This is a genomic window from Mycobacterium sp. NGS67 (assembly GCF_059812185.1).
Genome location: NZ_JCALCF010000007.1, coordinates 111294 through 225201, shown reverse-complemented (window position 1 = coordinate 225201; position 113908 = coordinate 111294). Strand labels below are relative to the sequence as shown.

Below are 113908 nucleotides of genomic sequence, written 5' to 3'. Positions count from 1 at the left end.
GTAGATGACCTTGCGCTGCTGGTTCATCACCTCGTCGTACTTCAGGACGTTCTTGCGCATCTCGAAGTTCTGCTGCTCGACCTGGGTCTGGGCGCTCTTGATCGCCCGGGTGACCATCTTGGCTTCGATCGGCACGTCGTCGGGCAGGTTCAGCCGGTTGAGCATCGACTCCAGCGCGGCCCCGTTGAACCGCCGCATCAGCTCGTCGCCCAGCGACAGGTAGAACCGCGACTCCCCCGGGTCACCCTGCCGTCCGGAGCGACCCCGCAACTGGTTGTCGATACGCCGCGACTCGTGGCGTTCGGTGCCCAGCACGTACAGCCCGCCGGCCTCGACGACTTCCTCGGCCTCCGCCGCGGCCTCGTCCTTGACCTTGGGCAGTTCCTCGTGCCAGGCCGCCTCGTACTCGTCGGCCGTCTCCACCGGATCCAGGCCGCGCTCCCGCAGCCGCTTGTCGGTGAGGAAGTCGACGTTGCCGCCGAGCACGATGTCGGTGCCACGGCCGGCCATGTTGGTGGCCACGGTGATGCCGCCGCGCCGGCCGGCCTCGGCGATGATGCCGGCCTCCTGCTCGTGGTACTTGGCGTTGAGCACGTTGTGCGGGATCCGGCGCTTGGTGAACTGCCGGGACAGGTATTCCGAGCGCTCCACGCTGGTGGTGCCGATCAGGACCGGCTGGCCCTTCTCGTAGCGTTCGGAGACGTCGTCGACCACCGCGATGTACTTGGCCTCTTCGGTCTTGTAGATCAGGTCGCCCTGGTCGGTGCGGACCATCGGCCTGTTGGTGGGGATCGACACCACTCCCAGCTTGTAGATCTCGTGCAGCTCGGCCGCCTCGGTCTGGGCGGTGCCGGTCATTCCGGCGAGCTTGTCGTAGAGCCGGAAGTAGTTCTGCAGGGTGATGGTGGCCAGCGTCTGGTTCTCGGCCTTGATCTCGACGTGCTCTTTGGCCTCGATGGCCTGGTGCATGCCCTCGTTGTAGCGGCGGCCGAGCAGCACCCGGCCGGTGAACTCGTCGACGATCAGCACCTCGCCGTCGCGGACGATGTAGTCCTTGTCGCGGTTGAACAGCTCCTTGGCCTTCAGCGCGTTGTTGAGGTAGCTGACCAGCGGCGAGTTGGCGGCCTCGTACAGATTGTCGATGCCGAGCTGGTCCTCGACGAACTCCACACCCTTCTCGTGTACGCCGACGGTGCGTTTGCGCAGGTCGACCTCGTAGTGGACGTCCTTTTCCATCAACGGCGCGATCCGGGCGAACTCGGTGTACCAGTTGGACGCGCCGTCGGCCGGACCGGAAATGATCAGCGGGGTGCGGGCCTCGTCGATCAGGATGGAGTCGACCTCGTCGACGATGGCGAAGTTGTGGCCGCGCTGCACCAGATCGTCCAGCGAATGCGCCATGTTGTCGCGCAGGTAGTCGAAGCCGAACTCGTTGTTGGTGCCGTAGGTGATGTCGGCGCCGTAGGCGACGCGGCGCTCCTCGGGCGTCATCTGCGCGAGAATCACCCCGACCTCCAGGCCCAGGAAGCGGTGCACCCGGCCCATCCACTCGCTGTCACGTTTGGCCAGGTAGTCGTTGACGGTGACGACGTGCACGCCCTTGCCGGCGAGCGCGTTGAGATAGGCCGGCAACACACAGGTCAGCGTCTTGCCCTCACCGGTCTTCATCTCGGCGACGTTGCCCAGGTGCAGGGCGGCCGCGCCCATGACCTGCACGTCGAACGGGCGTTGGTCGAGCACCCGCCAGGCGGCCTCGCGGGCCACGGCGAACGCTTCGGGCAGCAGGTCCTCGAGGTCTTCGCCCTCTTTCAGGCGCTTCCTGAACTCGTCGGTCTTGGCCTTGAGCTCGGCATCGCTGAGTTTCTCGACGTCGTCGGACAACGTGTTGACATAGTCGGCCACCTTCTGGAGGCGCTTGACCATGCGACCTTCACCGAGGCGCAGCAATCTCGACAGCACAGTGTTGTCCCCTTTGGGGTGTTCCCCTGTAGATAGGAGTCTTCTTCTTTACGAGCGATCCCCATCGTAGGTGAAGCCCCGCTGCCGGACCCCGGTCCTCAAGCCAAGCGGATCAACCCGTAGTCGTAGCCGCGCCGGCGGTACACCACGGACGCCTGGTCGGTCTCCTTGTCCAGAAACAGGAAGAAGTCGTGCCCGACCAGCTCCATCTCGTAGAGCGCGTCGTCGACCGACATCGGTTTGGCCGGGTGGTCCTTGGTGCGCACCACCCGTCCGGGTGCGTGGTCGTGCTGTTCCGGCTCGACACCGTCGTGATCGTGCGCCTCGGTCGGCGCGGCGCTGAACGCGTTCTCCGGCGGTACCACCGCGGTGGCCTCGGCCAGCGACACCGGGGTTTTGTCGCCGTAGTGCACCTTGCGGCGGTCCTTGCCTCTGCGCAGCCGGCTCTCGAGTTTGACGACGGCCGATTCCAGTGCGGCGTAGAAACTGTCGGCGCAGGCCTCGCCGCGGACCACCGGACCGCGACCGCGGGCGGTGATCTCGACGCGTTGACAGGCCTTGCGCTGACGGCGATTGCGTTCGTGGTCGAGTTCGACGTCGAAAAGGTAAATGGTCTTGTCGAACCGCTCGCAACGGGCGAGCTTCTGTGAGACGTAGACCCGGAAGTGGTCGGGGATCTCGACGTTGCGGCCCTTGAACACGATATCCGCGCCGGCCGTCGGTTCGGTCTGGTCTTCGGTTCCTGCAGAGTCCACCGTGTCTAGCACTTGCTGGGAATCAACGGAAAGCCTTGACATTGTTGACAACTCGTTTCTCTTTTCACGTCACACGCACCATGCGTGCCCGGCAATGGCAATACGCGCCGACGGGGTAAGAACGGGTCTGTGGAAGCCACCGTCGCAGGCTGCCCGCCGGAGCAAGAGATCGAATACTCACCTCCTACCGCGGGTACCGCGGAACTCGGGCAATATCGCGACGTAAGTCGTCGAATCTGCTTCCGACGTTAGCCCGTGTTCGCCTCACCGTGCCACTCAATTCGCAAACCTGTTGCGAGTTCTTTGAATTCACCGCTCGCCGCTACCGCTCACGCTGCCGCCAGCGTCAGCACCCCTGCCACCACGACGCCCGCGGCCTGCAGCACGCGGACCGATTCGGCGGCCGTTGCGCCGGTGGTGACGACGTCGTCGACGACCAGCACCTCACCGCGCGGCACCGGAGCGCGCAACAGCACCCGCCCGGCCACGTTGCGTTCGCGCGCCGAGGTGCCCAGGCCCACCGAGTCGCGCACCAGTGCCCGCATCCGCAGTGCCGTGACGACGTGGATGTCGGGATTGCCGGCGACGGCGGCCCTGGCCACCCGCGCGACGGGATCGCCGCCGCGCCGCCGCGCCGCAGACCACCGGGTCGGGGCGGGCACCAGCGTCAACGGCGTGCCGACCATCCCCCAGACCAGCAACCGGTGCACCCCCACGGCCAGTGCGTACGCCAACGGCGCGACGAGGTCACCCCGGCCTCGCTCCTTGAGCGCGAGGATCGCCTGCCGCCGCGCGCCGGCGTAGCGGCCCAGCGAGAAGATCGGCACGTCGGGATCCACCCGCCGACTGACCAGCTGCGGTTCCCCGGCGGCCACCGACAGCTCGCGGGCGCACGCCGCACACCAGCGCGTCCCGGGCGCTGCGCAGCCGCCGCACTCCAGCGGCAACACGAGGTCGAGCACCACGCCAGTCTGGCCACCGGGTCTGACATGTCCCGACCGGAGACCGAGCTGTAATCAAACCCTGACCGAAAGCGCACGCGCGCTTACCTATTCGCCGTTGCGGCGCGCCCTACGATCCGAGCGACGACAGACTCGAATGTTGGGAGAGCACGATGCGGGCGGCAATACGGTCACTGGTCGTGATCCTCGGGATCACCGCGACGGTGTGCACCGGGCAAGCCGGCGTGACGCTGACGGCAGTGCACGAGCAGGCCCACCTCGACATCGCCTCGGTGCTACCCGCGCGCGGGGCGGTGGTGGGTGTCGCGCATCCCCTGGTGGTGACGTTCGGCGGTCCCGTCACCGACCGGCAGGCGACCGAGCGTGCCATCGAGGTGAAGTCGGTGCCGGCGATGTCCGGCAGGTTCGAGTGGCTCGACCGCAACGTCGTGCAATGGGTTCCGGACCGCTACTGGCCGGCCCACAGCACCGTGATGCTGTCGGTGGGCGGCCTGCGCACCGAGTTCCAGACCGGCCCGAAGGTCGTCGGCGTGGCCGACATCACCAATCACACGTTCACCGTGCGCATCGACGACGCAGCGGCGGGCCCGCGGCCGGCGCCGCACCACCGGCCGCACTTCGGTGAGGAAGGGGTGCTGCCGGCGTCGATGGGCCGGCCGGAGTTCGCGACCCCGGTGGGCACCTACAGCGTGCTCGCCAAAGAGCGCTCGGTGATCATGGATTCGAGTTCGGTGGGCATCCCCGTCGACGACCCGGACGGCTACCAGCTCAAGGTGGACTACGCGGTGCGCATCACCAACCGGGGGCTGTTCGTGCACTCGGCTCCGTGGGCGGTTCCGGCGATGGGCCTGGAGAACGTCAGCCACGGTTGCATCAGCCTGAGTCCCGCCGACGCGGAGTGGTATTTCGACACGGTCAACGTCGGTGACCCGGTGATCGTGGAACAGGGGGTGAGCAGAGCGGGAGACAAGGAGGCCGACAAGGTGCGTCAGCTGCCGCCTTCGTAGCCCGCGTTAGCGCGCCAGGCCGGGGATGGCCGCACAACCGGCGGCCGCCATGGTCGAACCGGTCAGCGTGGCGGGGATGGGCGCAGCCGGAGGTTCCGCTGCCGGGCCGGGCAGCACCACGGGCGCGGCGGCCTGCGCCGGCGGCGCACTCATCGGCGCACCCTTGCCCGTGCCGGCCGCTTTGGTCACCGGAGCGGCGGGCACCCCGTCGGCGGGCAGCGCGCCCGCCCCGGCGACCGGCACGATCGGCGCGGCGGGCACCACCGGCGCCACCGGCACCGGCGGTAGGACCGGGGGCGCGGCGGGCACCACCGGCACCACCGGGACCGCCCCGGCCACCGGTCCGGGCAGGGCCATCGGCGCGATCGGCGCCGCGGGGACCACTCCCGTCAGCTGGTCGACGCACCCGGCACCGCCGGTCCGCAACGGCGTGGCCGAGCCGTCCGGGCTCAGCGCCAAGGCGGCTCCGCACAGCCCGGCGCTGACCGCAACCGCAACGCTGAATCGCTCCAAGCTCCGCAATGCCTGTTTCTCCTTGCTCGTGCCCGATGGTCCCCGAACCGTATCGACCGCCCAGACCTGGGCAAACATCAGTTGCCGAACCGATACGCAGCTCGCGCCGTGCCGTGACCTCGGGTTGGCCGAACGGTGACTTCGATCAGTCCGAACCCCACCACAGCGACGGCCAGCTGAAGCTCAGCGCGCCCTGGCTCAGCCGGGTGATCAGCTCCTCCAGCGCCCGCAGCGGCAGCTCCATGCGCCATTCCGGCAGTAGTCCGGACACCCGCAGACCGTCCGGCGACAGCTCGACACCGGTGATCATCAGGCCGAGCGGCAGTTCCGGCAACGGCACCCGGTAGGACGGGGTCCGCACCGGCAGCTTCCACCTGCGGTGTCCGGCGACGACGGCACGAGGGCGCAGCCACAACGTGTTCCCGGTGACGTCGGCGTCGACCTCCAGACCACCCAGCGCCGGTTGCCGCGCCCAGCGCAGTCGCGCGGTCCCGTGCTCACCCAACTCACTGCGCAACTGCGGCGCCGCTTGGCGCAACACGTCGTCGAAGACCTCTTCGGAGAGCTCGGAGGACAGGTTTGCCGGGGCCGCCACCACCATCGGCGGGACCCCGGGCCGGATGTGCACGTTGTGCAGCACGGCAACGGCGCTCTGCAGCCGGTTGTCGTCCCATTTGATGTCGCGGGCGGCCACCCGGACCTCGCCCAGCTGACCGACGGGGAGACCCTGCGGGTCCAGGTCGGACTCCAGCTCGGTCACGGTGAGCACCACGTCGTGCTCACCGATGCGCACCGTCAGTTCCTTGCCGACGAGTAGCTGCTGCAGCGTGGCGAACAACGTCTTGTAGGGCACGGCGGCGGCCTGCGCGCCCACTGCCGGCAACCCCGTGGACGACCACAGCGACGCCAGCGCCTCCAGGGCGCGGAACGGGTCATCCCAACGCAGGAACGGAACCTTCGGCATCTACCGTGATTACCCCGGTAAGACCGGGGCCGCTCCCCCGATCATCAGGCCGGCCACCTCCGACCAGCCCTGCTGGGATTCAGCGGCCGACGCCGAGTACATCAGCACGCCCTGCGGGCCGCCCACATACACCGTGGACGGGTTCGCGGCGATCGCGAACAACGGGATCTGCAGGCCGCGGGACGGGGCGTCGGAGTTCACCCCGTCGAGATTGACGTAGGACACCGGATGGGTGGCGTCGTTGCGGGTGACGACGACGTCGTCGCCGGTTCGCCAGTACAACGACACCACCGAGGTACCCAGACCGAAGCCCAGCCGGCGTGGATAGGTCAGGGCGAACTGGCCGGCCTGGGTCTGCTCGACACCGGCCAGGATCACCTGTCCCCCGATCACCATGGCCGCGCGGGTGCCGTCGCGGGACAGCTGCAGGTCGGTGATCGGGCCCGGGAATCGGCTGGACACCGCGGTGGAGTCCACCGGGATGCGCGCCGGCTGGCCCGACGCCGGTTCCTGGATCGCGCGCAGCACGTTGTTGGTGTCGACCACCACCCACACCGCGTCGTCCAGTGACCAGCTGGGCCGCGACAGGTTGTGCCCGTCGGCGGACTGCACCGCCTCACCCCCGAGATCCCCGATCCACAGTGACGCGGCCATGTCCGGGGCGCCGCGGCGCAACGTCACCACCGACGCCACCTGCCGCCCACTGCGCGACAACGCCGCCCCGGTCTGGTCGCCCATCCGCCCGAACGCGCCGGGCACCGTGGTGACCTGCTGTCCGTCCAGCGCGACCAACGACCCGTTGACCAAGGCGTGCAGACCCGCGCCGGCGCCGTCGGCCACCCCCGGGTCGGTGGCCGCGACGTCGGAGGTGTTCCAGCCCTGCGCGAACCTGTCGTCGAGCGGGGCGCCGTCGGCGTTGATCACGTACGGGCCGCGGATATCGGCGCGGGCCAGCGTCCAGATGATCTGCGCGGCAAGCAATGCCCTGCTGTGCGGGTCGGTGGTGGTCAGCTTCTCCAGGTCGATGCGCGCGCCGCCGTAACCCTTGCCGATGCCGTTCTTGCCGCCGTCGGCGCGGGTCACCGGACCGCGCAACCGCAGCGGCGGCGCCAACAGGTTGCGTACCGTGTGCGCCATCTCCGGCCGCGGCCCGGCCAGCAGCTTGGACACCAGCTCGGTGGCCAGCTGGTCGTGGTCGGAGACCGCCACGTAGCGCGGATCGGGCACCACCGTCTTGCCGGTGGGGTCGGCGAAGTACAGCGTGTTGCGTTTGTAGGTGGCCTGGAACTGTTGCCAGTCCAGGAAGACGCCGTTGGGCAGCTTGTCGATGCGCCACCCTCCCGGGGTCTTGACCAGTTCGATCGGGCCCGGGTCCGGCAGCTGCCCCTCGGCGGTCTCGAAGACCCCGACGTCGGACAGTGAACCCAGGATGTCGGCCCGCATGGTCGCCGAAACCCGTTCGGCGCCACGGGTTTCCACGAACACGACGTGGTCGATCAGCAGCGCGCTACCGGCGTCGTCCCAGCCGTTGGAGGCCGACTGGGTGAGGAACTGGCGCGCCGCCAGGTGCCGGTTGGCCGGGTCGGCGGTGGCCTTGAGAAATTCGCGCAGCAACACGTCGGGGTCCATGCCCGGGGTGGGTTTGGGCAGGTTCGACGGCGCCGGGCGGTCGACGGTGCCGATGGCCTGCGGGGCCGAGGAGCTGGGCACGCTCGCGCATCCGGCCAGCACCACAGCGGTCATCAGCAGGGCCAGGATCGTACGCATCACACGCTCCACTCCGCGGGCTCGCGGTGGCGGGTGATCGGTTGCGGGCCCGTCGGGGTCAACGGTTGGGGGCTGGGCTGCCCGGAGGTGGGCGGGATCGGTTTCATCGGCAGCGGACTGGTGGTCACCTTGTGCCCGCGCACCAACGGCAGGGTCAGCCGGAAGCAGGCGCCCTCGCCGGGCTCTCCCCAGGCCTCGAGCCGGCCCTGGTGCAGCCGCGCGTCCTCGATGCTGATCGCCAGTCCCAGCCCGGTGCCGCCGGAGCGGCGCACCCGCGACGGGTCCGAGCGCCAGAACCGGCTGAACACCAGCTTCTCCTCGCCGGGGCGCAACCCGACGCCGTAGTCGCGAACGGTGACCGCGACCGTGTCTTCGTCGGCGGCCATCCGGATCCGCACCGGCTTGTGCTCGGCGTGGTCGATCGCGTTGGCGATCAGGTTGCGCAGGATGCGTTCCACCCGGCGCGCGTCCACCTCGGCGATCACCTCCTCGGTCGGCATGTCCACCAGCAACTCGATGCCCGCGTCCTCGGCCAGGTGCCCGACATTGCCCAACGCGCTGTTCACGGTGGTGCGCAGATCGACCGACTCGACGGACAACTCGGCCACCCCGGCGTCGTGGCGGGAGATCTCCAGCAGGTCGTTGAGCAGGCTCTCGAACCGGTCGAGCTCGTTGACCATCAACTCGGTGGAGCGCCGCAGCGTCGGGTCCAGGTCGTCGGCGTGGTCGTAGATCAGGTCGGCAGCCATGCGCACCGTGGTCAGCGGGGTGCGCAGTTCGTGGCTGACGTCGGAGGTGAAGCGGCGTTGCAGGTTGCCGAACTCCTCGAGCTGGGTGATCTGGCGGGACAGGCTCTCGGCCATGTCGTTGAACGACACCGCCAGCCGGGCCATGTCGTCCTCACCGCGCACCGGCATCCGCTCGGACAGATGCCCTTCGGCGAACCGCTCGGCGATCCGCGACGCGGAGCGCACCGGGTTCACCACCTGACGGGAGACCAGCAGTGCGATGCCGGCCAGCAGTACCAGCAGCACGACGCCGCCGGTCGCCATCGTGCTGCGCACCAGCGAGATGGTGGCCTGCTCGTTGGCCAGCGGGAAGATCAGGTACAGCTCCAGGTTGGCCACCCGCGACGACGTCGGCGTCCCGACGATCAGCGCTGGCCCGGAAAAGCCGTCGGTCTGCACGGTGGCGTACTGGTAGGCGGCCTGACCGGCCTTGACGAAGCCGCGCAACGCGTTGGGCACCTGATCGACGGGCCCGGCGGTGGACGCGGCCCGCGGGCCGTCGCCGGGCACCATCAGCACCGCGTCGAAAGCGCCGGCCAGCCCGGCGCCGGAGGCCGGATCGGTTTTGGACGTCAGCGTGTTGCGGGCCAGCTGCAGGCTGCTGTCCAGGGAGCGGGTTTCCTCGCCGTTGACGATCCCGGTGACGGTGTTGCGGGCCCGCTCGATCTGGTCGATCGCGGCCTTGACCTTGATGTCGAGCACCCGGTTGGTGACCTGGCTGGTGAGGACGAAGCCCAGGGCCAGGATCACCGCCAGCGAAAGACCGATGGTCAAGGCGACCACGCGCAGCTGCAGCGATCGACGCCAGACGACGGCGACGGCGCGACTCAACGCGCTCATACCGCGGGGCAGGGGTCCCGAACGCCCCCAACGGCCTCTACTACGTCGCGGGGAGCGCCAGATCACCTACGCCGCGCTCTCCAAGCCGGGATCACGGAGGTCCGGCCTTGTATCCCACTCCTCGAACGGTCAGAACCACGGTCGGGTTCTCGGGGTCCTTCTCGACCTTCGCGCGCAGGCGCTGGACGTGCACGTTCACCAGGCGGGTGTCCGCCGGGTGCCGGTATCCCCACACCTGTTCGAGCAGCACATCACGAGTAAACACCTGGCGCGGTTTACGCGCCAACGCGACCAGCAGGTCGAACTCCAGCGGGGTGAGCGAGATCTGCTCGCCGTTGCGGGTGACCTTGTGGGCCGGCACGTCGATGTCGACATCGGCGATGGACAGCATCTCGGCCGGCTCGTCGTCGTTGCGGCGCAACCGCGCCCGCACCCGCGCCACCAGCTCCTTGGGCTTGAAGGGCTTCATGATGTAGTCGTCGGCGCCGGATTCCAGACCCAGCACCACGTCGACGGTGTCGGTCTTGGCGGTCAGCATGACGATCGGCACCCCCGAATCGGCACGCAGCACCCGGCACACGTCGATGCCGTTCATGCCGGGCAGCATCAGGTCCAGCAGCACCAGATCGGGGCGCAACTCACGCACCGCGGTCAGGGCCTGAGTACCGTCACCGATCACCGCGGTGTCGAAACCCTCCCCACGCAACACGATGGTGAGCATCTCGGCCAGCGAAGCGTCGTCGTCGACGACCAGAATCCTTTGCCTCATGGCCTCCATGGTGTCACCAGATCAGGACAAAACTGTCGCGCCACACGGGCGTTTCGTGATTGATGAGGACAAATCGAGGCGATTTTGTGCTAAACGACGGTCAAAGTGGCCGCCAAGGCCTCCGGATCGACGTCGGCGTACACCACCAGCCAGCGTCCGCACCACTGCGCGGCGGCCAGCTCCCCGTACACCGCGCCGGTTCGCCGCTGCAGTCCGTCGTCGCGTTCGTAGCTGTCCCGGGCCCGTTGCGGGTCTTGTTCGGCGCGGCTGCGGGCGCGCTGGTCGGCGAGTTCGGCGGGTACAGCGAGCAGGATCTGGCAGTCCGGGCGCGGCAGCCCCAGGCGCTCGTATTCGATCTGCCTAATCCAGGCCACCGCCTCGCCGGTCGCGTCTTGATGCAGGCGCGCCGCGCTGTAGGCGGCGTTGGAGGCGACGTAGCGGTCCAGGATCAGCACGTCGTGTTCGGCGGTGAGCCCCTGGATCTCCCCGACGGCCCCGGCGCGGTCGAGCGCGAACAGCGTCGCCATCGCATATACCGACTCGGCCAGGTCGCCGTGGGCTCCGCGTAGCGCCTCGGCCGCGAGGTCGGCGGTGATCGAGCGCCCGTAGCGCGGGAACGCCAACGTGGCCACCGACTTGCCGGCCGCCTCGAAGGACCTGCGTAGGCCCTCGGTCAACGTCCGCTTGCCCGAGCCGTCGACGCCTTCGATCGCGATCAGCACCGCGCCGCCCGCCGGTCAGCCGTCACGCTGGCGTGACGCTCGGTGTCGGTTGCCACGCTGGCGTGACGCTCGGTGTCGGTTGCCACGCTGGCGTGACGCTCGGTGTCGGTTGCCACGCTAGCGTGACGCTCGGTGTCGGCCGTCACGCTGGCGTGACGCTCGGTGTCGGTTGCCACGCTGGCGTGACGCTCGGTGTCGGTTGCCACGCTGGCGTGACGCTCGCGATAGAGCGACCGGGCTCAGTAGCGGTAGTGGTCGGGCTTGTACGGGCCCTCGACGTCGACGCCGAGGTACTCGGCCTGCTCCTTGGTCAGCTTGGTCAGCTTCCCGCCGAGCGCCTCGACGTGGATCCGCGCCACCTTCTCGTCCAGGTGCTTGGGCAGCCGGTACACCTCGTTGTCGTACTCGTCGTTCTTGGTCCACAGCTCGATCTGCGCGATGGTCTGGTTGGCGAAGCTGTTGCTCATCACGAACGACGGGTGCCCGGTGGCGTTGCCCAGGTTCAGCAGCCGGCCCTCGGAGAGCACGATGATCGAGCGGCCGGTCTCGCCGAAGGTCCACTTGTCGACCTGCGGCTTGATGTTGAGCCGGGTCGCCCCCGAGCGCTCCAGCGCGGCCATGTCGATCTCGTTGTCGAAGTGGCCGATGTTGCCCAGGATCGCGTGGTCCTTCATGGCCTTCATGTGCTCGAGGGTGATGATGTCCTTGTTGCCGGTCGAGGTCACCACGATGTCGGCGTTGGCGATCGCGTCCTCGACGGTCACCACGTCGTAGCCCTCCATCAGCGCCTGCAGCGCGTTGATCGGGTCGATCTCGGTGACGGCCACCCGCGCGCCCTGACCCTTGGCGGCTTCCGCACAGCCTTTGCCGACGTCGCCGAAGCCACAGATCAGCACGTTCTTACCGCCGATCAGCGCGTCGGTGCCGCGGTTGATGCCGTCGAGCAGCGAGTGCCGGGTGCCGTACTTGTTGTCGAACTTGGACTTGGTCACCGAGTCGTTGACGTTGATCGCCGGGAAGGCCAGGTCGCCGGCGGCGGCGAACTGGTAGAGCCGCAGCACGCCGGTGGTGGTCTCCTCGGTGACGCCCTTGACCGACTCGGCGATCTTGGTCCACTTCTCCTTGTCGGTCTCGAAGCGCTTACGCAGCAGGTTCAGGAAGACCTTCCACTCCGCGGAGTCGTCCTCCTCGGCGGGCGGGACCACACCGGCCTTCTCGTACTGCATGCCGCGCAGCACCATCATGGTCGCGTCGCCGCCGTCGTCCAGGATCATGTTGGCCGGCTCGCCCTCCCAGGTGAGCATCTGCTCGGCGCACCACCAGTACTCCTCCAGCGTCTCGCCCTTCCAGGCGAACACCGGGACACCCTTGGGCTCGTCGGGCGTGCCGTGTGGGCCGACGACGACGGCCGCGGCCGCGTGGTCCTGGGTGGAGAAGATGTTGCAGGACGCCCACCGGACCTCAGCGCCCAGCGACGTCAGGGTCTCGATCAGCACCGCGGTCTGCACCGTCATGTGCAGCGACCCCGAGATGCGGGCCCCCTTCAGCGGCTGCACCTCGGCGTACTCCCGGCGCAGCGACATCAGGCCGGGCATCTCGTACTCGGCCAGGTCGAGTTCCTTGCGGCCGAAATCCGCCAGCGACAGGTCGGCGACCTTGAAATCGATGCCGTTGACGACGTCGGGGGTCAGCGAATTTTCGGTCGTGGTCATGGTCGTGTTTCATCCTTCGTGCGGGCTTGTGAAAAAGGCAGGCGGCTACAGCGCCGAGGTTTGATCCTCAGCCACTGTAGCCGCCCGTCGGTATACCCCTACCCAACTGGGGGACTGTCAGGATTCCAGGTTCACCCCGTGCCGCTCCGCGAAGGGTGTCATCAGCCGGGCCAGGTCGGCCGCGACGTCGTGGTCGGACTCCGGCGGCATCGACACGTAGCTCAGGCACAGCCGCACGATCGCCCGGGACAACACGTTCGCGTCGTCGTCGCTGGTGGCCAGCCAGGTCTGGGTGAACGCCGTGGACAACCGCGCCGACGCCCGGGTGATGATGGGCGCACTGTCGGTGGTGATCAGCTGCAGCAGATCCGGCTTGGCGACCCCGGTCAACAGCGAGATCACCAGCGGGTCGGCCGCCGTCTCGACGAAGAAGGCGCGGAAACCCTGCAGGAACGACTCGTAGATGTTGCCGATGTTGGCCTCCAGCGCCGCCTTGACGGTGTCGACCAGTCGGTCGGCCAGACGCAGGGCGTAACCCTGGGCCAGGCCCTGACGGGAGCCGAACTCGTTGTAGATGGTCTGCCGGCTGATGCCGGCGGCCCGGGCCACGTCCGAGAGCGTGATGGCCGACCAGTCGCGGGTCAGCAGCAGGTCCCGCATCGCGTCCAGCACCGACTCACGCAACAGGGCCCGGGAGGCCTCGGCGTACGGAATCCGCTTCACAGGCGCGACCATAGCTGTTTTGGCCACGAAGTTGGTGCCGATCATGGGCGAGCCACCTCCACCATCACGAAGTCCGACTTCGCCGCGCCGCAGTCCGGGCAGCTCCAGTCCTCGGGGATGTCGTCCCAACGGGTGCCGGCAGCGATGCCGTCCTCCGGCCAGCCCAGCGCCTCGTCGTATTCGAAACCACACTGCACGCACTGGTAGAGCTTGTAGTCGTCGTTCATGGTCTTGCTCCTAACCTTGGACGGGTTCGAAATCGGGCTTCTCTCGGACGGCGCAGTCCGGGCAGGTCCAATCGTCGGGAACCTGGTCCCACGGCGTGCCGGCCGGAAACCCTTCCCTGGCATCGCCTTTGGCTTCGTCGTAGACGTAGTCACACACCGGACACTTGTAGGTGCTGGAAACCGTCATGCCGCGAGTTCCTTCGGGGCTCCGTACTTGGCCAGCAACTTCTCCCGCAGCCGCGGCTGCACGTTGACCTTGGTGATGTCGCCGTCGTAGTGCTCGAGCACCCGGTGGTCCATCACCTTGCGCCACAGCGGCGGGAAGTAGGTCAGCCCGATCATCGACGCGTACCCGCTGGGCAGGTTGGGTGACCCTGCCATGCTGCGCAGCGTCTGGTAGCGCCGGGTCGGGTTGGCGTGGTGGTCGCTGTGCCGTTGCAGGTGGTAGAGGAACAGGTTGGTGACGATGTGGTCGGAGTTCCAGCTGTGCACCGGTGCGCACCGCTCGTAGCGACCGTTCGGGTTCTTCTGCCGCAGCAGGCCGTAGTGCTCGAGGTAGTTGACGGCTTCGAGCAGGGAGAATCCGAAGATCGCCTGGATGATCAGGAAGGGGACCAGGCTGACACCGAACACCGCGATCAATACCCCGAACAGCACCGCGGTCATCGCCCAGGCGTTCAGCACGTCGTTGGACAGGTAGGTCCGGGGGTCCCAGGGGCTCTTGCCGAGCCGGCGGATGCGTTGCGCCTCGAGGTGCACCGAGGAGCGGGCGCTGCCGATGACGCTACGCGGCAGGAACTCCCAGAACGTCTCGCCGAACCGTGACGACGCCGGGTCCTCCGGGGTGGAGACGCGCACGTGGTGGCCGCGGTTGTGCTCGATGTAGAAGTGCCCGTAGGCGGTCTGCGCCAGGGTGATTTTGGACAGCCAGCGTTCCAGCGAGTCCTTCTTGTGCCCCATCTCGTGTGCGGTGTTGATCCCGACGCCGCCGAGCACACCCACCGATAGCGCGACGCCGATCTTGCCCAGCCAGCCCAGTCCGCCTTCAGAACCAGGGAAGCCGAGCCAGCTGAGATCGGACGCGGTGAACAGGTAGGCACCCAGGATCATGCTGGCGTACTGGAACGGGATGAAGATGTAGGTGCAGTAGCGGTAGTACTTGTCGTTCTCCAGTTGCTCCATCACCTCGTCGGGCGGGTTCTGCCCGTCCGGCCCGAACCGCAGGTCGAGAATCGGCAACAGGATGTACAGCAGGATCGGCCCGATCCACAACGGCACCTGCGCCGCGGTGTGCCAGCCCAGCTGGTTGAGACCCCAGACGATCGGCAGCATCACGAACAGCATCGTCGGCGGAATCAGCCCCATCAGCCACAGATAGCGCTTCCTGTCGCGCCACTGTGTCGCCGGCGCTTCCGCGCTCAGGGCGTCGATGTGTGTGGTCATATTCCAAACCTCCTTGTGTGTCACCCCACGTTGAGATTGGACATTACGGCAGTCTGCGTCTCCTGTCTAGACACAGAGCGCTGTTTTGTAAAGCAACTGTCCAAATTGATCGGATTTGTCTAGCTGCGGCTCCCCTGAGTCGAGTGCCGGCGCCCGTAGCCGAGGTAGATGACGACCCCGATCAGCAGCCACACACCGAACCGCACCCAGGTCAGCGCGGTCAGGTTGAGCATCAGCCACAGGCACGCGCACACCGACGCGATCGGCAGCAGCGGCACCCAGGGCGCCTTGAACCCGCGTTCCAGGTCGGGACGCGTCCTGCGCAGCACGATCACGCCGGCCGACACCAGCACGAACGCGAACAACGTGCCCACGTTGACCATCTCTTCGAGCTTGTCGATGGGAAAAACCGAGGCCGTGGCGGCGATCACGACAGCGACCAGCACGGTGATGCGCACCGGCGTGCCGCGTTTGCCGGTCTTGGCCAGGCCGCGCGGCAGCAGCCCGTCGCGCGCCATCGCGAACAGCACCCGGCACTGGCCGAGCATCAGCACCATCACCACCGTGGTCAGCCCGGCCAGCGCGCCCACCGAGATGATGCCGCTGGCCCAGTAGATGCCGTTGGCCTGGAACGCGGTGGCCAGGTTCGCCGAATGATGGTTCACCGTCTTGAGTTCGGTGTAGGAGACCATGCCCGACAGCACGATCGACACCGCCACGTAGAGCACGGTCACCACACCGAGCGACGCCAGGATGCCGCGGGGGACGTTGCGCTGCGGCTCCTTGGTTTCCTCGGCCATGGTGGCGACGATGTCGAAGCCGATGAACGCGAAGAACACGATCGACGCGCCTGCCAACACGCCGTACCAGCCGTAATGGCTACCTCCGGCGCCGGTGAGCATCGACAGCACCGACTGGTCCAGACCGCTCCCGCCGTGTTGGGTTTCCGGTTCGGGGATGAACGGCTGGAAATTGGCCGCCTTGATGTAGAAGGCCCCGACTATGACCACCAGGATGACCACCGAGACCTTGATCGCGGTCACCACGGCGGAAAAGCGCGAGGACAGTTTGGTGCCCAGCGCCAGCAGGACCGCCACCAGCGTGACGATCAGCAGGGCACCCCAGTCGACGTTGAACCAGCGGAAATGGGCGGTGGCCCCGGCGAAGTCGAACACCGTGCCGAGATAGCTCGACCATCCCTTGGCGACGACGGCGGCACCGATGGCCAGTTCCAGCACCAGGTTCCAGCCGATCACCCAGGCCAGCAGTTCGCCGAAGGTGGCATAGGAGAAGGTGTAGGCGCTGCCGGCCACCGGCAGGGTCGAGGCGAACTCGGCGTAACACAGTGCTGCCAGCGCGCAGGTGGCCGCGGCGATCAAGAACGAGATCCAGATGGCCGGCCCGGTGATGTCGCCGGTCGTCGAGGCGGTCACGGTGAAGATGCCGGCCCCGATCACCACCGAGACGCCGAAGACCACCAGATCCCACCAGGTGAGGTCCTTACGGAGCCGGGTGCTCGGCTCGTCGGTGTCGGCGATCGACTGCTCGACCGTTTTCGTGCGCCAGCGATTCGCCATCCGACCCGTTCCCTTCAAAGCGCCGCGGTGCGTTCTGTGACCGGACAGTACTGGGTACTCTGCCCAGATGGTGGGGAGCGCAGGGAACAGAAATCACGCAGTCGTCATCGGCGCCAGCATCGCCGGGCTGTGCGCGGCGCGGGTGCTGTCCGACTTCTATTCGCGGGTGACGGTCTTCGAACGCGACGACCTGCCCAGCGAACCCGCCAACCGCGCCACCGTCCCCCAGGACCAGCACCTGCATCTGCTGATGGCCCGCGGCGCCAACGAGTTCGAAAGCCTCTATCCGGGTCTGCTGCAGGACATGGTCGCCGCCGGTGTGCCGATGCTGGAGAACCGCCCGGACTGCATCCATCTGGGCGCGGCGGGTCACGTGCTGGGCACCGGCCACACGCTGCGTGACGAGTTCACCGCCTACGTGCCGAGTCGCCCGCACCTGGAATGGCAGATCCGGCAACGCACCGCGGCCATCGACAACGTCCAGATCGTGCAGCGCCCCGTCGCCGAGCCACGGTTCGAGCCCCCGTTACAGCGGGTGACGGGCGTGCTGCTGGATCCGCGGGAACCGGGAGAGGACCCCGAATTCGTCGAGGCCGATCTCGTCGTCGACGCGGCCGGACGCGGCACCCGGCTACCGGTGTGGCTCACCCAGTGGGGCTACGAGCGCGCACCCGAGGCGACCGTGGACATCGGCATCAACTACGCCACTCACCGCTTCCGGATGCCCGAGGGCCTGATCCAGGAGAAGGTGGTGGTGGCCGGCGCCTCGCACGACCAACCGCTCGGGCTGGGCATGTTGTTCTACGAGGACCGCACCTGGGTGCTGACCACCTTCGGGGTGGGGCATGCCAAACCGCCGCGGACCTTTCCCGAGATGCTGGGGCTGGCCAAAGAGCTGTTACCCGACCATTTCAACGCCGCGCTGGCGCAGTCCGAACCCGTCGGCGAACCGGCCTTCCATGCTTTTCCGGTCAGCCGGTGGCGGCGCTATCACAAGCTGGAGCGCTTCCCGGCCGGAATCGTGCCGATCGGCGACGCGGTCGCCAGCTTCAACCCGACGTTCGGCCAGGGCATGACGATGACGTCGCTGCAGGCCGGGCATCTGCGCCGGGCACTGGAATCACCGGAGGAAGATCTGGCCACCGAACTGAGTCGCCTCACCGCCAAGACCACGTTCCCGGTGTGGATGATGAACGCCATCGGTGACGTGACGTTCCACCACGCCGTCATGGACCCCGAACCACGGTGGTATCGCGCGGCGGGCGGCTTGTTCGAGCAGTTCCTCGGCGCCGCAGAGACGAATCCCGTTCTGGGAGAATGGTTTCTGCGTCGATTCTCCCTGCTCGACAGCCTGTACATGATCCCGTCGCCGTCGATACTGGGTCGTACCATCGCGCACAACATGCGGCTCTGGCTGGGCGAACAGCGGCAGCGTCGGCGCCCGGCTACAGCCCGACGGTAGCGCGGAACAGCTGGGCCGGCGCCTCGGCGGACAGCCGGATCGGACCGTCGTCGGCGCCCACCCAGGCGGCGGCGCCGCGATCGAGGATCAGGGTGTCGGACTTGGCGTGCACTGTCACCGATCCCTCGGCGCACAACAGGATCTGCGGACCGTCATGCCGGGACGGCGCGTCGACCTCATGGCCCAGCTGGTCGCCGTCGAGCACCAACAAAGCGACCGCGAACTCCTCGGCCGGGGTTTCATAGCACAGCGCCAGCCCGTCGGGGCGGACCGGCGGGCGCAGTTGCGACTCGGGGGTGGGGGTGAAGTCCAGCACCCGCAGCAACTCCGGCACGTCGACGTGCTTGGGGGTGAGTCCGCCGCGTAATACGTTGTCGGAGTTGGCCATTACCTCCAGCGCGAAGCCGCGCAGGTAGGTGTGCAGGTTGCCGGCCGGCAGGAAGATCGCCTCACCCGGGGCCAGGCTGATGCGGTTGAGCAGCAGCGCGGCCAGCACGCCGGCGTCGCCGGGGTAGCGCTCCCCCAGCTCCAGCACCGTCCGGGCTTCAGCGGCGAATTCGGTTGCGCCGGAACTGACGTAGTGGATGGCGCCGTCGAGCACAGCGGGCACCAGGACGTCGAGGTCGGGTTGGGGTGCGGTGATCCAGGTGGTGAACAGCGCGCGCAGGCCGTCAGCGTCGGACTGGTCGTCGGATCCGTCGCCGGATCCGTCGTCGGATCCGTCGCCGGATCCGTCACCGAGCAGGTCGATGAACGGGTCGAGGTCGGAGACGGCCAGCGCCTGGAGCAGCGCGCGGGTGCGTGCCACCTGCCGGAAACCGGCCAGCGCCTCGAACGGCTGCAACGCCACCAGCAACTCCGGCTTGTGGCTGGTGTCGCGGTAGTTGCGGACCGGCGAGTTCACCGGGATGCCCAGTCGCTCTTCGCGCAGATATCCCTCGACCGCCTGCGCGGCGCTCGGATGAGCCTGCAACGACAGCGGTTCGTCGGCGGCCAACACCTTGACCAGGAACGGCAGCACGTCGCCGAACCGCGCCCGCGACGCCGCGCCCAGCTGTCCGTCCGGGTCGGCGGTCAGTGCCACCAGCAACGAGGTCTCACCGTCGGCGGTCTCCAAGAAGGCCGGGTCGCCGGGGTGGGCGCCGAACCACAGTTCGGCCTCGGGATGCGCGGCCGGTACCGGCCGCCCGGTGAACTCGGCGAGGGCGATGCGCGATCCCCAGGCGTAGGTGCGCAAGGCTCCGCGTAGCAAGTCCACCGTCTTCTATCCCCGTGCCAGTCGCAGGTAAACCGCGGCCATTTCCAGCCGAACGGCCAATACTGCCAGTTGCTCCTCCACGCGCTGGGTGGCGGTCGGCGTGGTCGTGACACCCGAGTCGTCCTGCGCCCCCACCAGATACACGTCGTCGAGCCCGGCCACCCGGGCGGCCACGACCGTGCGCTCGGCGCTCAGCGTCAGCGCCAGCACCCGCAGCCGCTGCGGCAGCGGCCCGTCGATCTGCTCGTCGTGGAACAGCGCGTCCGTCACGCTGCCGTAAGCGTCGGGTCCGTGGCGCAGCGCGGTCACCGCGTCCGCCAGCCCGGTGGCCGCGACGACCTGCTGAGCGTTGCGCAGCAGCACCGAACTGCCGTGCCGGGCCAGCGCCAGCGTCGCGGCATTGTCTCCGGTCAACGCGACCCGGCAATCGGTCATCCGCGCGGCCAGCGTCTTGGCCGGATTGGTGAACAACTCGCGCGCGGCGCTGTTGCGTAGCGCCTCGGCGTCCAGTTCGTCGGCCAGCGCGGCGAGGTCGAATCCCAGCCTGGGGTCCACGGTCTGCAGCACCGCCAGACCGGCGGCCAGGTACCGGCACAGCCCGAACCCGTCCGGCGTCCACAGCCGCGGCGCCAGCACCGCGACCCGGCCGGCCGTCGAGTCCCGCAGCGGACCCTCGTACGGCGCCGCCACCACCACCCGCGCGCCCCGGCGCACCCCGGTCGCGGCCGCGCCGACCAGCGCCGGATCACCGGGGTCGTCCCCGGCCACGATCAGCACGTCCAGCGGCCCGACCCACGGCGGCGCCTCGGTCGCCAGCACGATCGGCGAGGCGGCGGCGGTGGTCAGGGTCGAAGCCAGCAGGACGCCCGCCGTCTCGGCGGTACCGCGGCCGGCCACCCAGATCACGCTGCGCGCACGGTCGTTCCCGCGCAGCGGATCCAGGTCACCTTCCTCCAGCGCGGCGGCCACGGTGCGCACCTGCGCGCCGGCCATCGACGCCGCCCGCAACAGGCCGTCCCGGTCGGCGGCGAGCAGGCCGTCGGCGTCCTCGAGGTCGATCGCCCCGACGGCGTTCACGTACCGGCCCCGGACCGGGCGCCCTGGGCCGCGATCCTTTCGCTGACCTGTGCGACCACCGCGTCCACATCCTCGATGCTGCGCCCCTCCACATTGAGCCGCAATAGCGGTTCGGTGTTGGAACTGCGCAAGTTGAACCAGCTGCCGTCGCCCAGGTCCACCGTCACCCCGTCCAGGTGATCGATGGAGTGGATCCGGCTGCCGAACGTCTTGAGCACCGCGTCCACACAGGCCGGTGCGTCGGCGACCTTGAAGTTGATCTCACCGGAGGATTCGTAGCGCTGATAGTCCGCGGTCAGCTCCGAGAGCGGTCGGTGCTGCTCGCCGAGGGCCGCCAGCACGTACAGCGCGGCCAGCATGCCGGAGTCGGCGCCCCAGAAGTCGCGGAAGTAGTAGTGCGCCGAATGTTCGCCGCCGAAGATCGCGCCGGTCTCGGCCATCAGCGCCTTGATATAGGAGTGACCGACCCGCGAGCGCAGCGGTGTGCCGCCACGTTCGGCCACCAGCTCGGGCACGGCGCGGGAGGTGATCACGTTGTGGATCACGGTGGCGCCGATCTCGCGGCCCAGTTCGCGGGCGGCCACCAGGCTGGTGACCGTGGACGGCGAGACCGGCAGGCCGCGTTCGTCGACGACGAAGCAACGGTCGGCGTCGCCGTCGAACGCCAGCCCGATATCGGCGCCGGTTTCGCGCACGAAGTCCTGCAGGTCCACCAGGTTCGCCGGGTCCAGCGGGTTGGCTTCGTGATTGGGGAACGTGCCGTCGAGCTCAAAGTACAAGGGCAGCAACGTGATCGAGCCGATCGCGCCCAGCACTGCCGGGGCGGTGTGCCCGGCCATGCCGTTACCGGCGTCCACCGCCACCCGCAACGGGCGCAGGTCGGCGGTGTTGACCAGCGAACGCAGGTACACCCCGTACTCGACCAGCACGTCTTTGTCGCTGACCGACCCGCGCGGCCGGTCCTGCGCGTTCGGCACCCCGGCGATCAGGTCCTCGCTGATGGACGTCAGTCCGGTGTCCTTGCCGACGGGTTTGGCGCCGTTGCGGCACAGTTTGATGCCGTTGTAGGCCGCCGGGTTGTGGCTGGCGGTGAACATCGCGCCGGGGCAGTCCAGCAGGCCGGACGCGAAGTACAGCTGGTCGGTGGAGGCCAGCCCGATCCGCACCACGTCCAGGCCCTGGCCGGTGACGCCGTCGGCGAACGCGGCCGCCAGCGACGGGGAACTGTCACGCATGTCGTGGCCGATCACCACCTGGCCGGCGCCCTCACCGCGCATCAGCCGGGCGAACGCGGCGCCGACGTCGGCGACGAACGGCTCGTTGATCTCTTCGCCCACCAGTCCGCGAACGTCGTAGGCCTTGATGACACGGTGGACAGCCTCCGCGGGCCATGACATTCTGCAGCGCTCCTGACGACGTGAACTCTTGGCCGCCAGCCTATCGGGACGCCTTAGTCAGCCGGGTCGGGCAGCACCCGCAAGTGTCCACGCCGGCGTCCGGACCGGTGTTCCGGCGGGGCCAACACGGACCCGCTCGGCGCGGCGTGCGCTCCGGCCGGATGCAGATGATCGCCGTTGGCGCGCGGGACGTCGTCGTATCCGTCGTATCCGTCTGTGCGCGTGCTGAACCCGTTGACGATCGCAGTTCCGCGGGCCACGGCACCCTCGCGTACCGCGTCGGCCAGCGCCACCAGGTCGTCCTCGTCGGGATTGGCGGGCTCGCAATTGAGCGGGCCGGCGTGGCGCACCAGGTCCCAGCCACGCGGGGCGGTGATGCGACCGGCATGGCCGACGCACAGGTCCCAGGAATGGGGTTCCCGCGCGGTGGCGAGTGGTCCGACCACCGCAGTGGAGTCCGAGTAGACGAACGTCAGCGTTGCCACTGCGTAGTGCGGACACCCGGGCCGGCAGCAGCGACGGGGTACGTTCACGCTCGAAAGGCTATCGCGGGTAAACGTCGCTGAAGCGCCGGACACGCGGGGTCCGATGTGTAACCGTTACCATCGGCGCGTGAGCGATTCCCGCGGCTCCGGCCGCAGTGGTCGGCCGGGGGGCGGCTGGACCGGGACGTCCGGGCACCGGTCCCGACGGCGGGGTCGCGAGCTGCGCGGTCCGTTGCTCCCGCCCACGGTGCCGGGCTGGCGCAGCCGCGCCGAGCGGTTCGACATGGCGGTGCTCGAGGCCTACGAACCCATCGAGCGGCGCTGGCAGGACCGGGTGTCGGAACTGGACGTCGCCGTCGACGAGATCCCACGGATCGCCGCCAAGGATCCCGGCAGCGTGCAGTGGCCGCCCGAGGTGATCGCCGACGGGCCGATCGCGCTGGCCCGTCTGATTCCCGCCGGAGTCGACGTGCGCGGCAACGCCACGCGGGCCCGAATCGTGTTGTTTCGCAAGCCAATTGAGCGACGAGCCAAGGACACCATCGAACTCGGCGACCTGCTGCACGAGATCCTGGTGGCGCAGGTGGCCATCTATCTGGACGTGGAGCCCTCGGTCATCGACCCGACGATCGACGACTGATCTTGGCCTGGGCGGCTCAGATGATGCCGCGCTTGAGGCGGCGGCGTTCCCGTTCGGACAGGCCGCCCCAGATGCCGAAGCGCTCGTCGTGCGCCAGCGCGTACTCCAGGCATTCATGACGGACCTCGCACCCCAGGCAGATCTTCTTGGCCTCGCGGGTCGAGCCGCCCTTCTCCGGGAAGAAGGCCTCGGGATCGGTCTGCGCGCACAGCGCCTTGTCCTGCCATTGGTCGGCAGGGACTTCCGGCAGCGGCTCGGGCTCGAATACGGCGGGCGCATCCGGGACGACGCTGAGATGAGGACGGACCGGTGCCGTCGGCATCGGCAGATGTGTCACGGCCGAGCCGGAGTTGGTGTGCGGCACGCCTCCCATTACGCCCCGAAGGTGCTCATAGGACATGACCCCGCCTCCTCGCATAGAGAATGAAATGGTTTCCCACTGTTCTGATGTACAGATGCCCAATTCGAACAAGTGATCGAATCTCGGTCTGCGACACCGGAACCGGCCGGCCAACCGGGAAATGACACTGATGTGATTAGACACGGGCGGGTGACCCTGGTCAAGCACTTCGCCGCATTTCCATACCATCTCGTGATCGAATTTCGGCGTTTCTGTTGTTCGGCCACATGGGCGTGTCGGACACAGTAGTATCACAAGTCCCTTGTGCCACAGTGGTTACCGAGGAGATCCCGGTTTCGGGGGGCGGGTACTGTCCTGCGGTGTGAAGGTCACCGTGCTGGTCGGCGGGGTCGGCGGCGCCCGATTCCTGCTCGGCGTGCAGCAGTTGCTCGGCCTTGGGCAGTTTGCTCGATCGGATCAGACCGAGCATGAACTGACCGCCGTGGTCAACATCGGTGACGACGCCTGGATCCATGGCGTACGCATCTGTCCGGACCTGGACACCTGCATGTACACCCTGGGCGGCGGGGTGGACCCGGAGCGCGGCTGGGGTCACCGTGACGAAACCTGGCATGCCAAAGAGGAACTCGCGCGCTATGGCGTGCAGCCCGACTGGTTCGGCCTGGGTGACCGGGACCTGGCCACCCATTTGGTTCGCACTCAGATGCTCAACGCCGGCTACCCGCTGTCGCAGATCACCGCGGCGCTGTGCGACCGCTGGCAACCCGGCGCACGGTTGCTGCCGGCCAGCGACGACCGCTGCGAGACGCACGTGGTGATCACCGACCCCGAAGCCGGGACCCGGCGGGCGATTCACTTCCAGGAGTGGTGGGTGCGTTACCGTGCCCAGGTACCCACCCACAGCTTCGCTTTCGTCGGAGCCGAAAAGGCCAGCGCCACAACCGAAGCGACGGCGGCCATCGGTGAGGCCGACGTAATCATGCTGGCACCGTCCAATCCGGTGGTCAGCGTGGGCGCCATCCTGGCGGTGCCGGGCATCCGGGCCGCGCTGCGGGCCACCGGCGCCGCAGTCGTCGGATACTCACCGATCATCGGGGGAAAGCCGTTGCGCGGCATGGCCGATGCCTGCCTTTCGGTGATCGGTGTGGATAGCACCGCGCAGGCGGTGGGTCGGTATTACGGTGCCCGCCGAGGCACCGGGATCTTGGATCACTGGTTGGTGCACGACGGCGACACCGCCGAAATCGACGGTGTGACCGTGCGTTCCATACCGTTGTTGATGAGCGATCCGGCAGCGACGGCCGAGATGGTGCGTGCCGGGCTGGATCTGGCGGGCGTGGCGGTGTGAGCGGGCCCGGTCCTCATTTCGAACCGGCGCTGCCGCCGGCGGGTGAGCACGGCACCGCGACTGCGATCGAAATACTGCCTGTCACCGGGCTTCCCGAGTTCCGTCCGGGTGACGACCTCAGTGCCGCCCTGGCCGCGGCGGCGCCGTGGCTGCGCGACGGGGACGTGTTGGCGGTCACCAGCAAGGTCGTGTCCAAATGCGAGGGCCGGCTGGTTCCGGCACCCCTCGATCCGGAGCGCCGAGACACCTTGCGCCGCAAGCTCGTCGACGGCGAAGCGGTGCGGGTGCTGGCCCGCAAGGAGCGTACGTTGATCACCGAGAACCGGCTGGGCCTGGTGCAGGCCGCCGCCGGGGTGGACGGATCCAACGTCGGCCGTTCGGAATTGGCGCTGTTGCCCGTCGACCCGGACGGCAGCGCGGCCGCGCTGCGGGCCGGGTTACGCGCGCGGCTCGGCGTCACCGTCGCCGTCGTCATCACCGACACCATGGGCCGCGCCTGGCGCAACGGTCAGATCGACGCCGCCATCGGCAGCGCGGGAATTGCTGTGCTGCATAACTATTCGGGGGCTGCCGACCGGTACGGCAACGATCTGGTGGTGACCGAGATCGCCGTCGCCGACGAGGTGGCCGCCGCCGCCGACCTGGTCAAGGGCAAGCTGACCGCGATGCCGGTCGCGGTGGTGCGCGGGTTGGACCCGGTGGACGACGGTTCGAGCGCGCGGCAGTTGGTGCGCGCCGGTTCCGAGGACCTGTTCTGGCTGGGCACCGCCGAGGCGCTGGATCTCGGCCGTCGTCAGGCGCAGCTGTCGCGTCGTTCGATCCGCCAGTTCAGCGACCAGCCGGTGCCACCCGAACTCGTCGAAGCCGCCGTCGCCGAGGCGTTGACCGCCCCGGCGCCCCACCACACCCGCCCGGTGCGGTTCGTCTGGCTGCAGACCGCCACGGTCCGAACCCGGCTGCTGGACCGGATGAAGGACAAGTGGCGCGCGGACCTCACCGCCGACGGCAGACCCGCCGACGCGGTGGACCGCCGGGTCTCGCGCGGCCAGATCCTCTATGACGCACCAGAAGTCGTGATTCCCATGCTGGTGCCGGACGGCGCCCACAGCTATCCCGATGCCGCGCGCACCGAGGCCGAGCACACCATGTTCACCGTCGCGGTCGGGGCTGCCGTGCAGGGGCTGCTGGTCGCGCTGGCGGTGCGTGGAGTCGGCAGTTGTTGGATCGGGTCGACGATCTTCGCCGCCGATTTGGTCCGCGCCGAGTTGGGGCTGCCCGCCGACTGGGAACCGTTGGGCGCGATCGCCATCGGGTACCCGGCCGAGCCCGCCGGGTTGCGCGACCCGGTCCCGGTCGACGACCTGCTGATCCGCAAGTGAAGACCTCCGCCGGCGCGGGTTTTGACAGACGAGGCGCGCGATGAACCTCCGGGACTCGGTGATCGAACTGCTGGGCGGTTGGGAGACACCTGACCCCGCCCAGGATGCGCTTCGGCAGGCCGTGCTGACCTTCGTGCTGGCCCGCGAAGACTCCTGCGTGCGCGAATGTGTACCGGGCCACGTCACCGCCTCGGCGTTGGTGTTCGACGACAGCGGCGAACGGGTGCTGCTCACCCTGCACCCCAGGCTGGGCCGCTGGGTGCAACTGGGCGGGCACTGCGAACCCGAGGACACCGACATCCTGGCCGCCGCACTGCGCGAAGCCACCGAAGAGTCCGGCGTCGACGGGTTGCGCGTGGACCCCGAACTCGTTGCGCTGCACGTGCATCCGGTCACCTGCTCACTGGGCGTGCCGACCCGGCACGTGGATCTGCAGTTCGTGGCCCATGCACCGGCCGGGGCTCAGATCGTGCTCAGCGACGAGTCCGACGACCTGCAGTGGTGGCCGGCCGAGGCGTTGCCGGACGGCACCGATCACGCCCTGAAGTACCTGGTGGACCGCGCCTCAGCGCGCCGCACGTCAGTGCGGCGAGCAGACGCAAAAGCCCCCTGAAACGGCCGTTTCAGGGGGCTTTTGCGTCTGCTCGCCACAACAACTAGACGTCGGACGAGTACCGGATTCCGCCGTCGGGAATCGAGACCCCCGGCCACACCCGCGCGCCGCGCAGCAGTTCGCAGCGCGCGCCGATGTCGGCACCGTCACCGATCACGCCGTCGCGAATCAGCGCCCGCGGACCGATGCGGGCGCCGAAGCCGAGGATCGAACGCTCGATCACACTGCCGGCCTCGACCTTGACGCCGTCGAAGACCACCGCGCCGTCCAGCCGCGCCCCCGGGCCGATCTCCGCACCCCGCCCGACGACGGTGCCGCCGATCAGCAGCGCGCCCGGCGCCACCGCGGCGCCGTCGTGCACCAACGACTCACCACGCTGCCCGTGCAGCGCCGGGGACGGCGCGATCCCGCGCACCAGGTCCGCCGAACCACGCACGAAGTCCTCCGGCGTGCCCATGTCGCGCCAATAGGTGGCGTCGACGTACCCGCACACCTTGACGTCGTCGGCCGAGAGCAGGGACGGGAACACCTCACGTTCCACCGAGACCTCCCGGCCCCGCGGAATCCGGTCGATCACGTCGCGCCCGAACACATAACAGCCGGCGTTGATCTGGTCGGTCGGCGGATCCTGCGTCTTCTCGAGAAAGGCGGTGACGCGGCCGTCGGAGTCCGTGGGCACGCAACCGAACGCGCGAGGGTCGCCCACCCGCACCAGATGCAACGTCACGTCGGCCTGATGCCCGTGATGGAACTCCAGCAGCTGGCCCAGGTCGGCACCGGACAGCACGTCGCCGTTGAACACCATCACGGTGTCGTGGCGCAACTTGCCGGCGACGTTGGCGATGCCACCGCCGGTGCCCAGCGCGTTCTCCTCGGTCACGTACTCGATCTGCAACCCCAGCTTGGAGCCGTCGCCGAACTCGGCCTCGAACACCTCGGCCCGATAGGAGGTACCCAGCACCACGTGCTCGATGCCCGCGGCCGCGATCCGCGACAGCAGATGGGTCAGGAACGGCAGCCCTGCCGTCGGCAACATCGGCTTGGGCGCCGACAACGTCAACGGTCGTAGCCGGGTCCCTTTGCCGCCGACCAGCACCACCGCGTCGACTTGATGGGTCGCCATCTCAACGCCGCCCTTCTGCCAGCTCCCGCCGCAACGACTTGCGCGACCGGCGCAGTGCGCTGCGCACCATCACGCGCGAACGCACCGCCAGCGACCCGCGCAGCGTCCAGCGCAGCGGAGCCCGCCACCATCCGGAATGCCGATCCGCCAAGAAGATATAGGTACTGCGGTGATGGGCGGCCAGATGGCTGGCCGGGTCACGGCCGGTGGAGTGACCCTTGTGGTGCAACACCTCGGCCGACGGCACGTACACCGACTGCCAGCCGGCCTTGCCGAGCCGGTCGCCGAGGTCGACGTCCTCCATGTACATGAAGTAGCGCTCGTCGAACCCGCCGACCTGTTCGAACGCCGCGCGCCGCACCAGCAGGCACGACCCCGACAGCCAGCCCACCGGCCGCTCACTGGGCTCCAGGTGCTCCTGGCGATAGGCCCGCGTCCACCTGTTGCGCGGATAGACCGGACCGAGCACCGCGTGCATACCGCCGCGGATCAGGCTGGGCAGGTGACGCGCCGAGGGGTAGACCGATCCGTCCGGGTCGCGGATCAGCGGACCGAACGCGCCGGCCCGCGGCCACCGGGTGGCGGCTTCCAGCAGCGCGTCGATGCTGCCGGGTCCCCATTGCACGTCGGGGTTGGCGACGATGACCCACTCGTCGACCCAGTTTTCGTCACGCTGAGCGAGCTTGGCGACGGTGCGGTTCACCGCGGTCCCGTAGCCGAGGTTGGACCCGGTGGGCAGCAACCGCACGTTGGGATAGCGCATGACGGCGGCCTGCGGGGTGCCGTCGGTGGAGCCGTTGTCGGCCAGCAGCACACTGACCGGACGCTCGGTGGCCAGCGACAACGACGCCAGGAACCGCTCCAGGTGCGGACCCGGGGAATAGGTCACCGCCACGACCGGCAGAACGTCAGTCACGCGTCGAGGGTAACGGTCGATCGGTCGAACCAAGGCCCGAAGCAGCTGTGATAGCCGCGACAAGCGCCGTGCGCCAGGGCCGTAACGGCATCAGTCCCGCCGCGGCCCACTCCCGGCTGGACAGCGCCGAGTAGGGCGGCCGCGGCGCGGGCCGGGGGAATTCGTCGGTGCCGCACGGATTGACCCGCTGCGGGTCGGCGCCGGACTCCTCGAACACCGCCCTGGCCTGCTCGAACCGGGAAACGATCCCCTCGTTGGCTATGTGCAGCAGCCGGCCGCTCACCTCGCTGTCGGCCAGTTCCAGCAATGCGCCGGCCAGGTCGGCCGCATAGGTCGGCGTGCCGACCTGGTCGTCGACCACCTTGATCGGGCCATCCCCGGCGGCCAGGCGCTGCATGACCGCGACGAAGTCGCTGCGTTGCACGCCGCCGGTGTAGACCCACGCGGTGCGCACCACGACGGCCTCCGGCAGCGCGGCGAACACGGCCTGTTCGCCGGCGAGCTTGCTGCGGGCGTAGACGCCTTGCGGTGCGGTCGGGTCGGCGGGCTCGTAGGGTCGCGGCTCGGCACCGTGAAAATCGCCGTCGAACACGTAGTCGGTGGAGACGTGGATCAGCCGGGCGCCGGTGCGCGCGCAGGCGCGGGCCAGATGTTCGGGTCCGGTCGCGTTGACGGCGTACGCGGTGGCTTCGTCGGTTTCGGCACCGTCGACGTTCGTGTACGCCGCGCAGTTGACGACGACATCGCCGGTCCGGATGATCTCGTCGGCCGCGGTGGGGTCGGTGATGTCCCATTCCGACGACGTCCTGGCCAGCACGTCGCGGCCGTCGCCGGTGGCATGCGCGGTCAACAGACTGCCCAGTTGCCCACCTGCCCCGGTGATCACCACCCTGCTCGCCACGGGATCGAGTCTGGCACGCCGGGTCCGGCTAACCGGAAAGCGGCTGTTGCGCAAGTAACCTACAGTGATGCCTGCGCAGAGTGTGGCTCGTGTGGTTCGTGTGATTTGCACGGCAATGGCCGTGATCGTCGTGCTCGGCACCGGGGTGGCCTGGAGCAACGTCCGATCCTTCGAGGACGGCATCTTTCACATGTCGTCGCCCGCGCTGGGCAGCGGGGCCGAAGACGGCGCGATCGACATCCTGCTGGTGGGTCTGGACAGCCGCACCGACGCACACGGCAACCCGCTCTCGGCCGAGGAACTGGCATCCTTGCGGGCCGGCGACGAGGAAGCCACCAACACCGACACCATCATCCTGATCCGGATCCCCAACAACGGGAAATCGGCCACCGCGATCTCGATCCCCCGCGACTCCTACGTCCAGGCGCCCAACCTGGGCAAGACCAAGATCAACGGCGTCTACGGCCAGACCCGCGAGACCAAGCGGGTCAGCCTGGTGCAGGCCGGCGCCTCGCCCACCGAAGCCGCGGCGGCCGGCACCCAGGCCGGGCGGGAGGCACTGATCAAGACCGTCGCCGACCTGACCGGCGTCACCGTCGACCACTACGCCGAGATCGGCCTGCTCGGCTTCGCGCTGATCGCCGACGCGCTCGGCGGCGTCGAGGTGTGCCTCAAAGAGCCTGTCTACGAACCCCTTTCGGGCGCCGACTTCCCGGCCGGCCGGCAACGGCTGGACGGCCCGCAAGCGCTCAGCTTCGTCCGGCAGCGCCACGAGCTGCCGCGCGGCGACCTGGACCGGGTGGTGCGCCAGCAGGCGGTGATGGCCTCGCTGGCCCACCGGGTGATCTCCGGCAAGACGCTGTCCAGCCCGGCCACGCTGAAGCGGCTGGAGGCCGCCGTCCAGCGTTCGGTGGTGCTTTCTTCGGGTTGGGACATCATGGATTTCGTGCGGCAACTGCAGAAGCTGGCCGGCGGCAACGTCGCGTTCGCCACCATCCCGGTCCTCGACGGCGCCGGGTGGAGCGACGACGGCATGCAGAGCGTGGTGCGGGTGGACGCACACCAGGTCCAGGACTGGGTCGCCGGCCTGCTGCACGAACAGGATCAGGGCAAGACCGAGGAGATCGCCTACACCCCCGCCAAGACCACCGCCCACGTCGTCAACGACACCGACATCAACGGGCTGGCATCGGCGGTGTCGGATGTGTTGAGCGCCAAGGGCTTTACCGCCGGCACCGTCGGCAACAACGAGGGCGGGCACGTCAAGGGCAGCCAGGTGCGGGCGGCCAAGACCGACGACCTGGGCGCCCAGGAGGTCGCCAAACTGCTGGGCGGGTTGCCCGTCGTCGCCGACTCGTCGCTACCGGCCGGATCGGTCCGGGTGGTGCTGGCCAACGACTACACCGGGCCGGGCTCGGGACTCGACGGCGCAACCGTCACTCAGCAGGCCCGCGTGTCCAACGCCGGATCCCCGAACTCCACCGTTCCGGCTCCGTCGCCGATCCTGACCGCGGGCTCGGAGAACCCCGAGTGCATCAACTGACGCTCAGCGCGGCGATCCTGGACCCGATGCTGCGCGCCGACCCGGTCGGCCCGCGCATCACCTACTACGACGATGCCAGCGGTGAGCGCATCGAGCTGTCCGCGGTGACGCTGGCCAACTGGGCCGCCAAGACGGCCAACCTGCTGCGCGACGAGATGGGCGCGGGGCCGCACTCCCGCGTGGCGGTGCTGTTGCCCGCACACTGGCAGACCGCGGCAGTGGTGTTCGGGGTGTGGTGGATCGGCGCCGAGGTGGCGTTGCAGGGACCGGCCGACCTCGCATTGTGCACGTCCGACCGGCTCGAGGAGGCCGACGAGGCGGCTTCCGGCGGTGAGGTAGCGGTGCTGTCGCTGGACCCGTTCGGCCAGCCCGCCCCCGGCCTGCCGATCGGCGTCACCGACTACGCGACCGCGGTGCGGGTGCACGGCGACCAGATCGTGCCCGAACCCGACCCCGGTCCGGCGCTGGCCGGGCAGTCGGCCGCCCAACTGCTGGCCGCATGCGCGCAATCGGCGGCGATGCAGGGCATCACCGCGACCGACCGGGTGCTGTCGACGGCGTCCTGGGAACGGCCCGAGCAGCTGGTGGACGGCCTGCTGGCGGTGCTGGCCGTGGGCGCGTCGCTGGTACAGGTGGCCAACCCCGACCCCGGTGCGCGGGACCGCCGCATCGAGACCGAAAAGGTCACCCGGGTCCTCTAGCCCTTTCGGCGAGGGTGCGCAGATGTGCCGCGACCCCCCGGTGCAACCGACATTTCGTGCACCCTCGACGGGCGGGGTGGACGGCATAGCGGCGGACCTACTGGCCGAACGAGATTTCCAGCAGGCTCTTCTTCTGCTCGGCGTATTCCTGTTCGCTCAACAGTCCAGCGGCGCGCTGCACGGCGATCTCGCGGATCGCGGCGGCGACGCCGGTCATGACGGTCCGCGGAGCGGGCAAGACCTCGACGTCCTCGGCCGGTGCATCCTCGGCGCTACCGGTGAGCCGCGCCGCGCTGCCATTCTTCTGACCGTCGGCGACAGCCGACGGGCCGGCCATCGCCTGCCCGGCCATCGCGCCGATTCCCATCGGGTTCAACGTGTTTGCCATGTCGAATCTTGCTGCCGCCGCTGCGGCGTTCGCGTTCGCCAGCGGTGTCATCAGTGCGGTCGGACGTACTTCGGCGGCGACCTGGGTCCAGCTCGGCGGTACCGTCAATCCCCCGACCATGTTCGCGCGCGCGAACGCCGCTGACAGCGTCGGGGTGGGGAGACCGCCGGGGGGCGGGTTCAGAAGGGGCGCCAGGAACGGCTCCACTGGCGCCGGCCCGGTACCCGGATAGGGCTCCACCCCGTTCCAGCCGCTGAATGTCTCATCGTCATCGATACTCGAAATGGCGCTGAACGCGGCAAAAGGTAACTCCGCGAAGGAACCGAGCACCTCGGTAGGTAGGACCCCGAAAAGGGACATTGCTTCGGTTGGCCCAGTGAAAAGGAACGCGAGCAGGCTGAGGAGTTCTAACTGTTCGAACTGGGCCGGTACCGCCATCGCGGACAACGCCTGCGGCACAACCGATATGGAACCTGGCGCATTGCCGGCGGAGGTGCCGATTTGGCTGATCGCGGCGGCTTGGCCGGCCGTCGCGCCCGCGTCGGTGTTCTGGTGGGGAGGGGTGAACGGAGTCAGCACGACCGCGGCTGCCGACGACGCTGCATAGTTATACATCGCCAGGCTGTCCTGCACCCACATCTCGGCGTACAGCGCCTCGGTGGCCGCGATCGCCGGTGTGTTCTGTCCCAGAAAGTTGGTCGCCACCAGCGCTGCCAGCAGGCTGCGGTTGGCGGCGATCTCCGGTGGCGGCACCGTGGCTGCGAACGCCGCCTCGTAGGCGGCGACCGCCGTCCATGCTTGAGCGGCGGTCTGCTCAGCCCGCGCAGCGGTGGTGCTCAGCCAGTCCAGATACGACCCGGCCGCTGCGCTCATCGCCGCGGACGACGGACCCGACCAAGCCCCCTCGGTGAGTTCCGACACCGCCGACTGGTATCCGGAGATCGTCGTGTAGAGAGCGTCGGCCACGCTTTCCCAGGCCTGCGCAGCTGACAGCATCGGCCCCGGGCCCGGACCGGCATACATCCGACCGGAGTTGATCTCCGGCGGATAGATGCCGAAATCCACTGCTGCACATACCTCTTCTGGATGACCACCGCAGTCGCCCGACGGATGGTTCAGCGACCGAGCAGGCGGTTCTTCTGCTCGGTGTATTCCTCCTCGGTCAAGATCCCCTCGTCGCGGAGCTTGGTGAATTCGCGTAGCTCGGCCGCGACGCCGGTGACCACAGCCCGCGGCTTGTCGTTGGGGCCATCGCGGGTTTCGCCGATCGTCGCGCTGTCACCGGCGGCTCCAGCCGTCCCAGCGGTTCTGGCGCGAGCGGATCCAGCTGCGTTCTTGGCCTCCTTGCCGCCGCGCCGACCGGCGCCGACGGTTCCGGCCATGGCCCGTCCGGCCATGCCCGCAAGTGCCATCTGGGCCATCGTGCCGGCCGAAGCGCCTCCCGCCGCCGGTGCTGCGCTCATCGCCGATTCACTCAGCGCCGGCAGCGTATACGCGACAGGACGCACCGATGGGGTGGCAACGGTCCACGCCGGCGGTACCGACAACGCCCCGACGGTGTTCGCCTCACCCAGACCGGCCGACAGCCTCGGCGGCGGCACCGTGCCCGCCGGCAAGTTGAGCAGCGGCGCCGGGAACGGCTTCACTGGCGCCGGCTCAGTGCTCGGAAAGGGTTCCACGCCATTCCAGCCGCTGAGGATCTCGTCGGTGTGCAGACCCACCAGGGTGGCGTAGATGGCCACCCCGAAGTTCACTACCCCGAGCACACCGGCAGGCACGCCGATAGCAAGGGTAGCGGCGGCCGCCGATACGCCCAAGGTGATGGCGGACAGATCGGCCAGCACGCCCAGCAGGAACAATGGGTCCTCCGCGGCCGCTGCCGGGCTCGCCGCAGCGCTCTGCAGCGCGCTGGGCACCGCGGAGAAGGCTCGCTGGGCGGCGCCGTCCGCGATGGTGGCCTGGCCGGCGACGGCTTGGTTGGCCATGCCGTCCGGGTTGGTGGTCGGCGGGGGTGGGTTGAACGGCGTCAGCTCGGTCGCCGACGCCGACGAGCCTGCATAGCCGTACATCGCCGCCGCGTCCTGGGCCCACATCTCCCCGTACTGTGCTTCGGTGGCAGCGATCGCCTGGGTGTTCAACCCGAACACATTGGTCGCGATCAGGGTCATCAGCTGACTGCGGTTGGCCGCCACCATCGGCGGCGGAACCGTCGCCGAGAACGCGGCCTGGTAGGCCGCTGCCGCGGCCTTGGCCTGAGCGGAGGTTTCTTCGGCCTGTGCAGCGGTGACTCGCAACCACGCCGCATACGACGCGGCCGCAGTGCTCATCGACGCCGACGACGGCCCCAACCAGGGACCGGCGGTCAATCCCGACACCACAGTGCGGTACGAATCCGCCGCCGAGTTCAGTCCGGCGGCGAGCGCAGCCCACGCCTCGGCCGCGGCCAACAACGGTCCCGATCCGGCACCGGCAAACATCCGAGCCGAGTTGACCTCCGGGGGATAACTCCCGAAATCCATGACTCGCCCCTCCTCGAGACACGTGGCCGCGGTGAACCCATCGCGCCGCTCGTGCTGCGGGATCCGGGACGACGGAATCACCGAACAGCCACTGTACAGCGACCGCGCACCGCGTGCCGCCAGCGAGGTCAGGCCGTATATCCCCGGCATCTAGCGCCGCAGACGACCCCCGTGTGGTGCCGCGAGGGTGCCCAAATGTACGGCGACACGCGGCCGGAACTGGCATTTTGTGGACCTTCGGCGAGGGTGGGGCGCCATTGTCCGGCAAATACATGTTGATATCGCAATATTTGGATGTTAACGTCGGGAAAACCCACAGAAAGGCGCGATGATGGCGGTGCAAGTGCTCTTGGCGAAGGCGGCATCGACGGTGGTCACCGGCGTGGTCGGGGTGACCGCGTATGAGCTGCTGAAGAAGGCCGTCGCCAAGGCGCCGTTGCATGAGGGCGCGGTCAAGGGCGCCGAACTGGGTCTGCGCGGCACCCGCAAAGCCGAGGAAGCCGCCGAGTCCGCCCGCCTCAAGATCGCCGACGTGATGGCCGAGGCCCGGGAGCGCATCGGCGAGGAGGCGCCCACCCCGGCGGTCGGAGACGTCCACGACCACGATCACTGATCGTGACCCTCGCTTTCGTCGAACCCGCCGACCCCACCCTGCCCGTCGTCTCCGACGCGGCCGGACGGATGCGGGTCCGGGTCGCCTGGGTGCACTGCGACTCGCGGCGTGCCGTCGCCGTGGAGGAAGCCGTCGCCAAGTGCGACGGGGTGCGCGTCGTGCACGCCTACCCGCGCACCGGTTCGGTGGTCGTCTGGTACTCCCCGAGGCGCTGTGACCGCACGGCCGTGCTGGCCGCGATCAGCCAAGCCGCCGCAATGGCCCCCAATCTCATCCCCGCGCGCCGACCCCACTCCGAGGAGATCCGCAACAGCGACGTGGTGCGGATGGTCATCGGCGGTGCGGCACTGGCGCTGCTCGGCATCCGCCGCTACGTGTTCGCGCGCCCTCCGCTACTCGGCCCGAGCGGCCGGCTGGTCGCCACCGGCGTCACCATCTTCACCGGCTATCCGTTCCTGCGCGGGGCGGTGCGCTCGCTGCGCTCGGGCCGCGCGGGCACCGACGCGCTGGTCTCGGCGGCGACCGTGGCCAGCCTCATCCTGCGCGAGAACGTCGTCGCGCTGACCGTGCTGTGGCTGCTCAACATCGGCGAATACCTGCAGGACCTGACGCTGCGCCGGACCCGCCGCGCCATCTCGGAGCTGCTGCGCGGCAACCAGGACACGGCCTGGATCCGGCTGGCCGACGGCAGCGAAGTCCAGGTTCCGATCGACAGCGTCGAAATCGGCGACGAGGTGATCGTCCACGACCACGTCGCCATACCGGTCGACGGCGAGGTGACGGCGGGCGAAGCCGTGGTCAACCAGTCCGCGATCACCGGGGAGAACCTGCCGGTGTCGGTCACCACCGGAGCCCACGTGCACGCCGGCTCGGTGGTGGTACGCGGCCGGTTGGTGGTGCGCGCGCAAGCGGTGGGCAACCAGACCACGATCGGCCGCATCATCACCCGCGTCGAGGAGGCGCAACACGACCGCGCCCCGATCCAGACGGTCGGCGAGAACTTCTCCCGCCGATTCGTGCCCACCTCGTTCGTCGTCTCGGCGCTGACCCTGCTGGTCACCGGCGACGTGCGGCGCGCGATGACGATGCTGCTGATCGCCTGCCCGTGCGCGGTCGGCCTGTCCACCCCGACGGCCATCAGCGCCGCAATCGGCAACGGCGCGCGCCGCGGCATCCTGATCAAGGGCGGCTCGCACCTCGAACAGGCCGGCCGGGTCGACGCGATCGTCTTCGACAAGACCGGCACGCTCACCGTCGGGCGACCCGTCGTCACCAATATCGTTTCGCTGCACAAGGATTGGGAGCCCGAGCAGGTGCTGGCCTATGCCGCCAGCTCGGAGATCCACTCCCGGCACCCGTTGGCCGAAGCCGTCATCCGCTCCACCGAGGAACGCCACATCAGCATTCCCCCGCACGAGGAATGCGAGGTGCTGGTCGGCCTGGGCATGCGGACCTGGGCCGACGGCCGCACCCTGCTGCTGGGCAGTCCGGGTCTGTTGCGCGCCGAGAAGGTCCGGGTGTCCAAGAAGGCACAGGAGTGGGTGGACAAGTTGCGCGGCGAGGCCGAGACGCCGCTGCTGCTGGCCGTGGACGGCAAGTTGGTGGGGTTGATCAGCCTGCGCGACGAGGTCCGGCCCGAGGCGACCGACGTGTTGAACAGGTTGCGCGCCAACGGGATTCGCCGCATCGTGATGCTCACCGGGGACCACCCCGACATCGCGCGGGTGGTCGCCGACGAGCTGGGCATCGACGAGTGGCGCGCCGAGGTGATGCCCGAGGACAAGCTCGAAGTGGTCCGCGGGCTGCAGGCTGAGGGCTACGTGGTCGGGATGGTCGGCGACGGCATCAACGACGCGCCCGCGCTGGCGGCCGCGGACATCGGCATCGCGATGGGTCTGGCCGGAACCGACGTCGCGGTGGAGACCGCCGACGTGGCGCTGGCCAACGACAACCTGCACCGCCTGCTCGACGTGCGCGACCTGGGCGCGCGCGCTGTGGACGTGATCCAGCAGAACTACGGCATGTCCATCGCCGTCAACGCCGCCGGGCTGCTGATCGGAGCGGGTGGCGCGCTGTCACCGGTGCTGGCCGCGATCCTGCACAACGCGTCGTCGGTGGCTGTGGTGGCCAACAGTTCCCGGCTGATCCGCTATCGACTGGAGTAGTGGCGAGCAGACGCAAAAGCACCAATTTCGGGACGAAATTGGGCGCTTTTGCGTCTGCTCGCCCAGCTAACAGCAGTCCTCGCCGCGCCAGGCCCGCACGCCCTGCCACGCGGCGATGCCCGCGACCGCGAGCCCGATCACCGGGTCGATCCACCAACCGCCCGGCCAGGCCGCGGTGACAGCCAGACCGACCAACACCCCGGCGGCCTGGACCGCACACAGGTAATTCTGGGTGCCCTCCCCCGTGGTGGCCCCGGAATGCAGACGTGCCCCCAGGCGGTGGTTGGCCCAGCCCAGCGCCGGCATCAGTACCAGTGCCAACGCGGTCAATCCGATCCCGATCAGCGAGGTCTCGGCGTGCTCACGGATCAGCAGATGGCGGATGGATTCGGCGGCGACGTAGGGCGCCACCAGCCAGAACGACAGCGCGACACCGCGCTGCGCACGCCGTTCGGCGGTCGCGGACAGCGTGCGGTCGCCACTGAACCGCCACACCACCATCGCGCTGGCCAGGCCCTCGGACCCGCCGCCCAGCGCCCAACCGGTCAGCGCGACCGACCCGACGGCCAACCCCTGCCACAACCCCACGCCGCCCTCGATGAGCAACACCGCCAGGCTGACCCAGGCCAGTCGGCGGGCCCATTGCGCGTTGCGCTGCCAATCGGCGCCGCGGATGTCCGGCCGCGTCCGCGCATGGTCACTGACGTGATGATCGTGCGCCCCGGTCGCCATCTCCATCCCATGATGCTAACGGCGGTGCAGATCTGCCCAGGGACCTCGTTACTGTGTCTAACCAATAGCTCGCGGCGGAAGAAAGACCACGAATGGCGCGCACCGCCGTATTGCACCAGGAAGGCCGATAGATGCCGAACAACGCCCCCGCCAAACCGCTGGACGGATTTCGGGTCCTCGATTTCACCCAGAACGTCGCCGGGCCGCTGGCCGGACAGGTGCTGGCCGACCTGGGCGCCGAGGTCGTCAAGATCGAGGCCCCCGGCGGCGAGCAGTCCCGGCGACTGACCTCGGTGCTGCCCGGACGCCCGCCGCTGCCCACCTACTTCCTGCCCAACAACCGCGGCAAGAAGTCGGTGACCGTCGATCTCACCGATGACGCGGCCAAACAGCAGATTCTGCGGCTGGCCGACACCGCCGACGTGGTGCTCGAAGGTTTCCGGCCCGGGGTGATGGAGCGACTCGGTCTCGGTCCCGACGAACTGCGGACGCGCAACCCGAAACTGATCTACGCCAGGCTGAGCGCCTACGGCGGCCGCGGACCGCACGGTTTGCGTCCCGGTGTCGACCTGATGGTCGCCGCCGAGGCCGGGATGAGCACCGGCATGCCGACACCCAGCGGGAAACCGCAGATCATCCCGTTCCAACTGGTCGACAACGCCAGCGGCCACGTGCTGGCGCAAGCCGTGCTGGCCGCCCTGCTCAACCGGGAACGGCACGGGGTCGGCGATCTGGTCGAAGTCGCGATGTATGACGTCGCGGTCGGACTGCAGGCCAACCAGCTGACCATCCACCTGAACAAGACCGGCGCGCCGCCGCCGGCCCCGAAATCCGACGCTCCGGTCAAGAAGCGCAAGGGCGTCGGATTTGCCACCCAGCCGTCGGACGCTTTTCGGGCCTCGGACGGCTACCTGGTCATCAGCGCCTATGTGCCCAAGCACTGGACGAAGCTGTGCCAGATCATCGGCCGGCCCGAACTGATCGACGACGAGCGGTTCGCCGACCAGCGCTCGCGGGCGATCAACTACCCCGAGCTGACCGACGAACTCGAGTCGGCGCTGGCGGCGAAGACCGCTGCCGAATGGGTCGAGCTGCTGCAGGAGGGCGGCTTGATGGCCTGTCTCGCCTACAGCTGGAAACAGGTGGTCGACACCCCGCTGTTCGCCGAGAACGACCTCGCGCTCGTCGTCGGGGAAGGCGACGAAGCGGTGACGGTCATCCGCACCCCCGCGCGCTTCGCCGCCTTCGACGCCCGGGTGACCGATCCGCCGCCGGCCGCCGGGCAACACAATGCGCTTTACCTCACCGAAAGCTCCTAACGAGGCCGGCCAGTACATGGCCTTTCTTTGAATTACGAATGAATCGGGCGGGCCGCAAAGGATTCACCGGGGGCTACGGGGAGGATTTGGTCATCCGGCCGTAGTGGGATTCACATGTTTGCTGGACTCAGATAGGACGTCTCCCGCTTGGTCCGACGCTCGGTGGACACGCAACTGGCAGATCCCGTTCACCCAGATCCGGCAGGGTGGTCCTGCCCGCAGTCGACGACGGCCGCGACGTGTTGGTGACCGGTTTCGAGGAGTCTTATGGGCAGCACCGCTGAGGGTTCCGTCAAAGCGCCGGAGCACCGAAAGATCCTGGCGAATCTGCGACATGACCTTCCGGCGTCGCTGGTGGTCTTCCTGGTGGCACTGCCGCTGTCGCTGGGGATCGCCATCGCCTCGGGCGCGCCGCTGGCCGCCGGCCTGATCGCCGCGGTCGTCGGCGGCATCGTCGCCGGCTCGCTCGGCGGCTCGGCGGTCCAGGTGAGCGGGCCGGCCGCGGGCCTGACCGTGGTGGTCGCCGAGCTGATCGAGGAGCTCGGCTTCGAGATGCTGTGCCTGATGACCGTCGGGGCGGGAGCGCTGCAGATTCTGTTCGGCGTCAGCCGCATGGCCCGCGCCGCGCTGGCCATCGCACCGGTGGTGGTGCACGCCATGCTGGCGGGCATCGGCATCACGATCGTGCTGCAGCAGTTCCACGTCCTGGTCGGCGACCATTCGCGCAGCTCGGCGTGGCAGAACCTGACGGCGATCCCCGGCGGCGTCCTGAATCACGAACTGCCCGAGGTGATCGTCGGTTGCACCGTGATCGCCATCCTGTTGCTGTGGTCGAAACTGCCACCCAAGCTGCGGATGATCCCCGGTGCCCTCGTGGCCATCGTCGTGGCGACGGCGCTGGCCCATGTGTTCGACATGGCCGTCGAAACCATCAATCTGAAGGGCGGCTTCTTCGACGCCGTCGGCTTCCCCAAGCTCCCCGACCACGCCCCGCACGACCAGCCGTGGAGCGCGAAGATCAGCACCATCGGCTTCGGTGTGCTGACCATCGCGCTGATCGCCAGCGTCGAGTCGCTGCTGTGCGCGGTGGGCGTCGACAAGCTGCACAACGGCCCGCGCACCAACTTCAACCGGGAGATGATCGGACAGGGCAGCGCGAACATGCTCTCCGGTGCGCTCAGTGGGCTGCCCGTCACCGGCGTCATCGTGCGCAGTTCGGCCAACGTGGCCGCCGGCGCTCGCACCCGGATGTCGGCGATCCTGCACGGGGTCTGGGTGTTGCTGTTCGCCTCGCTGTTCACCAACCTGGTGGAACTCATCCCGAAGGCGGCGCTGGCCGGCCTGCTGATCGTGATCGGTCTGCAGCTGGTCAAGCTGGCCCACGTGCAATTGGCTTGGCGCACCGGCAACGCCGCGATCTACAGCATCACCATCGTCTGCGTCGTGTTCCTGAACCTGCTCGAAGGTGTGGCGATCGGGCTGGCCGTCGCGATCGGCTTCCTGCTGGTGCGCGTGGTACGGGCACCCATCGAGGCCAAACCGGTGGGTGAGGAGACCAAGCAGTGGCGCGTCGACATCGACGGCACGCTGAGCTTCCTGTTGATGCCGCGCCTGACCGGGGTGCTGTCGACCTTGCCGCAGGGCTCCGACGTCACCCTCAACCTCAACGCCGACTACATCGACCATTCCATCTCCGAAGCCATCTCGGACTGGAAGGTCAGTCACGAAGCCAGCGGCGGCTCGGTCGTCATCAACGAGATATCGCCGGCCAATCTGTCCACCGCGCAACACAAACCGCCCACACGGCACTTCACCTCCCGCTCGCTGCGCGAGGCGCCCTGGCCGTCGCGGCGGGACCAGAACGGCGACCGGACCGATACTTCGATCCTCGACGGCGTCGAGCACTATCACCGGCACGGGGTGAACAACCTGCACCACCACGTCCCCGAACTGATCGATTCACAGAACCCGGACACGCTGTTCCTCACCTGCGCGGATTCCCGGATCCTGCCGGACACCATCACCGCCAGCCGGCCCGGTGATCTCTACATCGTCCGCAACGTCGGCAACCTGGTGCCCACCGATCCCGCCGAGCACTCGGTGGACGCCGCACTGGACTTCGCGGTCAACCAGTTAGGCGTGACTTCGGTGGTGGTGTGCGGACATTCGGCCTGCCGCGCGATGCAGGCACTGTTGGACGACGACACCGACGACACGAGTAGCCCCATCAACAAGTGGCTGGGGCATGCCCGGGAAAGCCTGGCGGCCTACCGGGACAACCATGCGGCGCGAGAAAGCAGCGCCCGCAACGGCTTCCGTTTCAGCGAAGTCGACCAACTGGCCATCGTGAACGTCGCGCTGCAGGTCGACCGGCTCAGCCGCCACCCGCTGTTGGCGTCCGCGTTGGCATCGGACGCCATTCAGGTGGTCGGCATCTTCTTCGACTTCGCCACCGTGCACGTGCATGTGGTGGACCGGAACGGGATCGTGCACACCGCCGAACCCGCCGAAGCCCGCTAGCTCTGCGGCAGCCGCACGACCTGAAGGAAGAACTCGTCGATCTGCCGGACGGCGTTCATGAACTGGTCCAGGTCCACCGGCTTGGTCACGTAGGCGTTGGCGTGCAACTTGTAGCTGCGCAGGATGTCCTCCTCGGCCGACGACGTGGTCAGCACCACGACCGGGATCCCGCACAGCTCGGGGTCGGACTTGATCTTCTGCAGTAGTTGGCGCCCGTCGTATTTCGGCAGATTCAGGTCCAGCAGGATCAGGTCGGGTCGGGGCGCGTGCTCGTAGGCGCCGCGCTTGTAGAGGTAGTTCAGGCCCTCTTCGCCGTCGTGCGCGACGTGCAACCGGTTCTTGAGCTTGTTGTGCTCGAAGGCTTCTCGGGTGATGAGCTCGTCGCCTGGGTCGTCTTCGACCAGCAGGATGTCGATCGCCCGACCGGATGGTGTCATTCGTGTGCTCCTTCTACAGTGACCAAGCCTTTTGCGATTTCCTTCGCGCCTCCGCCGGCCCCCCCGATGGGTTCAGCGTTGGACTCCGGGACCGGAAGGGTGAACTCGAACCGTGTCCCATCGGTGTACGAGGTGTCGACCCACACGGTGCCCCCGTGGTGCTCGACGATCTTCTTACATAGCGCGAGACCCAGACCTGTTCCACCATAGGCGTCGCGACCATGCAGCCGCTGGAAGATGATGAAGACCTTGTCGACGAACTCCGGCTGGATGCCGATGCCGTTGTCGGCCACGCTGAGCAACCAGTAGCCCTCGCGCTTACCGGTGCCCGGCTGGCAGTCGATGACGACCCGGGGCGCGCGGTCCTCCCGCCGGAATTTCACCGCATTGCCGATCAAGTTCTGCCACAACATGGTCAGCAAGGTCGGGTCTCCGCAGACCTGCGGCATGCGCGGGTTGCGCCGGACGATCTCGGCCCCGGACTCCTCGATCGCGACGGCCAGATTGGCCACCGCCGAATCCAGCGCGGTGTCGAGTTCCACCTCGGTGTACTTGGTGTTCAGCCGGCCCACCCGGGAAAAGCTCAACAGGTCGTTGATCAGCACCTGCATGCGCTTGGCGCCGTCCACCGCGAACCCGATGTACTCCACACCGCGGGCGTCGAGCTTGTCGGCGTAGCGCCGCTCGAGCAACTGACAGAACGACGCCACCTTGCGCAGCGGCTCCTGCAGGTCGTGCGAGGCGACGTAGGCGAACTGCTCGAGCTCGGCGTTCGAACGCCGCAAATCGGCGGCCTGCTCGTCCAATTGTGCTTGCGTTTCCTGGGATTCGACCAGCCTCTGCACGATCACCTGGCGCATGTTCTCCACGTCGGCTGCCATGCCCCGGATGTCCGCGGGCCGCTGCGGCAGTTCGATGCGGTCGTTGAAATGACCGTCGGCGATCGACCGGCAGGACCCGGCCAGGTTGTCCAACGGACGGTTGACCGCGCGCTGGATCAGCAAACCGAGCAGTGCGGCGGTGGCGATGAAGATCAGCACCATGCCGCCCAGCACCCTGTCGCGCCAGTCGTTCATGCGCTCGAGTCGCGCGGCACCGATGTCACGGGCCGCGCTCAGGTGTGCATTCTGCGTGTCGAAGAGCCCGCGCAGATAGTCGAAGTCGGCTTTGCCCAGCGCCGCCGTGGCATTCGGCACCACCATCGGGGAGTTCGGAGTCACACGCGAGATCAGCGGCTCCGCGTAGTCTCTGCGCCAGTTGGCGGCGGCCGTCTCGATGGCGTCCAGGTCAGCCAACAGATCGGCGTGCCGGGCCAACCGAGACCGGATGTCCTGCGACGCCGCCTGTTCGGCGCGGACGCCGTCGTAGTAGGGCGTCAGGAACTGCGTATCGGCGGAGATCAGGTAACCGCGCAGCCCCGTCTCCTGATCGCGCAACGCCGCCTGCAACTGGGATGCCGAAACACGCGAGGGCTGGACGTCGTCGCGCAGCGACCGCGACACCTCGTCGGTGCGGTCCAGCAGCAACGCGCCCACCACTGAGCCCAGCAGCACCAACAGCCCCATCGCGGATAGCACGGAGGCCAGCCATCCCCGCACGGTGAGCTGCGGCTTGGGCAACGTGCCCCGGGCGTCGTTCCTCACCGGGTCACCGGGTGGTCCGCTGCACGCGGACCACGGCGATGTCGTCGCTCAACCCGCCCATTCCCTGAGCGAGTTCCTCTGCGCCGTCGATCAGCGCGTCGACGAACTCCGGTCCGGCCAGCCCGGCGTGCCCACGCGCCAGAGCCAACAATCCGTCTTCGCCGAGTCGCCGGCCGCCGCTTCCGGAGTAACCCTCGAAGAGTCCGTCGGTCAGCAGCAACAGACCGTGCCCGGCCGGCAGGTGCACCTCAGTCTGCGGCCAGTCGGCGCAATTCAGGCCCAACGCCGGACCATGGGGCGGCTCGAGCCACTCCACCGATCCCGGGCCGTGCACCAGCATCCCGGGATGCCCGGCGCGCACCGCGGTGATCGGAGCGTCGTCGCCCGGTATCGCCAGGCTCAGCACCGTGGCGAAGACGCCGTTGTCGGCGCGTTCGGCGTGCAGCACCCGCTCCAGCTGACGCATCCGATCCACCCCGTGCACGCCGGCGAATGTCAGTGTGCGCCAGGCGATCCGAAGCGCAGCTCCCAACGCCGCCTCGTCCGGGCCGTGACCGGCGACGTCGCCGATGAGCACATGGGTGACCCGGTCAGGGGTCTGCACGACGTCGTAGAAGTCGCCGCACAACAACGCTTTCTCCCGGCTGGGCCGGTACCGGGCAACGATCTCGAGACCCGGGTCCTCCAGCAGCAACGGGGACGGCAACAGGCCGCGTTCGAGCAGCGCGTTCTCCCGGGCGCGCAGCTGGCTGGCATGCAGGTCCGCGGCGATCAGCTCGGCACGTTTGCGTTCGATCGCGTACAACAGCGCGCGGCGCAGCATCTCCGGTTCGACCCGGCCTTTGACGAGATAGTCCTGGGCTCCGGCGGCGACGGCGGAGGCGCCGAAGTATTCGTCGTTGAGTCCGGTGAGCACCACGATCGGCACGGTGGCATCGCTTCGCAGGATCCGGTCCAGCGCGTCGATTCCGTTGGCGTCGGGCAGATTCAGGTCCAGCAGCACACAGTCCGGGCGGGCCGAGGCCAGCTCGCGCTCGGCGTGCGCCATCGACTGCGCCCACACCACCTCGATGTCGGCGACCGCGTCGGCGATCAGTTCTTCCACCAGCACGGCGTCGGCCCGGTCGTCTTCGACCAACAGCAACGACAACGCCCGCCAGCTGGCCGCGGGGGCCACGAAACCCTGCACCGTCAAGTCCCTGTCACCCGCGGGCGCACACGCGAACTCACGTTCTTCACCAAATTCGGCCCCCTGGGCAGTGGCAACACGTCTGGTCATGGGACGACGCGCCGGCATCCGGCAAGTGCGTCGAAGCAGGTCCGAAAAGATCCGGGCGTTATCTTGCCACCTCGACTGGCTTCTCAATCGCGCGTGGACTTGGTCGTCAGCTGGATACTAGGCGGTGGGACGCGGGTTTTCCTGTCGTTCTGGCAAATGTCATCGGAGCTGCTTACGCCGGCGTCAGCGCAACAGGGCCCGGGACATCACGACTCGCTGAATCTGGTTGGTGCCTTCGTAGATCTGGGTGATCTTGGCGTCGCGCATCATCCGCTCGACCGGGAAGTCGATGGTATAGCCGGCGCCGCCGAACAGCTGCACCGCGTCCGTGGTGACTTCCATGGCCACATCGGAAGCCAGGCACTTCGACGCCGCGGAGATGAAGCCCAGATTGCCTTCGCCGCGCTCGGCGCGGGCGGCGGCGGTGTAGACCATCAGCCGGGCGGATTCCACCTTCATGGCCATGTCGGCGAGCATGAACTGCACGGCCTGGAACGAGCTGATCGACTGGGCGAACTGCTTGCGGTCCTTGGTGTAGGCGATCGCCGCGTCCAGGGCGCCCTGCGCGATGCCGACGGCCTGGGCCCCGATGGTCGGACGGGTGTGATCCAGCGTCGCCAGCGCGGTCTTGAATCCGGTGCCGGGCTCGCCGATGATGCGGTCGCCGGGGATCCGACAGTTCTCGAAGTACAACTCGGTGGTGGGCGACCCCTTGATGCCCAGCTTGCGTTCCTTGGGGCCGATCTGGAAGCCCTCGTCGTCGATGTGCACGATGAACGCCGAGATGCCGTTGGCGCCCTTGTCCGGATCGGTCACGGCCATCACGGTGTACCAGGATGACTTGCCGCCGTTGGTGATCCAGGCCTTCGCGCCGTTGAGGATCCAGTCGTCGCCGTCGGCCTTGGCCCGGGTGCGCATCGACGCGGCGTCCGATCCGGCCTCGCGTTCGCTCAGTGCGTAGGAAGCCATCGCGGTGCCGTCGGCGATGGACGGCAACACCTGCTTCTTCAGCTCGTCGGAGCCGCGCAGGATCAACCCCATGGTGCCCAGCTTGTTGACCGCGGGAATCAGCGATGCCGACGCGTCGACGCGGGCGACCTCTTCGATGACGATGCAGGCCGCCACCGAGTCCGCGCCCTGCCCGCCGAATTCCTCGGGGACGTGCACGGCGTTGAATCCCGAGGCGTTCAGCGCGTCCAGCGCTTCCTGCGGGAACCGGGAGTTCTCATCGACGTCGGCGGCGTGCGGGGCGATCTCCTTTTCCGCCAGCGCACGGATCGCCGAGCGCAACTCCTGGTGCTCCTCGGGCAGTTGAAACAGATCGAACGACGGATTTCCGGCCCATCCAGCCATCGCCAGCCTCCTTGCTACTCGTCGGTAACTTTACCCTGTAGCTGCTGCAACGCCGCATCCTTGGCCGCGACGGTCTGCGCCAGCCGGTCCTGGAACTCGACGATGCGCGCCCGCAGTTGCGGGTCCGACGATCCCAGCATGCGCACGGCCAGCAGTCCCGCGTTGCGGGCGCCACCAATCGACACCGTGGCCACCGGCACCCCGGCCGGCATCTGCACGATCGACAACAGCGAATCCAGCCCGTCCAGCCGCGCCAGCGGCACCGGGACACCGATCACCGGCAGCGGGGTCGCCGAGGCGACCATGCCCGGCAGGTGCGCGGCCCCGCCGGCACCGGCGATGATCACCTCGAGACCGCGGTCGGCGGCCTCGCGCGCGTAGTCGAACATGACCGCCGGAGTGCGATGCGCCGAGACCACGCGGACCTCGTGCGGGACGTCGAATTCGGCCAGGGCCGCGGCGGCGTCCTGCATCACCGTCCAGTCGCTGTCGCTGCCCATGATGACCCCGACTCGGGGCTGCGGGCTGGTGTCACTCATGCGCGTCCCATCCGTCCGTCCACTGCGCGTGCGACAACCAGTGTGCCGCCAGCTCGGCCCGTTCCCGCAGCGTGGCCAGGCTTTCCGGGCCGGGGTCGTCGGTGCCGAGGAAGTTGATGTGCCCGATCTTGCGCCCCGGCCGCTCGGCCTTGCCGTACAGGTGCACCCTGGCGTCGGGCATCCGGGCGAACAGGTGATGCAGCCGCTCATCCATGGATATCTGCGGCGTCTCGTCCGCTTTCGCGCCCAGCACGTTGGCCATCACGGTCCACGGCACGACGGCCGCGGTATCGCCGAGCGGATAGTCCAGTACCGCGCGCAGGTGCTGCTCGAACTGGCTGGTCCGCGATCCGTCCATGGTCCAGTGCCCCGAGTTGTGCGGCCGCATCGCCAGCTCGTTCACCACCAACCGCCCGTCGGTGGTCTCGAACAGTTCCACGGCCAGCACCCCGACCACGCCCAGTTCGTCGGCCAGCCGCAGCGCCAGCTGCTGGGCTTCGACGGCCAGCGCCTCGGACAGCTCCGGTGCAGGCGCGATCACCTGCACGCAGATGCCGTCGCGCTGCACGGTCTCCACCACCGGCCAGGCCGCGCCCTGACCGAACGGCGAGCGGGCCACCAGCGCGGACAGCTCCCGGCGCAGCACCACCCGCTCCTCGACGAGTGCCGGCACCCCGCCGGCCAGATATTCGCCCGCGATCTCGCGGGCGTGCGCAAGATCACGCGCCATCGCGACACCGCGGCCGTCGTAGCCGCCCCGGGCCGCCTTGACGACGACGGGACCGTCGGCGAACGCCGCCAGCTCACCGAGGTCGTCCTGACTCTCGAGGCCGAGGTAGCGCGGCACCGGCATGTTCAGCGCCGCCAACCGCCGCCGCATCACCAGCTTGTCCTGGGCGTGCACCAGGGCGGGCGGGGGCGGCAGCACGTTGACGCCCTCGGCGACCAGCTTCTCGAGCAGCTCGGACGGCACATGTTCGTGGTCGAACGTCAGCGCGGTGGCCCCGGCGGCCACCCGGCGCAGGTCCTCCAGCTCGGTGTGCGAACCGATGACCACGTCGGGGCTGACCTGGGCGGCCGGGTCGTCGGTCGAGTTTGCCAGCACACGCAGGGTCTGCCCGAGGGCGATAGCGGCCTGGTGCGTCATCCGGGCCAATTGACCACCGCCGACCATGGCTACCAGGGGAGTTCGGGGACTCGGCACGGCCCTCATGTTGTCACGGCACCTGACCGGCGTGTTTAGTGGCCTTAAACGGCTCAGAATGCCAAATCGTTATGTACCATTTTGCGCCGATTTCGAGATCATCCGTAGACTGGCGTGCTGTGTCCTTTGCCGATGCCACGATCGCGCGTCTCCCCGCGGCTGTTCAGCCCTTTGCGATGCGCCACCACGAGCTGATCAAATTCGCCATCGTCGGCGGCACCACATTCATCATCGACTCGGCCATTTTCTACACGCTGAAGCTGACCATTCTCGAACCCAAACCGGTGACGGCCAAAGTCATCGCCGGGATCGTCGCGGTGATCGCGTCCTACATTCTGAACCGCGAATGGAGCTTCCGTAACCGGGGCGGCCGCGAACGCCACCACGAAGCGTTGCTGTTCTTCGCGTTCAGCGGCGTCGGTGTGTTGCTGAGCATGGCGCCGCTGTATTTCTCCAGCTACGTCCTGCAGCTGCGGGTGCCCAATGTGTCGTTGACCGTGGAGAACCTGGCCGACTTCCTGTCGGCCTACATCATCGGGAACCTGCTGCAGATGGCGTTCCGGTTCTGGGCCTTCCGGCGCTGGGTGTTCCCGGACGCGTTCGCCCGCGACCCGGAGAAGGCGCTGGAGTCGGCGCTGACCGCCGGCGGTATCGCCGAGGTCTTCGAGGACGAGCTGGAAGAGGGCAACGTCACCTTGCTGCGGTCCTGGCGCAACCGCGCCGGCAAGACTCAGCTGGGAGATTCCTCCGAGCCCAGGGTGTCGAAGACTTCGTGATACAGCAGCGCGTGCACATCGCGCAGCCGCGGAATGTTGTGAAACTCCAACGGATCCTGTGACGCCGACTCGATGATCAGCGTTCCGGTGCGGAAGATCCTTTCGAAGACTCTGTCCCGGAACTCCACGCTGTTGATCCGCGCCAGCGGGATGTCGATGCCGCTGCGGGTCAGCACGCCGTGGCGGTACATCACCCGCCGGTTGGTCACCACGAAATGCGTGGTGAGCCAGGACAGGAACGGCCACACCGTCAGCCAGCCGACGATGATCAACCAGATACCCCAGATCACGCCGTAGATGATGTTCTTCGTCATCGGCTGCCACGGGGTGGAGTCGACGAACCCGGAACCGAGCGAGGCCAGCGCGGTCGCCACGATCAGCGCCAGGACCGGCAGGATCAGACGTTTCCAGTGCGGGTGACGGTGCAGGACCACCTGCTCGCCCTTGGCCAGTGCGTTGTCCGGATAGCCCACCGCCCCAAGCTAACGCAAATGGATCACGTCACCGGCGGAAACCACGACGTTCTGCCCGGATTTGTCGGCGTCGCTGTCCCAGGTTTCCAGGCACAACCGGCCCTGCTCGTCGATGTCGCGCGCGATCCCGACGACGGCTCGGTCGCCGGGGAGTTCGGCCCGGACCCGCGATCCGAGGGTCAGGCTGCGGGCCCGGTAGTCGTTGGCCAGCTGGGGGTCGGCTCCCCGCACGGCGCGCCAGGCGGCGATGCGCTCCCCCAGCTCGCGCAACAACCGACGCACCAGCAGGTTGCGATCCAGCTGCGCGACGCCCTCGTTCAGTAGCGAGGTCGCACCGACGTCGGGTGGGGCGTCGCTGACGTTGAGCCCGATGCCGACCACCGCGAACGGTTGTGCCACCTCGGCCAGGATGCCGGCCAGCTTGCCGCTCCCGGCGAGCACGTCGTTGGGCCACTTCAGCCCGGCTTCCACCGGGCTCACCGCGGCCACCGCGTCCACGACGGCCAGCCCGGTAGCCAGCGACAGCCAGCCCCACCCGGCCGTCGGGACGTCGTCGACTCGGACCCCGACCGACATCGTGATCTGCCCTCGCGGCGCCGCCGTCCAGTTCCGGCCATGCCGTCCGCGGCCGGCGGTCTGTTGTTCGGCGATCAGCACCGCGCCGTCGATGTCGGCGCCGTTCGACGCCCGGGTCAGCAGGTCGGCGTTGGTGGAACCGGTTTGCTCGACGACGTCGAGTTGCCGCCAGTAGGAGTCGTCGCCGATCACCTCGGCGCGCAGGGCGGCCTCGTCGAGCCGGTCGCGGTCGGTCACGCGATCAGCTTAAAGACCCGCTTTGCCGGGTCATCCCGGCGCGCCGACGCTCAGCCGCCTACTCGTCCGCGCCGAGCGTGTCGCCAGTGCGAAAATCGACCCGAATTTTGACAGTGGTTACACGCTCGGCGGGGCCAGCGAAGGCTCAGCGTCCGAGCATGTCCCTGACCGCCAGATGGCTGAACAGCATGCTGGTGCCGATCGGGTTGCCGCCGCCGGGATAGGCCAGCCCGCTGGGCGCGGCCATCGTGTTGCCGGCGGCGTACAGGCCGGGGATCGGATTGCCCGAGGTGTCCAGCACCCGCGCGGCGGCGTCGGTGCGCAGTCCACCCTTGGTGCCCAGGTCGGAAATGCCGAAGGCGGCGGCGTGATACGGCGGCCGGTCGATGGGCACCAGCGGCGAGGCGCCGCCGGAGAACGCCCGATCGAATGCCTCGTCGCCGCGGCCGAAGTCCTCGTCCACCCCGGCGGCGGCGAACTGGTTGAACCGGGCCACCGTCGTCGCCAACTGGCCCGGCGGCACCCCGATCTGGGTGGCCAGCGCCTCCAGCGTGTCGGCGGTGTGCCACAGCCCGGCCGCGACGTATTTTTCGGTCTCCACGATCGAGACGTTGGCCGCCTTGACCGGCGGCACCTCCCCTTCGCGGTCGTCGTAAATCATCCAGTACGGCAACGTCACCGACTCGTCCTGCAGCTTGCCGATGATCTCGCGGCCGGCGCGGTCGTAGGCCCGGGATTCGTTGACGAATCGGTTGCCGTCCTGGTTGACGAAGATGCCGCCGGTGAACCACAGCGCGAACGCCGAGCGGCCGTCGGGATGCGTCATGCCCGGCGACCACCACGCCTGGTCCAACAGGTCGGTGTCGGCGCCGACGGCGATGCCGGCCTGCAGCGCCTGGCCGAGGCTGCCCGGCCCGCCCATGGTGTCGCGCGCGTGACCGGGCACGCCGTAGCGGCGGCGCAGCTCGTCGTTGTCTTCGAAACCGCCGGCGGCCAGCAGCACTCCGCGCCGGGTGCGGATCGCGGTGCGTTTGCCCCAGTTGTCCACGACGGCACCCACGACCCGACCGTCGGACACCACCAGCTCGACCAGCGCGGTGTCCCGGCGCAGCGAGGCGTTCGGGTACTGCTTGATCGCCGTCAGGAACCGCGCGATCAGCGCGCGGCCGCCGACGTAGTAGTCGGGCGGGGTTTCGGCGCCGAGCCGGTCGGTGTCCAGCGGTCCGCGGATCTCGTCGCGCAGTTCCGGAGCGGCGGCCACCTTCAGCGGCTTCGCGGCGATGTGACGCTGGCCGTCCAGTCGGGCTTTGGGCGCCTTGCCGTAATAGTCGGGCCAGGGCAGCGGCACGAATTTGATGACGGGATCCTGCTCGAGGTATTCGATCAGGGGCGCGCCGCCGCGCACGAACGTTTCCTGCAGTTCCCGCGGGGTCCGGTCGCCCACCACCGCGTGGTAGTAGGTCAGCGCGTCCTCGATGGTGTCGTCGGTGCCCGTGCGCTTGAGGACGGGATTGCACGGAAACCACACGCCGCCACCGCCGGAGTAGGCGGTGGTGCCGCCGAACTTGTCGGTCGACTCGACGAGCAGCACATTGAGGCCTTCGCGGGCGGCGGTATACGCGCCGGTCACGCCGCCGCCACCGGATCCGGCGACCAACACGTCGCACTCCTCTGCCCAGCGCATTTCCGGATGGCCGTCCATGCCCGGAGACTACTTAAGGGCTCATTAAGGGTCGGGCCGGGTCTGCCGATAACATCGACTCCCATGACAAGCGTCGCCGACCACACCGCAGAGCCCGCCGCCGAGCACACGATCGACATCCACACCACCGCGGGCAAGCTCGCGGAGCTGCACAAGCGTCGGGAGGAGTCGCTGCATCCGGTCGGTGAGGCCGCCGTCGACAAGGTGCACGCCAAGGGCAAGCTGACGGCGCGGGAACGGATTACCGCACTGCTGGACGAGGATTCGTTCGTCGAGCTGGACGCGCTGGCCAAGCACCGCAGCACCAACTTCGGGCTGGAGAAGAACCGTCCGGTGGGCGACGGCGTCGTCACCGGTTACGGCACCATCGAGGGCCGCGACGTCTGCATCTTCAGCCAGGACGCCACGGTGTTCGGCGGCAGTCTGGGCGAGGTGTACGGCGAGAAGATCGTCAAGGTGCAGGAGCTTGCGATCAAGACCGGGCGTCCGCTGATCGGCATCAACGACGGCGCCGGCGCCCGCATCCAGGAGGGCGTCGTCTCGCTGGGCCTGTACAGCAAGATCTTCCGCAACAACATCCTGGCGTCCGGCGTCGTCCCGCAGATCTCGCTGATCATGGGCGCCGCGGCCGGCGGCCACGTGTACTCCCCCGCCCTGACCGACTTCGTCATCATGGTCGACCAGACCAGCCAGATGTTCATCACCGGACCCGACGTGATCAAGACCGTCACCGGCGAGGACGTCACCATGGAGGAACTCGGCGGCGCCCACACCCACATGGCGAAGTCGGGCACGCTGCATTACGTCGCGTCCGGGGAGCAGGACGCCTTCGAGTACGTGCGCGACCTGCTCAGCTACCTGCCGCCGAACAACGCCACCGACCCGCCGCGGGAGCCGGCGCCGCTGCCGGTGGGTCCGATCGAGGACAACCTGACCGACGAGGACCTCGAACTGGACACCCTGATCCCGGACTCGCCCAACCAGCCCTACGACATGCACGAAGTGATCGTGCGCATCCTCGACGACGACGAGTTCCTCGAGGTGCAGGCGGGCTACGCGCAGAACATCATCGTCGGGTTCGGTCGCGTCGAGGGCCGGCCGGTCGGGATCGTGGCCAACCAGCCCACCCAGTTCGCCGGCTGCCTGGACATCAACGCCTCGGAGAAGGCCGCCCGGTTCGTGCGGACCTGCGACTGCTTCAACATCCCGATCGTGATGCTGGTGGACGTGCCGGGGTTCCTGCCGGGCACCGGCCAGGAATACAACGGCATCATCCGGCGCGGCGCCAAGCTGCTCTACGCCTACGGCGAGGCGACCGTCCCGAAGATCACCGTGATCACCCGCAAGGCCTACGGCGGCGCTTACTGCGTGATGGGTTCGAAGGACATGGGTTGCGACGTCAACCTGGCGTGGCCGACGGCCCAGATCGCGGTGATGGGCGCCTCCGGCGCGGTCGGGTTCGTGTACCGGCAGAAGCTGAAGGAGGCCGCGGAGGCCGGCGAGGACGTCGACGGGCTGCGGCTGCAGTTGCAGCAGGAGTACGAGGACACCCTGGTCAACCCCTACATCGCCGCCGAGCGCGGCTACGTCGACGCGGTGATCCCGCCGTCGCACACCCGCGGTTACGTCGGCACCGCGCTGCGGCTGCTGGAACGCAAGATCGCGCAGTTGCCGCCGAAGAAGCACGGGAACATCCCCCTGTGAGGCAACTAGTGCCGAGCAGACGCAAAAGCACCCCATTTCGGCACGAAATGGGGACTTTTGCGTCTGCTCGCCCAACTTCACCAGCGACGGGAGTGAGATGACTGAGGTGACCGAGGAGACGCAGCCGGCCGAGGAGGCGCCGCACGCGCACGAACCGCACCTCAAGGTCGTCAAGGGCCACCCGAGCGACCAGGAGCTGGCGGCGCTGATCGCCGTGTTGGGCTGCATCGGCGGTGGGACGCCCCCACCGGAACCCGAACCGGCCCGGTGGGGTCTGCCGGTGGACAAGTTGCGCTACCCGGTCTTCAGTTGGCAGCGCATCACCCTGCAGGAAATGACGCACATGCGTCGATGATCCGCCTGGTGCTCGGGTCGGCCTCATCGGGACGGCTCACGGTGCTGCGCCAGGCGGGTGTCGACCCGCTGGTGCTGGTCTCCGGCGTCGACGAGGACGGACTGATCGCCGCGCTGGGTCCGACCGCCGCGCCCGGCGAGGTGGTGCGGGCGCTGGCCACCGCGAAGGCCGAACACGTGACGTCGGTGCTGCCCGACCGTGCGGTCACGGCGGATTGCGTTGTGCTCGGCTGTGATTCGATGCTCTACCTCGACGGCCGGTTGTGCGGCAAACCCGCGTCGGTCGAGGACGCGCGCCGGCAGTGGGAGTCGATGGCCGGACGCCGCGGACACCTGCACACCGGGCATTGCCTGGTTCGGATACGCGACCACACCGTCGTGCGAACCGAGGCCGAAACATCGGTCACCACAGTGCAATTCGGGACCCCGTCCCGCGACGACCTGGAGGCGTACCTGGCCAGCGGCGAACCGCTGAAGGTGGCGGGCGGGTTCACCCTGGACGGCTTGGGCGGCTGGTTCGTCGACGGGGTGGACGGCGACCCGTCGACCGTGATCGGCGTGAGCCTGCCGCTGTTGCGCTCGCTGTTGGGACGGGTCGGGGTGTCGGTCGCGTCGTTGTGGGCCGCCAATCCGACGCCGGAATCGGAGTAACAGCTAAACGCTCGACTTGCAGTTGATCGGGGGTGAGCGACTGAGCGGTGTCGGTGACGATTTCCGCCGCATTGCCGGCTCAAGCACGGTTGTGAAGCCTTGGCTTTGAGTGTGAAGTGACGGCTTTCGGCGTGCAGTCTGGGCGGGAAAATCGGCAGGATCCCGCCCAGGTTTCACCCCCAACGCCCAGATTTCACGCGCAACGCCCAGGTTTCACGCGCAACGCCCAGGCTTCACGCGCAACGCCCAGGTTTCACACCAAAAGCCCGGCGCACCGCACCGCGGCGCGGTCTGAAGGTCGAAACGATGCGGTCGGCGAAGCCTTAATCCGCAGCCGAGAACCAACCCTGCAGACGCCCGAGAAGCACTGCGCCCAACACTCAACCGAGCTGTTCGACTCGCTTTAGTAGGCTCGGTGACGTGCCACTTCCCCCAGATCCCAGCCCCACCCTGTCGGGCTACGCCAACCCCGAACGGCTCGTCACGGCCGACTGGCTGTCCGCCCACATCGGCTCTCCCGGCCTGGCAATCGTCGAATCCGACGAGGATGTGCTGCTCTACGACGTCGGCCACATTCCCGGAGCCGTCAAGATCGACTGGCACACCGACCTCAACGACCCACGGGTGCGCGACTACATCACCGGTGACCAGTTCGCCGCGCTGATGGACAGCAAGGGCATCGCCCGCGACGACACGGTGGTGATCTACGGCGACAAGAGCAACTGGTGGGCGGCCTACGCGTTGTGGGTGTTCACCCTGTTCGGTCACCCCGATGTGCGCCTGCTCAACGGCGGACGCGACCTCTGGCTCGCCGAACGCCGCGACACCACCCTTGAGGTCCCGACCAAGACCTCGGCCGGCTATCCCGTCGTGCAGCGCAACGACGCGCCGATCCGGGCTTTCAAAGAAGACGTGCTCGAGGCGCTGGGCAGTCAGCCGCTGATCGACGTGCGCTCCCCCGACGAATACACCGGCAAGCGCACCCACATGCCCGACTACCCCGAAGAGGGCGCGCTGCGCGCCGGCCACATCCCCACCGCACGGTCCATCCCGTGGGGCAAGGCCGCCGACGAGAACGGCCGCTTCCGCAGCCGCGAGGAACTCGAAGAGCTCTACGGCTTTCTGAACCCCGACGACCGGACCATCGTCTATTGCCGCATCGGCGAACGGTCCAGCCACACCTGGTTCGTGCTGACCCATCTGCTGGGCAGATCCGGCGTGCGCAACTACGACGGGTCGTGGACCGAGTGGGGTAACACCGTGCGCGTGCCGATCACCGCCGGCCCCGAACCAGGACCAGCACCGGCCACATGACGATGCCCGCGCCGCTGGCCGAGGTGGTGTCCGACTTCGCCGAAGTCCAGGGCCAGGACAAGCTGCAGCTGCTGCTGGAGTTCGCCGGTGAACTCCCAGCCCTGCCGGCACATTTGGCCGAATCCGCGATGGAGCCGGTCCCCGAATGCCAGTCACCGCTGTTCCTGCACGTCGACGCCCGCGACCGCGACCGGGTGCGGCTGCATTTCAGCGCGCCGGCCGAGGCGCCGACCACCCGCGGATTCGCGTCGATCCTGGCCGCCGGCCTCGACGAGCAACCCGCCGCCGACATCCTCGCGGTGCCCGAGGACTTCTACACCGATCTCGGTCTGGCCGAGCTGATCAGCCCGCTGCGGCTGCGCGGAATGTCGGCGATGCTGGCGCGAATCAAGCGCCGGCTTCGCGAATCCGCCTGAATCGGGGAACCGCGTGACCGGGCCGACGGGGCGCCGCATAAACTTCCCCGACAAGGCTTGTAAGAAATTCTCTTAAAGACGAAAAGACGTCCAAACCAGGAGGCGCAGTGCCCAGTCACGCCAGTTCGCGGATCTCCAAAGTTCTCGTCGCCAACCGCGGCGAGATCGCCGTCCGGGTGATCCGGGCAGCCCGGGATGCCGGACTCGCCAGCGTGGCGGTGTACGCCGAGCCCGACGCCGAGGCTCCGCACGTCGCCCTGGCCGACGAGGCCTTCGCGCTGGGCGGCCAAACCTCCGCGGAGTCCTACCTGGACTTCGGCAAGTTGCTCGACGCGGCCGCCAAGTCCGGCGCCAACGCCGTGCACCCCGGCTACGGCTTCCTGTCGGAGAACGCCGACTTCGCTCAGGCGGTGATCGACGCCGGCCTGATCTGGATCGGGCCCAGCCCGCAGTCGATCCGCGACCTCGGCGACAAGGTCACCGCGCGCCACATCGCTGCCCGCGCGCAGGCTCCGCTGGTGCCCGGCACCCCCGACCCGGTCAAGGACGCCGACGAGGTGGTCGCGTTCGCCAAGGAGTACGGCGTGCCGATCGCGATCAAGGCCGCGTTCGGTGGCGGCGGCCGCGGCATGAAGGTGGCCCGTTCCATCGAGGAGATCCCCGAGCTGTTCGAGTCGGCCACCCGGGAGGCCGTCGCCGCGTTCGGCCGTGGTGAGTGCTTCGTGGAGCGCTATCTGGACAAACCCCGCCACGTCGAGGCACAGGTGATCGCCGACCAGCACGGCAACGTCATCGTCGCCGGCACCCGGGACTGCTCGCTGCAGCGTCGGTTCCAGAAGCTGGTCGAGGAGGCGCCGGCGCCGTTCCTCACCGACGCCCAGCGCAAGGAGATCCACGAGTCCGCCAAGCGGATCTGCAAGGAAGCTCACTACTACGGCGCCGGCACCGTCGAGTACCTCGTCGGCCAGGACGGGCTGATCTCGTTCCTGGAGGTCAACACCCGCCTTCAGGTGGAGCACCCGGTCACCGAGGAGACCGCCGGGATCGACCTGGTGCTGCAGCAGTTCAAGATCGCCAACGGCGAGAAGCTCGACATCTCCGAGGACCCGACGCCGCGCGGGCACGCCATCGAGTTCCGGATCAACGGCGAGGACGCCGGTCGCGGCTTCCTGCCCGCGCCCGGCCCGGTGACCCGCTACGACACCCCCAGCGGTCCCGGCGTCCGGCTGGACTCCGGTGTGGTGGCCGGTTCGGTGATCGGCGGCCAGTTCGACTCGATGCTGGCCAAGCTGATCGTCTACGGCGCCACCCGCGAGGAGGCGCTTGCACGTTCCCGACGTGCGCTGGACGAGTTCCACGTCGAGGGGCTGGCGACCGTCATCCCGTTCCACCGCGCCGTGGTGTCCGACCCGGCGTTCATCGGCGATGAGAACGGCTTCACCGTTCACACCCGCTGGATCGAGACCGAGTGGGACAACACCATCGAGCCCTTCACCGGCGGCGAACCGCTGGACGAAGAGGAGTCCCGGCCGCGGCAGAAGGTCATCGTCGAGGTCGACGGCCGCCGCGTCGAGGTCTCCCTGCCCGGCGACCTGGCGCTGTCCAGCGGCGCTCCCGACGCCGTCGGTGTGGTACGCCGTAAGCCCAAGGCGCGCAAGCGAGGCGGGCACGGCGGTGCGGCGGCCTCCGGTGACGCGGTGACGGCTCCCATGCAGGGCACCGTCGTCAAGGTCGCCGTCGAGGAGGGCCAACAGGTATCCGCCGGCGACCTGGTGGTGGTGCTGGAGGCGATGAAGATGGAGAACCCGGTCACCGCCCACAAGGACGGGGTGATCACCGGGCTGGCGGTGGAGCCGGGCGCGGCCATCACTCAGGGCACGGTGCTCGCCGAGATCAAGTAGCGCTTCGGCGCTTCCAGCGCTTCGAGCGTCGAGTGTGTGCGGCTACCCGCGCACTCGGCGCCGAATGCGCGGCAGGCTGCACACTCGCGAAAAACTCACTCCAACTGGTCGCGCAGCCGCGCCAGCGATTTGGCCAGCAGCCGGGAGACGTGCATCTGCGAGATCCCGACCCGCTCGGCGATCTGCGTCTGCGTCATCGACTCGAAGAAGCGCAGTACCAACACCATTCGCTCGCGTTCCGGCAGCGCTTCGAGCAGCGGGCGCAGCGCCTCGCGGTTCTCGATCCGGTCCAGGCCCTGGTCCACATCGCCCAGGGTGTCGGCGATGGCACGCGCGTCGTCGTCCTCGTTGCCGCCGCCGCTGTCGATGGACAACGTGTTGTAGGAGCTTCCCGCGACCAGACCTTCGACGACTTCGGCGCGGTCCATACCCAGTTCGACGGCGAGTTCGGTTGCGGTGGGGGCTCTTCCCAGCCGCTGCGACAACTCGGCGGTCGCGGTGCCCAACCGCAGGTGCAGCTCCTTGAGCCGGCGCGGCACCTTGACCGACCAGCTGTTGTCACGGAAGTGCCGCCGGACCTCGCCCATGATGGTCGGGACGGCGAAAGAGACGAAGTCCGAACCGGTTTCGACGTCGAAGCGCACCACCGCGTTGACCAGTCCGACCCGCGCGACCTGGATCAGGTCGTCGCGTGGTTCGCCGCGGCCCTCGAATCGCCGGGCGATGTGGTCAGCCAGCGGCAGGCAGCGTTCCACGATCTTGTCCTGGTTGCGCTGGAACTCCGCCGAGCCGGCAGCAAAGGTGGCCAGCTCGCGGAACATGTCCGGAACATCGGCGTATTCGTTAGGTCGAGATTGGGAACCGCCGGCAGTTTGCTCTGTCAACTGGCCGTCACTTACTAGTGGCCGCCCGTCGCGCTGTCAACGAAATTCCGAAGACACTGCCCGTTGCGTCGGGCTCGCGACCGTCGTGGAACGTCTGGACGTCATCGGCCAGCGAGGTGAGTACATGCCAACTGAAACTGCCGGGGGCCACTACGTCGTGGGTGTCGCACGCGGCGGACGCCTCCACGACGAGTTCCTCGTCGCGCGGGTCCACCACCAGGGTCAGCGTGGCGCCGGGAGTCGCCGAGCGGATCAGCCGGGTGCACACCTCGTCAACGGCCAGCCGCAGATCCGCGACGGCGTCGAAATCCAGGTCTTCGAACGTGCCGATGGTACCGACCAGGGTGCGCAGCATTGCCAGGTTCTCCAAGCGGGCCGCGACGTTCAGTTCGACGGCGCGGTAACCGCGTTGGCGCCCGTCAGCGCGCAGATCCGCATCGGTCATGTGGCCTCCCGGCATAGTTCGACCGACATTACTCCTGGCTTGGTCACGGGCTGCGGCGCCGGGTTGCGGCTCGCCGTGTACCAAGGGGTCGAGCCGGTTGGTCATGATCGCCACCGGATATTCAACCAGTTGTCGGCGAGACAGACGTCTCCGACCCCACCGGCGCGCGCCGACTGCAGCACGTCGCGGTGATAGCCGGGGTGATGAAGGTGCTGAGCGTAGGTGCTCTCGTGATTCGGTCCCCCATGATGGGGTATCCACGCTATTGGACAATTGCCGGTACTCATCATGGTGCTCTCCTGATACCCAGTCACCGGCGGGGGTAAAACTACGAAACCCGTCGTTTCCGGCCGGGTGCTGCGCCGCGTCTGAGCCGACCTTACCGGGCGGCCGCACACCACCGATCGCCCGGTTACCGGGGGGCGCTCGATGAAGTATCGACCAGCCGTCAGCTGGCCAGGCGCTGGCGCTGGACTTCTGGATGCTCGGTGTACCAGCGGTCGGCGATGCGACGGATCCGGCGGTGCTCGAAAGCCAGCCAGACCAGTCCGATCACCGTGAGTACGCCCGCCAACACGCCGAAGGTCATGCCTTGCGAATAGTGCTGGGTACCGAACCCGGCAAGAGATCCGACGCCGGCAATCAACCCGGCCACCACCATCAGGTAGCCCGGCCAGTGCAGCACATCGATCAGCGATTCGCCGGCAAGTGGCCGCGTCGTCCGCAAGTGGTCGACGGGGTCACGATAGGTGTCCCCCATGGCAGCCTCCTATCGGATGCGATTTCTGCGTGAGTGCCCGTGTGGGCACTAACTCCACGGTAGAACTCGGCAAACCCGATTGGGGAGGTTGACGGACGAAAATTTGCGGTTTACGCGGCCGGGCCGTCAGAGGGCCAACACCGGACCGGCGATGGGCGGGACACCCATCGACAGCGCGATCACCATCAGTGTCAGCAGGAACCAGCCGGCGCCGTGCCACCCCCACCAGACGCCGTTGTCGCGCCACACCCGGTAGGTGCGGAAGAACGCCCACACTCCGGCGAGCAACAAGATCAGCGGACCGCCGAACGCCAGCATCGTCCGCTCCGGCGGGCCACAGGCCACCGTGTCGATGCTTCCGCCGCCGCAGGTGCTGACCCAGAGGGCGGCCATCACCACGAAGCCGACTCCGGCCGCGGTCGCCAGCACCGCGAACTTGATGGCGGCATGGACTTCCCTGTCGTCGTGACCCAACCGGTCACCACGCACTCTCTCGTCTGCGGTACGCATCGGAGCACCTCGAATCTGGCGGCTACACCCAACCCCGGAAACCCGTTTTTGTCCAATACCCAGCGACAACGGTGGGCAAACCGGCCGCGGAGGCCTGCGGTCGCGATCCCGGAAGGCCACTTCACGAAACGCTGCTACGGCGACGAAGGGGCGGCTGGCGCGGCCGACTGAGGATCCGCCGTAGCGAAGCCCTTATCCGGCGTGAGTAGTATCACTACTTATGGCGACAGCCAGGAGGCGGTTATCGCCCGAGGATCGACGCGCTGAGTTGCTCGCCCTGGGGGCGGAAGTCTTCGGGAAGCGACCCTATGACGAGGTGCGGATCGACGAGATCGCCGAGCGCGCCGGAGTGTCACGCGCGCTGATGTACCACTACTTCCCCGACAAGCGGGCGTTCTTCGCCGCGGTCGTCAAGGACGAGGCGGACCGGCTCTACTCGGCGACCAACATCCAGCCGGCGCCGGGCATGACGATGTTCGAGGAGATCCGGACCGGCGTGCTGGCCTATATGGCCTACCACGAGCAGAACCCGGAGGCGGCGTGGGCGGCTTACGTCGGCCTCGGCCGGTCCGACCCGGTCCTGCTCGGCATCGACGACGAAGCCAAGAACCGCCAGATGGAACACATCATGACGCGGATCGGCGAAGTGGTCAGCGGCATGCCGGGCACGGCGGCGCTGGAAGCCGAGGTCGAGCGCGACCTGCGGGTCATCATCCACGGCTGGCTGGCGTTCACGTTCGAGATCTGCCGGCAACGGATCATGGACATGACGCTGGAAGCCGACCGGCTGGCCGACGCGTGCGCGCACACCCTGCTCGAGGCGATAGCCCGGGTGCCGGAGATCCCCGGCGAGCTGGCCGAGGCGATGTCGACCGCGCGCTTCAAACCGCAGGTCTGAGGCACTTGTCGGTGCCTGTTGGCACCATGGTGTGGTGAGCACTGCGTCTTCTCCGGGCCCGCCGCCTGACGCGCTGGCACGGTTCAGCCCGGTCACCCGCGACTGGTTCGTCAGCACCTTTCCCGCGCCCACCGACGCGCAGGCCGCCGCGTGGAACGCGATCGCCGACGGGGACAACACCCTGGTCATCGCGCCGACCGGCTCCGGCAAGACGCTGGCCGCTTTCCTGTGGGCGCTGGACAACCTGGCCCGCACGCCCGAGAGGCCGGCCGGCACCCGGGTGCTGTACGTGTCGCCGCTCAAAGCCCTCGCGGTCGACGTCGAACGCAACCTGCGCACCCCGCTGGCGGGGTTGACCCGCCTGGCGCAGGCACAAGGCCAGCCCCCGCCCGACATCAGCGTGGGCGTCCGGTCCGGTGACACCCCGCCCACGGTCCGGCGCCAACTCATCACCCGTCCGCCCGACGTGTTGATCACCACCCCGGAGTCGCTGTTTCTGATGCTGACCTCCGCGGCGCGCGAAACCCTGGCCGGGGTGCAGACGGTCATCGTCGACGAGATCCACGCCATCGCGGCCACCAAACGCGGCGCACACCTGGCGCTGTCCCTGGAACGCCTCGACGAACTCTCCGACGGGCACCCCGCCCAGCGCATCGGGTTGTCGGCCACCGTGCGTCCACCCGAGGAGCTGGCCCGGTTCCTGTCCGGACATGCCCCCACCACCATCGTGTCCCCGCCGTCGGCCAAGACCGTCGAGCTCTCCGTCCAGGTTCCGGTCCCCGACATGGCCAACCTGGCCGACAACTCCATCTGGCCCGACGTCGAGGCGCGGCTGGTGGACCTGATCGAGACGCACAACTCGACGATCGTGTTCGCCAACTCGCGCCGGCTGGCGGAGCGACTGACCGCGCGGCTCAACGAGATCCACGCCGAGCGACTGGGTATCGCGGAACCCCCGGAGGGGAATCCCAAGGTGGCCGGCGGCGCACCGGCCTACGTCATGGGCAGCGGACAGACGTTCGGCGCCCCCACGCTGCTGGCCCGCGCGCATCACGGCTCGGTCAGCAAGGAGCAGCGCGCCCTGGTCGAGGAGGACCTCAAGAGTGGGCAGCTCAAGGCGGTGGTGGCCACGTCCAGCCTGGAACTCGGCATCGACATGGGCGCGGTCGATCTGGTGATCCAGGTGGAGGCGCCCCCGTCGGTCGCCAGCGGCCTGCAACGCATCGGCCGAGCCGGTCACCAGGTCGGCGAGGTGTCGCGCGGGGTGCTGTTCCCCAAACACCGCACCGACCTGCTCGGTTGCGCGGTCAGCGTGCAACGCATGCTCACCGGCCAGATCGAGACCATGCGGGTGCCCGCCAACCCGCTGGACATCCTGGCCCAGCACACCGTGGCCGCGGCGGCTCTCGAGCCGATCGACGCCGACCGCTGGTTCGACACCGTGCGCCGCAGCGCGCCGTTCGCCACGCTGCCGCGCAGCGTTTTCGAGGCCACCCTGGACCTGTTGTCGGGCAAGTATCCGTCCACCGAGTTCGCCGAACTGCGTCCGCGGCTGGTTTACGACCGCGATCACGGCACGCTGACCGCGCGGCCCGGCGCGCAGCGGCTGGCCGTCACCTCCGGGGGCGCCATCCCCGACCGCGGGCTGTTCACCGTCTACCTCGCCAGCGACTCCGAGAAGTCGTCGCGGGTGGGCGAGCTGGATGAGGAGATGGTCTACGAGTCCCGTCCCGGCGACGTGATCGCGTTGGGTGCCACCAGCTGGCGCATCGTCGAGATCACCCACGACCGAGTGCTGGTGGTTCCCGCCCCGGGGCAGCCCGCCCGGTTGCCGTTCTGGCGCGGTGACGACGTGGGCCGGCCGGCCGAGCTGGGCGCCGCGCTGGGCGCGCTCACCGGGGAGCTGGCCAGCCTGGACCGGGATGCCTTCGGGAAGCGTTGCGCGAGTTGGGGTTTCGACGACTACGCCACCGACAATCTGTGGCGGTTGCTGGACGAGCAGCGCACCGCGACCGGCGTGGTGCCCACCGACAGCACCCTGTTGATCGAACGGTTCCGCGACGAGCTGGGCGACTGGCGGGTGATCCTGCACTCGCCGTACGGGCTGCAGGTGCACGGTCCCCTCGCGCTGGCGGTGGGGCGGCGGTTGCGCGAACGTTATGGTCTCGACGAGAAGCCGACCGCCTCCGACGACGGCATCGTGGTGCGACTGCCCGACACCACCTTCTCCGGTGACGACACCCCGCCCGGGGCCGAGCTGTTCGTCTTCGACCCCGACGAGATCGACCCGATCGTGACCACCGAAGTGGGCGAGTCGGCGCTGTTCGCCTCCCGGTTCCGCGAGTCGGCGGCGCGCGCGCTACTGCTGCCGCGCCGGCATCCGGGCAAACGGTCGCCGCTGTGGCAGCAACGCCAGCGCGCGGCCCAACTGCTGGAGGTTGCGCGCAAGTATCCGGACTTCCCGATCGTGCTGGAAACCGTCCGCGAGTGCCTGCAGGACGTCTACGACGTGCCGACGCTCACTCAGCTGATGGCGCAGATCGCCCAGCGCAAGCTGCGGGTGCTGGAGGCCGAAACCAGCAAGCCCTCGCCGTTCGCCGCGTCGCTGCTGTTCGGGTACGTCGGCGCGTTCATGTACGAGGGCGACGTGCCGCTGGCCGAACGCCGCGCCGCGGCGCTGTCGTTGGACAGCACGCTGCTGGCCGAGTTGCTCGGCCGGGTCGAGCTGCGCGAGTTGCTCGACCCGGAGGTCATCGCCGGCACCGGCCGCCAGCTTCAGCACCTGTCCGAGGACCGGGCCGCGCGCGATGCCGAAGGGGTCGCCGACCTGCTGCGGCTGCTGGGCCCGCTGACCGACGACGAGATCCTCGCGCGGGCCGCGGTGACCGACCGCGCAGCGCTGAACGGATGGCTGGAAGGACTGCTCAGCGCCCGGCGCGCGTTGGTCGTGTCGTTCGCCGGGCGCACTTGGTGGGTCGCGGTGGAGGACATCGGCCGGCTGCGCGACGGCGTCGGGGCGGCGGTACCGGTGGGCCTGCCCGCGGCGTTCACCGAGCAGGTCGCCGACCCGCTGGGCGACCTGCTGGGCCGCTACGCGCGCACGCACACCCCGTTCACGACCGCGCAGGCCGCCGCCCGGTTCGGCCTGGGGCTGCGGGTGACCGCCGACGTGCTGGGCCGGTTGGCCGGCGACGGCCGGCTGGTGCGCGGGGAATTCGTCGACAGCACCGGTGGCCCCGGCGCCGAGCAGTGGTGTGACGCCGACGTGCTGCGCATTCTGCGGCGGCGTTCGCTGGCGGCGCTGCGCGCCCAGGTCGAGCCGGTCAGCACCGCAGCCTACGGCCGGTTCCTGCCGGCCTGGCACCACGTCGGTGACCGGTCGTCGGGGCACGCCGGATTGGACGGTCTGGCGGCCGTCGTGGAGCAGCTGGCCGGCACCCGGATTCCGGCTTCGGCGCTGGAACCGCTGGTGCTGGCTCCGCGGGTGCGGGACTACTCCCCCGCGCTGCTCGACGAGTTGCTCGCCACCGGCGAGGTCACCTGGTCGGGTGCCGGGTCGATCTCGGGCAGCGACGGCTGGATCGCGCTGCACGTGGCGGACTCTGCTGCCCTGACCTTGCCCCCGCCGGCCGAGATCGAACTCACCGACGCGCACCGGGCGATCCTGGACACCCTGTCCGGCGGCGGCGCCTACTTCTTCCGTCAGCTCGCGCAGGGCGGGCACGGCGAGGCCGAGCTCAAATCCGTGCTGTGGGAACTGATCTGGGCCGGCCGGGTCACCGGCGATACCTTCGCGCCGGTGCGGGCACTCCTCGGCGGCAGCGTCGGCGCCCGCAAGCGCTCGGCGCCGGCGCACCGCACCCCGCGCGCGCCGCGGCTGAGCCGGTACAGCGTCGCGCACGCTCAGACCCGGCCTTCCGACCCGACGGTGGCGGGTCGGTGGTCGGCGTTGCCGGCCCCCGAACCGGACTCCACGCTGCGCGCGCATTTCCAGGCCGAGCTGCTCCTCAACCGGCACGGTGTGCTGACCAAGGGCGGCGTTGCCGCCGAGGGGGTGCCAGGCGGCTTCGGCACGCTGTACAAGGTGTTGCGCGCATTCGAGGACGCCGGCCGGTGCCAGCGGGGTTATTTCGTCGAGTCGTTGGGCGGTGCGCAGTTCGCCGTCGCCTCCACCGTCGACCGGTTGCGCAGTTACCTCGACGGGGTCGATCCACAACGGCCCGAGTACCGGGCGGTCGTCTTGGCCGCCGCCGACCCCGCCAACCCCTACGGTGCGGCGCTGCCGTGGCCGAGTGCGCTGAGCGACGGAGCCCGGCCGGGCCGCAAGGCCGGCGCCCTGGTGGTGTTGGTGGACGGCGAATTGGTCTGGTTCCTCGAGCGGGGCGGGCGGTCCCTGCTGACCTTCACCGACGACCCCGGCGCCGGTCATGCGGCGGCGGTGGGGCTGGCCGATCTGGTGGCCTCCCGGCGGGTGGCGTCGATTCTGGTCGAGCGGGTCGACGGGGTGTCGGTGCTCGCGCCCGACGGCCCGGACGCAGTGGTGGCGGCGCTGGCCGAAGCGGGATTCGCCCGCACCCCACGCGGTCTGCGGCTGCGGTAGACGATGCCCGAGGGAGACACGGTCTTTCACACCGCCGACACGCTGCGCCGGCAGCTGCTCGGAAAAACGTTGACGCGCTGCGATATCCGGGTGCCCCGCTTTGCCACCGTCGATCTCACCGGGCAGGTGGTGGACGAGGTGCTCAGCCGGGGCAAGCATCTTTTCATCAGGGTCGGTGCGGCCAGCATTCACTCGCACATGAAGATGGACGGCACCTGGCGGGTCGGGGACAAGCGGCTGCGGGTGGACCACCGGGCACGGATCATCCTGGAAGCCGGCGACATTCGGGCCGTCGGCGTCGACCTGGGCGTGCTGCAGATCCTGGCACGCGACCACGACGCCGACGCCGTCGCCCATCTGGGCCCGGACCTGTTGGGTGAGGACTGGGATCCGCGGCGCGCCGCCGCCAACCTGACCGCGGACCCGGACCGTCCGCTTTCCGAGGCGCTGCTGGACCAGCGGGTGATGGCCGGGGTCGGCAACGTCTACGCCAACGAACTGTGCTTCATCAGCGGCCATCTGCCGACCGCGCCCGTCAGCGCCGTCGCCGACCCCTTAAGGCTCGTTTCGCGTGCACGAGACATGTTGTGGGCCAACCGTTTTCGCTGGAACCGCTGCACCACCGGCGACACCCGAGGCGGGCGACTGATGTGGGTGTACGGGCGGGCGGGGCAGGGTTGCCGGCGCTGCGGAACCCCCATCTCGCAGCAAGATCCACCGGACGGCAGCACCGAACGGGTGCGGTACTGGTGCCCGGTCTGCCAGCGCTGAGTCAGTCCCGGCCGTGGCTCATGAAGAACTCAGCGATCACCTGAGAACCGTCGAACGCACGGGTGGTGGACCCGATCACGGCCTTCGGCAGGTACTGTTTGCCGCCCGGCCAGGTGTGCCCGCCCTTGTCGATCTGGTAGTGGATCACCTCGGTGTCGTCGGCGCAGCCCCGGGAATCGAAGCGGCGCACCACGGTTCCGTCGCCGACGCTGGGTAGTTCCTCGACCCGGGGATTGGCCGGGCAACGGTCCACGGCACGCCACCGGTCGACCATGTCGGCGACCGAGATGGCATGGCTCAACCCGCCGCGACCGCGGACGTCACCGCCGTTGTAGGGCACCACCGCGTCGGCGGTGCCGTGCGCATCCAGCACCGAGACCGGACGCGACGGATTGCACGCCACGCCCACACCCAACGTGCCCGAGATGGGCGCGATCGCGGCGAACAAGTCGGCACGCTCGCACGCCAGCCGGTTGGACATGAAACCACCGTTGGACATGCCGGTGGCGAAGACATGCCCGGTGGGCACGTTGTATTCGTCGCGCAGTTTGGTCACCAGCGTGACCAGGAATCCGACGTCGTCGAGCCGGCGACGATCGGCCGGGGACGCGCCCCGCCCGTCGGCCCAGCTCTTGTCGTAGCCATCGGGATAGACCACCACCAAACCGTTGGAGTCGGCGACGGAGTCGAAGTTGGTCAACCCGCGCTGTCCGGCGCCGGTGCCGCCGCCACCGTGCAGGTTGAGCACCAGGCCGACGGGCGGGCCAGGGGGCACATGCACCAGGTAGGTCCGGTTCAGCGCGCCGTAGCGGAGCATTCCGGCCTGATCGCGGGCCCCGGCAGCGTGAACTTGCCGTTCGCTGCAGCCGACCAGGCTGATCAGGAGAACGGCCGATGAGAGCAGTCGCGCCCACGGCATGGGTTAAAGCTACCGATCACGGCGGGCGCGTCGGCACGGCGGCGGGATGGACACTCAGCCCGCCGACGGCGAGCGCGGGATGAACATCCCCTTCACCTCCAGACCCATGGCCAGGTCTTCGTACTTGGTTTCCTTCCGTTTGCGCCAGCCGCTGCCCGCCGCGATCGGCGGCGCCACCAGCGGCGGCAACATGGGGAACCCGGCGTCTGCGACCTCGCCGGCGGCAAGCGGGGTGGCCGCGGAGGCGAGTTGCACCGGCAGATGCGCGCCGGTGAACACCGCGGTTGCGGCGGGCGGGGCGGACAGGCCGCCCATCGACACCGCGGCGCCCATCGCCGCCGTCGGCTCCGCTGCGGCCACGGCGTCGGCCGCGTCGGACAAGCCGGCCACCGCCCCGCCCAGGGCGGCTTCCCCTTCCGACAGGCCCTCGGCGACATCCGGAGACAGCCCCGCCAGCGCCTGCGCGGAGGTGAACTGCGCGAAGTAGCTGAGCATGTTGATGGGAAACCCCGACGAGACGAACTGATTCAGGTAGGTGTTCGTCAATCCGAACCAGCCCTCGTTGGGGTCGAAGGTTACGCCGACCGCCTGTAGAACCGCGTCGAGTGGGGACACCGGCGGTGCGACGGCCTCGGCGGGTGCAGCCAGAGCCGCGACGGCTGCGGCTGGCGCCGGGGCCGCGGAAGCGGAGGCGGCCTGCACGGCGTCGGCCTGAGCCGCCGTTCCTTCGGGCGTGGTAATCACGGGCGGAGACGAGAACAGCGGCAGCGCGAGAGCCTGAGCGGACGCCGCCTGGTAGCGGTACATCGCCACGGCATTGTTCAGCCACATCCGGTCGTACTGCGCCTCGGTCTCGGCGATGGCCGCGACGTTCCTGCCGAAACCATTGGTGGCCAGCAATTCAGCCAAGTGCAACCGGTTCGCGCGCACCACGGACGGGTGGACGACCGACGACAGCGCGGCGGTGAATGCGCCCGCGGCGACCTGCGCCGAAGAACCCAACTGCAGGCACTGCTGCGCGGTGCCGCGCAGCCAGGCGAGGTAGGGTCCGGCGGCGTCGACCATCGTCGTCAACGACAAGCCATGCCATTCCGCGGCCAGAGCCGACAGCACAGCGGTGTAGCCGGCCGCGTTCTCTTCGAGCTCGGTGCCGAGTCGGTGCCACACCAGCGACGCCTCGATCAACGATTGCGCCCCCGGCCCCGAGTGGATCAGCGCCGAGCTGACCTCCGGCGGCAAAGCAATGAACTCCATAGCACTTCACAATGACAATCGTCGGAGAATTTTGGGAACATTCCGTTAAACAGGCCGGGACAAACCCTAGAACATTGCGGGTCGCCAGGTGCGCCATGGCCTAACTTCGGCCCGAAATCACCGGTCACGCGATGGCATCGATAGCCGTGGTCAAACGCGGCCTGAACTCGTCGGGAACCGGAATGTAGCCGTGGTCCACCAAACCGTCCTGGCCAGTAGCAATCGCGCTGCGCAAAAATGCCCGCACCGCCGCTCCAACCTGGGCATCGGGATACTTCGAGCACACGATCTCGTAGGTCGCCAGCACGATCGGATAGGAGCCGGGCTGGTTCGGCCGGTAGAACGAGATGGTGTCGAAGGCGAGATCGTTGCCCTCACGCAGGAACCAGGCCGCCGAGATCGTCTTGCCCACCGCGTCCGCGCTGATCGCCACCGGTTCGGGTCCGGCCGAGGTGACGACACTGGCCATGCCCAGTTTCCGGGCTTGGGCGAAGGACCATTCGACGTAGCCGATCGACCCGTCGACGTCTTTGACGGTCGCCGCGACGCCGTCGCTACCCCTGACGCCCTCCCCGACACCACCGCGGAATGTCTTGCCGGCACCCTTGCCCCACGCACCGTTGGCCGCGGTGTCCAGATAGCGCTGAAAGTTGTCGGAGGTGCCTGACTCGTCGCTGCGGAAGACGACGTGGATCGCCTTGGCGGGCAGGGCGACCCCGGGGTTGAGTGCGCCGAGTGCGGGGTCGTTCCAGGTGGTGATCAACCCGTTGAAGATCTTGGCCGCGGTCGGCCCGTCCAGGTTCAGCGTTGCCAGACCGTCGACGCGGAAGGCGATGGCGATCGGACCGAACACGACGGGCAGATTCCACGCGGGTGAGCCGCAGCGGTCCTGCGCCCTGGCGTACTCGTCGTTGTTCAGCGGCGAGTCCGACCCGGCGAAATCTGTTTTACTGCTGAGGAATTCGCCGATCCCGACGCCGGATCCGTTGGCGGTGTAGTGCAGCGACTGGCCCGGGCAGGTCGTTTCGAAGGCTTTGGCGAAACGGGTGATGGCGTTCTCCTGCGCGGTGGAACCGCTGGCCGTCAGCGCCGGCTTGCCACCGCACCTGGCCGACGCGCCCCCGTTCGCGGACTGGTTGCGCGCCCCACACGCCGACACCATCGCCGCACCGGCGACCAACACAGCCAACACGGCCCCAAATCGAAAGAGCATCAATTCATTTCCTCGACTGATACTTACCCGGAGCGGTTCGGCTCAGCCAGATGGTAACAACCAACCGCGCCGCCATTCACGCTCGGCGACCGCCGGTGGCATCCGGATTCGACGATTTCAACAGCCGTTCGCGGCGGATTCACAATCCCGACATTTCGCACAATCACCGTCACGCAGAGAAAGCCGTCCGCTCGCTGCAGCGGTTCGTGCGATGATCGCAAATGTAAGCATTGTGTTACGTCACACCCAGCAGGGGAGGTTCGAGCGATGATCACCAGCCGGTTGCGCTCGTTGCTACCCGGCGCCATGCTGTTCGGCTTGGCCGCATTGGTGGCGGCCCCGGCCGCGTATGCCGACGGGGTGGACGGCCAATTCCTGAATGCCCTGCAGACCAAGGGGATCAACTTCACGACGCCGCAGGCGGCGGTCATGGCCGGCCATCACGTGTGTGACGAGCTCGACCTGGGCAGGCCGAAAGGCGATGTCGCCAACGCGCTGAGCAGCAACGGCAACCTGGACGGGTTCCGTGCCGGCTTCTTCGTCGGGCTGAGCATCGCGGCCTACTGTCCCCGGCATCACGCCACGTCCTGACCGCCGGTTCGCGCCGGCCTACCCAAACGTGTTGGCGCCCAGGGATCGTCGGCTGACGAACTCGCGTCGTGTCCCGGTGCGTGGGTCGTCGAACTCGATGCGCTGCGCCAGCAGCTGCAGTGGCGCGCTGAAATCGTCCGGTTCGACGTCGATCACGTTGGGATACAGCGGGTCTCCGATGATCGGCAACCCCAGACCGGCCATGTGCACCCGCAATTGGTGGGTGCGGCCGGTTCGCGGCGTCAATCGGTACCACCCCGGGCTCACCACCTCGACCAACGTTTCGGCGTTGGGCGGACCGGGTTCCGTCACCGCTTGCAGGTGGCCGCGGCGCTTGACGATGCGGCTGCGCAGCACCCGCGGCAACGTTCCGGACACGTCGACCGCCGCGCGCGCCAGGTAGGCCTTGCGCACCCGGCCCTGGGCGAAAAGTGTTTGATAGCAACCTCTCAACTCACGGCGGGCGGTGAACAGCAGCACTCCGGCGGTCAGCCGGTCCAGCCGGTGAGCGGGGCTGAGTTCGGGCAGATCCAGCTCGCGTCGCAGCCGCACCAGCGCGGTCTGGGCGACGTGCCGTCCCCGCGGCATGGTGGACAGGAAGTGAGGTTTGTCGGCGACGACGATGTCGTCGTCCCGGTAGAGCACCGGGATCTCGAACGGTACCGGAACCTCGTCCGGTAGATCGCGGTACAGGTAGACGTGCGCGCCGGCGGGCAGCGTCGTGGTGGGGCCGATCACCGTGCCGTCGGCGTCGACGACTTCGCCGGCGCGGACTTTCGCGCCGGCCGCCGCCCCGAACCGTCTGGTGAGTTCGGCCAGCACCGGCCCGCCGTGCAGCCGTACCCGCGCGGGTCCCAACCCGTCGCGAACCGGCAGGGGCGCAGGTCTCAATTGAGCGGGACGGGCTCGAGGATCTCTGCACGCGCCTCGGGTGCGCTGGCCCGCAACTCGTCGGCGGAGACGTCGTCGGGCTGGGCCTGGGACAGGATCTCGGCCTCCACCCGCGCGGTGTAGTTGGCCACCTCGCGGTCGGTCTGCTCGGCCGACCACCCCAGCACGGGCGCGACCAGCTCCGCCACCTCGCGCGCGCAGTCGACACCGCGATGGGAGTACTCGATGGAGATCCGCATCCGGCGGGCCAGGATGTCCTCGAGGTGCAGGGCGCCCTCGGCCGCGACCGCGTAGAGCGCCTCCACCTTCAGATACCCCGGCGCCTCTTTCAGCGGAGCCAGCAGGCTGGGATCCTTGGCCGCCAACGCCAGGACCTCGTCGATCAGCGAGCCGTAGCGGTCCAGCAGGTGACGCACCCGGTAGGGGTGCAGGCCTCGCATCGCCCCGACGTTCTCGGTCTGGTTGATCAGCGCGAAGTAGCCGTCGGCGCCCATCAGCGGCACCTTCTGGGTGATCGACGGCGCCACTCGGGCCGGGATGAACTCGGCCGCGGCGTCCACGGCGTCGGCCGCCATCACCCGGTAGGTGGTGTACTTGCCGCCCGCGATCGCGACCAGCCCCGGCGCGGGCACCGCGACGGCGTGCTCGCGGGACAGCTTGGACGTCTCCTCGCTCTCCCCGGCCAGCAGCGGCCGCAGCCCGGCGTAGACGCCGTCAATGTCGGCGTGGGTCAGCGGCGTGGCCAGCACCTCGTTGACCGTGCCGAGGATGTAGTCGATGTCGGCCTTGGTGGCCGCCGGGTGCGCCAGGTCGAGGTTCCAGTCGGTGTCGGTGGTCCCGATGATCCAGTGGCTACCCCACGGGATGACGAACATCACCGACTTCTCGGTGCGCAGGATGATCGCGACGTCGCTGACGATGCGGTCCCGGGGCACGACCACGTGCACGCCTTTGGAGGCACGCACCTTGAACCGGCCGCGCTGCTTGGACAGGGCCTGGATCTCGTCGGTCCAGACGCCGGTCGCGTTGATCACCACGTGACCGCGGACCTCGGTGACCTCGCCGTCCTCGGAGTCGCGCACCCGCACGCCGGTGACCCGGTCGCCCTCGCGCAGCAACGCGACCACCTGGGTCGAGGATCGCACCACCGCGCCGTAATGCGCCGCGGTGCGCGCCACGGTCATGGTGTGCCGGGCGTCGTCGACGACGGTGTCGTAGTAGCGGATGCCGCCGATCAGCGAGCTGCGCTTCAGTCCCGGGCTCAATCGCAGGGCTCCGGCTCGTGTGCAATGCTTTTGCGCGGGAACGGATTTCGCGCCGCCCAGGCTGTCGTAGAGGAAGATGCCGGCGGCCATGTAGGGGCGTTCCCACAACCGCTTGGTCAACGGGAACAGGAACGGCAGCGGCTTGACCAGGTGCGGTGCCAGCGTGGTCAGCGAGAGTTCGCGCTCGAAGAGAGCTTCGCGCACCAGCCCGAACTCCAGCTGTTCCAGGTAGCGCAGACCACCGTGGAACATCTTCGACGAGCGACTCGACGTGCCGGAGGCGAAGTCGCGGGCCTCGACCAGCGCCACCTTCAGCCCGCGGGTGGCCGCGTCCAGCGCGCAGCCGGAACCCACCACGCCACCGCCGATGACGACCACGTCGAACTGCTCGGTACCAAGTCGCTCCCACGCCGTCGCGCGCTGTTCGGGTCCGAGAGTCGACGGGGCGGGTTCGTTCTCGATCGGGTTGCTCACGACAACAGACTCCTGTCGGTTACTCGTCAGTAGGCGATGCTCAACCCAGGCTAGTTGCTCGGAGGTCGACGAGTCGTCCTTCAGTCCAGATCGTCGTGGGCCATCAGGCGCCGGGCGGCCTCGGTGATCGAACCGGACAACGACGGGTAGACGGCCAGTGTCTGGGCCAGCTCGTTGACGGTGATCCGGTTGGTGACCGCGACCGCGATGGGCAGGATCAGCTCCGAGGCGATCGGCGCGACCACCACGCCACCGATCACCACGCCGGTGGATTTGCGGCAGAAGATCTTGACGAAACCCTGCCGTATCCCCGACATCTTGGCGCGGGCGTTGGTGTGCAGCGGCAGCATGATGGTGCGGGCGCTGAACTCACCGGCGTCGATCGCCGACTGTGGGACGCCGACGGCGGCGATCTCGGGCCGGGTGAAAACCGTCGCGGCGACCGTGCGCAACCGGATCGGGCTGACGCCCTCGCCCAGCGCGTGATACATCGCGATGCGGCCCTGCATCGCCGCCACCGAAGCCAGCAGCAGCAGGCCGGTGCAGTCGCCGGCGGCGTAAATGCCCGGGACCGAGGTACGCGAGACCCGGTCCACTTTCAGATAGTCGCCGGGGCCGAGCTCGATGCCGACCCGCTCGAGGCCGAGGTGGCTGGTGTTGGGGATCGAGCCGATGGTCATCAGGGCGTGGCTGCCCTCGACGGTGCGGCCGTCGGTCATGGTGACCAGGACGCCGTTTCCGGTCCGCTTGACCGACTCGGCGCGGGCGTTCTTGAACAGCCGCACCCCGCGTTCGGCGAACGACTCCTCCAGCACTGCGGCGGCGTCGGCGTCCTCGTAGGGCAGCACCCGGTCGCGGCTGGCGGCCACCGTCACCGGCACACCCAGCTCGGTGTAGGCGTGCACGAACTCGGCGCCGGTGACTCCGGAGCCCACCACGATCAGGTGTTCGGGGAGCTCATCGAGGTCGTAGAGCTGCCGCCAGGTCAGGATGCGTTCGCCGTCCGGCTTGGCCGACGGCAGGATCCGGGGGCTGGCACCGGTGGCGATCAGCACCACGTCGGCTTCGTGCTCGGTGACGGTGCCGTCCGCCGCGGTGGCTTGCAGACGGTGCCGGGCCAACCCGGGCGTCGGGTCGATCAGCTCCCCGCGCCCGGCGATGAGGTGCACGCCCACGCTGCGCAGTTGCGCGGCGATGTCGGCGGACTGGTCGGCGGCCAGGTTCTTGACGCGGGCGTGGATCTGGGGCAACAGGATCCTGGCGTCGTCGATGTCGATGTCGAAGCCCAGCCGCGGCGCCTGGCGCAGCTCGGTGCGCAGCCAGGTGGACGCGATGAACGTCTTGGACGGCACACAGTCGTCCAGCACGGCCGCGCCGCCGATGCCGTCGGAGTCGATGATGGTGACGTCGACGTCGGGGCGGGCATTGGCGGCCACCAGGGCCGCTTCGTATCCGGCCGGGCCTCCACCGAGGATCACGATGCGGGTCGCCACAGCCACCAAACCTAGCGTTTAAGCTTTCCCCGTGCCGCTCTACGCCGCCTACGGGTCGAACATGCATCCCGAGCAGATGCTCAAGCGCGCACCCCATTCGCCGATGGCCGGAACCGGCTGGTTGCCGGGATGGCGGCTGACGTTCGGCGGGGAGGACATCGGCTGGGAGGGAGCTTTGGCCACGGTGGTCGAGGATCCCGGTTCGCGGGTGTTCGTCGTGCTCTACGACATGACGCCGGCCGACGAGATGAACCTGGACCGCTGGGAAGGTTCCGAGTTCGGCGTGCACAAGAAGATCCGTTGCCGCGTGCAGCGGGAGTCGTCGGACACCGACATCGACCCGGTGCTGGCGTGGCTATATGTGCTGGACGCCTGGGAAGGCGGGTTGCCGTCGGCGCGCTATCTGGGCGTGATGGCCGACGCTGCCGAAATCGCCGGGGCGCCCGCGGATTACGTGCACGACCTGCGCACCCGCCCGGCCCGCAATATCGGCCCGGGGACACCTACTTAGCTGGTTGCCTTTTGCGCCCGAGCGTCCTCATATGTACGGCAAATGCCGCAATTCCCGGCATTTTGGGGACGCTCGGCGCCCTAAGCGGCTCGACAAAGTCGCGCGTTGAGGCGTTGGACGAGTCGGGCGGGGTGACACCTGACGACGCCGCCTTGTGCGTTGAGCAGGTGACAGAGCTCGGGATGCACGCGGCTTATCGTCGGCAACTAGAAGCGACCCGACAATTCACCTGCCGAGGGTCCTCAAAATGTCAGAAATACGACGCTCTGGCGTGCATATGGGCGCGCTCGCCCGATCAGCAGATAGCCGACTGCTCGATGATGTTCACCATCAACCGCACCCCGATCGCCAGCGCCCGCTCGTCGAGGTCGAAGTTCGGCTGATGCAGGTCCAACTGCGGACCCTCCCCCGACCACACCCCCAGCCGCGCCATCGCGCCGGGAATCTCTTCGAGGTACCAGGAGAAGTCCTCGCCGCCGCCGGACTGCCGGGTGTCGGCCAGCACGTCGGGGCCGACGGCTTCGATGGCGTGCATCAGGATGCGCGTCGAGACGTCCTCGTTGACCACCGGCGGCACACCGCGGCGGTACTGCAGCGTGTGCTCGATGGCCAGCGGCGACAGCAGACCCGCGACGGCCTCGCGGATGATCGCTTCGAGGTCGACCCAGGTCTGCCGGCTGGCCGTGCGCACCGTGCCCGCCAGCACGCCGGACTGCGGAATGGCGTTGGGCGCGTTGCCCGCATTGACCGCTCCCCACACCAGCACGGTGCTGTTGCGCGGGTCGATGCGCCGCGACAGCACCCCCGGCAGCCCGGTGATCACCGTGCCCAGCCCGTAGACGAGGTCGGCGGTCAGGTGCGGACGCGAGGTGTGCCCACCCGGCGAATACAGCGTGATCTCGATCTGGTCGGCCGCCGACGTGATGGGTCCGAGCCGGACGGCGACCTTGCCGACTTCCAGCCGCGGATCACAATGCAGCGCGAAGATCCGCGACACCCCGGTCAGCGCGCCGGCGGCGATCGCATCGATCGCTCCACCGGGCATCAGTTCCTCGGCCGCCTGGAAGATCAGCCGCACCCCGACCGGCAGCTCGGGCACCGACGCCAGCGCCAGCGCGGTGCCGAGCAGGATCGAGGTGTGCGCGTCATGACCGCAGGCGTGTGCGACATTCTGCATCGTCGAGGCGTACGGCGCACCGGTCCGCTCGGTCATCGGCAGCGCGTCCATATCGGCGCGCAAAGCGATCCGGGGCTGATGCTCAGGACCGAAATCGCAGGTCAGGCCGGTCCCACCGGGAAGCACCTTCGGATTCAGACCGGCGTCGGCCAGCCGCTCGGCGACGAACTGCGTGGTGGCGAACTCCTGACGACCCAGTTCCGGGTAGCGGTGGATGTGTCGCCGCCAGGCGACCAGGTCGTCGTAGTGTGCGGCCAACCAGGATTCGGCGCTGTCGACCAGGCTCATGCCCTGCGCTCCTGTGCGGCCAGTACCCGGTCGCGCTGGGCGGGATCCGCGGCCAACGCAACCACCGTGCGCGCCAACATGATTGCGCCGTCGACCACTGCCCGGTCGGCGCTGGGACCCGCGGCCGCGGCGGTGAAGGCACGTTGGTGGACGGTGGCCCCGCCGGCATCGACCCCGATGATCGGATGAATACCCGGCATCACCTGCGTCACGTTGCCCATGTCGGTGCTGCCCAACGGCAACCCGGCTTCGACGGAGGCCGGCACCGGGTCGCGGCCCAGGCGCAGCATCTCGCTGCGGCACACGTCGGCCAGCCACTCGTCGGGCTTCAATTCCGCGTAGGCCGGGCCGGCCTCGTCGATGTCGTATTCACAGCCGGCGGCCAGTGCGCCCGCGGCAAAGCAGGAGTACGCCCTGCCCTCCAGTTCGCGCAGCGAGTCCGATTCGACCGCGCGCATGGCATACCGCAACGTCGCCTGTCCCGGGATGACGTTGACCGCCTGCCCGCCGTCGGTGACGATGCCGTGCACGAGTTGCCCGGGGGCCAGCTGCTGACGCAGTAGCCCGATCGCCACCTGTGCGACGGTCGCCGCGTCGGCGGCGTTGACCCCGAGGTGCGGCGCGACGGCGGCGTGCGACTCCTTGCCCCGGTACCGCACGGTGACTTCGGAAAGGGCCAGCGACCGCGCTCCGGCGATGTCGGTGGGACCGGGGTGCACCATGACGGCCACCGCGACGTCGTCGAACGCCCCGGCCCGCAGCATCAGCTCCTTGCCGCCGCCGGACTCCTCGGCCGGAGTGCCCAGCAACGCCACCGTCAGGCCGAGCTCGTCGGCAACCTCGGCCAGCGCCAACGCGGTGCCCACACCCGAGGCAGCGATGATGTTGTGACCGCACGCATGGCCGATGTCGGGCAGCGCGTCGTACTCCGCGCAAACCCCGACGACCAGCGGTCCGCTGCCGAAGTCGGCGCGAAACGCGGTGTCCAGCCCGGCGACCGCGCTGATCTCGAAGCCGCGCTGGGCAACCAGCTCTTTGGCCTTGGCGCAGCTGCGGTGCTCGCCGAACGCCAGCTCCGGTTCGGCGTGGATGGCGTGCGACAACTCGACCAGGTCGGAACTCCGCTGCCGCACCGACGCCTCGACGCTGTCCAGTGGGTTGCGTGCGGGCATCTTGGCAGTATCTCATCGCCTAAGCTCGCCGAGTGTGACCAGCCTGATGCCCGATCCCGACGACATCGCTGCGCGGGCCGCGCTGGTTATCGCCGAACGCACCGGGATCGCCGAGCATGGCGTCGCCGTGGTGCTGGGGTCGGGATGGGCGCCGGCGATCGCGGCACTGGGTTCCCCGACGGCCGCGCTGCCCCAGGCCGAGGTGCCCGGATTCGCGCCGCCGCGCGCGGCAGGGCATGCCGGCGAGTTGTTGTCGGTGCCCGTCGGCGCGCACCGGGTGCTGGTGCTGGCCGGCCGGATCCACGCCTACGAGGGCCACGACCTGCAGCACGTGGTGCACCCGGTCCGGGCGGCGTGCGCGGCAGGGGCACGGATCGTGGTGCTGACCAACGCCGCCGGGGCTTTGCGATCAGACCTTCGCGTCGGGCAGCCGGTGCTGATCAGTGACCACCTGAACCTCACCGCCCGCTCACCGCTGGTCGGCGCCCAGTTCGTCGACCTGACCGACGCCTACGCGCCGCGACTGCGGGCGCTGGCCCGCGAATGTGACGCGGAGCTGGCCGAGGGTGTGTATGCCGCGCTGCCGGGTCCGCATTACGAGACACCGGCCGAGATCCGGATGCTGCGGGTGCTGGGCGCGGACCTGGTGGGCATGTCGACCGTGCACGAGACCATCGCGGCGCGGGCGGCCGGGGCCGAGGTGCTGGGGCTCTCGCTGGTGACGAATTCGGCGGCCGGCATCACCGGTGCGCCGCTGAGCCACGCCGAGGTGCTGGCCACCGGTGCAGCGTCGGCGGCCCGGATGGGTTCGCTGCTGGCCGAGGTGATCAACAGGTTCCAGTGAATCCCCCTTGAATCCCGATGCCTGGATCGCCCACGATCCCGACCCGCAGACGGCCGCCGAACTGGCCGCCTGTGATCCCGACGAGCTGGCGGCGCGGTTCGCCCGCCCGCTGACCTTCGGCACCGCCGGGCTGCGCGGACCGGTGCGCGGCGGGCCGGACGCGATGAATGTCGCCGTGGTGTTGCGTGCCAGCTGGGCACTGGCGCAGACGAGCGAGGGCACCGGAACGATGGTGGTGGGCCGCGATGCCCGGCACGGATCGGCGGCGTTTGCCAACGCCGCGGCAGAAGCCATTGCCGCGCAAGGATTTTCGGTGCTGATGTTCCCCGAACCGGTGCCGACGCCGCTGGTCGCCTTCGCGGTACGCGCAACCGGCGCGGTCGCCGGGGTCCAGATCACCGCCTCGCACAATCCCGCCACCGACAACGGGTACAAGGTGTATCTCGACGGCGGGGTGCAGATCGTCTCCCCTACCGATCGGCGGATCGAGGCGGCGATGACCGCCGCGCCGCCGGCCGACCAGATCGCCCGCACCCCCGTCGCACCCGCGGACACCGATCTTCGAGAGCGCTACATCCAGCGCGCCGCTGCCGTGCGTCGCGGCAGCGGCGGCGTGCGGGTGGCGTTGACGCCGATGCACGGGGTGGGCGGGGCGCTGGCCATCGAAACGTTGCGGCGCGCCGGTTTCGACGATATCCACACCGTGGCAACGCAATTCGCGCCCGATCCCGACTTCCCCACCGTCGCCTTCCCCAACCCGGAGGAGCCGGGGGCGACCGATGCCCTGCTTGCGCTGGCCGCCGACGTCGACGCCGACGTCGCGATCGCGCTGGATCCCGACGCCGACCGCTGCGCCGTGGGAATAACGGGGCCGTCCGGCTGGCGGATGCTCTCCGGCGACGAAACCGGTTGGCTGCTCGGCGATTACATCCTTTCGCAACCCGCCGCGCAGCCGCGCACCGTGGCCAGCACCGTGGTGTCCTCCCGCATGCTGGCCGCGATCGCCGCGCACCACGGCGCGCGCCACGTCGAAACCTTGACCGGGTTCAAGTGGCTGGCCCGCGCCGACGCCGACCGCCCAGGAAGCCTGGTCTATGCCTACGAAGAAGCGATCGGGCACTGCGTCGACCCGGACGCCGTGCGCGACAAGGACGGCATCAGCGCCGCGGTGCTGTTCTGCGACCTGGTCGCGGCGTTGGGAGACCGCACGGTGGCCGACGCGCTGGACGACCTCGCCCGCCGCCACGGCGTGCACGAGGTGGCCGCGGTGCCGCGCCGGGTCGCCAATACCGACGAGGCCGCGGCCCTGATGCGCCGACTGCGCGAGTCACCGCCGGCGGGTTTCGACATGACCGACATCACCGATGCCCTGATCTTCACCCGCGGTGAGGCCGACGCGAGAACCCGGGTCGTGGTGCGACCGTCGGGCACCGAACCAAAACTGAAGTGCTATCTAGAGATTCGCTGCGCACCGACGGCAGACCTGGACGTGGCCCGTGCCCGCGCGCGGGCGCTGCGGGACCGACTCGTGGCAGACGTCGAAAAGTGGTGACTCAGCGAGGCCCGAACTGGCGGTCGCCCGCGTCGCCCAATCCCGGCACGATATAAGCGATCTCGTTGAGCCCGTCGTCGACGGCCGCGGTGAACAGCCGCGCGTTCGGCGCCGCTTCCGCCAGTGCCGCAATGCCTTCCGGAGCGGCGACCACACAGAGCACGGTGATGTCGTGAGCACCGCGCTCTTGCAGCAGACCCACGGTGTGCACCAGGGATCCCCCGGTGGCCAGCATCGGGTCGAGCACCATGACCGGTAGCTCGGACAGGTCGTCGGGCAGCGACGCGAGGTAGGGCACCGGACGGGCGGTCTGCTCGTCCCGAGCGACACCGACGAACCCGACGTGCGCTTCCGGCAACATCGCATGCGCCTCGGTGACCATGCCCAGACCGGCGCGCAGCACCGGCACCAGCAACGGCGACCGGGCCAACCGCATCCCCGTCGTCTCGGCCAGCGGCGTGCGGATCGGTACCGGTTCAGTCGGCGCGTCCCGGGTGGCCTCGTAGATCAAGGCCAAGGTCAGTTCACGCAGGGCGGCGCGAAACGCGACGTTGTCGGTGCGTTCGTCCCGCAACGTGGTGAGCCGGGCCGCGGCCAACGGGTGATCGACGACGTGCACGTCCACGAACGGTGACCATATATAACGATCCGGTTCAGCGGGCGATTTCGTCGCCGAGGGGGGTCTGGCCCGCCCATATACTCCGGGCATGCGAGCGTCCAGACAGCGCCTGACCAGGGTTTTCTGTGTCCTGGCGGCGTTGGCGGCGATGGTGTTGGCCAGCCCCGGGACCCGCATAGCCCTCACCGCGGCGACCCTGCCGAGCTTCGCCCACGTGGTGATCGTGGTGGAGGAGAACCGCTCGCAGGCCAACATCATCGGCAACAAGACGGCGCCGTTCATCAACGCACTCGCCGCCAATGGCGCGATGATGGCCCAGTCGTTCGCCGAGACCCATCCCAGCGAACCGAACTACCTGGCGATGTTCGCCGGCAGCACGTTCGGGTTGACCAAGGACAGTTGTCCGGTCGAAGTCGGCGCCCAACCGAACCTGGCGACCGGGTTGCTGGCCGCGGGACGCACTTTCGGCGGCTACTCCGAGGATTTGCCCGCCGTGGGTTCGACGGTCTGCGGAGCCGGCAAGTACGGGCGCAAGCACGTGCCGTGGGTGAACTTCAGCAACGTGCCGCCGACGGTGTCGGTGCCGTTCTCGGCGTTCCCGCAACCCGGCAACTACGCGAGTCTGCCCACGGTGTCGTTCGTCATCCCGAACAACGACAACAACATGCACGACGGGTCGATCGCCCAGGGCGACGCCTGGCTGAACACTCACCTGGCCGCCTACGCGAACTGGGCCAAGGCCAACAACAGCCTGCTGATCGTGACGTGGGACGAGGACGACGGCGGTCCCCGCAATCAGATCCCGACGGTGTTCTACGGCGCACACGTCCGCCCCGGCACCTACAACGAAACGATCAGCCACTACAACGTGCTGTCCACCCTCGAGGAGATGTACGGGCTGCCCAAAACGGGTTACGCGGCCAATGCTCCCGTCATCGCAACTATTTGGGGCGGGTAAGCGGCAACGGGCCGGGTCGCTATTGTGTGCCGCATGGCTGCTGACCTCGTGCCCATCCGCCTGAGCCTGTCCGAAGGTGACCATTACACGCTGTGGGCGCCCCGCTGGCGCGACTCCGGGGACGAGTGGGAGGCGTTCCTGGGCAAGGACGAGGACCTCTACGTTTTCGACGACGTTGCCGACCTGGTTGCCTTCGTGCGCAGCGACACCGACAACGACCTGGTCGATCACCCGGCGTGGAAAGGCGTCACCGAGGCCCACGCGCAGAAGCTGGAGCCGGCTGAGGACAAGCGGTTCGACCTGGTTGCCGTCGAGGAGCTGGTGGCCGAGAAGCCGACCGAGGAGTCGGTGCAGGCACTGGCGGGCGCGCTGGCGATCGTGTCGTCCATCGGATCGGTGTGCGAATTGCCGGCGATCTCGAAGTTCTTCAACGGCAACCCGAGCCTGGGCACGGTGTCCGGCGGTATCGGGCACTTCACCGGCAAGGCCGGCCAGAAGCGCTGGAACACGATCGGCGAGGTGATCGCGCGCAGCTGGGACGACGTGCTCAAGGCCCTCGACGACGTCGTCAGCACACCCGAGGTCGACGAGAAGCTGTCGGCCAAGGCCGCCGACGAGCTCGAAGAGGAAATCGAAGAGGAAGAGTCGGCCGAAGAGGCCGAGGCTGAGGCGGAGCCCGAGCCCGAGTCCGAGTCCGAGTCATCCGAGTCCGACAAAACCGAATCCGACGAGTCCGAATCCGACCAGGACGACGAGGACGACGAGGACGAAGGCCGCGCCGAAGGCGACACCGTCATCCTGGGCGGCGCCGACGATTTCTGGGCCGAGGTCGGCATCGACCCGATCCGGATCATGACCAGTTCCGGGACCTTCTACACGTTGCGCTGCTACCTCGACGAGCAGCCCATCTTCCTGGGCCGCAATGGCCGGATCAGCGTGTTCACCTCCGAGCGTGCGCTGGCCCGTTATCTGGCCGACGAGCACGACCACGACCTGTCGGACCTGGCCACCTACGACGACATCCGCACCGCCGCCACCGACGGCTCCTTGAAGGTCGACATCACCGACGAGAACGTCTACGTGCTCAGCGGCCTGGCCGACGACTTCGCCGACGGCCCGGAAGCGGTGGACCGTGAGCAACTCGACCTGGCCGTCGAACTGCTGCGCGACGTCGGTGACTATTCCGAGGAGAGCACCGTCAACAAGGCGCTGGAGCCGGGCAAGCCGCTGGGCAAGCTTATCGCCTACGTGCTGGAGCCGGACTCGGTCGGCAAACCCGCGGGGCCGTATGCCTCGGCGGTGCGGGCGTGGGAGAAGTTGGAGTCGTTCGTGGACTCGCGACTGCGGCGCGAATAGCGGCGGCCGCGCAATCCCACCTTCGATCCACCTGCCATTTGCGCTTGCGGGATTTCCTGTTCGCTATTTAGATATCGCTGGCACACGCGGCGAGAACCGCGTCCCAGTCCTCGATGTTGAAATGGCCTTTGCCCGGCGACCAGTGCAAGTCGGCGGCAGGAATCGTGCGCTCAAGATACTCAGCGATGGCGCCCGGGATGAACGTGTCGCGATCGCCCTGCCAAATGTGGGTCGGAACCGCCACTTCGTCCACCCCGAAGCCCCACGGGCGGTACAAGAGGAACGTCTCATACGCGGGGCCGCGCCCACCCTGACGGAACGCCTCCTGCAAGATGGCACGGAAGTGCCGTAGGAACAGTTCAGCGCGCGTGTGTTCGTGGTCGGTGTCGGGCAGCGACGACGTGACCAACCGGGTGAACAGCCCCGGGCGGTATCTGGCGCACCAGCCGAGCGGAGCGTAAGCGGCAGCAAAGGGCCGTGGTCCGTACCGCGCCAGGCGCGCATTGAGACGGTCAGTCGAATTGAGACTTCGTCTGATCTCCCGTGTCGCCAGCGGACCCCAAGGTCCAAGCGCACCAATGAATTTCAGCCGTTCCTGCGGGATCAGCGCGCCGCAGGCGAACAGGTGCGGTCCAGCGCCGGAATGCCCGATAACACCGAAATCGTCCACGCCGAGGCCGTCGGCCAGCGCGCACACATCGGCCGGCCAGTCCAGGAAGGTGCGACCACGCTGGAAGGTCGACCGTCCGAACCCGGGACGGTCGACCGCGATCAGCCGGAAGCCGTGCCGCTGCGCGGCGCCATCGGCAAGGACACCTTCCAGCCGACAACTCGGGGTGCCGTGGAAATAGAACACGGGGTAGCCGACGGGGTCGCCGCACTCCAGGTAGGCCAGCGTGCGTCCGTCGGGCAACGGGAACACGGTGGCTTCGTCGGACCGGATATGTTCTGGCAGCTGCACATCAGCGATGTTATTCACTGGCCGACCGCGCAGACGACGTGACTAACCGAATAGCACAGAGAATAAAGTGAGCAACGGCTGCGGGATAGCCGGAAAAATAAAGTTGGCCGTGAAAACGAATAACAAAAGTAGCGCGATGATGGAGAGTAGGGCCACGCCCCCGAGGAATGCGACCAAAGCCGGATTGACCACATATAGCCAGCTGGCAAACTCGCCGAATATTTGTATTGATTGAGTCCAGAAGGCTCCGGCAAGCTGGCCGAACACCGCTGCGATCGGCGACAGCAGCCCCGCCGCGCCAGCGGCCTCGGCGGTCGCGTACGCGCCGGCACTTTCGGTCAAATGCTGCACGAACTGTTCGTGATACGCCGCCGCCGCCCCGGCCACTTTCTGATAGTCCGCGCCCTGCTGCGAGAACATCTGCGCGATGCCCTCCGACACCTCATCGGCCGCCGCGGGAGCGATCGCCAGCGTCGGAGCCGCCGCATCGAGGTGCGCCGCCTCGAGTGCCGAACCGATGGCCGCCAAATCCGTTGCCGCCGCCTCTACCAGGTCCGGCGCCACCATTACCTGCGACATGTCGCCCTCCAGCAAAGCTCTGATCCTCGCGCTACCGTCCCACGGCTGCTCACTCGCGAATTGAGTAGCCGGGTACTCGACTTCTCAGTGCGCTATGGGCCCGTCCGGAGCTGCCGGCGCGTAGCAGGATGGCCACCGGATGCGTTGCCACCGCATCGACCCGCTAGAGGCGGTACATGGCGCGGGACATGGCAGCATCTTCGAGGTACACGTAACGCTTGGAGTCGTTCGCCCGCGGGCGGTTGCGCCGCTCGGACGGGGTGGCTTTGCGGCCGAAGGTCGCGGTACGGGGCAAGTGCTTCATGTCAGTCTCCTTGGGGAGTAGCCGGGGAATTCCGGACAACTCGACTGTCCTATTTCTCGCGGCCACAGCCATCGGTAGGAACGCGTATTTCTGCGCCGACGGGGTCGTAGGTTCGCGCCGGGCGCCCGGCGCCCGTACGTGTTTTCGCGCAGTCCTGCTACCCGATCAGCACCGCATACCGCGGCTTGATCACGTCGTCGATGATCGCCAGCCGCTCGTCGAACGGGATGAACGCCGACTTCATCGCATTGATCGTGAACCGTTGCAGGTCGGTCCAGCCGTAGCCGAACGCCTCCACCAGTCGCTGCATCTCTTCACTCATCGTGGTATCGCTCATCAACCGGTTGTCGGTGTTGACGGTCACGCGGAAACGCGCCCGCGCCAACAGATCGAACGGATGGTCGGCGATGCTGTTGACGGCGCCCGTCTGCACGTTGGAGCTGGGACACAGCTCCAGCGGAATTCGCTTGTCCCGCAAGATAGATGCCAGCCTGCCCAACCGGACCCCGTCGGACGAGACGTCGATGTCGTCGACGATGCGTACCCCGTGGCCCAGCCGGTCGGCACCGCAGAACGCGATCGCCTCGTGGATGGACGGTAGCCCGAACGCCTCACCGGCGTGAATGGTGAAGCGCGCGTTGTGGTCCCGCATGTGCTCGAAAGCGTCCAAGTGCCGGGTCGGTGGGTGCCCGGCTTCGGCACCGGCGATGTCGAATCCGACGACGCCCTTGTCCCGGAACCGGATTGCCAACTCGGCGATCTCGCGTGACATCGCGGCGTGCCGCATCGCGGTGACCAGACAGCGCACCTTGATGCCGTTACCGTCGGCGGCACTTGCCTTCTCGCCCGCGGCGAAACCGGCCAGCACCGCGTCGACGACCTCGTCGAACGACAACCCGCGATTGATATGCAACTCGGGTGCGAACCGGACCTCGGCGTACACCACGGAGTCCGCAGCCAGGTCTTCCACGCACTCGTAGGCCACCCGGTACAACGCGTCCGGGGTCTGCATCACCGCCACGGTGTGCGAGAAAGGTTCCAGGTAGCGCTCCAGCGAGCCGCTGTGCGACCGGGTGCGGAACCACCTCGCCAGCGCCTCGACGTCGTCGGCCGGCAATCCGTCGTACCCGACCTGCTCGGCGATCTCGAGCACGGTCGACGGCCGCAGCCCCCCGTCGAGGTGGTCGTGCAACAGCGCTTTGGGCGCCTTGCGGATCTGCTCCAGACTCAGGCTCATCGCGTGATCCGATCGATAATCAGGGGCCGCGGCGCGGGCGGACAATCCGCCACGCTGAACGCGCCTTCCAACTCGACCATCGCGGGACCGAAGCGCTCCGGGGTCTCGGTGTAGAGCGTGAACAACGCCTCACCCGCGGCCACCGGATCGCCCGGGCGCCGATGGATCCGCACACCGGCGCCGTGCTGGACCTGCGCCCCGGGGCGGGATCTGCCCGCGCCGAGCCGCCAAGCCGCCAGCCCCACTGCCATCGCGTCGATGTCGCCCATTGTGCCGCTTCGGGCGGCGGTCACGGTTTCCGAATGCCCACCAATGGGCAACGGTTTCGCCAAATCTCCGCCCTGAGCGGCGATCAACCGGCGGAACCGGTCCATGGCAGTGCCGTCGCGCAACGTCTGCGCCGGGTCGCGGCCGTCGAGCCCGGCCAACTCCAGCATCTCCTCGGCCAACCGGACCGTCAGCTGCACCACGTCGGGCGGCCCGCCACCGCCCAGCACCTCCAGCGACTCTTCGACCTCCAGCGCGTTGCCGACGGTCGCGCCCAGCGGACAGTTCATGTCGGTGAGCAGCGCGGTGGTGGGCACTCCGTGCTCGGCGCCGAGTTCGACCATGGTGCGGGCCAGATCGCGGGATTCCCGCTCGCATTTCAGGAACGCGCCCGAGCCGACCTTCACGTCGAGCACCAGCGCGCCCGCTCCCTCGGCCAGCTTCTTGCTCATGATCGAGCTGGCGATCAGCGGCAGCGACTCGACGGTCCCGGTGACATCGCGCAGCGCGTAGAGCTTGGCATCGGCCGGCGCCAGCTCGCCCGCGGCGAAGATCGCGGCCCCGACCTCGACCAGTTGTGCGCGCACACGCCGGCTGGACAGGTCAGCGGTGAACCCGGCGATCGATTCCAATTTGTCCAGCGTGCCGCCGGTGTGGCCCAGCCCGCGTCCAGCCGCCTGCGGAAGCGCCCCACCGCATGCTGCGACCACGGGCACCAGCGGCAGCGTGATCTTGTCGCCGACCCCGCCGGTGGAGTGTTTGTCCACCGTGGCCAGGCCCAGGTCGGTGAAGTCCAGCCGCGGTCCCGACGCCAGCATCGCCGCGGTCCAGCGGGCGATCTCGCCACCGTCCATGCCGCGCAGGAAGATCGCCATCAACAACGCCGACATCTGTTCGGGCGCGACCTGCCCGGACGTGTAGGCCGCGATCACCCAGTCGATCGCGGCATCGGAAAGCCGCCCGCCGTCGCGCTTGACGCGGATGACCGTCGGCGCGTCGAATGGCAAGTCCGTCAACGGGATTCCCGGGCGAGGTCGTCGGGGCCGAATGCGTCTGGGAGCAGCTCGCCGAGCCGCTTGGGGCCGGCCGGGTGGTCGACCAGCATTTCCGGACCGCCGTGTTCGAGCAACACCTGGCGGCATCGGCCGCACGGCATCAACGCCGAACCGGTGCCGTCGACGCAGGAAAGCGCGAGCAGTCGGCCCCCGCCGGACGTGTACAGGGCACACACCACAGCGCATTCCGCACAGAGACCAAGACCATATGAGACATTCTCCACATTGCACCCGGTGACCACGCGACCGTCGTCAACCAGCGCGGCAGCGCCCACCGGAAAGCCCGAATAAGGTGCGTAAGCGGCAGAAGTCGCGCGAAAAGCCTTGTCGCGCAGCATATTCCAATCAATGCCAGGCATCTCGTTACCCCGCTCGGCCGAGGACGGACTTCCAGTGCCGCCAGCCTAACGCGGAAACGACATGCGATTTTTATCGGATCATTCAGGACCAGCGGCTATCTGACGGCGTTATGTTTGATAGCGGTTTTCCGGGCAATTTCAGGTCGCATTCAAGGCGGGTGATTCAAACGACGACGACGGCGGATCCGGCGCCTCTGGGATCCTCACGCAAACGACGGCCACCACGGACGCTGTACCGGGGCGACCCCGGCATGTGGGCCTGGGTGCTGCACCGCATCAGCGGGGCCACGATCTTCTTCTTCCTGTTCGTCCACGTGCTGGACGCGGCGGTGCTGCGGGTGAGTCCGCAGGCCTACGACGAGGTGTTGTCGACCTACAAGACACCGATCGTCGGGCTGATGGAATTCGGCCTGGTGGCCGCGGTCCTGTTCCACGCCCTCAACGGGATCCGCATCATCCTGATCGACTTCTGGTCCGAGGGCCCGCGCCATCAACGCAGGATGCTGTGGATCGTCGCGGTCGCCTTCCTGGTGCCGTTCGTGATGGCCGGCGTGGTGATCGGCATCCATGCCTGGGAGCACCTGTGACGAGCACTCCGAATCTGCAGCGCGGCCCCGATCAACTGGCGCCGGTTCGGCAACGCAGCCATTACCGTCCGGCCAGCCTGGACAATCCGCGCTCACCGCGCCGTCGGGCCGGCATCCCCAACTTCGAGAAGTTCGCCTGGCTGTTCATGCGGTTCTCCGGCATCGCGCTGGTACTGCTCGTGGTCGGGCACATGTTCATCATGCTGGTGTGGGACGACGGTGTTTACCGCCTCGATTTCAATTTCGTCGCGCAACGCTGGGCGTCGCCGTTCTGGCAGGTGTGGGACCTGTTGTTGCTATGGCTGGCGCAATTGCACGGCGGCAACGGCATTCGCACCATCATCGACGACTACAGCCGCAAGAACATCACCCGGTTCTGGCTGAACGCGCTGCTGACGGTGTCGATGGTGTTCACGCTGATGCTCGGGACCTATGTGCTGATGACGTTCAACCCCAACATCTCGTGAAAGGTGCGCGGTGATCGAGCAACACCGATACGACGTGGTGATCGTCGGCGCCGGCGGGGCCGGGATGCGGGCCGCGGTGGAAGCGGGTCCGCGCGTTCGTACCGCAGTGCTGACCAAGCTGTACCCCACCCGTAGCCACACCGGCGCCGCCCAGGGCGGCATGTGCGCCGCGCTGGCCAACGTGGAAGAGGACAACTGGGAGTGGCACACGTTCGACACCGTCAAGGGCGGCGACTACCTCGCCGACCAGGACGCGGTGGAGATCATGTGCAAAGAGGCCATCGACGCCGTGCTGGACCTGGAGAAGATGGGGATGCCGTTCAACCGCACCCCGCAGGGCCGCATCGACCAGCGCCGGTTCGGCGGGCACACCCGCGACCACGGCAAGGCCCCGGTCCGCCGGGCCTGCTACGCGGCCGACCGCACCGGCCACATGATCCTGCAGACGCTGTACCAGAACTGCGTCAAGCACGACGTGCAGTTCTTCAACGAGTTCTACGCACTCGACTTGGTGCTCACCCAAACCCCGACCGGTCCGGTGGCCACCGGGGTGGTCGCCTACGAGCTGGCGACGGGCAACATCCACGTCTTCCACGCCAAGGCCATCGTGCTGGCAACCGGCGGATCCGGGCGGATGTACAAGACCACCTCCAACGCGCACACCCTGACCGGCGACGGCATCGGCATCGTGTTCCGCAAGGGACTTCCGTTGGAGGACATGGAATTTCACCAATTCCACCCGACCGGCCTGGCCGGACTGGGCATCCTGATCTCCGAGGCGGTGCGCGGCGAGGGCGGCCGGTTGCTCAATGCCGAGGGTGAACGCTTCATGGAGCGCTACGCCCCGACCATCGTCGACCTGGCCCCGCGCGACATCGTCGCCCGCTCGATGGTGCTGGAAGTGCTGGAGGGACGCGGGGCGGGCCCCAACAAGGACTACGTCTACATCGACGTCCGTCACCTCGGCGAGGAGGTGCTGGAGGCCAAGCTGCCCGACATCACCGAGTTCGCCCGCACCTACCTCGGCGTGGACCCGGTACACGAACTGGTCCCCGTCTACCCGACCTGCCACTACGTGATGGGCGGCATCCCCACCACGGTGACCGGTCAGGTGTTGCGCGACAACACCAACACCGTGCCGGGATTGTTCGCGGCCGGCGAGTGTGCCTGCGTCTCGGTGCACGGCGCCAACCGGTTGGGCACCAACTCGCTGCTGGACATCAACGTGTTCGGCCGGCGCGCCGGCATCGCCGCCGCGCGATACGCTCGGAGTCACGATTTCGCCGACATGCCACCGAATCCGGAATCGATGGTGGTCGGCTGGGTGGCCGACATCCTCTCTGAGCACGGCAACGAGCGCGTCGCCGACATCCGCGGCGCCCTGCAGCAGACGATGGACAACAACGCCGCGGTGTTCCGCACCGAGGAGACGCTCAAACAGGCGCTCACCGACATCCACGCGTTGAAGGAGCGCTATTCACGAATCACCGTGCAGGACAAAGGAAAACGGTTCAACAGTGATCTCCTGGAGGCCATCGAGCTGGGCTTCCTGCTGGAGCTCGCCGAAGTCACGGTGGTCGGTGCTTTGAATCGCAAGGAGTCCCGCGGCGGTCACGCCCGTGAGGACTATCCCAACCGCGACGACGTCAACTTCATGCGCCACACCATGGCATACAAAGACGGCACCCACCTGCTCAGTGACATCAAGCTGGACTTCAAACCCGTGGTGCAGACCCGCTACGAGCCCAAGGAGCGGAAGTACTGATGACAAGCCTCGAGAAAGAGGTCGCGAACCCCGACCCGCTGGAACCTCCATTGCCGCCGGTCCCGGACGGCGCGGTAATGGTGACCCTCAAGATCGCCCGGTTCAATCCCGACGACCCCGACAAGTTCGCCGCCACCGGGGGCTGGCAGAGCTTCCGGGTGCCGTGTCTGCCCAGCGACCGACTGCTCAACCTGCTGCTCTACATCAAGGGCTACCTGGACGGGACGCTGACGTTCCGGCGTTCCTGCGCGCACGGCGTCTGCGGCTCGGACGCGATGCGCATCAACGGCGTAAATCGGTTGGCCTGCAAGGTGTTGATGCGCGACCTGTTGCCAAAAAAGCCGGGCAAGAAACTCACCATCACGGTCGAACCGATCCGCGGGCTGCCGGTGGAGAAGGACCTGGTGGTGGACATGGAGCCGTTCTTCGACGCCTACCGGGCAATCAAGCCGTACCTGATCACCACCGGCAACCCGCCCACCCGCGAACGCATCCAGAGTCCGACCGACCGCGCCCGCTACGACGACACCACCAAGTGCATCCTGTGCGCCTGCTGCACCACCAGCTGCCCGGTCTTCTGGTACGAGGGCAGCTATTTCGGGCCGGCGGCGATCGTCAACGCGCACCGGTTCATCTTCGACAGCCGCGACGAGGCCGCCGCCGAGCGGCTCGACATCCTCAACGAGGTCGACGGGGTGTGGCGCTGCCGCACCACGTTCAACTGCACCGAGGGCTGCCCGCGCGGCATCGAGGTCACCAAGGCGATCCAGGAGGTCAAGCGCGCGGTGATGTTCTCCCGTTAGCTTGCGCGAGCAGACGCAAAAGCCCCCTTTTCGGCACGAAAACGGGGCTTTTGCGTCTGCTCGGCCTACGAAGGGGGCAGCTTGAGCACCCGGTTGTTGCCGGCGTCGACGACGTAGACGTTCCCGGCCGCGTCGACGGCGACACCCTGGGGATTGCGAAGCCCCTTGAACGGCAACGTGATCATGGTGTTCGACGCCTTGAGCAGCTTCAGCACGCTGTTGTGCCGGGTGTCGGTCACGTACAAGTCGTTGTCGGCGTCGACGGCGATGTACTCCGGACGACCGACCGCGTAGGCCAGGACCGTCGCCACCGTCGCCGTCGCGGGAAATTTGATGACCCGCTCGTTGTCCCGATCGACGACGAAGAGAGTGCCGTTGCCGTCCATCGTCACCGCCGAGGGATGATTCAGGCCGGTGAAGGGCAACTCCGTCTGCTCGGCCGAGCGGGGGTTCCACGCCAGCACCCTGTTGCGCCGAGCGTCGACGACGTACACCACGTGCTCTTTCCCGTCGGTGGAAATCGCCACGCCCGTCGGTTCCACGAGTCCGGTGAAGGGCAGGACGGTCTGGTCGGTCGATCCCGCGGTCAACTGCAGCACGCGGGGGTTCACCAACTCGCTGACCACGACGGCACCTTGGTCATCCGCGGTGATATCGGCGGGTTGGTCCAGACCGGAGAACGGCGCGACGGTCTGTTCTGTCGAGCCCGCGGCGAGCTGCAGAACGCGGTTGTGGCCGGTATCGGTGACGTAGACGGTGCCCTTGGCGTCGATGGCGATCCCCAGCGGCCGCTCCAGGCCATTGAACGGCAGCACGGTCTGCGTCAGCGGATCCGCGGCACGAAAAGGGTTGTCGATCAACAGGATTGCGGCAACCGCGACGACGACGAGGGTGGCCACGGCCGCGGCGACGGCGACGGCACGGCGACGATTGCGTCGTGGGGCGGGCGCCAGCACCGTCTCGTCCAGTAGGGGTTCACCGGAGCTGACCGGCGTCGCGGGTCCGGTGTCGGTGAGGGCCTTGCGGGCGGCAACTGCCAGCTCGTTGGCCGTCTGGTAGCGGGCGTCCGGGTCCTTGGCCATGCCGCGCGCGATCACCTCGTCGAACCCGGCGGGGATGGCGGGGGCGAAATTGCTCGGTCTCGGCGGGTCGTTGGACAGGTGCGCGACGACGAGCTGCTCGAGACTGTCGCCGGCAAAAGGCAATTGCGCCGTCAGGCACTCGTAGAGGACGCAGGCCAGCGAGTACACGTCGGCGCGGGCATCGGCGATCGACCCCGCGGCGAAGCGCTCCGGAGCCATGTAGGCAGGAGTTCCCGGCGCAATGTTGGTGACCGTCAGGCGAGCGGCAGAGGCTTCGTGGACGAGTCCGAAGTCGATCAGATACACGAACTCTTCGCCGACCATCAACAAGTTCGACGGTTTGACGTCGCGGTGTACCAACCCCGCTTTGTGCGCCGCTTCCAAGGCGGACGCGACCTGTTCGATCACCCGCACCGCTCGTTCGGGGTCCATCGCCCCGTCCCGCGACAACACGGTGTGCACGTCGACACCGTCGATGATCGGCATCACCAGATACAGCCGGCCGTCGATTTCGCCGGCCTCGTAGATCGGGATGATGTTGGGACTGGCCAATCGGCCGGCGGTGTAGGCCTCCCGGCGGAAGCGCTCCTGATAGCCGGGTTCGACGGCCAGTCCCGGCTGCAGCAGCTTGACGGCGACATCCCGGTTCAGTTCGGTGTCGCGGGCCCGGTACACCGCGCCCATGCCGCCCGCGCCGAGGACTTCGAGTAGTCGATAGCGGCCGAACTCGCGTTCATCTGCCGAGACCGCCGCGGCACCTCCCGCGGGTGTGAGTGCTTCCCTTGCGGCACAAGCGAACTCGTGTGCGCTCTGGTAGCGGTCGGCGGGGTTCTTGGCCATGCCGCGCGCAATGATCTCGTCGAATCCGATCGGGATCGCCGGGTCGGCATCGGAGGGCCGAGGTGGCTTGCCGTCGGAATGCGCGGCGGCATACTGCTCGAAGCTGTCGCCCCGCACCGCCTGCTGTCCGGTCAGACACTCGTAGAGCACGCAAGCCAGGGCGTAAATGTCACCCGGGGCACTAGTGGCGGCATCGGGGCCCAGGCGCTCCGGGGCCAGGTACGGCCAGCTATCGGTCGCCGCGTCCAGGCCGATCGCGCCCGCTCCGAAGTCGATCAGATACACGAATTCCCCGCCGACGACGTACAAGTTCGACGGCTTCACATCGCCGTGCACCAGACCCGACCGGTGTGCGGATTCCAGTGCCGCGGCAGCCTGCTCGATGGTGCGCACCGCCGCCGCCGGACTCATCGCCCCGTCGCTCCGGAGCAGACTCCGCGCATCGACGCCGTCCAGAATCGGCACCACCAGATAGAGTTGCCCGTCGATCTCGCCGGCCTCGTAGACCGGGATGACGTTCGGGTTGTTCAGCTGGGCCGCGATGGACACCTCTGACCGGAACTGCTCCTGATAGGCGGGGTCGTCGGCAGACTCCTCGGGGAGCACCTTGATGGCCACATCGCGCGTCATCATCGTGTCCCGAGCCCGGTACACGGTCCCGGTGCCAGCCCGGCGGAGCACCTCGAGCAATCGGTAACGCCCGAACGCCTTCCCGTCCGCCACCAGCGCAGCCTCCTCCGCGTGCGTGGATGGATGCTATCAACGCCGGGGCCGCCAGCTCTGCGAAACTGCAGGCATGCAACGCACCCCCGAGCTGGCCCGGCAGTTCTACGACCGTTTCGAGCCGATCCACGCGGTCACCTACTTCGCGCCGGAAGCCCGCGAAGCGCTGGACGGCCTCGGTTACCGCGGCTTCTGGATGGGTTACTTTGCGGCCCGGTCGGCGCCGCTGGGCCCGGTCGCCCCGCATGTCGTGACCGCAGTGTTCTACAACTTCGCGCACGCACGGGTGGCCAAAGCCCTGCCGGCCGCCTGGCAGCTGGCCGGTCCCGAAGCCGCGTTGCGCGCCCGCCAGGACTCGGCCGTCGCAGCCCTGCGCCGGTCCGGTCTGGACGACGACGAAAACGTCCGCACCGCAGCACAATTGGCTCTTCGCGCGGCGCAGACCACCCCGGTGGATGCCCGGCCGCTGTTCGCGGCCAATGTGGCGCTGCCGGTGCCGTCGGATCCGGTGGCCGCGCTATGGCATGCGGCGACGTTGCTGCGTGAGCACCGCGGCGACGGGCACGTGGCGGTGCTGGCCGCCGCCGGCATCTCCGGGCGGGAATCCAACGTCTTGCACACCGCGGCCGGACCCGTGCCGGCCGAGTACATGAAGCAGACACGCCACTACGACGACGACGAATGGCGCGCCTGCGAGGCCAGCCTGGCCGCCCGGGGCCTGCTCGACGAGGACGGTTCGTTGACGACGGCCGGACGTCAGTTCAAGGACCAGATCGAAACCGTCACCGACACACTGGCTTTGCACGCGTTCGACGGTCTGGCCGACGACGAGCTGCAGGCGCTGTTCACAGCATTGACGCCACTAGCGCGAGCGGTGATTGGGGGCGGCGATCTGCCCGCCACCACGCCCATGAGCGTCCGGCGCGACTTTTAGTCCGGTAGGTGACGTCGGGTGCCAGGCCGGCGCCGTCGTACGCCGTCACCAGGGCGTCGACCACGCTGCGCCAGAGTGCGTCGTCCACGCACAGCCGGCTGGCAGTGAGCACCAGGCGCTCGCGGTCACCGGGGATCAGCGACACCGCGAACAGCCGGCCGGTGCGCTTGTCGTAGCCGGCGCGTTGCCGGGCGATGACCTGGGCCACGGTGGTGTCCGGCGGTTCGACCGCCCAGCTCCAGCCGCCACCCGGGCGGGCCAGCCAGCTCTCGTCCATCGGCTCGAAGACGGCGCCCAGCGTCGGGTTGGCGTCGAAGACCGCGTCCACGGCGGCTCGGATGCCGGACTGGTCCAAGCGGGTCTCGGAGATCAGCACCTCGGTGTGCGCCAGCTCTTCCAGATCGCTGAGCAAGGAGGCTTCGACGATGTCCCAGTAAGACGATGTGCTTTGTTCCACCGGGCAAGGCTCCGCTGCCGCACTTAAAGGATCCTTGGCGGATTCTTGGAATATCCCGTCACACTCCGCCGGCCTGCTTCGTCTGATCGGTATGACATCGAAAACCCGCATCGAGCCCCTGTCCCCCCACCGCGCCGGCCTGCTGGTCCGCACCATGTACCGGGTCGCCAAGCGGCGCTTCGGCGAGGTTCCCGAGCCGTTCACCGTCGCCGCACATCACCCGCGGCTGCTGGTCGCCAACGCCGTGCACGAGACGCTGCTGCAGAGCGCGTCGCGCACGCTGCCGACCAGCGTGCGGGAGTTGGCGGTGTTCTGGACCGCGCGCACCATCGGCTGCTCGTGGTGTGTGGACTTCGGGTCCATGCTGCAGCGGCTGGACGGTCTGGACGTCGAGCGGCTCCGCGACATCGACAACTATGCGACGTCACCGGCGTTCAGCGACGACGAACGTGCCGGGATCGCCTTCGCCGACGCCATGACCACCGACCCGCATTCGGTGACCGACGACCAGGTCGAGGACCTGCGTGCCCGCTTCGGTGACGCAGGGGTGATCGAGCTGACCTACCAGGTCGGTATCGAGAACATGCGCGCCCGCATGTACTCGGCGCTCGGCATCACCGAACAGGGCTTCAGCTCGGGCGACGCGTGCCGGGTGCCGTGGGCCGATTCGGGTACCAAGTCGGGTTCGGCTGGCTAGCATGCGGTGATGCCGTCGTACCTGATCGCAGCGCCGCAGGCGGTGGCCGCGGCATCTGGAGAACTGGCCGGGATCGGGGAGCTGCTGGCCGAAGCCGCCGCCGCGGCAGCGCCGCCGACGACGGGGATCCTGGCGGCGGCGGGCGACGAGGTGTCGGCAGCCATCGCACGGCTTTTCGGCGGCTTCGGCCAGGAGTTCCAGGCGCTGAGTGTGCAGACGACGCACCTGCAAGCCCAGTTTGCGCGGTCGTTGAGCGAGGCGGCGGCCGCATACGCGAGCGCCGAGGCGGCGAGTGCCCAAAGTCTCTTCGCGCCGCTGCAGCAGATGTTCGTCCGCGACGCCGCGACGGTCGGTGCGGTGCTGAACTTCGCCACCAACGCGGTCGGCCTGGGCAACCCGTTCCCCACGACGGTGTCGCTGGCGGGGACCGGCGGGGTGTCCGGGGTCCGGGTCGGGTTCTCGTTCCTGCGCCTGCCCGTGACGGGTTCATTCCTCGGCATTCCCTACGGTTACGAGTTCCCGGCACCCGCGTTGTGGTACTTCCCGACGCTGGCCGACGGCGTGGTCGCCGCGCAGGGCACCACCTATCTGCAGCACGGCTTCGCCGCGATCGGCTGGTTCTATCAGCCGTTGGCTTTGGAGCTGGCGTCGCAGACCAACAGTGTCGTGGTCACCCCCACCATCCCGTCGGTGCCGTTGCCTTTCGGCCTGTGGCTGAGCAGTCCGGAGATGCAGCAGGGGGTGGGTTCGCTGTTTTTGGGCGGCCAGCCCGCACTGAACGCCGCCGCGCATCATGCGGGTTACGCCGGCACCCTGCCCCAGGACTTCGTGCTGACCGGGCACTCGGCGGGCGGCGGTCTGGCCACGATGGCGGCCAATAGTTACCTGACCAGTCTGGGCGCGGGCACCAACCATTTGCAGGGGGTGGTGATGTTCGACGGGGTCGCCAGCAACGCCGCCGCGTTCGGCGCCGCGGTCAACACCCTGCAGGCGGCCGGTGTGCCGCTGTATGCGGTGGTCGCGCCGCCCCAACCGTGGAATGCGTTCGGCGCCACCACAAGTCAGCTGGTCAGCCTCACGCCGCCGAACCAGTTCACCGGGGTCGAGATCGTCGGCGGCTCGCACGTCGACGCGATGCTCGGCGGCAACCCGCTTATCGACTTCGCCGCCCAGCTACTCACCGGGTTCTCCCCGCCTGGGGCCACCGCGGCCGTGCACACCCTCTCCACCGGCTGGATCAACGACATGTACGCCGGATTCGGTCCGCTCAACCCGCTGTACGGCATCTACGGACCCAACGGCCCCTACCAGCCGCCCGGCGGGCAGCAGATCACGCTGGGCCCCGCCACGGGGATTGTCCTGCAGTAGCCCCGAGCCGTTACCGCGACGCCCGCATCGGCGACCCGGTGAACTTGTCGGGATTCGCGACATCCCAGAGCGCGACGACCTTGCCGTCGCGCACCGTCATCGCGGTGATCCGCGGCGCCATCTCGCGCCGCCCGTCGGCAGCCGGGAAACCCGTTGTGTAGGAACCGAGTTCGCCGTTGACCAGGACAAGGTGATTGGCGGTGTAGAACGAGTCGCCGTACCGGTTGGCCAGCCCGAGCATGAACCGGACGACCTTGTCGGCGCCGCGGATGGTTCGAATTGCCGTGGACGCCTTGCCATTCGAGTCCCCGGTCAAGGTGACGTCGGGGTGCAGCAGCGACACGACGGTGTCCAGGTCGCCGGCGGCCATCGCCGCCATCAGTCGACCGACCACTTCGGCGTGCGCGGGATCCGGCTGCGGCGGCGGTGCGGCGGCGACAGCCTTGCGGGCCCGGGACGCCAACTGCCGCGCGGCGGCCTCATTGATGCCCAGCACGTCGGCCACCTCGCCGAACGGCACCGAGAACCCGTCGTGCAGGACGAACGCCACCCGCTGATCGGGGCTGAGCCGTTCCAGCACCACCATCGCCGCGAAGCGCGCATCCTCGGCGGACACCACGGCCGACAGCGGATCGGCCGAATCGAATCCGGTGACCACCGGCTCGGGCAGCCAGGTGCCGGTGTAGGTCTCGCGCCGGTGCGTGGCCGAGCGCAACCTGTCCAGGCCCAGCCGGCTCACCACGGTGGTGAGCCAGGCCTGCAGATTGTTGATCCGGCCGTCCTGGGCGCTCCAGCGCAGCCACGCGTCCTGCACAATGTCCTCCGCGTCGGCCACCGTTCCGGTGAGCCGGTAGGCCACCGACATCAGATGCGGTCGCAGCGCTTCGAAGTCGTCGACCTGCGTCGAGGTCATCGTCCGAGCCTATCGCCGCTAGCCGCCGCGGTTGCGCCGCTGCCGTCGTATCCGGCGGACCACATCCAACAGCACGGCGATCGTGCCTGCCCACCACAACACCACGACCAGGACGAGGTCGGTGCCGCCGTCGTGCACGGCATAGGCGGTGAAGAAGCAGAGGAAGAACAAGGACACCGCGCCCAGCAGGATCTCGAGTGAGAGGATCTCGCGGGCCACCGACGCTGGGATCGGCGCGCTGGGAGCCGCGGGGCGGCGGACCGGCTCGCGGAGTTGCGGGGGACTCGTCGCCGGCGGGGGTCGCTGCTGGGTGACCCGGTCCGGCGGGGGTGCCGGCCGGTGCTGCGGGACCGGCGGGGGTGCCGGCCGGTGCTGCGGGACGGGCGGCGGTCGCCACGCCTGCTGCGGACGGGGGGCGGGCGGCGGTTGGACGGGCGGGACCGGCAGCGCCGGGCGGGGTATCGGATCGGTGCTGGCTTCGCTTGCGGCGCGGGCGAATTCGACCGTGCTGGCGTAGCGCTGAGCGGGGTCCTTAGCCAACCCTTTGGCGGTCACCCGGTCGAAACTGGACGGCACGCTCGGATTGACGGACGACGGCTTCGGCGGCGGGGTGGAGACGTGCCCGAAGTACTGCCGTTCCAGGCTTTCCCCCGGATAGAGCCGCTGACCGGTCAGGCATTCATACAGCACACAGGCCAGCGCATACACGTCCACGCGCGCGTCGGCTTCATTGCCGCTGAACCGCTCCGGCGCCATGTAGTGCCACGAGCCGATGAAGGCGTTGGTGCCGGTCAGGCCGACCTCGCCGGTGGCGCGCGCGATCCCGAAGTCGATCAGGTATGCGAAGTCGTCCTCGGCGATCAAGATGTTCGACGGTTTGACGTCGCGGTGCACCAAGCCGATCTTGTGCGCGGCCTGCAGCGCCCGCGCCACCTGTTCGACGATCCGCACGGCGCGCCCGGGGTCGAGCGGCCCGTCCGCCAGGACGGTTTCCAGATCACGCCCCTCGACCAGGCGCATGTCCACATACAGCCGGCCGTCGATTTCGCCGTGGTTGTGGATCGGGATGACGTGCGGGCTGTTGAGGCTCGCGGCGGCGAGGGCTTCGCGGCGGAAGCGCTCCTGGAACTTCGCGTCGTGGGACAGGTCCTCGGGCAGCACCTTCACCGCGACCCGGCGCTCGGTCGCGGTGTCGAAGGCGCGCCACACCTCGCCCATGCCGCCGCGGCCCAGCAACTCGATCAGCCGATAGCGGCCGAACGCTGTGCCGTCTTCCGCCGACGCATCCCCCGCGACCGCCATATCGCGTGATTGATCGCTCATAGAATTGCCAGTATCGGCCACTGTGGGCGGATCGGGAATCCCCAACCCGCGCGGTCTAGGCTCGAATCACGATGTCGAATAACCTCTGGCTCCATTTCGCCCAGCACGGCAACGGAATAGCGCCGCCGGTCATCACCCGCGGCGAGGGTGTCACCATCTACGACGACCGCGGCAAGAGCTACCTCGACGCGCTGTCCGGTCTGTTCGTGGTCCAGGTCGGCTACGGCCGTACCGAACTGGCCGAGGCCGCCGCCCGGCAAGCCGAGAAACTCGCGTTCTTCCCGCTTTGGGGCAACACCACCCCGCCGGCGATCGAACTCGCCGAGCGGCTCGCCGGCTATGCGCCCGGCGACCTGAACCGGGTGTTCTTCACCAACGGCGGCACCGAGGCCGTCGAAACCGCCTGGAAGGCCGCCAAACAATACTTCAAGCTCACCGGCAAACCCAACAAGTACAAGGTCATCTCGCGCGCCATCGCCTACCACGGCACCACCCAGGGCGCGTTGTCGATCACCGGTCTGCCCAAGTACAAGGAAGCCTTCGAGCCGTTGGCGCCGGGCGGGTTCCGGGTGCCCAACACCAACTTCTACCGCGCGTCGGAACCGTTCGACACCGACGTCAAGGCGTTCGGCCGGTGGGCGGCCGACCGGATCGCCGAGGCGATCGAGTTCGAAGGACCCGACACCGTCGCCGCGGTCTTCCTGGAACCGGTGCAGAACGCCGGCGGCTCCTACCCGCCGCCGCCCGGTTATTTCGAGCGGGTCCGCGAGATCTGCGACGAGTACGACGTGCTGCTGGTCTCCGACGAGGTGATCTGCGCGTTCGGGCGGATCGGGTCGATGTTCGCCTGTGATGACTTCGGCTACGTGCCGGACATGATCACCTGCGCCAAGGGCATGACGTCGGGCTATTCGGCGCTGGGCGCAATGATCGCCAGCGACAAGGTGTTCGAGCCGTTCAACGACGGCAAGACGACCTTCCGGCACGGCTACACCTTCGGCGGCCATCCGGTCTCGGCGGCCGTCGCGCTGGCCAACCTCGACATCTTCGAGCGCGAGGGTCTCAACGACCATGTCAAGCAGCAGTCCCCCGCGCTGCGCGCCACCCTGGAGAAGCTTTATGACCTGCCGATCGTCGGGGACGTGCGCGGCGAAGGCTTCTTCTTCGGCGTCGAGTTGGTCAAGGACCAGGCGACCAAAGAGAGGTTCAGCGACGAGGAACGCACCAAGCTGCTCGGGCGGGTCGGGTCGGCGCTGTTCGAGGCCGGGTTGTACTGCCGCACCGACGAACGCGGCGACTCGGTGATCCAGTTGGCGCCGCCGCTGATCAGCGGTCAGGCCGAGTTCGACGCCATCGAGTCCATCCTGCGCGGCGTGCTCAGCGAGATCGAGATCTGACGCGCCCCGCCCCGGCCGTCGAGCGCGCCCAAATGTACGCGAAACGTCGGCACAGGCCGGCATTTTGAGCGCGCTCGGCAACCGTCAGCGCCAGAAGCGCCGCTTGCTCGGCGGACCCATCGCCCGCCGCACCGCCTCGACCATCACCATCAGCTGCCGGCCCTGCGGCCCGGTCGGCTGCGCCAGGAACCGCTGCAGCGCGTCGCACAGATCCTCCAGCGCCGCACGCAATTCGGGATCGGCGGCGGCGTCGCGATGCCGCTCCAGCTCGGCCAGCACCACGTCCAGGCCCGAGCGGCGCACCTGGGCACCCTTCTCCACCTGCTTGAGCAGCTTGTCCAGCGCTCGCGGCGGCGCGAGCCTTTCTTGCGCGGACATAGCGCCCTCCGGCGCGCCGCCGGGTGCCGCCCCGGTGTACAACGCGGGTGCGGGCATCGCGCTGAGTGCGACCGGCGCGAAACCCATGGTGCGCGCCCACCCCGACGGCTCCTCGACCGGCTGGATGACCTCGGTCAGCGGCGCGGCGTCGGTGCGTTCCGGGTCGACAGCCACGAAGGCGGTGAACCGTGAGAGCACGCCGAACCGGATGGAGTGCGCCACCAACCTCGCGGCCAGCTCGTCGTCACCGGCATCCGACGCGTACTCGTCTTCCAGGTCGCGTACCACCGAGCGGGCCCAAATAGTCTGCACCGCAACGGCTTCCGGCACCACCCGCGCTGGCAGCACCTGGACGAACGGCCCGTCGCCGGCGTCGGCGTCGACGCGCATCGCGGCGCGGGACAGCGGGCCCCGGTACCGCCCGGATATCACGCACGGCACGCCGGCGAAAGCATCGGGCGCCCGGCCCGGTGTGACGGTATCATCGAGAAGCTGCACACCTTCGGCGCTCACCCGCACGTCGGTCAGCGCCGGACGACCTATGGTGCGGGCCAGCCGTGTCATCACCTCGTCCAGTCGCTCCTCGGATTCCACCAGCTCCGAGCGGCCGTTGCCCAACCGCGCGACCCGGTCCAGGAAGCCGGCGTTGACGGCGCGGTCGATGCCCACGCAGTAGATGCGGGTCTCCCCGACCGCCGGCGCCAACGTGCGCAGCAGATGGTCCTCGCCGCTGATCTGGCCGTCGGTCACCAGGACCACGCTGGCCTGCCGGTCCGCTCCGGACGCGGCCAGGATGTGCGCCGCCTGCAACAGCGGTTCGTCCATTACCGTCCCGCCGCGGCTTTCCAGCGAGCCCAGCCATGACGCCGCGGCGAACCGGTTGCGGTCGGTCGCAGCCACCAGACCTTCCGGCAGCTGCGCGGGTGTTTCAACCTGGTTGTCGAAAGCCAGGACGCAGAACCGGTCGCCGGTGTCGAGCATGTCCACGATCCGGCCCGCCGCGCGCCGTGCTGCGACCATCTTCCAACCGCCCATCGAACCCGAGCGGTCCAGCAGCACCACCACGTCCCGCGGCGCACTGGACGCCTCGGCGGGTGGCACCAACGTCACCGACCAGGTGCCTTCGTCCCCGTCGGCGTCCGGGACCAGCAGTGCCGACGACGACAACTGGTTGCGGTCGAGCTTGAACCGCAGCACGAAGTCCCGGTCGGCCCGCGCGCCCGGCTCCACCCGTAACCGGATCAATCCGTCGCTCTCCGCGACGGCGGTCGGCAGGCTCGACCGCAACTCCGACACCGCCAGGCCTGCGCCGTCGACGCGCACCGAGATCTGCAGGTCCGGACGCTCTTCCGAGTCCAGCAGGCGCGGCGGTGTGACCCGGGACGCGTCGGGCACCAGATCGGTGTCGACGGCCTCGCCCGATCCGGTCTGATCCCCGGGCAAGGCGCTGCCCTTGGTGTAGCGCGGCGCGACCACCAGCGGGAACCGGAACGTGGCCTCGCCGTCCTCGAACGACAGCGGACCCGTCAGCCGCATCTCGATCGCGGCTTCCTCCCCCGGGCCGATGTTGCCGACCCGCACCGAGAAAACCTCCGGGCGGTCTTCCTCCACGATCGCCGCCCGCTGCCCGGTTGCCAGCGCCTGCTCGTAGTCGACGCGGGCCTCGCCGCGCTCCTTGAGCACGCCGATCACCCGCCGCCCGGCCAGGTCGGCCACGAAGTCGGTGACTCCGGCCCGCGCCGGCAGCGGGAACACATAGGTGGCCTCGATGACGGTGTCACCGGCGTTGACGAACCGCTGCCGAACGGTCGAGGTGGCCGTCATGCCGACGATCGCGGTGTCGACGTCGATGGCCCGCAGCGGCAGCGAACGGCCGTCCGGGCCGGTCAACTCGCCGCAGCCCAACCGGGTTGGCTGGTCGGCCTCGACAGGGAGTAGGGGCAGAGTCATTGCGGTTCCTTTCCGGTGTTGTCGAGCAGGCCCAGCAGCGGCGCGGCAGCGCGGCGCAGCGAGTCGATCGGCGGTAGCGGTCCCTCGACCAGCAACGTGACAGTGTCGGACAGCCGGACAGCTTGCAGGTTGGTGACGGCCGCAGCGGCCGGCGGCTCGGGGACAGCGCGCCAGAACGCGCCCGCGGCGCGGGCGGGCTGGGGCACGGGATCCGGATCGCCCAGGTCGGCTGGCATCGCTTCCTCGGGAATGGCGGCCAGTGCCTCGACCTCGGCGGGCGACATGTCGGCCAGGCGCTCGGCGATCTCGTCCAGCGACAGGCCCTGACCCTGCAACCGCTTGATGGCGACCAGTCTGATCAGGTGCGTTCGTCCGTAAGTGAGGGCGCGTCCGCGGTTTCCCGGACGAGGCAGCAGGCCCCGCGCGGTGTAGTAGCGCACCATGCGCTGAGCCGGGACGGCCTTGGCTTGCCGGTTTTCCGGCGCGGCGCCGGAGGCCTGCACGGCGTTGGCGGCCGCGTCGGCGAATTCGGGCAAGGTCAGCAGAACCATCACTACCGACAGTGTCATATAGATACTGACACTGTCAAATAGCCGGGTACGCGCTACCCGCGTTTGCGTGCGCTACCCGGAGCCGCGAGTTTAGGGTCGACAGATGAATTGGATGACGGTGATAGCAAATGCTCTCGTCCCTCTCGCGTCCGTGATTTCGAGCGCCACCGTCGCGATCTGGACCAAGCGCATCGACGCCAGGAACAAGGCGGCAGACCGCCGGCACGAACGTGTGCTCGACTTCGAGAAACGGGCGGCCGATGACAAGAAGGCCGTGCTCAAGTCGCTGATCTCGGCGATCATGTACGTCAAACGCGCGGCCCAATACGAGGGACGCGGGACCGCCGAGGAGGTCGCCAGCCAGCGGCGCGCCGAGGCCATCCGGGAGCTGTATGACTTCCGGATGCGGTTGGGTCTGGACGACGGAGTGGCCGAACTGATGGTCTACGCCGCGCCGCCGGTGCGCGAGCTGGTGAGTCTGCTACTCGACGAGTGGGACCGTCAGTTCCGCGAACACGGCTACTCACTGACCCAGCTGGATGCCTGCAAGCGACAGTTGGCCCAATCCACGGCCTGTCCCGCGCCCGCGGAGGACGCGACCGTGTACTACGAGGGCGAACTGAAATGGTCCGAGCTCAGGAAGCAGGAGACGGTGTTCCTCGACATGTTGGGCAGGGATTCCGATCTCGACCTCGGCGACCTGGTGGACCTGTGCGACCGCATCCTGGCGGCCGCGCACAAAGACCTACGCGGGGGCTACGGGTTCGACTTCTGACCGGGCAGGTGCGGGGAAACCGACACCGCGCGGCGACCTGCGATCGGGGCGCCGATCGCCTACGCTGCTCACCAATGCCCTTCCTACGGACCTCGATACGCGCAGCATCGAGCCTGGCCGCGGCGGCTTTCCTGCTCGCCGGGTCCGGCGCGCTGGCGAATGCCGAGCCCAGCGCCGAGGTGAACCCCGGTGCGCCGAACTGCCCGTACAAGATCAACACCCCACCCGCGGTCGACTCCTCGGAGGTGCCGCGGGCCGGTGATCCCCCGCTGCCGCTCGCGCTTCCCGCCACCCCGATCGGCGGCAATGCCCTGGGAAGTTGCGGCATCGTCGCCGCCCCGGACACCCCGCCGGTACCGGGCGACGTCTCCGCCGAGGCCTGGCTGGTCGCCGACATCGACAGCGGCGCGGTCATCGCCGCCAAGGATCCGCACGGCCGCCACCGCCCGGCCAGCATCATCAAGGTGCTGGTCGCGATGGCGTCCATCAACGCGTTCAACCAGAACAAGACGGTCGCCGGAACCGACGAAGACGCGGCCGCCGAGGGCACCAAGGTGGGCGTCGACAACGGCGGCACCTACACCATCAACCAGCTGCTGCACGGCCTGCTGATGCACTCGGGCAACGACGCCGCGCACGCGCTGGCCATGCAGCTCGGCGGCATGCAGGCCGCGCTGGACAAGCTCAATGTGCTGGCGGCCAAGCTGGGCGGGCACGACACCCGCGTCGCCACGCCGTCGGGGCTGGACGGGCCGGGCATGAGCACCTCGGCCTACGACATGGGCCTGTTTTACCGGTACGCCTACCGCAATCCGATCTTCGCCGACATCGTCGCCACCCGGACCTTCGACTTCCCCGGCCACGGCGACCATCCCGGCTACGAACTGGAGAACGACAACCAGCTGCTCTACCACTATCCGGGCGCGATGGGCGGCAAGACCGGCTACACCGACGACGCCGGCCAGACGTTCGTCGGCGCGGCCAACCGCAACGGACGACGGCTGATGGCGATTCTGCTGCACGGCACCCGGCAGCCGATCGCGCCGTGGGAACAGGCCGCGCACCTGCTCGATTACGGGTTCAGCACGCCGGCGGGCACCCAGGTGGGGTCGTTGGTCGAACCCGACCCGTCGCTTGCCACCCCCACCAACAATCCGGCCAGCCGGGCCCCCGACAACAACCAGGCCGACGGGCTGATGTCGCCGGCCGACGCGTTGCCGATCCGGGTCGGCGTGGCGTTCATCGGCGCCGTCGTCGTGTTCGGGTTGATCCTGATCGCACGGTCGATGAACAGCCGGACGCAGCACTAGACTCTGCGTGATGACTGCCCTGTACGAGGATCCCGGCCTCACGCTGGACGAGGACGGAATCACCATCAATCGCTACTACTTTCCGTTCGCTACGGCCAAGCGGATCGGGTATGGCGACATCCAGGGCATCAAGGCCCAAGCGATGAGCTGGGCATCGGGCAAGGGCCGGATCTGGGGCGCGTCAGACCCGCGCTACTGGTTCCCCCTCGACATCCACCGGAACCGCAAGTCCACCCTGCTGATCCTCGACGTCGGCCGCCGGGTGCGCTCCTGCGTCACCCCCGAGGACCCGGCCAAGGTCATCGAGATCCTCAAAGCAAAGGTCAAGGGCTGAGCGCTCGACGGCGGGCGTTGCTGGTCGGGCTCACCGCCGCCAGCATCGGAGTCATCTACGGCTACGACCTGTCCAGCATCGCCGGCGTCCTGTTGTTCCTGCCCACGGAATTCGGCCTCACCACCGGGCAGCAGGGACTGGTCACCACCATGGTGGTGATCGGCCAGATAGCCGGGGCGCTGGGCGGCGGCGTGCTGGCCGACGCGTTCGGCCGCAAGAAGTCGATGGTGGCGATCCTCATCGGGTACGCGCTGTTCGCGCTGCTGGGGGCGACGGCGGGTTCGCTGCCGACGCTGTTGGTGGCGCGGTTCCTGCTGGGGGTCACTATCGGGGTGTCGCTCGTGGTCGTGCCGGTGTACGTGGCCGAGTCGGCGCCCGCCGCGGTGCGCGGCAGATTGTTGATCGCCTACCAGTTCGCCACCCTCACCGGCATCATCCTGGGTTATCTGCTCGGGTACCTGCTGGCCGAGACCACCCAGAGCTGGCGTTGGATGCTGGGTCTGGCCACCGTGCCCCCGGTGCTGCTGCTGCCGTTGCTGCTGCGCATGCCCGACACCGCGCGGTGGTATCTGCGCAAGGGCCGCGTCGACGAAGCTCGCAGCGCGCTCGCGCGGATCGAACCTGACGACGCCGTCGAGACCGAACTGGCGCAGATCGCGGGCGCCGTCCAGGAGGGCCGGGGCACCATCGGCGAGATGCTGCGCCGGCCGTATCTGCGGGCCACGCTGTTCGTCGTCACGCTCGGTTTCCTGGTGCAGATCACCGGGATCAACGCGATCGTCTACTACAGCCCGAAACTGTTCCAGGCCATGGGATTCACCGACTATTTCGGGCAACTGGCACTGCCGGCGATGGTGCAGGTCGCGGGATTGGCGGCGGTATGCGTGTCGCTGTCCCTCGTCGACCGGCTGGGCCGACGACCAATCCTGTTGTCCGGGATCGCGATGATGATCGTCGCCGACGCGGTGCTGGTCGTCGTCTACGCCAGGGACATCGGGCATGGCGGTGGCCTCGCACCGATATTCGGCTTCTTCGGGATACTGTTGTTCACCATCGGGTTCAACTTCGGGTTCGGCTCGCTGGTCTGGGTGTTCGCCGGCGAGAGTTTCCCGTCTCACCTGCGATCGATGGGGTCCAGCGTGATGCTGACCTCGAACCTGACCGCCAATGCGCTGATCGCCGGCTATTCCCTGACCATCTTTGAAACGCTGGGCGGTGCAACCGTCTTCGCGATCTTCGGGCTGTTCGCGGTGCTCGCGTTCGGCGTGGTGCACCGGTTCGCGCCGGAGACCAAAGGCCGTGACCTGGAGGACATCCGGTACTTCTGGGAGAACGGCGGACGCTGGCCCGCCGAGTCGTCATGATGATCCGCGCCGGGACCGTCGTCGTCGACGGCCAGGTGTGCCGACCGGGCTGGGTGCAGACGGACGGCGCCGCGATCGTCGCCTGCGGCGCGGGTGACCCGCCCTCGGCGCCCGACGTCGACCTGCCGAATTCGGTTGTGGTACCGGGCTTTGTCGACATGCACGTGCACGGCGGCGGTGGGGCGTCCTTCACCGACGGCGCCCACCGGGTGGTGGAGTTTCACCGCCGGCACGGGACCACCACCACCGTGGCCAGTCTGGTCACCCTGCCACCCGCGCAGTTGCTCACTGCGGTAAGCGGACTCGCCGAACTGACGCGCTCGGGCGTCGTCGCCGGCATCCATCTGGAGGGCCCGTGGCTGAGTGTTGCCCGTTGCGGCGCCCACGACCACACCCTGATCCGCCCGCCGGATCCCGCCGAGATAGAGGCGGTTCTCGACGCGGCCGACGGCACCATCCGGATGGTCACGCTGGCTCCCGAACTGCCCGGCGCCGAGCACGCCATCCGGCGTTTTGTCGACGCGAATGTCGTTGTAGCCGTGGGGCATACCGACGCCACCTACGAACAGACGCGGCGTGCTGTCGCGCTGGGCGCCACCATCGGCACCCACGTGTTCAACGCGATGCCGCCGCTGGATCACCGCGACCCCGGACCGGTGCTCGCCCTGCTGCAGGACAACCGGGTCACCGTCGAACTGATCGCCGACGGAGTGCATGTGCATCCCGACGTCGTCACGGCGGTGATGGCCACAGTCGGTCCCGAGCGGGTCGCCGTCATCACTGATGCGACCGCCGCGGCCGGCTGCGGCGACGGCGAATTCCGGCTGGGTTCGGTTCCCGTCGTCGTCGCCGCGGGCGTGGCGCGGGTGCGCGGCACCGACACCATCGCCGGCAGCACCGCCACCATGGATGAACTCTTCCGCGCGGTGCAGGCCGGCTCGGGATTGGCCGCCGCGGTGCAGACGACGTCGACAACCCCGGCGCGTGCGCTGCGCCTGGCCGGGGTAGGGGCCATCCGGGTGGGCCTCAGCGCGAATCTCGTTGTACTGGATCAGGAGTCGAGGGTGAGTGCGGTGATGGTCGACGGGTGCTGGCAGCCGACAAGCGGAGGTGCATGATGGCGTGGTTCGTGTTGACCGTGTCTGGAATTCTCGAGGCGGTGTGGGCGACCGCGCTGAACAAGTCCGAGGGCTTCACCCGACTCGGTCCGTCGCTCGTTTTCGGTGTGGCACTGCTGTTCTCGATGGCCGGGCTGGCGTTCGCGATGCGCAGCCTGCCTACCGGAACCAGCTACGCGGTGTGGGTCGGCATCGGGGCGGTACTCACTGTGGGCTACGCCATGGCGACGGGTGACGAATCGGCCTCCCCGGTCAAGCTGTTGTTGATCGCCGGGGTCGTCGGCTGCATCGTCGGGCTGAAGTTGACCGGCTAGCGGTCGCGACGCCGGCGCGTCAGCCGGGAAAGCGTCAGTGCTCCAACGGCTCCCGCGGCCATCGCGGCCGCGGTCTGGCGGCCGCTGAGGCCGTCGTTGACCTGGATGCGTGGGCTGATCACCGCCGGAGGTGGCGGCTCCACATGCGTTTCACGCTCGTCGTCGGAGGCGGTCGCGGCCCAGGCGGTGGCGAACAGCAGCAGCGACCAGGTGACGAACGCGAACACCATCAATCCCAGCACCGGACCAAACGTGGCGCCTGCCGGGCTGCGCACCACGGTCTGCAGGTAGATCGATCCCAGCTGCTTGAACAACTCGAATCCGACGGCTGCCATCAATCCGGCGCGCATCGAGGTGACGAAGCTGCCCGGCAACCGCGGCAGCCGGGCGATCATCCAGGTGAACAGCAGCCACGACACCAGCAGCGACACCAATACCGAGACGCCGCGGAAGATTTCGTCGAAAATCGAGAAGTCGGGTATGCGAAGCAATCTCAGCACCGCGTTCATAGGTCCGGACTGTCCCAGTGCGCTCAGCGCGATGGTGACCGTGATGACCAGGAACGTCCCGAGCATGGCGATCAGATCCGACAGCTTGGTGCGCACGTAGCCCGCCGGATCGACCGGCTGTAACCACATCTCGCTCAACGCTTCGCGCAGGTGCCACATCCAACCCAGACCGGCCCACACTGCAGTGAGCAAACCGATCACGCCCACCGAGGCGCGCGCGTCGATCGCGGAATTGATCAGATCGATCAGTTGCTGTCCCAGTTCGCCCGACACCGCGGACCGAATGTTGTAGTTGATCGTGGTCAGCAGCTGCGGTTGGCGCTTCAACGCATAGCCGGCCACCGCGAAAGCGACCATCAGCAAAGGAAATAACGCAAAGATCGTGTAATAGGTGAGGCCCGCCGCGAAGAAGGAGCCTTTCTGCTTGCTGAAGCGCTGATAAGCCTCGAGCACGTGGGGCAGCCAAGGAACCCTGGCTCGCAGCCGATCCAGCAAGCCCGGCTCGACCCGTTCGGCCTCCGCTGCCATGTCTGGATTATGCCCGTTGCGGAAGGAAACCCAACCGATCGTAGACGCGTTGCACGGTTTTGCCGGCGACGTCGTTGGCGCGCTGCGCCCCCGCCGCCAGCGTCGCTTCCAGTTCGCCCAGATCTTCCGTGAGTTCGTCGACCCGCGCCTTGATCGGGCTGACGTATTCGACGACGGCTTCGGCGGTGTCCTTCTTCAGGTCGCCGTAGCCGCGCCCGGCGTAGCCGTCGACGAGCGCGTCGATGCTCACGCCGGTGACTGCGGACTGGATGCTGAGCAGGTTGGACACGCCCGGCTTGGCCTGGACGTCGTAGCGGATCTCTCGTTCGCTGTCGGTCACCGCGGAACGAATCTTCTTGGCGGATCTGGCCGGGTCGTCGAGCAGGCTGATCAGGCCGGCGTCGGTGGACGCCGACTTGCTCATCTTCGACGTGGGGTCCTGCAGGTCGTAGATCTTGGCGGTGACCTTCGGGATGAGGACGTCGGGCACCACGAAGGTATCCGGGAAACGGCTGTTGAAGCGTTGCGCGACGTCGCGCGCCAGTTCCAGGTGCTGACGCTGGTCCTCCCCGACCGGCACCAGATCGGTGTCGTAGGCCAAGACGTCGGCGGCCTGCAGGACGGGGTAGGTGAACAGGCCGACGGTGGTGGACTCCGCACCCTGCTTGGCCGACTTGTCCTTGAACTGCGTCATCCGCGACGCCTGACCGAACCCGGTGAAACAGCCCAGAACCCAGGCCAACTGGCTGTGCGCGGGCACGTGACTCTGCACGAAGATGGTGGCCCGCGCGGGGTCGATGCCCAGCGCCAGATACTGCGCGGCGGTGATCAGCGTGCGGCGGCGCAGCGCGGCGGGGTCCTGCGGGATGGTGATCGCGTGCAGGTCCACCACGCAGAAGAACGCGTCGTGCTCGTCCTGCAACGCCACCCATTGCGCGACCGCGCCCAAAGCGTTGCCGAGGTGCAGCGAGTCGGAGGTGGGCTGGACGCCGGAGAAGATTCGGCGCGTTGCGGTAGGGGTGCTCATGATGCCGTCGATCTTTTCACGGGCATATTTCAGCAGCTGACGGTCAGGCGTCGACAACCCGCGCTGCCGGCCTCGGACTGCTGCGCATGTGCATGCCATGCGCATGTGATAGTTTGTGACCGTGGCCGTCGCAATTCAGATCAAAGATGTCCCCGAGGAAATCCGCGACGCGCTGGCGGCCCGCGCCGCGGCGCGCGGCCAGTCCACCCAGGCGTATCTGCGATCGCTGTTGGAACGGGAGTACCAGGCGGGGCGCAACCGGCAACTCTTGGAGGCATTGGTTGGTCATCGCAGCCTCACCATGACGGCCGAGGAAGTGGCGACCGTCATCCGCGCCGACCGCGACGGGTGAGCTTCCGCCGGTGATCGTGGTGGACGCAAGCGCGCTGGTGTTGGCGCTTACGAGCAGCAGCCCCAAAGGCGACGCGGCACGCGCAGTCCTGAACAGCGACGACGGTTGGCTCGCGCCGGCCCACATGCCGGGCGAGGTGCTACGCACCCTGCACAAGGCCGTATCGCGCAACCAATTGGAACCTGAAGACGCCGAGGCCGCCGCCGACGCCGTCGCCGCACTTGCCATCGAGTACGTGCTTCCGGATCCACTGCTACTGCGGACCGCCTGGGCCTGGCGGCATAACGTATCGATCTACGACGGCCTCTATATCGCCGTAGCCGCCGAACACTCCGCCGCCGTGGTCACCGTCGACAGCCGCCTGGCCAGCGCCACTGATCAGCTCGGCATATCGGTAGCGATCACTGTCCTCTAGGCCCACGCGCCGCCGCGCCCCCGACCGGGCCGCCTTGCGATACCCCCGGTACCGCATTTACTGTCGAATTCATGCCAAGCTTCCTCAAAGGTGCGTCCGAAGCAGAGGCCACCCGCGAGCCGATCCACCTGGGTTCGGGTGAGCCGGTGCTGCTGTTGCACCCGTTTTTGATGTCCCAGACCGTGTGGGAGGTCGTCGCCCGGCAGTTGGCCGACACCGGCCGCTACGAGGTTTTCGCCCCGACGATGGCCGGTCACAACGGGGGCCCGCGCGCGGGCACCTACTTCCTGTCTTCGCATGTCTTGGCCGATCACGTCGAGAAGCAGATGGACGAACTCGGCTGGGACACCGCGCACATCGTCGGCAATTCGCTGGGCGGCTGGGTCGCGTTCGAGTTGGAGCGCCGGGGTCGTGCCCGCAGCGTGATGGGCATCGCGCCGGCCGGCGGTTGGACCCGTTGGAGCCCAGCCAAATTCGAGGTGATCGCCAAATTCATCCTCGGTATTCCGCTGTTGCTCGTCGCTTGGCTCCTGGGGCCCAAGGCCTTGCACATTCCGTTCAGCCGCCAGCTGTCCACCTACGCCATCAGCGCGACTCCTGACGGGGTCAGCGAACGGGAGTTGAGCGTCATCATCGACGACGTCGCGCACTGCCCGGCCTATTTCCAGTTGCT

General features: G+C 68.3%; 105 protein-coding genes and 3 pseudogenes (2 of these 108 only partly in view). 45 read left to right on the top strand and 63 right to left on the bottom strand.

The genetic code is table 11. The features are described from left to right. The 3 genes from secA to AC5Y4D_RS09020 form a co-directional block, all read right to left on the bottom strand. Positions 1-1959 carry the 5' portion of a preprotein translocase subunit SecA gene (secA, locus tag AC5Y4D_RS09030; protein ID WP_499992436.1) on the bottom strand. The gene continues 876 nt to the left of window position 1, outside the view, so the window shows 1959 of its 2835 coding nt (coding positions 1-1959); its start codon is at positions 1957-1959; its stop codon lies off the left edge, out of view. Between the two features lie 98 nt (positions 1960-2057). Then, positions 2058-2756 (bottom strand): ribosome hibernation-promoting factor, HPF/YfiA family, encoded by a 699-nt coding sequence (gene hpf / locus AC5Y4D_RS09025; RefSeq protein WP_499992435.1) that lies wholly within the window; start codon positions 2754-2756, stop codon positions 2058-2060. A gap of 287 nt (positions 2757-3043) precedes the next feature. After that, positions 3044-3676, bottom strand: coding sequence for a ComF family protein (locus tag AC5Y4D_RS09020; RefSeq protein WP_499992434.1), 633 nt, complete (start codon positions 3674-3676; stop codon positions 3044-3046). A 152-nt stretch (positions 3677-3828) separates the two neighbouring features. Between AC5Y4D_RS09020 and AC5Y4D_RS09015 the strand changes: the two genes are divergently transcribed. After that, entirely contained in the window at positions 3829-4683 is an 855-nt protein-coding gene (locus AC5Y4D_RS09015) for a L,D-transpeptidase (RefSeq protein WP_499992433.1), read from the top strand. A gap of 6 nt (positions 4684-4689) precedes the next feature. On the opposite strand, the gene AC5Y4D_RS09010 is transcribed toward AC5Y4D_RS09015, so the two are convergent. From AC5Y4D_RS09010 to AC5Y4D_RS08950, 13 genes are all read right to left on the bottom strand, one after another. Beyond that, entirely contained in the window at positions 4690-5205 is a 516-nt protein-coding gene (locus tag AC5Y4D_RS09010) for a hypothetical protein (RefSeq protein ID WP_499992432.1), read from the bottom strand. Positions 5206-5341: 136 nt separating this feature from the next. After that, complete coding sequence (locus tag AC5Y4D_RS09005) at positions 5342-6160, bottom strand: LmeA family phospholipid-binding protein (RefSeq protein ID WP_499992431.1); 819 nt, start codon at positions 6158-6160, stop codon at positions 5342-5344. Positions 6161-6169: 9 nt separating this feature from the next. Beyond that, positions 6170-7927 carry an MtrAB system accessory lipoprotein LpqB gene (gene lpqB / locus AC5Y4D_RS09000; RefSeq protein ID WP_499941773.1) on the bottom strand — a complete coding sequence of 586 codons (1758 nt, stop codon included), beginning with the start codon at positions 7925-7927 and terminating at the stop codon, positions 6170-6172. Beyond that, positions 7927-9621 (bottom strand): MtrAB system histidine kinase MtrB, encoded by a 1695-nt coding sequence (gene mtrB, locus AC5Y4D_RS08995; RefSeq protein ID WP_499941771.1) that lies wholly within the window; start codon positions 9619-9621, stop codon positions 7927-7929. The genes lpqB and mtrB overlap by 1 nt, the downstream gene beginning before the upstream one ends. Before the next feature lie 25 nt (positions 9622-9646). After that, on the bottom strand, positions 9647-10333 hold the full coding sequence (mtrA, locus tag AC5Y4D_RS08990; RefSeq protein WP_065160645.1) for a two-component system response regulator MtrA: 687 nt from the start codon (positions 10331-10333) through the stop codon (positions 9647-9649). An 80-nt stretch (positions 10334-10413) separates the two neighbouring features. Beyond that, positions 10414-11046, bottom strand: coding sequence for a dTMP kinase (locus AC5Y4D_RS08985; RefSeq protein ID WP_499992430.1), 633 nt, complete (start codon positions 11044-11046; stop codon positions 10414-10416). Continuing rightward, positions 11040-11252: a hypothetical protein gene (locus AC5Y4D_RS08980; protein WP_499992429.1), complete on the bottom strand. Its 213-nt coding sequence runs from the start codon at positions 11250-11252 to the stop codon at positions 11040-11042. The genes AC5Y4D_RS08985 and AC5Y4D_RS08980 overlap by 7 nt, the downstream gene beginning before the upstream one ends. A 33-nt stretch (positions 11253-11285) precedes the next feature. Then, positions 11286-12758, bottom strand: coding sequence for an adenosylhomocysteinase (gene ahcY / locus AC5Y4D_RS08975; RefSeq protein WP_499992428.1), 1473 nt, complete (start codon positions 12756-12758; stop codon positions 11286-11288). 117 nt (positions 12759-12875) lie between these two features. After that, positions 12876-13526 (bottom strand): TetR family transcriptional regulator AlkX, encoded by a 651-nt coding sequence (alkX, locus tag AC5Y4D_RS08970; RefSeq protein WP_499941763.1) that lies wholly within the window; start codon positions 13524-13526, stop codon positions 12876-12878. Further along, a complete protein-coding gene (locus tag AC5Y4D_RS08965; RefSeq protein WP_499941761.1) occupies positions 13523-13708 on the bottom strand; it encodes a rubredoxin in 186 nt (61 codons plus the stop codon). Before AC5Y4D_RS08965 ends, alkX begins: the two co-directional genes overlap by 4 nt. Before the next feature lie 10 nt (positions 13709-13718). Beyond that, positions 13719-13895, bottom strand: a complete 177-nt coding sequence (locus AC5Y4D_RS08960; protein WP_499941759.1) for a rubredoxin — start codon at positions 13893-13895, stop codon at positions 13719-13721. Next, entirely contained in the window at positions 13892-15151 is a 1260-nt protein-coding gene (locus AC5Y4D_RS08955; protein ID WP_499941757.1) for an alkane 1-monooxygenase, read from the bottom strand. Before AC5Y4D_RS08955 ends, AC5Y4D_RS08960 begins: the two co-directional genes overlap by 4 nt. A 119-nt stretch (positions 15152-15270) precedes the next feature. Then, entirely contained in the window at positions 15271-16728 is a 1458-nt protein-coding gene (locus AC5Y4D_RS08950) for an amino acid permease (protein ID WP_499941755.1), read from the bottom strand. Between the two features lie 67 nt (positions 16729-16795). Here AC5Y4D_RS08950 and AC5Y4D_RS08945 point away from each other — a divergent pair, with 67 nt between their 5' ends. Continuing rightward, on the top strand, positions 16796-18190 hold the full coding sequence (locus AC5Y4D_RS08945; RefSeq protein ID WP_499941753.1) for an FAD-dependent oxidoreductase: 1395 nt from the start codon (positions 16796-16798) through the stop codon (positions 18188-18190). Here AC5Y4D_RS08945 and manA read toward each other — a convergent pair. Genes manA through AC5Y4D_RS08925 form a run of 4 tightly spaced genes read right to left on the bottom strand, consistent with a single transcriptional unit; the run spans position 18174 to position 22455 of the window. Beyond that, positions 18174-19448, bottom strand: coding sequence for a mannose-6-phosphate isomerase, class I (gene manA, locus AC5Y4D_RS08940; protein WP_499941751.1), 1275 nt, complete (start codon positions 19446-19448; stop codon positions 18174-18176). The genes AC5Y4D_RS08945 and manA overlap by 17 nt on opposite strands. Positions 19449-19454: 6 nt before the next feature. Further along, the gene (locus tag AC5Y4D_RS08935; protein WP_499941750.1) at positions 19455-20525 is read right to left on the bottom strand and encodes a TobH protein; all 1071 of its coding nucleotides are present in this window, start codon (positions 20523-20525) and stop codon (positions 19455-19457) included. Further along, positions 20522-21922 carry a phosphomannomutase/phosphoglucomutase gene (locus AC5Y4D_RS08930; RefSeq protein WP_499941748.1) on the bottom strand — a complete coding sequence of 467 codons (1401 nt, stop codon included), beginning with the start codon at positions 21920-21922 and terminating at the stop codon, positions 20522-20524. Before AC5Y4D_RS08930 ends, AC5Y4D_RS08935 begins: the two co-directional genes overlap by 4 nt. 53 nt (positions 21923-21975) lie before the next feature. Further along, the gene (locus AC5Y4D_RS08925) at positions 21976-22455 is read right to left on the bottom strand and encodes a DUF3499 domain-containing protein (RefSeq protein ID WP_499941746.1); all 480 of its coding nucleotides are present in this window, start codon (positions 22453-22455) and stop codon (positions 21976-21978) included. Positions 22456-22627: 172 nt separating this feature from the next. Between AC5Y4D_RS08925 and AC5Y4D_RS08920 the strand changes: the two genes are divergently transcribed. Continuing rightward, the gene (locus AC5Y4D_RS08920; RefSeq protein WP_499941915.1) at positions 22628-23047 is read left to right on the top strand and encodes a metallopeptidase family protein; all 420 of its coding nucleotides are present in this window, start codon (positions 22628-22630) and stop codon (positions 23045-23047) included. A 16-nt stretch (positions 23048-23063) separates the two neighbouring features. On the opposite strand, the gene AC5Y4D_RS08915 is transcribed toward AC5Y4D_RS08920, so the two are convergent. Beyond that, complete coding sequence (locus tag AC5Y4D_RS08915) at positions 23064-23420, bottom strand: WhiB family transcriptional regulator (protein WP_499941913.1); 357 nt, start codon at positions 23418-23420, stop codon at positions 23064-23066. 349 nt (positions 23421-23769) lie between these two features. Here AC5Y4D_RS08915 and cofD point away from each other — a divergent pair, with 349 nt between their 5' ends. Genes cofD through AC5Y4D_RS08900 form a run of 3 tightly spaced genes read left to right on the top strand, consistent with a single transcriptional unit; the run spans position 23770 to position 26748 of the window. After that, positions 23770-24756: a 2-phospho-L-lactate transferase gene (gene cofD, locus AC5Y4D_RS08910; protein WP_499941744.1), complete on the top strand. Its 987-nt coding sequence runs from the start codon at positions 23770-23772 to the stop codon at positions 24754-24756. Between the two features lie 29 nt (positions 24757-24785). Continuing rightward, a complete protein-coding gene (locus AC5Y4D_RS08905; protein WP_499941911.1) occupies positions 24786-26135 on the top strand; it encodes a coenzyme F420-0:L-glutamate ligase in 1350 nt (449 codons plus the stop codon). Positions 26136-26175: 40 nt separating this feature from the next. Next, a complete protein-coding gene (locus AC5Y4D_RS08900) occupies positions 26176-26748 on the top strand; it encodes an NUDIX hydrolase (RefSeq protein ID WP_499941743.1) in 573 nt (190 codons plus the stop codon). 43 nt (positions 26749-26791) lie between these two features. Here AC5Y4D_RS08900 and manB read toward each other — a convergent pair whose 3' ends face one another. Genes manB through rfbD form a run of 3 tightly spaced genes read right to left on the bottom strand, consistent with a single transcriptional unit; the run spans position 26792 to position 29688 of the window. Continuing rightward, entirely contained in the window at positions 26792-27871 is a 1080-nt protein-coding gene (gene manB, locus AC5Y4D_RS08895) for a mannose-1-phosphate guanylyltransferase (RefSeq protein WP_499941741.1), read from the bottom strand. Between the two features lies 1 nt (position 27872). Continuing rightward, entirely contained in the window at positions 27873-28787 is a 915-nt protein-coding gene (locus AC5Y4D_RS08890; RefSeq protein ID WP_499941739.1) for a glycosyltransferase family 2 protein, read from the bottom strand. After that, positions 28780-29688 carry a dTDP-4-dehydrorhamnose reductase gene (rfbD, locus tag AC5Y4D_RS08885; protein WP_499941737.1) on the bottom strand — a complete coding sequence of 303 codons (909 nt, stop codon included), beginning with the start codon at positions 29686-29688 and terminating at the stop codon, positions 28780-28782. Before rfbD ends, AC5Y4D_RS08890 begins: the two co-directional genes overlap by 8 nt. Before the next feature lie 64 nt (positions 29689-29752). Between rfbD and AC5Y4D_RS08880 the strand changes: the two genes are divergently transcribed. Together AC5Y4D_RS08880 and AC5Y4D_RS08875 are read left to right on the top strand one after the other, a co-directional pair. Continuing rightward, the gene (locus AC5Y4D_RS08880; protein ID WP_499941735.1) at positions 29753-31231 is read left to right on the top strand and encodes an LCP family protein; all 1479 of its coding nucleotides are present in this window, start codon (positions 29753-29755) and stop codon (positions 31229-31231) included. Continuing rightward, complete coding sequence (locus AC5Y4D_RS08875) at positions 31219-31932, top strand: TIGR03089 family protein (protein ID WP_499941734.1); 714 nt, start codon at positions 31219-31221, stop codon at positions 31930-31932. Before AC5Y4D_RS08880 ends, AC5Y4D_RS08875 begins: the two co-directional genes overlap by 13 nt. Positions 31933-32029: 97 nt before the next feature. On the opposite strand, the gene AC5Y4D_RS08870 is transcribed toward AC5Y4D_RS08875, so the two are convergent. Both AC5Y4D_RS08870 and AC5Y4D_RS08865 read right to left on the bottom strand, forming a co-directional pair. Continuing rightward, on the bottom strand, positions 32030-33385 hold the full coding sequence (locus tag AC5Y4D_RS08870) for a PPE family protein (protein ID WP_500036958.1): 1356 nt from the start codon (positions 33383-33385) through the stop codon (positions 32030-32032). 50 nt (positions 33386-33435) lie between these two features. Then, positions 33436-34839 carry a PPE family protein, SVP subgroup gene (locus tag AC5Y4D_RS08865; RefSeq protein WP_500036957.1) on the bottom strand — a complete coding sequence of 468 codons (1404 nt, stop codon included), beginning with the start codon at positions 34837-34839 and terminating at the stop codon, positions 33436-33438. Positions 34840-35170: 331 nt separating this feature from the next. Here AC5Y4D_RS08865 and AC5Y4D_RS08860 point away from each other — a divergent pair, with 331 nt between their 5' ends. Then, positions 35171-35452 carry a DUF1490 family protein gene (locus AC5Y4D_RS08860; protein ID WP_499941731.1) on the top strand — a complete coding sequence of 94 codons (282 nt, stop codon included), beginning with the start codon at positions 35171-35173 and terminating at the stop codon, positions 35450-35452. 68 nt (positions 35453-35520) lie between these two features. Then, positions 35521-37617, top strand: coding sequence for a manganese-exporting P-type ATPase CtpC (ctpC, locus tag AC5Y4D_RS08855; protein ID WP_500036986.1), 2097 nt, complete (start codon positions 35521-35523; stop codon positions 37615-37617). A gap of 66 nt (positions 37618-37683) precedes the next feature. Here ctpC and AC5Y4D_RS08850 read toward each other — a convergent pair whose 3' ends face one another. Beyond that, positions 37684-38349 carry a cation efflux transmembrane domain-containing protein gene (locus AC5Y4D_RS08850; protein WP_500036985.1) on the bottom strand — a complete coding sequence of 222 codons (666 nt, stop codon included), beginning with the start codon at positions 38347-38349 and terminating at the stop codon, positions 37684-37686. 131 nt (positions 38350-38480) lie between these two features. Here AC5Y4D_RS08850 and AC5Y4D_RS08845 point away from each other — a divergent pair, with 131 nt between their 5' ends. Together AC5Y4D_RS08845 and AC5Y4D_RS08840 are read left to right on the top strand one after the other, a co-directional pair. Beyond that, positions 38481-39668: a CoA transferase gene (locus AC5Y4D_RS08845; RefSeq protein ID WP_500036956.1), complete on the top strand. Its 1188-nt coding sequence runs from the start codon at positions 38481-38483 to the stop codon at positions 39666-39668. A gap of 267 nt (positions 39669-39935) precedes the next feature. Further along, positions 39936-42188, top strand: a complete 2253-nt coding sequence (locus AC5Y4D_RS08840) for a SulP family inorganic anion transporter (RefSeq protein ID WP_500036955.1) — start codon at positions 39936-39938, stop codon at positions 42186-42188. Here the strand turns inward: AC5Y4D_RS08840 and AC5Y4D_RS08835 are convergent. The 6 genes from AC5Y4D_RS08835 to AC5Y4D_RS08810 all read right to left on the bottom strand — a co-directional run bounded on the left by AC5Y4D_RS08835 (position 42185) and on the right by AC5Y4D_RS08810 (position 48652). Beyond that, positions 42185-42625, bottom strand: coding sequence for a response regulator (locus AC5Y4D_RS08835; protein ID WP_499941726.1), 441 nt, complete (start codon positions 42623-42625; stop codon positions 42185-42187). The two genes, AC5Y4D_RS08840 and AC5Y4D_RS08835, sit on opposite strands and share 4 nt — an antisense overlap. Further along, positions 42622-44190 (bottom strand): sensor histidine kinase, encoded by a 1569-nt coding sequence (locus AC5Y4D_RS08830; protein WP_500036984.1) that lies wholly within the window; start codon positions 44188-44190, stop codon positions 42622-42624. The genes AC5Y4D_RS08835 and AC5Y4D_RS08830 overlap by 4 nt, the downstream gene beginning before the upstream one ends. An 82-nt stretch (positions 44191-44272) precedes the next feature. Then, complete coding sequence (locus tag AC5Y4D_RS08825; RefSeq protein ID WP_499941903.1) at positions 44273-45418, bottom strand: PP2C family protein-serine/threonine phosphatase; 1146 nt, start codon at positions 45416-45418, stop codon at positions 44273-44275. Positions 45419-45730: 312 nt separating this feature from the next. Next, complete coding sequence (locus AC5Y4D_RS08820) at positions 45731-46900, bottom strand: acyl-CoA dehydrogenase (protein WP_499941724.1); 1170 nt, start codon at positions 46898-46900, stop codon at positions 45731-45733. 14 nt (positions 46901-46914) lie between these two features. Further along, positions 46915-47439, bottom strand: a complete 525-nt coding sequence (purE, locus tag AC5Y4D_RS08815) for a 5-(carboxyamino)imidazole ribonucleotide mutase (RefSeq protein ID WP_499941723.1) — start codon at positions 47437-47439, stop codon at positions 46915-46917. Then, positions 47432-48652, bottom strand: a complete 1221-nt coding sequence (locus AC5Y4D_RS08810) for a 5-(carboxyamino)imidazole ribonucleotide synthase (protein WP_499941721.1) — start codon at positions 48650-48652, stop codon at positions 47432-47434. The genes purE and AC5Y4D_RS08810 overlap by 8 nt, the downstream gene beginning before the upstream one ends. A 110-nt stretch (positions 48653-48762) precedes the next feature. On the opposite strand from AC5Y4D_RS08810, the gene AC5Y4D_RS08805 reads away from it, so the two are divergent. Beyond that, complete coding sequence (locus AC5Y4D_RS08805; protein WP_499941720.1) at positions 48763-49419, top strand: GtrA family protein; 657 nt, start codon at positions 48763-48765, stop codon at positions 49417-49419. Here AC5Y4D_RS08805 and AC5Y4D_RS08800 read toward each other — a convergent pair. The 3 genes from AC5Y4D_RS08800 to AC5Y4D_RS08790 form a co-directional block, all read right to left on the bottom strand. Next, the gene (locus tag AC5Y4D_RS08800; protein WP_499941718.1) at positions 49374-49892 is read right to left on the bottom strand and encodes a PH domain-containing protein; all 519 of its coding nucleotides are present in this window, start codon (positions 49890-49892) and stop codon (positions 49374-49376) included. The two genes, AC5Y4D_RS08805 and AC5Y4D_RS08800, sit on opposite strands and share 46 nt — an antisense overlap. A 9-nt stretch (positions 49893-49901) precedes the next feature. Beyond that, a complete protein-coding gene (locus AC5Y4D_RS08795; protein WP_499941717.1) occupies positions 49902-50705 on the bottom strand; it encodes a biotin--[acetyl-CoA-carboxylase] ligase in 804 nt (267 codons plus the stop codon). 145 nt (positions 50706-50850) lie between these two features. Beyond that, positions 50851-52407 carry an FAD-binding protein gene (locus tag AC5Y4D_RS08790; RefSeq protein WP_499941715.1) on the bottom strand — a complete coding sequence of 519 codons (1557 nt, stop codon included), beginning with the start codon at positions 52405-52407 and terminating at the stop codon, positions 50851-50853. A gap of 63 nt (positions 52408-52470) precedes the next feature. On the opposite strand from AC5Y4D_RS08790, the gene AC5Y4D_RS08785 reads away from it, so the two are divergent. From AC5Y4D_RS08785 to AC5Y4D_RS08760, 6 genes and pseudogenes are all read left to right on the top strand, one after another. Next, a complete protein-coding gene (locus AC5Y4D_RS08785; protein WP_499941713.1) occupies positions 52471-54111 on the top strand; it encodes an acyl-CoA carboxylase subunit beta in 1641 nt (546 codons plus the stop codon). Next, positions 54101-54466: pseudogene (locus AC5Y4D_RS08780) on the top strand (acyl-CoA carboxylase subunit epsilon); the annotation flags it as partial. The gene AC5Y4D_RS08785 and the pseudogene AC5Y4D_RS08780, both read left to right, overlap by 11 nt. Next, positions 54463-55116 carry a Maf family protein gene (locus AC5Y4D_RS08775; protein ID WP_499941711.1) on the top strand — a complete coding sequence of 218 codons (654 nt, stop codon included), beginning with the start codon at positions 54463-54465 and terminating at the stop codon, positions 55114-55116. The pseudogene AC5Y4D_RS08780 and the gene AC5Y4D_RS08775, both read left to right, overlap by 4 nt. A 420-nt stretch (positions 55117-55536) precedes the next feature. After that, positions 55537-56430, top strand: a complete 894-nt coding sequence (locus AC5Y4D_RS08770; protein WP_499941710.1) for a sulfurtransferase — start codon at positions 55537-55539, stop codon at positions 56428-56430. Then, positions 56427-56846, top strand: a complete 420-nt coding sequence (locus AC5Y4D_RS08765) for a SufE family protein (RefSeq protein ID WP_499941708.1) — start codon at positions 56427-56429, stop codon at positions 56844-56846. Before AC5Y4D_RS08770 ends, AC5Y4D_RS08765 begins: the two co-directional genes overlap by 4 nt. A gap of 107 nt (positions 56847-56953) precedes the next feature. Next, positions 56954-58747 carry an acetyl/propionyl/methylcrotonyl-CoA carboxylase subunit alpha gene (locus tag AC5Y4D_RS08760; protein ID WP_499941706.1) on the top strand — a complete coding sequence of 598 codons (1794 nt, stop codon included), beginning with the start codon at positions 56954-56956 and terminating at the stop codon, positions 58745-58747. A 95-nt stretch (positions 58748-58842) separates the two neighbouring features. Here the strand turns inward: AC5Y4D_RS08760 and AC5Y4D_RS08755 are convergent, their stop codons facing one another. The 4 genes from AC5Y4D_RS08755 to AC5Y4D_RS08740 form a co-directional block, all read right to left on the bottom strand. Next, complete coding sequence (locus tag AC5Y4D_RS08755; protein ID WP_499941704.1) at positions 58843-59631, bottom strand: RNA polymerase sigma factor SigF; 789 nt, start codon at positions 59629-59631, stop codon at positions 58843-58845. 7 nt (positions 59632-59638) lie between these two features. Then, on the bottom strand, positions 59639-60076 hold the full coding sequence (locus AC5Y4D_RS08750) for an anti-sigma factor (protein ID WP_499941703.1): 438 nt from the start codon (positions 60074-60076) through the stop codon (positions 59639-59641). A 448-nt stretch (positions 60077-60524) separates the two neighbouring features. Then, on the bottom strand, positions 60525-60836 hold the full coding sequence (gene usfY / locus AC5Y4D_RS08745; protein ID WP_499941701.1) for a protein UsfY: 312 nt from the start codon (positions 60834-60836) through the stop codon (positions 60525-60527). Between the two features lie 126 nt (positions 60837-60962). Then, positions 60963-61346: a hypothetical protein gene (locus AC5Y4D_RS08740; RefSeq protein WP_500036954.1), complete on the bottom strand. Its 384-nt coding sequence runs from the start codon at positions 61344-61346 to the stop codon at positions 60963-60965. A gap of 220 nt (positions 61347-61566) precedes the next feature. Between AC5Y4D_RS08740 and AC5Y4D_RS08735 the strand changes: the two genes are divergently transcribed. From AC5Y4D_RS08735 to nei2, 3 genes are read left to right on the top strand one after another with little or no spacing between them, the layout of a single operon-like run. Then, complete coding sequence (locus AC5Y4D_RS08735) at positions 61567-62244, top strand: TetR/AcrR family transcriptional regulator (protein ID WP_499941697.1); 678 nt, start codon at positions 61567-61569, stop codon at positions 62242-62244. Between the two features lie 34 nt (positions 62245-62278). Then, a complete protein-coding gene (locus AC5Y4D_RS08730) occupies positions 62279-66844 on the top strand; it encodes an ATP-dependent helicase (protein WP_500036953.1) in 4566 nt (1521 codons plus the stop codon). A 3-nt stretch (positions 66845-66847) separates the two neighbouring features. Next, positions 66848-67615 carry an endonuclease VIII Nei2 gene (gene nei2, locus AC5Y4D_RS08725; protein ID WP_500036952.1) on the top strand — a complete coding sequence of 256 codons (768 nt, stop codon included), beginning with the start codon at positions 66848-66850 and terminating at the stop codon, positions 67613-67615. A gap of 1 nt (position 67616) precedes the next feature. On the opposite strand, the gene AC5Y4D_RS08720 is transcribed toward nei2, so the two are convergent. The 3 genes from AC5Y4D_RS08720 to pstS all read right to left on the bottom strand — a co-directional run bounded on the left by AC5Y4D_RS08720 (position 67617) and on the right by pstS (position 71004). After that, on the bottom strand, positions 67617-68534 hold the full coding sequence (locus AC5Y4D_RS08720) for a CE1 family esterase (RefSeq protein ID WP_499941691.1): 918 nt from the start codon (positions 68532-68534) through the stop codon (positions 67617-67619). A 54-nt stretch (positions 68535-68588) separates the two neighbouring features. Beyond that, positions 68589-69788: a PPE family protein gene (locus AC5Y4D_RS08715; protein WP_500036951.1), complete on the bottom strand. Its 1200-nt coding sequence runs from the start codon at positions 69786-69788 to the stop codon at positions 68589-68591. Between the two features lie 124 nt (positions 69789-69912). Then, positions 69913-71004 carry a phosphate ABC transporter substrate-binding protein PstS gene (pstS, locus tag AC5Y4D_RS08710; protein WP_500036950.1) on the bottom strand — a complete coding sequence of 364 codons (1092 nt, stop codon included), beginning with the start codon at positions 71002-71004 and terminating at the stop codon, positions 69913-69915. Positions 71005-71268: 264 nt separating this feature from the next. Between pstS and AC5Y4D_RS08705 the strand changes: the two genes are divergently transcribed. Then, on the top strand, positions 71269-71592 hold the full coding sequence (locus tag AC5Y4D_RS08705; RefSeq protein ID WP_500036949.1) for a DUF732 domain-containing protein: 324 nt from the start codon (positions 71269-71271) through the stop codon (positions 71590-71592). Positions 71593-71610: 18 nt separating this feature from the next. Here the strand turns inward: AC5Y4D_RS08705 and AC5Y4D_RS08700 are convergent, their stop codons facing one another. The 3 genes and pseudogenes from AC5Y4D_RS08700 to AC5Y4D_RS08690 form a co-directional block, all read right to left on the bottom strand. Beyond that, on the bottom strand, positions 71611-72483 hold the full coding sequence (locus tag AC5Y4D_RS08700) for a pseudouridine synthase (RefSeq protein ID WP_500036948.1): 873 nt from the start codon (positions 72481-72483) through the stop codon (positions 71611-71613). Continuing rightward, positions 72480-74222: a glycerol-3-phosphate dehydrogenase/oxidase gene (locus tag AC5Y4D_RS08695; protein WP_499941902.1), complete on the bottom strand. Its 1743-nt coding sequence runs from the start codon at positions 74220-74222 to the stop codon at positions 72480-72482. The genes AC5Y4D_RS08700 and AC5Y4D_RS08695 overlap by 4 nt, the downstream gene beginning before the upstream one ends. 18 nt (positions 74223-74240) lie before the next feature. Then, positions 74241-75715: pseudogene (locus AC5Y4D_RS08690) on the bottom strand (NAD(P)H-quinone dehydrogenase); the annotation flags it as partial. Between the two features lie 31 nt (positions 75716-75746). Here AC5Y4D_RS08690 and AC5Y4D_RS08685 point away from each other — a divergent pair. After that, a complete protein-coding gene (locus AC5Y4D_RS08685) occupies positions 75747-76226 on the top strand; it encodes a gamma-glutamylcyclotransferase family protein (RefSeq protein ID WP_499941681.1) in 480 nt (159 codons plus the stop codon). 295 nt (positions 76227-76521) lie between these two features. On the opposite strand, the gene AC5Y4D_RS08680 is transcribed toward AC5Y4D_RS08685, so the two are convergent. Next, positions 76522-77691 carry a M20 family metallopeptidase gene (locus AC5Y4D_RS08680; protein ID WP_499941679.1) on the bottom strand — a complete coding sequence of 390 codons (1170 nt, stop codon included), beginning with the start codon at positions 77689-77691 and terminating at the stop codon, positions 76522-76524. Then, on the bottom strand, positions 77688-78863 hold the full coding sequence (locus AC5Y4D_RS08675) for a M20 family metallopeptidase (protein WP_499941678.1): 1176 nt from the start codon (positions 78861-78863) through the stop codon (positions 77688-77690). The genes AC5Y4D_RS08680 and AC5Y4D_RS08675 overlap by 4 nt, the downstream gene beginning before the upstream one ends. A 46-nt stretch (positions 78864-78909) precedes the next feature. On the opposite strand from AC5Y4D_RS08675, the gene AC5Y4D_RS08670 reads away from it, so the two are divergent. Next, positions 78910-79707, top strand: coding sequence for a purine-nucleoside phosphorylase (locus AC5Y4D_RS08670; RefSeq protein WP_499941900.1), 798 nt, complete (start codon positions 78910-78912; stop codon positions 79705-79707). A 7-nt stretch (positions 79708-79714) separates the two neighbouring features. Beyond that, on the top strand, positions 79715-81259 hold the full coding sequence (locus AC5Y4D_RS08665; RefSeq protein ID WP_499941676.1) for a phospho-sugar mutase: 1545 nt from the start codon (positions 79715-79717) through the stop codon (positions 81257-81259). Between the two features lies 1 nt (position 81260). On the opposite strand, the gene upp is transcribed toward AC5Y4D_RS08665, so the two are convergent. Beyond that, on the bottom strand, positions 81261-81884 hold the full coding sequence (gene upp / locus AC5Y4D_RS08660; RefSeq protein WP_499941674.1) for a uracil phosphoribosyltransferase: 624 nt from the start codon (positions 81882-81884) through the stop codon (positions 81261-81263). 82 nt (positions 81885-81966) lie between these two features. Here upp and AC5Y4D_RS08655 point away from each other — a divergent pair, with 82 nt between their 5' ends. Next, the gene (locus tag AC5Y4D_RS08655; RefSeq protein ID WP_499941672.1) at positions 81967-82836 is read left to right on the top strand and encodes an alkaline phosphatase family protein; all 870 of its coding nucleotides are present in this window, start codon (positions 81967-81969) and stop codon (positions 82834-82836) included. 33 nt (positions 82837-82869) lie between these two features. Beyond that, positions 82870-84192 (top strand): protein export chaperone SatS, encoded by a 1323-nt coding sequence (gene satS, locus AC5Y4D_RS08650; protein ID WP_499941670.1) that lies wholly within the window; start codon positions 82870-82872, stop codon positions 84190-84192. A gap of 67 nt (positions 84193-84259) precedes the next feature. Here satS and AC5Y4D_RS08645 read toward each other — a convergent pair whose 3' ends face one another. From AC5Y4D_RS08645 to AC5Y4D_RS08620, 6 genes are all read right to left on the bottom strand, one after another. Continuing rightward, positions 84260-85147: an alpha/beta fold hydrolase gene (locus tag AC5Y4D_RS08645; protein WP_499941898.1), complete on the bottom strand. Its 888-nt coding sequence runs from the start codon at positions 85145-85147 to the stop codon at positions 84260-84262. 48 nt (positions 85148-85195) lie between these two features. Further along, on the bottom strand, positions 85196-85747 hold the full coding sequence (locus AC5Y4D_RS08640; protein WP_499941668.1) for a PE family protein: 552 nt from the start codon (positions 85745-85747) through the stop codon (positions 85196-85198). 148 nt (positions 85748-85895) lie between these two features. Beyond that, positions 85896-86036, bottom strand: a complete 141-nt coding sequence (locus AC5Y4D_RS08635) for a hypothetical protein (protein WP_499941667.1) — start codon at positions 86034-86036, stop codon at positions 85896-85898. 157 nt (positions 86037-86193) lie between these two features. Beyond that, a complete protein-coding gene (locus AC5Y4D_RS08630) occupies positions 86194-87273 on the bottom strand; it encodes an adenosine deaminase (protein ID WP_499941665.1) in 1080 nt (359 codons plus the stop codon). Then, complete coding sequence (locus tag AC5Y4D_RS08625; protein WP_499941663.1) at positions 87270-88556, bottom strand: thymidine phosphorylase; 1287 nt, start codon at positions 88554-88556, stop codon at positions 87270-87272. The genes AC5Y4D_RS08630 and AC5Y4D_RS08625 overlap by 4 nt, the downstream gene beginning before the upstream one ends. Further along, complete coding sequence (locus tag AC5Y4D_RS08620) at positions 88553-88954, bottom strand: cytidine deaminase (RefSeq protein ID WP_499941661.1); 402 nt, start codon at positions 88952-88954, stop codon at positions 88553-88555. The genes AC5Y4D_RS08625 and AC5Y4D_RS08620 overlap by 4 nt, the downstream gene beginning before the upstream one ends. Positions 88955-89205: 251 nt before the next feature. Here AC5Y4D_RS08620 and sdhC point away from each other — a divergent pair, with 251 nt between their 5' ends. Genes sdhC through AC5Y4D_RS08600 form a run of 4 tightly spaced genes read left to right on the top strand, consistent with a single transcriptional unit; the run spans position 89206 to position 92576 of the window. Then, positions 89206-89541: a succinate dehydrogenase, cytochrome b556 subunit gene (sdhC, locus tag AC5Y4D_RS08615; protein ID WP_499941896.1), complete on the top strand. Its 336-nt coding sequence runs from the start codon at positions 89206-89208 to the stop codon at positions 89539-89541. Positions 89542-89576: 35 nt separating this feature from the next. Then, positions 89577-90008 carry a succinate dehydrogenase hydrophobic membrane anchor subunit gene (locus tag AC5Y4D_RS08610; protein ID WP_499941894.1) on the top strand — a complete coding sequence of 144 codons (432 nt, stop codon included), beginning with the start codon at positions 89577-89579 and terminating at the stop codon, positions 90006-90008. A 10-nt stretch (positions 90009-90018) separates the two neighbouring features. Then, positions 90019-91773 (top strand): succinate dehydrogenase flavoprotein subunit, encoded by a 1755-nt coding sequence (sdhA, locus tag AC5Y4D_RS08605; RefSeq protein ID WP_499941659.1) that lies wholly within the window; start codon positions 90019-90021, stop codon positions 91771-91773. Next, the gene (locus tag AC5Y4D_RS08600) at positions 91773-92576 is read left to right on the top strand and encodes a succinate dehydrogenase iron-sulfur subunit (RefSeq protein WP_499941658.1); all 804 of its coding nucleotides are present in this window, start codon (positions 91773-91775) and stop codon (positions 92574-92576) included. The genes sdhA and AC5Y4D_RS08600 overlap by 1 nt, the downstream gene beginning before the upstream one ends. Positions 92577-92641: 65 nt before the next feature. Here the strand turns inward: AC5Y4D_RS08600 and AC5Y4D_RS08595 are convergent, their stop codons facing one another. Further along, positions 92642-95221 carry a serine/threonine-protein kinase PknD gene (locus AC5Y4D_RS08595; protein ID WP_499941656.1) on the bottom strand — a complete coding sequence of 860 codons (2580 nt, stop codon included), beginning with the start codon at positions 95219-95221 and terminating at the stop codon, positions 92642-92644. A gap of 73 nt (positions 95222-95294) precedes the next feature. On the opposite strand from AC5Y4D_RS08595, the gene AC5Y4D_RS08590 reads away from it, so the two are divergent. After that, positions 95295-96155, top strand: coding sequence for an SCO6745 family protein (locus AC5Y4D_RS08590; RefSeq protein WP_499941655.1), 861 nt, complete (start codon positions 95295-95297; stop codon positions 96153-96155). On the opposite strand, the gene AC5Y4D_RS08585 is transcribed toward AC5Y4D_RS08590, so the two are convergent. Beyond that, positions 96067-96612 carry a condensation domain-containing protein gene (locus AC5Y4D_RS08585; RefSeq protein WP_499941653.1) on the bottom strand — a complete coding sequence of 182 codons (546 nt, stop codon included), beginning with the start codon at positions 96610-96612 and terminating at the stop codon, positions 96067-96069. The genes AC5Y4D_RS08590 and AC5Y4D_RS08585 overlap by 89 nt on opposite strands. Positions 96613-96691: 79 nt before the next feature. Here AC5Y4D_RS08585 and AC5Y4D_RS08580 point away from each other — a divergent pair. Together AC5Y4D_RS08580 and AC5Y4D_RS08575 are read left to right on the top strand one after the other, a co-directional pair. Further along, positions 96692-97309: pseudogene (locus AC5Y4D_RS08580) on the top strand (carboxymuconolactone decarboxylase family protein); the annotation flags it as partial. 9 nt (positions 97310-97318) lie between these two features. Beyond that, positions 97319-98677: a PE family protein gene (locus tag AC5Y4D_RS08575; protein ID WP_499941651.1), complete on the top strand. Its 1359-nt coding sequence runs from the start codon at positions 97319-97321 to the stop codon at positions 98675-98677. Between the two features lie 10 nt (positions 98678-98687). Here the strand turns inward: AC5Y4D_RS08575 and AC5Y4D_RS08570 are convergent, their stop codons facing one another. Together AC5Y4D_RS08570 and AC5Y4D_RS08565 are read right to left on the bottom strand one after the other, a co-directional pair. Beyond that, on the bottom strand, positions 98688-99590 hold the full coding sequence (locus AC5Y4D_RS08570; protein WP_499941650.1) for a sigma-70 family RNA polymerase sigma factor: 903 nt from the start codon (positions 99588-99590) through the stop codon (positions 98688-98690). A gap of 18 nt (positions 99591-99608) precedes the next feature. Continuing rightward, the gene (locus AC5Y4D_RS08565; protein ID WP_499941648.1) at positions 99609-100913 is read right to left on the bottom strand and encodes a serine/threonine-protein kinase; all 1305 of its coding nucleotides are present in this window, start codon (positions 100911-100913) and stop codon (positions 99609-99611) included. A 71-nt stretch (positions 100914-100984) separates the two neighbouring features. Between AC5Y4D_RS08565 and AC5Y4D_RS08560 the strand changes: the two genes are divergently transcribed. Then, complete coding sequence (locus AC5Y4D_RS08560) at positions 100985-102310, top strand: aspartate aminotransferase family protein (RefSeq protein WP_499941646.1); 1326 nt, start codon at positions 100985-100987, stop codon at positions 102308-102310. 84 nt (positions 102311-102394) lie between these two features. Here the strand turns inward: AC5Y4D_RS08560 and AC5Y4D_RS08555 are convergent, their stop codons facing one another. Beyond that, positions 102395-104638, bottom strand: a complete 2244-nt coding sequence (locus tag AC5Y4D_RS08555; RefSeq protein ID WP_499941644.1) for a VIT domain-containing protein — start codon at positions 104636-104638, stop codon at positions 102395-102397. After that, the gene (locus tag AC5Y4D_RS08550; RefSeq protein ID WP_499941892.1) at positions 104635-105189 is read right to left on the bottom strand and encodes a MerR family transcriptional regulator; all 555 of its coding nucleotides are present in this window, start codon (positions 105187-105189) and stop codon (positions 104635-104637) included. Before AC5Y4D_RS08550 ends, AC5Y4D_RS08555 begins: the two co-directional genes overlap by 4 nt. A 103-nt stretch (positions 105190-105292) precedes the next feature. Here AC5Y4D_RS08550 and AC5Y4D_RS08545 point away from each other — a divergent pair, with 103 nt between their 5' ends. From AC5Y4D_RS08545 to AC5Y4D_RS08520, 6 genes are all read left to right on the top strand, one after another. Beyond that, the gene (locus tag AC5Y4D_RS08545; protein WP_500036947.1) at positions 105293-105964 is read left to right on the top strand and encodes a hypothetical protein; all 672 of its coding nucleotides are present in this window, start codon (positions 105293-105295) and stop codon (positions 105962-105964) included. Positions 105965-106038: 74 nt separating this feature from the next. Then, complete coding sequence (gene dacB1, locus AC5Y4D_RS08540) at positions 106039-107274, top strand: D-alanyl-D-alanine carboxypeptidase DacB1 (RefSeq protein WP_499941640.1); 1236 nt, start codon at positions 106039-106041, stop codon at positions 107272-107274. Positions 107275-107284: 10 nt separating this feature from the next. After that, the gene (locus AC5Y4D_RS08535; RefSeq protein WP_499941639.1) at positions 107285-107608 is read left to right on the top strand and encodes a hypothetical protein; all 324 of its coding nucleotides are present in this window, start codon (positions 107285-107287) and stop codon (positions 107606-107608) included. Further along, positions 107605-108972 carry a sugar porter family MFS transporter gene (locus AC5Y4D_RS08530; RefSeq protein ID WP_499941891.1) on the top strand — a complete coding sequence of 456 codons (1368 nt, stop codon included), beginning with the start codon at positions 107605-107607 and terminating at the stop codon, positions 108970-108972. Before AC5Y4D_RS08535 ends, AC5Y4D_RS08530 begins: the two co-directional genes overlap by 4 nt. Next, a complete protein-coding gene (nagA, locus tag AC5Y4D_RS08525; RefSeq protein ID WP_499941889.1) occupies positions 108972-110090 on the top strand; it encodes an N-acetylglucosamine-6-phosphate deacetylase in 1119 nt (372 codons plus the stop codon). Before AC5Y4D_RS08530 ends, nagA begins: the two co-directional genes overlap by 1 nt. Beyond that, entirely contained in the window at positions 110090-110404 is a 315-nt protein-coding gene (locus AC5Y4D_RS08520) for a DMT family transporter (RefSeq protein ID WP_499941637.1), read from the top strand. The genes nagA and AC5Y4D_RS08520 overlap by 1 nt, the downstream gene beginning before the upstream one ends. On the opposite strand, the gene yhjD is transcribed toward AC5Y4D_RS08520, so the two are convergent. Together yhjD and trpS are read right to left on the bottom strand one after the other, a co-directional pair. Continuing rightward, positions 110401-111441 carry an inner membrane protein YhjD gene (yhjD, locus tag AC5Y4D_RS08515; RefSeq protein WP_499941635.1) on the bottom strand — a complete coding sequence of 347 codons (1041 nt, stop codon included), beginning with the start codon at positions 111439-111441 and terminating at the stop codon, positions 110401-110403. The two genes, AC5Y4D_RS08520 and yhjD, sit on opposite strands and share 4 nt — an antisense overlap. A 7-nt stretch (positions 111442-111448) precedes the next feature. After that, the gene (gene trpS, locus AC5Y4D_RS08510; protein ID WP_499941633.1) at positions 111449-112468 is read right to left on the bottom strand and encodes a tryptophan--tRNA ligase; all 1020 of its coding nucleotides are present in this window, start codon (positions 112466-112468) and stop codon (positions 111449-111451) included. Between the two features lie 121 nt (positions 112469-112589). Between trpS and AC5Y4D_RS08505 the strand changes: the two genes are divergently transcribed. The 3 genes from AC5Y4D_RS08505 to ephH all read left to right on the top strand — a co-directional run. Next, on the top strand, positions 112590-112820 hold the full coding sequence (locus AC5Y4D_RS08505) for a FitA-like ribbon-helix-helix domain-containing protein (RefSeq protein WP_499941631.1): 231 nt from the start codon (positions 112590-112592) through the stop codon (positions 112818-112820). A 10-nt stretch (positions 112821-112830) separates the two neighbouring features. Then, positions 112831-113235: a type II toxin-antitoxin system VapC family toxin gene (locus AC5Y4D_RS08500; RefSeq protein ID WP_499941629.1), complete on the top strand. Its 405-nt coding sequence runs from the start codon at positions 112831-112833 to the stop codon at positions 113233-113235. A gap of 149 nt (positions 113236-113384) precedes the next feature. Next, positions 113385-113908, top strand: partial view of an epoxide hydrolase EphH gene (gene ephH / locus AC5Y4D_RS08495; protein ID WP_499941888.1) — the 5' portion only. The gene runs 274 nt beyond the window's last position; the window shows 524 of its 798 coding nt (coding positions 1-524); its start codon is at positions 113385-113387; the stop codon falls past the right edge of the window.

Bases quoted from the DNA above. Each gene is read 5' to 3' on its own strand.
- AC5Y4D_RS08565 (WP_499941648.1), bottom strand. From the start codon at position 100,913: ATGAGCGATCAATCACGCGATATGGCGGTCGCGGGGGATGCGTCGGCG.
- AC5Y4D_RS08945 (WP_499941753.1), top strand. From the start codon at position 16,796: ATGGTGGGGAGCGCAGGGAACAGAAATCACGCAGTCGTCATCGGCGCC.
- AC5Y4D_RS08865 (WP_500036957.1), bottom strand. From the start codon at position 34,839: ATGGATTTCGGGAGTTATCCCCCGGAGGTCAACTCGGCTCGGATGTTT.
- AC5Y4D_RS08790 (WP_499941715.1), bottom strand. From the start codon at position 52,407: ATGGACGGCCATCCGGAAATGCGCTGGGCAGAGGAGTGCGACGTGTTG.
- AC5Y4D_RS08750 (WP_499941703.1), bottom strand. From the start codon at position 60,076: ATGACCGATGCGGATCTGCGCGCTGACGGGCGCCAACGCGGTTACCGC.
- AC5Y4D_RS08575 (WP_499941651.1), top strand. From the start codon at position 97,319: ATGCCGTCGTACCTGATCGCAGCGCCGCAGGCGGTGGCCGCGGCATCT.
- AC5Y4D_RS08820 (WP_499941724.1), bottom strand. From the start codon at position 46,900: ATGGCTGGATGGGCCGGAAATCCGTCGTTCGATCTGTTTCAACTGCCC.
- mtrA (WP_065160645.1), bottom strand. From the start codon at position 10,333: ATGGAGGCCATGAGGCAAAGGATTCTGGTCGTCGACGACGACGCTTCG.
- AC5Y4D_RS08955 (WP_499941757.1), bottom strand. From the start codon at position 15,151: ATGACCACACACATCGACGCCCTGAGCGCGGAAGCGCCGGCGACACAG.
- nagA (WP_499941889.1), top strand. From the start codon at position 108,972: ATGATCCGCGCCGGGACCGTCGTCGTCGACGGCCAGGTGTGCCGACCG.
- AC5Y4D_RS08635 (WP_499941667.1), bottom strand. From the start codon at position 86,036: ATGAAGCACTTGCCCCGTACCGCGACCTTCGGCCGCAAAGCCACCCCG.
- AC5Y4D_RS08590 (WP_499941655.1), top strand. From the start codon at position 95,295: ATGCAACGCACCCCCGAGCTGGCCCGGCAGTTCTACGACCGTTTCGAG.
- AC5Y4D_RS08810 (WP_499941721.1), bottom strand. From the start codon at position 48,652: ATGAGGGCCGTGCCGAGTCCCCGAACTCCCCTGGTAGCCATGGTCGGC.
- AC5Y4D_RS08600 (WP_499941658.1), top strand. From the start codon at position 91,773: ATGACAAGCCTCGAGAAAGAGGTCGCGAACCCCGACCCGCTGGAACCT.
- AC5Y4D_RS09015 (WP_499992433.1), top strand. From the start codon at position 3,829: ATGCGGGCGGCAATACGGTCACTGGTCGTGATCCTCGGGATCACCGCG.
- AC5Y4D_RS08915 (WP_499941913.1), bottom strand. From the start codon at position 23,420: ATGGGAGGCGTGCCGCACACCAACTCCGGCTCGGCCGTGACACATCTG.
- satS (WP_499941670.1), top strand. From the start codon at position 82,870: ATGGCTGCTGACCTCGTGCCCATCCGCCTGAGCCTGTCCGAAGGTGAC.
- AC5Y4D_RS08655 (WP_499941672.1), top strand. From the start codon at position 81,967: ATGCGAGCGTCCAGACAGCGCCTGACCAGGGTTTTCTGTGTCCTGGCG.
- AC5Y4D_RS08720 (WP_499941691.1), bottom strand. From the start codon at position 68,534: ATGCCGTGGGCGCGACTGCTCTCATCGGCCGTTCTCCTGATCAGCCTG.
- AC5Y4D_RS08705 (WP_500036949.1), top strand. From the start codon at position 71,269: ATGATCACCAGCCGGTTGCGCTCGTTGCTACCCGGCGCCATGCTGTTC.
- AC5Y4D_RS09005 (WP_499992431.1), bottom strand. From the start codon at position 6,160: ATGCCGAAGGTTCCGTTCCTGCGTTGGGATGACCCGTTCCGCGCCCTG.
- AC5Y4D_RS08860 (WP_499941731.1), top strand. From the start codon at position 35,171: ATGGCGGTGCAAGTGCTCTTGGCGAAGGCGGCATCGACGGTGGTCACC.
- AC5Y4D_RS08715 (WP_500036951.1), bottom strand. From the start codon at position 69,788: ATGGAGTTCATTGCTTTGCCGCCGGAGGTCAGCTCGGCGCTGATCCAC.
- AC5Y4D_RS08785 (WP_499941713.1), top strand. From the start codon at position 52,471: ATGACAAGCGTCGCCGACCACACCGCAGAGCCCGCCGCCGAGCACACG.
- AC5Y4D_RS08555 (WP_499941644.1), bottom strand. From the start codon at position 104,638: ATGACTCTGCCCCTACTCCCTGTCGAGGCCGACCAGCCAACCCGGTTG.
- AC5Y4D_RS08670 (WP_499941900.1), top strand. From the start codon at position 78,910: ATGCCCGATCCCGACGACATCGCTGCGCGGGCCGCGCTGGTTATCGCC.
- trpS (WP_499941633.1), bottom strand. From the start codon at position 112,468: ATGAGCACCCCTACCGCAACGCGCCGAATCTTCTCCGGCGTCCAGCCC.
- AC5Y4D_RS08550 (WP_499941892.1), bottom strand. From the start codon at position 105,189: ATGGTTCTGCTGACCTTGCCCGAATTCGCCGACGCGGCCGCCAACGCC.
- nei2 (WP_500036952.1), top strand. From the start codon at position 66,848: ATGCCCGAGGGAGACACGGTCTTTCACACCGCCGACACGCTGCGCCGG.
- AC5Y4D_RS08840 (WP_500036955.1), top strand. From the start codon at position 39,936: ATGGGCAGCACCGCTGAGGGTTCCGTCAAAGCGCCGGAGCACCGAAAG.
- AC5Y4D_RS08545 (WP_500036947.1), top strand. From the start codon at position 105,293: ATGAATTGGATGACGGTGATAGCAAATGCTCTCGTCCCTCTCGCGTCC.
- purE (WP_499941723.1), bottom strand. From the start codon at position 47,439: ATGAGTGACACCAGCCCGCAGCCCCGAGTCGGGGTCATCATGGGCAGC.
- usfY (WP_499941701.1), bottom strand. From the start codon at position 60,836: ATGGGGGACACCTATCGTGACCCCGTCGACCACTTGCGGACGACGCGG.
- AC5Y4D_RS08675 (WP_499941678.1), bottom strand. From the start codon at position 78,863: ATGCCCGCACGCAACCCACTGGACAGCGTCGAGGCGTCGGTGCGGCAG.
- AC5Y4D_RS08930 (WP_499941748.1), bottom strand. From the start codon at position 21,922: ATGTCATGGCCCGCGGAGGCTGTCCACCGTGTCATCAAGGCCTACGAC.
- AC5Y4D_RS08520 (WP_499941637.1), top strand. From the start codon at position 110,090: ATGGCGTGGTTCGTGTTGACCGTGTCTGGAATTCTCGAGGCGGTGTGG.
- sdhC (WP_499941896.1), top strand. From the start codon at position 89,206: ATGTGGGCCTGGGTGCTGCACCGCATCAGCGGGGCCACGATCTTCTTC.
- ctpC (WP_500036986.1), top strand. From the start codon at position 35,521: ATGCGGGTCCGGGTCGCCTGGGTGCACTGCGACTCGCGGCGTGCCGTC.
- alkX (WP_499941763.1), bottom strand. From the start codon at position 13,526: ATGATCGGCACCAACTTCGTGGCCAAAACAGCTATGGTCGCGCCTGTG.
- AC5Y4D_RS08775 (WP_499941711.1), top strand. From the start codon at position 54,463: ATGATCCGCCTGGTGCTCGGGTCGGCCTCATCGGGACGGCTCACGGTG.
- AC5Y4D_RS08570 (WP_499941650.1), bottom strand. From the start codon at position 99,590: ATGACCTCGACGCAGGTCGACGACTTCGAAGCGCTGCGACCGCATCTG.
- AC5Y4D_RS08830 (WP_500036984.1), bottom strand. From the start codon at position 44,190: ATGGGGCTGTTGGTGCTGCTGGGCTCAGTGGTGGGCGCGTTGCTGCTG.
- manB (WP_499941741.1), bottom strand. From the start codon at position 27,871: ATGGCGACCCATCAAGTCGACGCGGTGGTGCTGGTCGGCGGCAAAGGG.
- AC5Y4D_RS08965 (WP_499941761.1), bottom strand. From the start codon at position 13,708: ATGAACGACGACTACAAGCTCTACCAGTGCGTGCAGTGTGGTTTCGAA.
- AC5Y4D_RS08765 (WP_499941708.1), top strand. From the start codon at position 56,427: ATGACGATGCCCGCGCCGCTGGCCGAGGTGGTGTCCGACTTCGCCGAA.
- lpqB (WP_499941773.1), bottom strand. From the start codon at position 7,927: ATGCGTACGATCCTGGCCCTGCTGATGACCGCTGTGGTGCTGGCCGGA.
- hpf (WP_499992435.1), bottom strand. From the start codon at position 2,756: ATGTCAAGGCTTTCCGTTGATTCCCAGCAAGTGCTAGACACGGTGGAC.
- AC5Y4D_RS08835 (WP_499941726.1), bottom strand. From the start codon at position 42,625: ATGACACCATCCGGTCGGGCGATCGACATCCTGCTGGTCGAAGACGAC.
- AC5Y4D_RS08560 (WP_499941646.1), top strand. From the start codon at position 100,985: ATGTCGAATAACCTCTGGCTCCATTTCGCCCAGCACGGCAACGGAATA.
- ahcY (WP_499992428.1), bottom strand. From the start codon at position 12,758: ATGACCACGACCGAAAATTCGCTGACCCCCGACGTCGTCAACGGCATC.
- AC5Y4D_RS08850 (WP_500036985.1), bottom strand. From the start codon at position 38,349: ATGGCGACCGGGGCGCACGATCATCACGTCAGTGACCATGCGCGGACG.
- AC5Y4D_RS08845 (WP_500036956.1), top strand. From the start codon at position 38,481: ATGCCGAACAACGCCCCCGCCAAACCGCTGGACGGATTTCGGGTCCTC.
- AC5Y4D_RS08960 (WP_499941759.1), bottom strand. From the start codon at position 13,895: ATGACGGTTTCCAGCACCTACAAGTGTCCGGTGTGTGACTACGTCTAC.
- AC5Y4D_RS08680 (WP_499941679.1), bottom strand. From the start codon at position 77,691: ATGAGCCTGGTCGACAGCGCCGAATCCTGGTTGGCCGCACACTACGAC.
- AC5Y4D_RS08535 (WP_499941639.1), top strand. From the start codon at position 107,285: ATGACTGCCCTGTACGAGGATCCCGGCCTCACGCTGGACGAGGACGGA.
- AC5Y4D_RS08630 (WP_499941665.1), bottom strand. From the start codon at position 87,273: ATGAGCCTGAGTCTGGAGCAGATCCGCAAGGCGCCCAAAGCGCTGTTG.
- AC5Y4D_RS08735 (WP_499941697.1), top strand. From the start codon at position 61,567: ATGGCGACAGCCAGGAGGCGGTTATCGCCCGAGGATCGACGCGCTGAG.
- AC5Y4D_RS08950 (WP_499941755.1), bottom strand. From the start codon at position 16,728: ATGGCGAATCGCTGGCGCACGAAAACGGTCGAGCAGTCGATCGCCGAC.
- yhjD (WP_499941635.1), bottom strand. From the start codon at position 111,441: ATGGCAGCGGAGGCCGAACGGGTCGAGCCGGGCTTGCTGGATCGGCTG.
- dacB1 (WP_499941640.1), top strand. From the start codon at position 106,039: ATGCCCTTCCTACGGACCTCGATACGCGCAGCATCGAGCCTGGCCGCG.
- AC5Y4D_RS08900 (WP_499941743.1), top strand. From the start codon at position 26,176: ATGAACCTCCGGGACTCGGTGATCGAACTGCTGGGCGGTTGGGAGACA.
- AC5Y4D_RS08740 (WP_500036954.1), bottom strand. From the start codon at position 61,346: ATGCGTACCGCAGACGAGAGAGTGCGTGGTGACCGGTTGGGTCACGAC.
- AC5Y4D_RS08620 (WP_499941661.1), bottom strand. From the start codon at position 88,954: ATGCCTGGCATTGATTGGAATATGCTGCGCGACAAGGCTTTTCGCGCG.